110 protein-coding genes and 1 pseudogene are annotated in these 112,266 nt (G+C 64.1%); 66 read left to right on the forward strand and 45 right to left on the reverse strand.

Annotated features, from left to right (window positions below):
• From nifH to ACQR1E_RS10295, 11 genes are all read left to right on the forward strand, one after another.
• Positions 1-780: nitrogenase iron protein (gene nifH / locus ACQR1E_RS10245; protein WP_434896998.1), on the forward strand; the 780-nt coding region annotated here is incomplete at its 5' end.
• A gap of 83 nt (positions 781-863) precedes the next feature.
• A complete protein-coding gene (locus ACQR1E_RS10250) occupies positions 864-1,598 on the forward strand; it encodes a nitrogen fixation protein NifQ (protein ID WP_434844002.1) in 735 nt (244 codons plus the stop codon).
• Between the two features lie 17 nt (positions 1,599-1,615).
• The gene (gene irrA / locus ACQR1E_RS10255) at positions 1,616-2,110 is read left to right on the forward strand and encodes an iron response transcriptional regulator IrrA (protein ID WP_315713082.1); all 495 of its coding nucleotides are present in this window, start codon (positions 1,616-1,618) and stop codon (positions 2,108-2,110) included.
• A 326-nt stretch (positions 2,111-2,436) separates the two neighbouring features.
• On the forward strand, positions 2,437-3,576 hold the full coding sequence (gene nifV / locus ACQR1E_RS10260; RefSeq protein ID WP_315825160.1) for a homocitrate synthase: 1,140 nt from the start codon (positions 2,437-2,439) through the stop codon (positions 3,574-3,576).
• 2 nt (positions 3,577-3,578) lie between these two features.
• Positions 3,579-4,370, forward strand: coding sequence for a serine O-acetyltransferase (gene cysE / locus ACQR1E_RS10265; protein ID WP_315825159.1), 792 nt, complete (start codon positions 3,579-3,581; stop codon positions 4,368-4,370).
• Entirely contained in the window at positions 4,367-4,705 is a 339-nt protein-coding gene (nifW, locus tag ACQR1E_RS10270) for a nitrogenase stabilizing/protective protein NifW (RefSeq protein ID WP_315713078.1), read from the forward strand. The genes cysE and nifW overlap by 4 nt, the downstream gene beginning before the upstream one ends.
• A gap of 261 nt (positions 4,706-4,966) precedes the next feature.
• Positions 4,967-5,812 carry an electron transfer flavoprotein subunit beta/FixA family protein gene (locus ACQR1E_RS10275; RefSeq protein WP_316187002.1) on the forward strand — a complete coding sequence of 282 codons (846 nt, stop codon included), beginning with the start codon at positions 4,967-4,969 and terminating at the stop codon, positions 5,810-5,812.
• A 36-nt stretch (positions 5,813-5,848) separates the two neighbouring features.
• Positions 5,849-6,955 (forward strand): electron transfer flavoprotein subunit alpha/FixB family protein, encoded by a 1,107-nt coding sequence (locus tag ACQR1E_RS10280; RefSeq protein WP_315713073.1) that lies wholly within the window; start codon positions 5,849-5,851, stop codon positions 6,953-6,955.
• Positions 6,956-6,977: 22 nt separating this feature from the next.
• Positions 6,978-8,285 (forward strand): FAD-dependent monooxygenase, encoded by a 1,308-nt coding sequence (locus ACQR1E_RS10285; RefSeq protein WP_315768820.1) that lies wholly within the window; start codon positions 6,978-6,980, stop codon positions 8,283-8,285.
• 41 nt (positions 8,286-8,326) lie between these two features.
• Positions 8,327-8,623 (forward strand): ferredoxin family protein, encoded by a 297-nt coding sequence (locus ACQR1E_RS10290; protein ID WP_172112536.1) that lies wholly within the window; start codon positions 8,327-8,329, stop codon positions 8,621-8,623.
• A gap of 151 nt (positions 8,624-8,774) precedes the next feature.
• The gene (locus tag ACQR1E_RS10295; RefSeq protein WP_315713067.1) at positions 8,775-8,981 is read left to right on the forward strand and encodes a TOBE domain-containing protein; all 207 of its coding nucleotides are present in this window, start codon (positions 8,775-8,777) and stop codon (positions 8,979-8,981) included.
• Positions 8,982-9,008: 27 nt separating this feature from the next.
• Here ACQR1E_RS10295 and ACQR1E_RS10300 read toward each other — a convergent pair whose 3' ends face one another.
• Positions 9,009-9,572 carry a DUF2478 domain-containing protein gene (locus ACQR1E_RS10300; RefSeq protein ID WP_315768941.1) on the reverse strand — a complete coding sequence of 188 codons (564 nt, stop codon included), beginning with the start codon at positions 9,570-9,572 and terminating at the stop codon, positions 9,009-9,011.
• Positions 9,573-9,645: 73 nt separating this feature from the next.
• Between ACQR1E_RS10300 and modD the strand changes: the two genes are divergently transcribed.
• Complete coding sequence (gene modD / locus ACQR1E_RS10305; RefSeq protein ID WP_434872286.1) at positions 9,646-10,527, forward strand: ModD protein; 882 nt, start codon at positions 9,646-9,648, stop codon at positions 10,525-10,527.
• A 13-nt stretch (positions 10,528-10,540) separates the two neighbouring features.
• Here the strand turns inward: modD and ACQR1E_RS10310 are convergent, their stop codons facing one another.
• The 7 genes from ACQR1E_RS10310 to ACQR1E_RS10340 form a co-directional block, all read right to left on the reverse strand.
• Entirely contained in the window at positions 10,541-12,886 is a 2,346-nt protein-coding gene (locus ACQR1E_RS10310; RefSeq protein ID WP_316174144.1) for an ABC transporter substrate-binding protein, read from the reverse strand.
• 103 nt (positions 12,887-12,989) lie between these two features.
• Positions 12,990-13,907 carry a sel1 repeat family protein gene (locus ACQR1E_RS10315; RefSeq protein ID WP_315752869.1) on the reverse strand — a complete coding sequence of 306 codons (918 nt, stop codon included), beginning with the start codon at positions 13,905-13,907 and terminating at the stop codon, positions 12,990-12,992.
• A 503-nt stretch (positions 13,908-14,410) separates the two neighbouring features.
• Positions 14,411-14,956, reverse strand: a complete 546-nt coding sequence (locus ACQR1E_RS10320) for a carboxymuconolactone decarboxylase family protein (RefSeq protein ID WP_434872285.1) — start codon at positions 14,954-14,956, stop codon at positions 14,411-14,413.
• A 2-nt stretch (positions 14,957-14,958) separates the two neighbouring features.
• Positions 14,959-15,513 (reverse strand): peroxiredoxin, encoded by a 555-nt coding sequence (locus tag ACQR1E_RS10325; protein WP_315713058.1) that lies wholly within the window; start codon positions 15,511-15,513, stop codon positions 14,959-14,961.
• A 770-nt stretch (positions 15,514-16,283) separates the two neighbouring features.
• The gene (locus tag ACQR1E_RS10330; RefSeq protein ID WP_316201793.1) at positions 16,284-16,994 is read right to left on the reverse strand and encodes a DUF1045 domain-containing protein; all 711 of its coding nucleotides are present in this window, start codon (positions 16,992-16,994) and stop codon (positions 16,284-16,286) included.
• A 6-nt stretch (positions 16,995-17,000) separates the two neighbouring features.
• Entirely contained in the window at positions 17,001-18,185 is a 1,185-nt protein-coding gene (locus tag ACQR1E_RS10335) for an alpha-D-ribose 1-methylphosphonate 5-triphosphate diphosphatase (RefSeq protein ID WP_434896999.1), read from the reverse strand.
• Complete coding sequence (locus ACQR1E_RS10340) at positions 18,182-18,844, reverse strand: DapH/DapD/GlmU-related protein (protein WP_434897000.1); 663 nt, start codon at positions 18,842-18,844, stop codon at positions 18,182-18,184. The genes ACQR1E_RS10335 and ACQR1E_RS10340 overlap by 4 nt, the downstream gene beginning before the upstream one ends.
• A 174-nt stretch (positions 18,845-19,018) precedes the next feature.
• Between ACQR1E_RS10340 and phnC the strand changes: the two genes are divergently transcribed.
• The 9 genes from phnC to ACQR1E_RS10385 all read left to right on the forward strand — a co-directional run bounded on the left by phnC (position 19,019) and on the right by ACQR1E_RS10385 (position 27,398).
• On the forward strand, positions 19,019-19,828 hold the full coding sequence (gene phnC, locus ACQR1E_RS10345; protein ID WP_434897001.1) for a phosphonate ABC transporter ATP-binding protein: 810 nt from the start codon (positions 19,019-19,021) through the stop codon (positions 19,826-19,828).
• Positions 19,829-19,907: 79 nt separating this feature from the next.
• Positions 19,908-20,840: a phosphonate ABC transporter substrate-binding protein gene (phnD, locus tag ACQR1E_RS10350; protein ID WP_434897002.1), complete on the forward strand. Its 933-nt coding sequence runs from the start codon at positions 19,908-19,910 to the stop codon at positions 20,838-20,840.
• Positions 20,841-20,935: 95 nt separating this feature from the next.
• Positions 20,936-21,820 (forward strand): phosphonate ABC transporter, permease protein PhnE, encoded by an 885-nt coding sequence (phnE, locus tag ACQR1E_RS10355; RefSeq protein WP_316191417.1) that lies wholly within the window; start codon positions 20,936-20,938, stop codon positions 21,818-21,820.
• Positions 21,817-22,665, forward strand: coding sequence for a phosphonate ABC transporter, permease protein PhnE (gene phnE / locus ACQR1E_RS10360; RefSeq protein WP_434897003.1), 849 nt, complete (start codon positions 21,817-21,819; stop codon positions 22,663-22,665). Before phnE (ACQR1E_RS10355) ends, phnE (ACQR1E_RS10360) begins: the two co-directional genes overlap by 4 nt.
• A 159-nt stretch (positions 22,666-22,824) precedes the next feature.
• Positions 22,825-23,832, forward strand: coding sequence for an ABC transporter substrate-binding protein (locus ACQR1E_RS10365; RefSeq protein WP_315752875.1), 1,008 nt, complete (start codon positions 22,825-22,827; stop codon positions 23,830-23,832).
• A gap of 52 nt (positions 23,833-23,884) precedes the next feature.
• Positions 23,885-24,700 carry an ABC transporter permease gene (locus tag ACQR1E_RS10370; RefSeq protein WP_315713039.1) on the forward strand — a complete coding sequence of 272 codons (816 nt, stop codon included), beginning with the start codon at positions 23,885-23,887 and terminating at the stop codon, positions 24,698-24,700.
• A gap of 4 nt (positions 24,701-24,704) precedes the next feature.
• Positions 24,705-25,490 (forward strand): ABC transporter permease, encoded by a 786-nt coding sequence (locus tag ACQR1E_RS10375; RefSeq protein ID WP_315810534.1) that lies wholly within the window; start codon positions 24,705-24,707, stop codon positions 25,488-25,490.
• 5 nt (positions 25,491-25,495) lie between these two features.
• Positions 25,496-26,548, forward strand: a complete 1,053-nt coding sequence (locus tag ACQR1E_RS10380; RefSeq protein WP_434897004.1) for an ABC transporter ATP-binding protein — start codon at positions 25,496-25,498, stop codon at positions 26,546-26,548.
• 7 nt (positions 26,549-26,555) lie between these two features.
• Positions 26,556-27,398 carry a phosphodiesterase gene (locus ACQR1E_RS10385; protein ID WP_434897005.1) on the forward strand — a complete coding sequence of 281 codons (843 nt, stop codon included), beginning with the start codon at positions 26,556-26,558 and terminating at the stop codon, positions 27,396-27,398.
• Between the two features lie 35 nt (positions 27,399-27,433).
• Here the strand turns inward: ACQR1E_RS10385 and phnF are convergent, their stop codons facing one another.
• Positions 27,434-28,159 (reverse strand): phosphonate metabolism transcriptional regulator PhnF, encoded by a 726-nt coding sequence (gene phnF / locus ACQR1E_RS10390; protein WP_316163546.1) that lies wholly within the window; start codon positions 28,157-28,159, stop codon positions 27,434-27,436.
• A 119-nt stretch (positions 28,160-28,278) separates the two neighbouring features.
• On the opposite strand from phnF, the gene phnG reads away from it, so the two are divergent.
• The 9 genes from phnG to ACQR1E_RS10435 are packed head-to-tail and all read left to right on the forward strand — an operon-like array spanning position 28,279 to position 35,238.
• Positions 28,279-28,734 carry a phosphonate C-P lyase system protein PhnG gene (phnG, locus tag ACQR1E_RS10395; RefSeq protein WP_434897133.1) on the forward strand — a complete coding sequence of 152 codons (456 nt, stop codon included), beginning with the start codon at positions 28,279-28,281 and terminating at the stop codon, positions 28,732-28,734.
• Positions 28,734-29,345, forward strand: a complete 612-nt coding sequence (gene phnH / locus ACQR1E_RS10400; protein WP_316174120.1) for a phosphonate C-P lyase system protein PhnH — start codon at positions 28,734-28,736, stop codon at positions 29,343-29,345. The genes phnG and phnH overlap by 1 nt, the downstream gene beginning before the upstream one ends.
• Positions 29,346-29,348: 3 nt before the next feature.
• A complete protein-coding gene (locus ACQR1E_RS10405) occupies positions 29,349-30,452 on the forward strand; it encodes a carbon-phosphorus lyase complex subunit PhnI (RefSeq protein ID WP_434897006.1) in 1,104 nt (367 codons plus the stop codon).
• Positions 30,449-31,333: an alpha-D-ribose 1-methylphosphonate 5-phosphate C-P-lyase PhnJ gene (locus ACQR1E_RS10410; protein ID WP_315752883.1), complete on the forward strand. Its 885-nt coding sequence runs from the start codon at positions 30,449-30,451 to the stop codon at positions 31,331-31,333. Before ACQR1E_RS10405 ends, ACQR1E_RS10410 begins: the two co-directional genes overlap by 4 nt.
• A complete protein-coding gene (phnK, locus tag ACQR1E_RS10415; RefSeq protein ID WP_316201801.1) occupies positions 31,326-32,120 on the forward strand; it encodes a phosphonate C-P lyase system protein PhnK in 795 nt (264 codons plus the stop codon). Before ACQR1E_RS10410 ends, phnK begins: the two co-directional genes overlap by 8 nt.
• 19 nt (positions 32,121-32,139) lie before the next feature.
• Positions 32,140-32,838: a phosphonate C-P lyase system protein PhnL gene (gene phnL, locus ACQR1E_RS10420; protein ID WP_316166106.1), complete on the forward strand. Its 699-nt coding sequence runs from the start codon at positions 32,140-32,142 to the stop codon at positions 32,836-32,838.
• 15 nt (positions 32,839-32,853) lie between these two features.
• On the forward strand, positions 32,854-34,011 hold the full coding sequence (locus ACQR1E_RS10425) for an alpha-D-ribose 1-methylphosphonate 5-triphosphate diphosphatase (RefSeq protein ID WP_316166107.1): 1,158 nt from the start codon (positions 32,854-32,856) through the stop codon (positions 34,009-34,011).
• Complete coding sequence (gene phnN, locus ACQR1E_RS10430) at positions 34,008-34,649, forward strand: phosphonate metabolism protein/1,5-bisphosphokinase (PRPP-forming) PhnN (RefSeq protein WP_315825147.1); 642 nt, start codon at positions 34,008-34,010, stop codon at positions 34,647-34,649. The genes ACQR1E_RS10425 and phnN overlap by 4 nt, the downstream gene beginning before the upstream one ends.
• Entirely contained in the window at positions 34,627-35,238 is a 612-nt protein-coding gene (locus ACQR1E_RS10435) for a pyridoxamine 5'-phosphate oxidase family protein (RefSeq protein ID WP_315713014.1), read from the forward strand. Before phnN ends, ACQR1E_RS10435 begins: the two co-directional genes overlap by 23 nt.
• A 47-nt stretch (positions 35,239-35,285) precedes the next feature.
• On the opposite strand, the gene ACQR1E_RS10440 is transcribed toward ACQR1E_RS10435, so the two are convergent.
• The 3 genes from ACQR1E_RS10440 to ACQR1E_RS10450 all read right to left on the reverse strand — a co-directional run bounded on the left by ACQR1E_RS10440 (position 35,286) and on the right by ACQR1E_RS10450 (position 37,560).
• Entirely contained in the window at positions 35,286-35,507 is a 222-nt protein-coding gene (locus ACQR1E_RS10440) for a hypothetical protein (protein WP_315713638.1), read from the reverse strand.
• Positions 35,508-36,798: 1,291 nt separating this feature from the next.
• Positions 36,799-37,122, reverse strand: a complete 324-nt coding sequence (locus tag ACQR1E_RS10445) for a DMT family transporter (RefSeq protein WP_315713012.1) — start codon at positions 37,120-37,122, stop codon at positions 36,799-36,801.
• 177 nt (positions 37,123-37,299) lie between these two features.
• Positions 37,300-37,560 (reverse strand): hypothetical protein, encoded by a 261-nt coding sequence (locus ACQR1E_RS10450; RefSeq protein ID WP_315825146.1) that lies wholly within the window; start codon positions 37,558-37,560, stop codon positions 37,300-37,302.
• Between the two features lie 211 nt (positions 37,561-37,771).
• On the opposite strand from ACQR1E_RS10450, the gene ACQR1E_RS10455 reads away from it, so the two are divergent.
• The gene (locus ACQR1E_RS10455; protein ID WP_315752890.1) at positions 37,772-38,746 is read left to right on the forward strand and encodes a quinone oxidoreductase family protein; all 975 of its coding nucleotides are present in this window, start codon (positions 37,772-37,774) and stop codon (positions 38,744-38,746) included.
• Positions 38,747-38,796: 50 nt separating this feature from the next.
• Here ACQR1E_RS10455 and ACQR1E_RS10460 read toward each other — a convergent pair whose 3' ends face one another.
• The 3 genes from ACQR1E_RS10460 to ACQR1E_RS10470 form a co-directional block, all read right to left on the reverse strand.
• Entirely contained in the window at positions 38,797-39,072 is a 276-nt protein-coding gene (locus tag ACQR1E_RS10460; protein ID WP_315713008.1) for a hypothetical protein, read from the reverse strand.
• A 218-nt stretch (positions 39,073-39,290) separates the two neighbouring features.
• Positions 39,291-40,280: a hypothetical protein gene (locus ACQR1E_RS10465; protein WP_316166108.1), complete on the reverse strand. Its 990-nt coding sequence runs from the start codon at positions 40,278-40,280 to the stop codon at positions 39,291-39,293.
• 945 nt (positions 40,281-41,225) lie between these two features.
• Positions 41,226-41,843, reverse strand: a complete 618-nt coding sequence (locus ACQR1E_RS10470; RefSeq protein ID WP_315713004.1) for a LexA family transcriptional regulator — start codon at positions 41,841-41,843, stop codon at positions 41,226-41,228.
• 150 nt (positions 41,844-41,993) lie between these two features.
• Between ACQR1E_RS10470 and ACQR1E_RS10475 the strand changes: the two genes are divergently transcribed.
• Complete coding sequence (locus ACQR1E_RS10475) at positions 41,994-42,524, forward strand: GcrA family cell cycle regulator (protein WP_316201803.1); 531 nt, start codon at positions 41,994-41,996, stop codon at positions 42,522-42,524.
• Positions 42,525-42,576: 52 nt separating this feature from the next.
• On the forward strand, positions 42,577-43,176 hold the full coding sequence (locus tag ACQR1E_RS10480; protein WP_316195814.1) for a DUF6456 domain-containing protein: 600 nt from the start codon (positions 42,577-42,579) through the stop codon (positions 43,174-43,176).
• Positions 43,177-43,244: 68 nt separating this feature from the next.
• On the opposite strand, the gene ACQR1E_RS10485 is transcribed toward ACQR1E_RS10480, so the two are convergent.
• Positions 43,245-43,601 (reverse strand): hypothetical protein, encoded by a 357-nt coding sequence (locus ACQR1E_RS10485; RefSeq protein ID WP_316195812.1) that lies wholly within the window; start codon positions 43,599-43,601, stop codon positions 43,245-43,247.
• A gap of 250 nt (positions 43,602-43,851) precedes the next feature.
• On the opposite strand from ACQR1E_RS10485, the gene ACQR1E_RS10490 reads away from it, so the two are divergent.
• Entirely contained in the window at positions 43,852-44,265 is a 414-nt protein-coding gene (locus tag ACQR1E_RS10490; protein WP_434897134.1) for a hypothetical protein, read from the forward strand.
• A gap of 36 nt (positions 44,266-44,301) precedes the next feature.
• On the opposite strand, the gene bamA is transcribed toward ACQR1E_RS10490, so the two are convergent.
• Complete coding sequence (bamA, locus tag ACQR1E_RS10495) at positions 44,302-46,623, reverse strand: outer membrane protein assembly factor BamA (protein WP_434897007.1); 2,322 nt, start codon at positions 46,621-46,623, stop codon at positions 44,302-44,304.
• Positions 46,624-46,854: 231 nt separating this feature from the next.
• Here bamA and ACQR1E_RS10500 point away from each other — a divergent pair, with 231 nt between their 5' ends.
• The gene (locus tag ACQR1E_RS10500; protein WP_315825140.1) at positions 46,855-47,910 is read left to right on the forward strand and encodes a hypothetical protein; all 1,056 of its coding nucleotides are present in this window, start codon (positions 46,855-46,857) and stop codon (positions 47,908-47,910) included.
• Positions 47,911-48,133: 223 nt separating this feature from the next.
• Here ACQR1E_RS10500 and ACQR1E_RS10505 read toward each other — a convergent pair whose 3' ends face one another.
• Together ACQR1E_RS10505 and ACQR1E_RS10510 are read right to left on the reverse strand one after the other, a co-directional pair.
• Positions 48,134-48,367 carry a DUF6894 family protein gene (locus ACQR1E_RS10505; RefSeq protein WP_315712992.1) on the reverse strand — a complete coding sequence of 78 codons (234 nt, stop codon included), beginning with the start codon at positions 48,365-48,367 and terminating at the stop codon, positions 48,134-48,136.
• A gap of 224 nt (positions 48,368-48,591) precedes the next feature.
• Entirely contained in the window at positions 48,592-48,822 is a 231-nt protein-coding gene (locus ACQR1E_RS10510; RefSeq protein ID WP_315712990.1) for a hypothetical protein, read from the reverse strand.
• Between ACQR1E_RS10510 and ACQR1E_RS10515 the strand changes: the two genes are divergently transcribed.
• Entirely contained in the window at positions 48,803-48,991 is a 189-nt protein-coding gene (locus ACQR1E_RS10515) for a hypothetical protein (protein WP_315712988.1), read from the forward strand. The genes ACQR1E_RS10510 and ACQR1E_RS10515 overlap by 20 nt on opposite strands.
• A 2-nt stretch (positions 48,992-48,993) precedes the next feature.
• Here ACQR1E_RS10515 and ACQR1E_RS10520 read toward each other — a convergent pair whose 3' ends face one another.
• From ACQR1E_RS10520 to ACQR1E_RS10535, 4 genes are all read right to left on the reverse strand, one after another.
• Entirely contained in the window at positions 48,994-49,320 is a 327-nt protein-coding gene (locus tag ACQR1E_RS10520) for a cupin domain-containing protein (RefSeq protein ID WP_316166115.1), read from the reverse strand.
• Positions 49,317-49,979 (reverse strand): YqcI/YcgG family protein, encoded by a 663-nt coding sequence (locus tag ACQR1E_RS10525; RefSeq protein ID WP_409977957.1) that lies wholly within the window; start codon positions 49,977-49,979, stop codon positions 49,317-49,319. Before ACQR1E_RS10525 ends, ACQR1E_RS10520 begins: the two co-directional genes overlap by 4 nt.
• Before the next feature lie 116 nt (positions 49,980-50,095).
• Positions 50,096-51,388 carry an MFS transporter gene (locus ACQR1E_RS10530; RefSeq protein ID WP_434897008.1) on the reverse strand — a complete coding sequence of 431 codons (1,293 nt, stop codon included), beginning with the start codon at positions 51,386-51,388 and terminating at the stop codon, positions 50,096-50,098.
• The gene (locus ACQR1E_RS10535; RefSeq protein WP_315825136.1) at positions 51,388-52,098 is read right to left on the reverse strand and encodes a hypothetical protein; all 711 of its coding nucleotides are present in this window, start codon (positions 52,096-52,098) and stop codon (positions 51,388-51,390) included. The genes ACQR1E_RS10530 and ACQR1E_RS10535 overlap by 1 nt, the downstream gene beginning before the upstream one ends.
• Before the next feature lie 65 nt (positions 52,099-52,163).
• Here ACQR1E_RS10535 and ACQR1E_RS10540 point away from each other — a divergent pair, with 65 nt between their 5' ends.
• Together ACQR1E_RS10540 and ACQR1E_RS10545 are read left to right on the forward strand one after the other, a co-directional pair.
• The gene (locus ACQR1E_RS10540) at positions 52,164-53,183 is read left to right on the forward strand and encodes a GlxA family transcriptional regulator (protein ID WP_315712978.1); all 1,020 of its coding nucleotides are present in this window, start codon (positions 52,164-52,166) and stop codon (positions 53,181-53,183) included.
• 587 nt (positions 53,184-53,770) lie between these two features.
• Positions 53,771-54,124, forward strand: a complete 354-nt coding sequence (locus ACQR1E_RS10545; protein ID WP_315713636.1) for a phasin — start codon at positions 53,771-53,773, stop codon at positions 54,122-54,124.
• 108 nt (positions 54,125-54,232) lie between these two features.
• Here ACQR1E_RS10545 and ACQR1E_RS10550 read toward each other — a convergent pair whose 3' ends face one another.
• Both ACQR1E_RS10550 and ACQR1E_RS10555 read right to left on the reverse strand, forming a co-directional pair.
• Positions 54,233-54,547, reverse strand: coding sequence for a c-type cytochrome (locus ACQR1E_RS10550; protein WP_434897009.1), 315 nt, complete (start codon positions 54,545-54,547; stop codon positions 54,233-54,235).
• A 149-nt stretch (positions 54,548-54,696) separates the two neighbouring features.
• A complete protein-coding gene (locus ACQR1E_RS10555; protein ID WP_315712972.1) occupies positions 54,697-54,849 on the reverse strand; it encodes a hypothetical protein in 153 nt (50 codons plus the stop codon).
• An 866-nt stretch (positions 54,850-55,715) separates the two neighbouring features.
• Between ACQR1E_RS10555 and ACQR1E_RS10560 the strand changes: the two genes are divergently transcribed.
• Positions 55,716-56,906, forward strand: coding sequence for an OpgC domain-containing protein (locus tag ACQR1E_RS10560; protein WP_434897135.1), 1,191 nt, complete (start codon positions 55,716-55,718; stop codon positions 56,904-56,906).
• A 10-nt stretch (positions 56,907-56,916) separates the two neighbouring features.
• Here ACQR1E_RS10560 and ACQR1E_RS10565 read toward each other — a convergent pair whose 3' ends face one another.
• Positions 56,917-57,177 (reverse strand): hypothetical protein, encoded by a 261-nt coding sequence (locus ACQR1E_RS10565; RefSeq protein ID WP_315712969.1) that lies wholly within the window; start codon positions 57,175-57,177, stop codon positions 56,917-56,919.
• Between the two features lie 194 nt (positions 57,178-57,371).
• Between ACQR1E_RS10565 and rocF the strand changes: the two genes are divergently transcribed.
• Entirely contained in the window at positions 57,372-58,346 is a 975-nt protein-coding gene (rocF, locus tag ACQR1E_RS10570) for an arginase (protein ID WP_434897010.1), read from the forward strand.
• Positions 58,347-58,401: 55 nt separating this feature from the next.
• Here the strand turns inward: rocF and ACQR1E_RS10575 are convergent, their stop codons facing one another.
• Together ACQR1E_RS10575 and ACQR1E_RS10580 are read right to left on the reverse strand one after the other, a co-directional pair.
• A complete protein-coding gene (locus tag ACQR1E_RS10575; protein WP_316192948.1) occupies positions 58,402-60,033 on the reverse strand; it encodes an NAD-dependent malic enzyme in 1,632 nt (543 codons plus the stop codon).
• A gap of 196 nt (positions 60,034-60,229) precedes the next feature.
• Positions 60,230-61,534 (reverse strand): NRAMP family divalent metal transporter, encoded by a 1,305-nt coding sequence (locus tag ACQR1E_RS10580; RefSeq protein WP_434897011.1) that lies wholly within the window; start codon positions 61,532-61,534, stop codon positions 60,230-60,232.
• 165 nt (positions 61,535-61,699) lie between these two features.
• On the opposite strand from ACQR1E_RS10580, the gene ACQR1E_RS10585 reads away from it, so the two are divergent.
• Positions 61,700-65,557: an ATP-binding protein gene (locus ACQR1E_RS10585; RefSeq protein WP_316186993.1), complete on the forward strand. Its 3,858-nt coding sequence runs from the start codon at positions 61,700-61,702 to the stop codon at positions 65,555-65,557.
• A gap of 100 nt (positions 65,558-65,657) precedes the next feature.
• A complete protein-coding gene (locus ACQR1E_RS10590; protein WP_434897012.1) occupies positions 65,658-66,596 on the forward strand; it encodes a hypothetical protein in 939 nt (312 codons plus the stop codon).
• Between the two features lie 31 nt (positions 66,597-66,627).
• Here the strand turns inward: ACQR1E_RS10590 and ACQR1E_RS10595 are convergent, their stop codons facing one another.
• Complete coding sequence (locus ACQR1E_RS10595; RefSeq protein ID WP_315753501.1) at positions 66,628-66,813, reverse strand: hypothetical protein; 186 nt, start codon at positions 66,811-66,813, stop codon at positions 66,628-66,630.
• Between the two features lie 679 nt (positions 66,814-67,492).
• On the opposite strand from ACQR1E_RS10595, the gene ACQR1E_RS10600 reads away from it, so the two are divergent.
• Positions 67,493-67,756, forward strand: coding sequence for a hypothetical protein (locus tag ACQR1E_RS10600; RefSeq protein ID WP_316169731.1), 264 nt, complete (start codon positions 67,493-67,495; stop codon positions 67,754-67,756).
• Between the two features lie 337 nt (positions 67,757-68,093).
• Positions 68,094-68,519, forward strand: coding sequence for a hypothetical protein (locus ACQR1E_RS10605; RefSeq protein ID WP_316192896.1), 426 nt, complete (start codon positions 68,094-68,096; stop codon positions 68,517-68,519).
• 301 nt (positions 68,520-68,820) lie between these two features.
• On the opposite strand, the gene ACQR1E_RS10610 is transcribed toward ACQR1E_RS10605, so the two are convergent.
• Positions 68,821-69,159: a hypothetical protein gene (locus tag ACQR1E_RS10610; RefSeq protein WP_434897013.1), complete on the reverse strand. Its 339-nt coding sequence runs from the start codon at positions 69,157-69,159 to the stop codon at positions 68,821-68,823.
• A gap of 146 nt (positions 69,160-69,305) precedes the next feature.
• Here ACQR1E_RS10610 and ACQR1E_RS10615 point away from each other — a divergent pair, with 146 nt between their 5' ends.
• The 4 genes and pseudogenes from ACQR1E_RS10615 (at position 69,306) to ACQR1E_RS10630 (ending at position 73,045) form a co-directional block, all read left to right on the forward strand.
• Positions 69,306-70,157 (forward strand): hypothetical protein, encoded by an 852-nt coding sequence (locus ACQR1E_RS10615; protein WP_316186988.1) that lies wholly within the window; start codon positions 69,306-69,308, stop codon positions 70,155-70,157.
• Positions 70,158-70,190: 33 nt separating this feature from the next.
• A pseudogene (locus ACQR1E_RS10620) lies at positions 70,191-70,715 on the forward strand (phage terminase large subunit); the annotation flags it as partial.
• A 412-nt stretch (positions 70,716-71,127) separates the two neighbouring features.
• Positions 71,128-71,589, forward strand: coding sequence for a GNAT family N-acetyltransferase (locus ACQR1E_RS10625; protein ID WP_316195800.1), 462 nt, complete (start codon positions 71,128-71,130; stop codon positions 71,587-71,589).
• A 193-nt stretch (positions 71,590-71,782) separates the two neighbouring features.
• Entirely contained in the window at positions 71,783-73,045 is a 1,263-nt protein-coding gene (locus ACQR1E_RS10630; RefSeq protein ID WP_315712958.1) for a CaiB/BaiF CoA transferase family protein, read from the forward strand.
• Between the two features lie 55 nt (positions 73,046-73,100).
• Here ACQR1E_RS10630 and ACQR1E_RS10635 read toward each other — a convergent pair whose 3' ends face one another.
• Complete coding sequence (locus ACQR1E_RS10635) at positions 73,101-73,829, reverse strand: CBS domain-containing protein (RefSeq protein ID WP_315753506.1); 729 nt, start codon at positions 73,827-73,829, stop codon at positions 73,101-73,103.
• Positions 73,830-73,991: 162 nt separating this feature from the next.
• Between ACQR1E_RS10635 and ACQR1E_RS10640 the strand changes: the two genes are divergently transcribed.
• Entirely contained in the window at positions 73,992-74,354 is a 363-nt protein-coding gene (locus tag ACQR1E_RS10640; protein ID WP_315712955.1) for a hypothetical protein, read from the forward strand.
• 209 nt (positions 74,355-74,563) lie between these two features.
• Entirely contained in the window at positions 74,564-76,237 is a 1,674-nt protein-coding gene (locus tag ACQR1E_RS10645; protein ID WP_409977959.1) for a PHA/PHB synthase family protein, read from the forward strand.
• A gap of 40 nt (positions 76,238-76,277) precedes the next feature.
• Here the strand turns inward: ACQR1E_RS10645 and ACQR1E_RS10650 are convergent, their stop codons facing one another.
• Both ACQR1E_RS10650 and ACQR1E_RS10655 read right to left on the reverse strand, forming a co-directional pair.
• Positions 76,278-77,822, reverse strand: coding sequence for an AAA family ATPase (locus ACQR1E_RS10650; RefSeq protein ID WP_315712951.1), 1,545 nt, complete (start codon positions 77,820-77,822; stop codon positions 76,278-76,280).
• Between the two features lie 22 nt (positions 77,823-77,844).
• Positions 77,845-78,834: a zinc-dependent alcohol dehydrogenase family protein gene (locus ACQR1E_RS10655; RefSeq protein WP_316169865.1), complete on the reverse strand. Its 990-nt coding sequence runs from the start codon at positions 78,832-78,834 to the stop codon at positions 77,845-77,847.
• Between the two features lie 251 nt (positions 78,835-79,085).
• On the opposite strand from ACQR1E_RS10655, the gene ACQR1E_RS10660 reads away from it, so the two are divergent.
• A complete protein-coding gene (locus ACQR1E_RS10660) occupies positions 79,086-81,779 on the forward strand; it encodes a bifunctional acetate--CoA ligase family protein/GNAT family N-acetyltransferase (protein ID WP_316169726.1) in 2,694 nt (897 codons plus the stop codon).
• A 38-nt stretch (positions 81,780-81,817) separates the two neighbouring features.
• Here ACQR1E_RS10660 and ACQR1E_RS10665 read toward each other — a convergent pair whose 3' ends face one another.
• Together ACQR1E_RS10665 and ACQR1E_RS10670 are read right to left on the reverse strand one after the other, a co-directional pair.
• On the reverse strand, positions 81,818-82,324 hold the full coding sequence (locus tag ACQR1E_RS10665) for a phage holin family protein (RefSeq protein ID WP_315712946.1): 507 nt from the start codon (positions 82,322-82,324) through the stop codon (positions 81,818-81,820).
• Positions 82,325-82,594 (reverse strand): hypothetical protein, encoded by a 270-nt coding sequence (locus ACQR1E_RS10670; protein ID WP_315825128.1) that lies wholly within the window; start codon positions 82,592-82,594, stop codon positions 82,325-82,327.
• A 161-nt stretch (positions 82,595-82,755) separates the two neighbouring features.
• On the opposite strand from ACQR1E_RS10670, the gene ACQR1E_RS10675 reads away from it, so the two are divergent.
• From ACQR1E_RS10675 to ACQR1E_RS10685, 3 genes are read left to right on the forward strand one after another with little or no spacing between them, the layout of a single operon-like run.
• On the forward strand, positions 82,756-83,892 hold the full coding sequence (locus ACQR1E_RS10675) for an ABC transporter permease (RefSeq protein ID WP_315753517.1): 1,137 nt from the start codon (positions 82,756-82,758) through the stop codon (positions 83,890-83,892).
• A 2-nt stretch (positions 83,893-83,894) separates the two neighbouring features.
• Positions 83,895-84,674 carry an ABC transporter ATP-binding protein gene (locus ACQR1E_RS10680; RefSeq protein ID WP_315712944.1) on the forward strand — a complete coding sequence of 260 codons (780 nt, stop codon included), beginning with the start codon at positions 83,895-83,897 and terminating at the stop codon, positions 84,672-84,674.
• A gap of 3 nt (positions 84,675-84,677) precedes the next feature.
• Entirely contained in the window at positions 84,678-85,778 is a 1,101-nt protein-coding gene (locus ACQR1E_RS10685; protein ID WP_434841796.1) for an ABC-type transport auxiliary lipoprotein family protein, read from the forward strand.
• Positions 85,779-85,788: 10 nt separating this feature from the next.
• Here ACQR1E_RS10685 and ACQR1E_RS10690 read toward each other — a convergent pair whose 3' ends face one another.
• The gene (locus ACQR1E_RS10690) at positions 85,789-86,106 is read right to left on the reverse strand and encodes a c-type cytochrome (RefSeq protein WP_434897014.1); all 318 of its coding nucleotides are present in this window, start codon (positions 86,104-86,106) and stop codon (positions 85,789-85,791) included.
• 138 nt (positions 86,107-86,244) lie between these two features.
• Here ACQR1E_RS10690 and ACQR1E_RS10695 point away from each other — a divergent pair, with 138 nt between their 5' ends.
• Together ACQR1E_RS10695 and ACQR1E_RS10700 are read left to right on the forward strand one after the other, a co-directional pair.
• Entirely contained in the window at positions 86,245-86,958 is a 714-nt protein-coding gene (locus ACQR1E_RS10695; protein WP_315712941.1) for a helix-turn-helix domain-containing protein, read from the forward strand.
• A 569-nt stretch (positions 86,959-87,527) separates the two neighbouring features.
• Complete coding sequence (locus ACQR1E_RS10700) at positions 87,528-88,259, forward strand: Crp/Fnr family transcriptional regulator (protein WP_315753521.1); 732 nt, start codon at positions 87,528-87,530, stop codon at positions 88,257-88,259.
• Between the two features lie 29 nt (positions 88,260-88,288).
• Here ACQR1E_RS10700 and ACQR1E_RS10705 read toward each other — a convergent pair whose 3' ends face one another.
• The 3 genes from ACQR1E_RS10705 to ACQR1E_RS10715 form a co-directional block, all read right to left on the reverse strand.
• On the reverse strand, positions 88,289-88,477 hold the full coding sequence (locus ACQR1E_RS10705; RefSeq protein ID WP_315753523.1) for a TRAP transporter large permease subunit: 189 nt from the start codon (positions 88,475-88,477) through the stop codon (positions 88,289-88,291).
• 206 nt (positions 88,478-88,683) lie between these two features.
• A complete protein-coding gene (locus ACQR1E_RS10710; protein ID WP_315753524.1) occupies positions 88,684-89,682 on the reverse strand; it encodes a TRAP transporter substrate-binding protein in 999 nt (332 codons plus the stop codon).
• 55 nt (positions 89,683-89,737) lie between these two features.
• Positions 89,738-90,424: a GntR family transcriptional regulator gene (locus ACQR1E_RS10715; RefSeq protein WP_315713634.1), complete on the reverse strand. Its 687-nt coding sequence runs from the start codon at positions 90,422-90,424 to the stop codon at positions 89,738-89,740.
• Between the two features lie 364 nt (positions 90,425-90,788).
• On the opposite strand from ACQR1E_RS10715, the gene ACQR1E_RS10720 reads away from it, so the two are divergent.
• The 5 genes from ACQR1E_RS10720 (at position 90,789) to ACQR1E_RS10740 (ending at position 98,614) form a co-directional block, all read left to right on the forward strand.
• The gene (locus ACQR1E_RS10720) at positions 90,789-92,876 is read left to right on the forward strand and encodes a molybdopterin oxidoreductase family protein (RefSeq protein ID WP_434897015.1); all 2,088 of its coding nucleotides are present in this window, start codon (positions 90,789-90,791) and stop codon (positions 92,874-92,876) included.
• Between the two features lie 188 nt (positions 92,877-93,064).
• Positions 93,065-93,331 carry a hypothetical protein gene (locus ACQR1E_RS10725; protein ID WP_315753528.1) on the forward strand — a complete coding sequence of 89 codons (267 nt, stop codon included), beginning with the start codon at positions 93,065-93,067 and terminating at the stop codon, positions 93,329-93,331.
• Positions 93,332-93,599: 268 nt separating this feature from the next.
• A complete protein-coding gene (locus ACQR1E_RS10730; RefSeq protein ID WP_434897016.1) occupies positions 93,600-97,025 on the forward strand; it encodes an acyl-[ACP]--phospholipid O-acyltransferase in 3,426 nt (1,141 codons plus the stop codon).
• A complete protein-coding gene (locus ACQR1E_RS10735) occupies positions 97,025-97,762 on the forward strand; it encodes an esterase/lipase family protein (RefSeq protein WP_315753624.1) in 738 nt (245 codons plus the stop codon). Before ACQR1E_RS10730 ends, ACQR1E_RS10735 begins: the two co-directional genes overlap by 1 nt.
• 72 nt (positions 97,763-97,834) lie before the next feature.
• Positions 97,835-98,614, forward strand: a complete 780-nt coding sequence (locus ACQR1E_RS10740; protein ID WP_315753532.1) for an enoyl-CoA hydratase/isomerase family protein — start codon at positions 97,835-97,837, stop codon at positions 98,612-98,614.
• A 697-nt stretch (positions 98,615-99,311) separates the two neighbouring features.
• Here the strand turns inward: ACQR1E_RS10740 and ACQR1E_RS10745 are convergent.
• A complete protein-coding gene (locus tag ACQR1E_RS10745) occupies positions 99,312-100,319 on the reverse strand; it encodes a DUF418 domain-containing protein (RefSeq protein WP_434897017.1) in 1,008 nt (335 codons plus the stop codon).
• Positions 100,320-100,660: 341 nt separating this feature from the next.
• Between ACQR1E_RS10745 and ACQR1E_RS10750 the strand changes: the two genes are divergently transcribed.
• A complete protein-coding gene (locus tag ACQR1E_RS10750; RefSeq protein ID WP_434897018.1) occupies positions 100,661-101,527 on the forward strand; it encodes a GNAT family N-acetyltransferase in 867 nt (288 codons plus the stop codon).
• A 1-nt stretch (position 101,528) separates the two neighbouring features.
• Here ACQR1E_RS10750 and ACQR1E_RS10755 read toward each other — a convergent pair whose 3' ends face one another.
• From ACQR1E_RS10755 to ACQR1E_RS10775, 5 genes are all read right to left on the reverse strand, one after another.
• Positions 101,529-101,891 carry a VOC family protein gene (locus ACQR1E_RS10755; protein WP_316201819.1) on the reverse strand — a complete coding sequence of 121 codons (363 nt, stop codon included), beginning with the start codon at positions 101,889-101,891 and terminating at the stop codon, positions 101,529-101,531.
• An 87-nt stretch (positions 101,892-101,978) separates the two neighbouring features.
• On the reverse strand, positions 101,979-102,983 hold the full coding sequence (locus ACQR1E_RS10760; protein ID WP_315753542.1) for an SDR family oxidoreductase: 1,005 nt from the start codon (positions 102,981-102,983) through the stop codon (positions 101,979-101,981).
• A gap of 206 nt (positions 102,984-103,189) precedes the next feature.
• Positions 103,190-103,618: a GlcG/HbpS family heme-binding protein gene (locus tag ACQR1E_RS10765; RefSeq protein ID WP_315753544.1), complete on the reverse strand. Its 429-nt coding sequence runs from the start codon at positions 103,616-103,618 to the stop codon at positions 103,190-103,192.
• Positions 103,619-103,785: 167 nt separating this feature from the next.
• Entirely contained in the window at positions 103,786-106,743 is a 2,958-nt protein-coding gene (locus tag ACQR1E_RS10770) for an FAD-binding and (Fe-S)-binding domain-containing protein (RefSeq protein WP_434897019.1), read from the reverse strand.
• A gap of 113 nt (positions 106,744-106,856) precedes the next feature.
• Complete coding sequence (locus ACQR1E_RS10775) at positions 106,857-107,615, reverse strand: GntR family transcriptional regulator (RefSeq protein WP_315753548.1); 759 nt, start codon at positions 107,613-107,615, stop codon at positions 106,857-106,859.
• Positions 107,616-107,742: 127 nt separating this feature from the next.
• Here ACQR1E_RS10775 and ACQR1E_RS10780 point away from each other — a divergent pair, with 127 nt between their 5' ends.
• The 4 genes from ACQR1E_RS10780 (at position 107,743) to ACQR1E_RS10795 (ending at position 112,266) form a co-directional block, all read left to right on the forward strand.
• Complete coding sequence (locus tag ACQR1E_RS10780) at positions 107,743-108,948, forward strand: pyridoxal-phosphate-dependent aminotransferase family protein (RefSeq protein WP_315753550.1); 1,206 nt, start codon at positions 107,743-107,745, stop codon at positions 108,946-108,948.
• A gap of 208 nt (positions 108,949-109,156) precedes the next feature.
• Positions 109,157-110,350 carry a pyridoxal-phosphate-dependent aminotransferase family protein gene (locus tag ACQR1E_RS10785; RefSeq protein ID WP_434863260.1) on the forward strand — a complete coding sequence of 398 codons (1,194 nt, stop codon included), beginning with the start codon at positions 109,157-109,159 and terminating at the stop codon, positions 110,348-110,350.
• The gene (locus ACQR1E_RS10790; protein ID WP_315753554.1) at positions 110,350-111,147 is read left to right on the forward strand and encodes an enoyl-CoA hydratase/isomerase family protein; all 798 of its coding nucleotides are present in this window, start codon (positions 110,350-110,352) and stop codon (positions 111,145-111,147) included. Before ACQR1E_RS10785 ends, ACQR1E_RS10790 begins: the two co-directional genes overlap by 1 nt.
• A 132-nt stretch (positions 111,148-111,279) precedes the next feature.
• Positions 111,280-112,266 (forward strand): tripartite tricarboxylate transporter substrate binding protein, encoded by a 987-nt coding sequence (locus ACQR1E_RS10795; protein WP_315825115.1) that lies wholly within the window; start codon positions 111,280-111,282, stop codon positions 112,264-112,266.

Raw genomic sequence — 112,266 nt, forward strand, 5'->3', positions numbered from 1 at the left:
ATCGTCGGCTGCGACCCCAAGGCGGATTCGACCCGCCTGATCCTGCACGCCAAGGCGCAGGACACGATCCTGAGCCTGGCCGCTGCCGCGGGCAGCGTCGAGGACCTCGAGATCGAGGAGGTCATGAAGGTCGGCTATCGCGACATCCGCTGCGTCGAGTCCGGCGGTCCGGAGCCGGGCGTCGGCTGCGCCGGCCGCGGCGTCATCACCTCGATCAACTTCCTGGAGGAGAACGGCGCCTACGAGGACATCGACTACGTGTCCTACGACGTGCTCGGCGACGTCGTGTGCGGCGGCTTCGCGATGCCGATCCGCGAGAACAAGGCGCAGGAAATCTACATCGTGATGTCCGGCGAGATGATGGCGATGTATGCCGCCAACAACATCTCCAAGGGCATTCTGAAATATGCGAATTCCGGCGGCGTGCGCCTGGGCGGCCTGGTCTGCAACGAGCGTCAGACCGACAAGGAGCTGGAGCTGGCGGAGGCTCTCGCCAAGAAGCTCGGCACCCAGCTGATCTACTTCGTGCCGCGCGACAACATCGTGCAGCACGCCGAGCTGCGCCGCATGACCGTGCTGGAATATGCGCCGGATTCGGTCCAGGCCGGGCACTACCGCTCGCTGGCGCAGAAGATCCACAACAACGGCGGCAAGGGCATCATCCCGACCCCGATCACGATGGACGAGCTCGAGGACATGCTGATGGAGCACGGCATCATGAAGGCCGTCGACGAAACCCAGATCGGAAAGACTGCCGCCGAACTCGCCGCAACGGCTTAAGCAGTCTTGGTACCGGCCTTCCTCCCGTCGGAAGGCCGGTACCTCATCGCATGTCCCGTCGGCGCGCGGCAGGGGATCAAGCTATGACCATCGCAATCGTGGGCGTCTCGGAGTCCGTCGCTGCCGGCCTGCAACCGTCGCCGCGCAACGGCTCCTGCGAAGAGAACGCGCGGCATCACGGCCGCCAGATTTACCGCCTGCTGACCGGCGTCGATCCCGACGAGGCGCTGATCGACAGTGACATCGGTTTCGATCGTCACGTCATCGCATCCGTTCTCGCCGTTTCAGCGATGGAGCATGGCGCGCTGGCGGAGCGCGCGGGGCTTTCGACCGTCGAACTGATCGCACTGCTGGCGCAGTTGTTTCCGGCAGCCTCGATCGACTCCTCATGGCTGCCGATCACCGGGGCCGTGGCCGCGCCGGACGAGGACGAAATCACGATGGTGCGCGATCTGCTCGCCGCGCAGCGCTCCACGGACGGCGAGGTAGGCCGCTGGCTCGCGGCCATGGTGGCGCGTCGCGCGATGGAGCCCAACCATCTCTGGGAAGACCTGGGCCTGCGCGAGCGCTCCGAATTGTCGCGCCTGCTGATGCGCCACTTCGCGCCGTTGGCGAGCCGCAACACCAGCAACATGCGCTGGAAGCGCTTCTTCTACCGCATGCTGTGCGAGGATGATGGCTTCGTGATGTGCACGACGCCGGTCTGTACCCAGTGCAACGACTTCCAGCTCTGCTTCGGCGAGGAGAGCGGCGAGAGCCGGATGGCCGAACGGCGGCGCGAGGTGGCGCTGCAGGAGGCGGCGGGCGCCGCGATGTGAGTTCGAGGACCGTGATGATGTTGATGGACAGCCAGCTTGGATCCCCGTGCAACTCCGACGGCGGACGTTGTCCTCAGGCGGAGACCTGCGAAGCTGGCGAGATCCTGATGCGTCGATGCGAGGACGCGCTGCGCCGGGCCGGGTTGCGCCCCACCCAGCAGCGTCAGCAACTGAGCCGGATTCTGTTCGGCGGCGGTGACCGCCACATCACCGCCGACGCGCTCTATGCCGCAGCCGTTGCTTCGGGCATGAAGATCTCGCAGGCCACCATCTACAACACGCTCAACCAGTTCGTGGAGCTGGGCCTGCTGCGCCAAATTGGCGTGGACGGCTCGAAATCGTTCTTCGACACCAATACGACCGTGCACCCGCACTTCTTCTACGAGGACGAAGGCGCGCTCGTCGATGTGCCCGGACAGGTCGCGTTCGAGCAGATGCCCGAGCCGCTGCCGGGTTATGGCATGGAGCGGATCGACATCGTCATTCATCTGCGCCGCAGGCGTCACGCCTGACGGCAGCGCAGGTCGCCACGCGGTCCAGGCGCTGCGCGGGCATGTCTCTCTGCGTCGACGTTCGACGTTCGATGTCCGACGCTGTTACGAATCCGACAATTCGGGGCGTTGGAAAAACAATCAGATATTCAATTGGTTGGCGTGGTGTCCGGCGGTGGCATGGCCGTTGCTGAGTGAATGGCAGGCCGCAACGGAGCGTCGTGCTTCTGGCGGCCGCACACAGGTTGCGACGGAGCGAGTGAATGCCAGACGTCTCCGGACAGCGCGGGTCTAGGAATGCCCGAGATGCCGGCTCTGCCCACGGGGGCACAGCCTCGGGGAGCCCGATGCCCCGGGTCATCCTCAACGATACCACGCTCCGCGACGGCGAACAGGCGCCGGGCGTCGCCTTCGCCCTCGGCGAGAAGGTCGCGATCGCTCGTGCGCTCGCCCGTGCCGGCGTTCCCGAGATCGAGGCCGGCACGCCGGCGATGGGGGCCGACGAGATCGCGGCGATCAGGGCGATCGTCGAGGCCGGTCTGCCCGCGACCATCATCGGCTGGTGCCGGATGCGCGAGGCGGATGTCGATGCGGCGATCGCGGCCGGCGTCTCGATGGTGAATGTCTCCATCCCGACATCCGACGTGCAGATCGCCGCCAAGCTCGGCGGCAGCCGCAGCGCCGCGCTGGAGCTGCTCAAGCGCGTGGTCGGCTATGCGCGAAGCCGCGGACTGGCCGTTGCCGTCGGCGGTGAGGATTCGTCGCGCGCCGATGTCGGCTTTCTCGCCGAGGTGATCGCGACCGCGAAGTCGCTCGGTGCCCGACGCTTCCGCGTCGCCGATACACTGAGCGTGCTCGATCCCGACGCGACGTCAGCCCTGGTCGGCGCCTTGCGTGCGACCACGGACCTGGAGATCGAGTTTCACGGCCATGACGATCTCGGTCTTGCCACCGCCAACACGCTGGCGGCGGTCAAGGCGGGCGCGACCCATGCGTCGGTCACCGTGATCGGCCTCGGCGAGCGTGCCGGCAATGCCCCGCTGGAAGAGGTCGCGGTCGCGCTGCGGCAGCTCTACCGGCGCGAGACCGGCATCGTGCTGGCCGAGCTCGATCACGTCGCCAATGTCGTGGCGGCCGCCGCGGCACGCGCCATTCCACTCAACAAGGCCATCGTTGGCGAGCACGTCTTCACCCATGAATCCGGCATTCACGTCGACGGCCTGCTGAAGGATCAGCGCACCTACCAGGCGCTCGATCCGGTACTGTTCGGCCGCTCCAATCGGATCGTGATCGGGAAGCATTCCGGGCTGTCGGCGATCACCTCGTTGCTGTCGGATTTGCGGCTGCCGGCGAGCGCCGACCAGGCCCAGCGCATCCTGGCGCGGGTGCGCAGGCATGCCGTCGCTCACAAGGGGCCGGTGCCGAAGGAGGCCGTTGCGGCCATCTGGCGCGAAGTCTGCGATCACCCGCTGGCGAGCTTTGCCTGATCATGAGCGACATCGTCGATACCCCCATTGCAGAGCCGATCGTCGTCGAGGCGAGCCGGCCTTCGCTGCTTCGCCTGATCCGCGAGGACATTGCGTGTGTCCGCTCGCGCGATCCGGCGGCGCGCAGCGAAATCGAGACACTGCTGACCTATCCCGGCATTCACGCGCTGATCTGGCACCGCCTGGCGCATCGGCTGTGGATCCGCGGCTGGCGTTTTCCGGCGCGCTTGTTGTCGTGGCTCGGACGTTTCCTGTCGAATGTCGACATTCATCCGGGCGCCGAAATCGGCCGCCGCTTCTTCATCGATCATGGCGCCTGCGTCGTGATCGGCGAGACCGCGGAGGTCGGCGACGATGTCACGTTGTATCACGGCGTCACCCTGGGAGGTACGTCGTGGTCGCCAGGCAAGCGGCATCCGACGCTGGACAGCGGTGTCGTCGTCGGCGCCGGCGCCAAGATTCTCGGACCGATCACCATCGGTCCGCGGACCCGCGTCGGTGCCAACTCCGTCGTCATCCAGAGCACGCCGCCCGACGTCACGGTGGTCGGGATCCCCGCCAAGGTGGTGCGGCCTGAGTTCACCCATCGGCGGACCGTCGGACGGATCGATCTGGACCATCATTTGATGCCTGATCCGGTCGGTGAAGCCCTTTCCGTGATGCTGGACCGGATCGAATTCCTCGAGGCGCAGCTCGCTCACACCAGGCAGAGGATGCGTCAGGGACCGCCGCCTCCGGCGCCGACCTCTCTCTGCGAGGTTGATCCGATTTCGAGTCAAGGAGCAAAGCAATGACTGCGGCAACGCCGAACGTTCTGGACGAACTGAAGAAGACCTCCGCGGCCGAGGAGTTCTTCAAGCTGCTCGGTGTCGACTACGATCCCAAGGTGCTCAACGTCTGCCGGCTGCATATCCTCCGCCGGATGGGGCAGTACCTCGTCAGCGAGGACTTCTCCGGCGTTTCCAGTGAGGACGTCGCAGCCCGCTGCAAATCGTTCCTGGAGCAGGCCTATCAGGACTTCCTCGTCTCGACGCCGCTCGATCAGCGGGTGTTCAAGGTGCTCAAGGAGGCGGTGGCGCCGCCGAAGCCGGCTCCAAAGCCGTTCGTGTCGCTGACGACGCTCAAGTAGCGCATGAACTGACGATCGCTCCCACCAGCGCCGCCAGCACGACTGGCGGCGCTTCTGCGTTCAAGCGAGCCGTGCGCTTTCAAGTTCCTGTCGCATTCCCGACGCGTGTTGCTTGCGACGTGTCGGACCTCGTCGGCGAGTTTTCAGAAGCAGATCGGGTTCATGCGCCAAGGTGTTGAATCCGTGCCAATAATCATCGCGGCCGAAACTGGTACGACAATTGCTGTCCTGATCGCAGGACTACACACCCGGAGTGATCGCATGCATATCGTCGTCTGCATCAAGCAGGTTCCGGACTCCGCGCAGATCCGCGTTCATCCGGTGACCAACACCATCATGCGCCAGGGTGTGCCGACCATCATCAACCCTTACGACCTGTTTGCGCTCGAGGCGGCGCTGCAACTGCGCGACAAGTTCGGCGGCGAAGTGACGGTGCTGACCATGGGACCGCCGTCCGCCGAGGACTCGCTGCGCCGGGCGCTGACCTACGGCGCCGACCGCGCCGTGCTGCTGACCGATCGCTTCTTCGCTGGCGCCGATACGCTGGCAACCACCTATGCGCTGGCGACAGCCATTCGCAAGGTCAGCGAGACCTTTGGCGCGCCCGACATCGTGTTCACCGGCAAGCAGACGATCGACGGCGACACCGCCCAGGTCGGCCCGGGCATCGCCAAGCGGCTGGGCCTGCTGCAGCTGACCTACGTGGCGAAGATCCGCGAGGTCGATCCTGTCGCGCGCACCATCGAAGCCGAGCGCCGCTCCGAGGGGGGCGTTCAAGTGCTGAAGACCAAGCTGCCGTGCCTGGTGACGATGCTGGAGGCGACCAACGAGATCCGCCGCGGCGCCATGGCCGATGCGCTCCGTGCGGCGCGCGCTCAGATCGTCACCTGGAGCGCCAAGGACGCCGGCGTCGAGGACATCTCGAAGTGCGGCTTGAAGGGCTCGCCGACCATCGTGAAGCGGGTCTTCGCGCCGTCGGCCCGGGCGGAGAAGGCAACCATGGTCGACTTCTCGAGTCGCGCGCCGGCCGACGCCCTGATCGAGGAATTGTTCAAGCGGCAGCCGAAGCTCGAAGCCGACCTGACGACGTCAGCGCACGGCTTCTGATCCAGACGGCTTTTGACGGACCAAGGGACGACGATCATGAGCGAACCCACCAAAGCACCGCCCGCCGCAGCCGGTCGCGCCGCGACCAAGAAGGAGCTGCCCGAGCATTTCAAGGCCTACAAGCACGTCTGGGTGTTCATCGAGCAGGAGCGCGGCCAGGTCCACCCGGTATCCTGGGAGCTGATGGGCGCCGGACGCAAGCTCGCCGACAAGCTGAAGGTCGATCTCGCGGCCGTCGTGATCGGTCCTCCCGGAGAAGCCGTGCAGCATGCTGCCGCGGAGTCGTTCTGCTATGGCGCCGATCTCGCCTACATCGTCGCGGACGGCGTTCTCACCGACTATCGCAACGAAGCCTACACCAAGGCGCTGACCGACGTCGTCAACACCTTCAAGCCGGAGATCCTGCTGCTCGGCGCCACCACGCTCGGCCGCGACCTCGCCGGCTCCGTCGCGACAACGCTGCTCACGGGTCTGACCGCCGACTGCACCGAGCTCGACGTCGATGCCGACGGCTCGCTGGCCGCGACGCGTCCGACCTTCGGCGGCTCGCTGCTCTGCACGATCTACACGCTGAACTATCGGCCGCAGATGGCCACCGTCCGCCCGCGCGTGATGCCGATGCCGGACCGCGTCGAGAAACCCGCCAGTCGCATCATCGAGCACAAGCTCGGTCTCGTCGAGGAGGACATCGTCACCAAGGTGCTGTCCTTCATTCCGGATCGCGATTCCGCCAAGTCCAATCTCGCCTATGCCGACATCGTCGTGGCGGGCGGGCTCGGGCTTGGCTCGCCGGAGAACTTCCAGCTCGTCAAGGGGCTCGCCGCGGTGCTCGGCGCCGACTTCGGCTGCTCGCGGCCGCTGGTGCAGAAGGGCTGGGTGACCTCGGATCGCCAGATCGGCCAGACCGGCAAGACCATTCGGCCCAAGCTCTACATCGCCGCGGGCATCTCCGGCGCGATCCAGCATCGGGTCGGTGTCGAGGGCGCCGACCTGATCGTTGCCATCAACACCGACAAGAACGCGCCGATCTTCGACTTCGCGCATGTCGGCATCGTCACCGATGCGATCCGGCTGCTGCCCGCGCTGACGGAGGCATTCCGCGCGCGTCTGTCGCCGCATTCGCGCGATCGCATCGCAAGCTAGGCACCAGAGAGGGAGCAGGGCAATGATCGAGGAACGTTTCGACGCGATCGTCGTGGGTGCCGGCATGGCCGGTAATGCGGCTGCGCTGACCATGGCCAAGCGCGGCATGAAGGTGCTGCAGCTCGAGCGCGGCGAGTATTCCGGCTCCAAGAACGTGCAGGGCGCGATCCTCTACGCCGACATGCTGGAGAAGCTGATTCCGGACTTCCGCGAGGAAGCGCCGCTGGAACGCCATCTGGTCGAGCAGCGCTTCTGGATGCTCGACGACAAGTCGCATGTCGGCCTGCACTACAAGTCGGACGACTTCAACGAGGAAAAGCCGAACCGTTACACGATCATCCGCGCCCAGTTCGACAAATGGTTCTCGTCCAAGGTCAAGGAGGCTGGCGCCACCGTGCTGTGCGAGACCACCGTGACCGAGCTCGCGCAGGATGCCTATGGCAAGGTGATCGGCGTCAGAACCGATCGGCGCGATGGTGAGATCCATGCCGACGTCGTCGTGCTGGCCGAGGGCGTCAACGGCCTGCTCGGAACCCGCGCCGGCCTGCGCGAGCGGCCGAAGCCGGAGAACGTCGCTCTCGCGGTCAAGGAGATGCACTTCCTGCCGCGCGAAACGATCGAGGCGCGCTTCAACCTGAAGGGCGACGAAGGGGCCGTCATCGAGGCCGTCGGCACGATTTCCCGCGGCATGACCGGCATGGGCTTCATCTATTCCAACAAGGAGTGCATTTCGCTCGGCATCGGCTGCCTCGTCTCCGACTTCCAGAAGACCGGCGAGACGCCATACGGCCTGCTCGAGCGGTTCAAGCAGCATCCGTCGGTGGCGCCGCTGATCGAGGGGTCGGAAGTCAAGGAGTACTCGGCGCACCTGATTCCCGAGGGCGGCTACAACGCGATCCCGCAGCTCTGCGGCGATGGCTGGGTGGTGGTCGGCGATGCCGCCCAGCTCAACAATGCCGTCCACCGCGAGGGATCCAATCTCGCGATGACCTCCGGCCGCATCGCCGCCGAGGCGATCTTCCAGGTGAAGTCGCGCCGCGATCCGATGACCAAGGAGAACCTCGCGCTCTACAAGAAGATGCTGGAGGACTCCTTCGTCATCAAGGACCTGAAGAAATACAAGGACATGCCGGCGCTGCTGCACAACCAGTCGCAGAACTTCTTCCTGACCTATCCGCAGCTCGTCTCCAAGGCGATGCAGAACTTCGTGCGCGTCGACGGCACGCCGAAGAAGGAGAAGGAAAGCAGCACCGTGCGCTCCTTCGTGAATGCAAGGTCATGGACCGGCCTGTTCGGTGACGCCTTCAGGTTTGCTCGGGCGTGGCGATGATTGGTGAATGAACGAAACAGCTCAGGCGAGGGAGATCAGACATGAGCACGGACGTCGCAGTCAGGGTCGAAGACAAGCTGTTCTATAATCGCTATCAGGTCGATCCCGGCCGGGCCCATATCAAGGTCCGTCCGCATACCACGCCGACGCCGCAGTTGAAGGCGCTTCTCAAGGCCTGCCCGGCACGCTGCTACGAACTCAACGACAAGGGCCAGGTCGAGATCACGGTCGACGGCTGCATCGAATGCGGCACCTGCCGGGTCATCGGCGAGGCCAGCGGCGACATCGAGTGGAGCTATCCGCGCGGCGGCTACGGCGTGCTGTTCAAGTTCGGCTGACGCCGTCGGATCATGCCGTCGACGGGGTGCCGCAAACGCAGCGCCGGATCATCAATCCTGTATTGTGTTTGATATAGGTCATTGAGTTCTGGCACGCGTTCTGTTTACATTGAGCAGCAGCAACGAGGCTGCAACGGATGAGGAACAGCACGTGAAGCTGAGCGCACGAAATGTCTTACCGGGACGAATCATCTCGGTTGAAAAGGGAACGACCACCGCCCACGTCAAGGTGGAGCTCGCCCCGGGACTGACAGTCTTCTCGGCGATCACCAACGAGGCGGTGGACGAACTCGCGCTTGCCGTCGGCGACAGCGTCTCCGCCGTCATCAAGTCGTCGGATGTGATGATCGGCAAATAGAAGCGTGGCGCCGAATTGCTGCGCCGATCAGCCGCGCGACGCCTGTCGCGCGCGCAGGTCGAGCCACCAGGTTTCCATCGCGGAAAGCGACGGCTGGAGCAGCGTGCCGAAATCGCCCGCAAAGGTCCGCCAGTCGTCGATGCATTTCTGCGGCACGGCCGTCAGCACCGGAATCCCCGACGTGATTGCGTCGGCCAGCTCGCCGCGCAACCCGCTTCCGGAAGCCTCCTGCTTGGAGAACTTGTTGATCACGATGAGGTCGGCATGGGCCGCGATGGCGCGGTGAACGGCCATGCCGGCTTCGGCAAGGCCTGCGGTGTCGAGCTTGCAGGCTGTCGATCCGGTGCCGAGGTCCTGACAGATCGAGATCGTGTCGCCATTGGCGAGATCGATCACGTCCATTCCGCTTTTCTTGCCGACTTCGTCTCTCGTATTGCGCTGAACGATGCCGCCGACGCGGACGCCCCGTTGCAGCAGCTCCTGGGCAAAGGCGTCCAGCAAGGCATCGGCGTCGTCGCCCGGTCCGTAGAGAATGGCGGCGAGACGGGGCTGATTGGGCTCGGCGGAAGCAGGAAGATCGTGCGGGATCATGCGGGGCCTGGCGATCGGGGGCGGGCGGCGACCAGGGTTTATATAGAGGATGCAGCCTGTGGAGAAAGAGCAGATGTCGCGCGCGCCGACCACCGCTACGCACCATGATCTGGAAGCGCTGCTCCGCGACGATGTCCCCTATGGCGACCTGACGACGGAGACGCTCGGGATCGGCGCCGAGCCGGGCCTGATGCACTTCGCTGCGCGCGGCCGCATGGTATTGGCCCTGGCCGAGGACGCGGCGGCCTTGATCGAGCTCACGGGCTGCCATGTCGAATTGTTCGCCGGCAGCGGAATGGTACTGGAGGAGGGGGCTCCGATCCTCCGTGCAGAGGGCACGGCGGCCGGCCTGTTGCGGAGCTGGAAGGTGGCGCAGACGCTCATCGAGATCTGGTCAGGCGTCGCCACCGGGGCGGCTGCGATCGTCGGCGCGGCGCGCGCGATCAGGCCTGGCATTGTGGTCGCCTGCACGCGCAAGAACGTCCCCGGAACCAAGCCGTTCGCCGTTGCCGCGGTGAAGGCGGGTGGCGCGGTGATGCATCGGCTCGGCCTGTCGGAGTCGGTGCTGGTGTTTCCGGAACACCGGGCGTTTCTCGGCGATGCGCCGCTTGCCGATGTCGCCGAGCGGTTGCGGCGGAGCGCGCCGGAGAAGCGGCTCGTGATCGAGGTCACCACGGTCGAGCAGGCCGTCGCCGCCGCCGTGGCCGGCTTCGACGTCATCCAGGCCGAGAAATTTTCGCCTGCCGACATCGCTGCGCTGACGGAGCGTATCGCCATCAGCGCGGCGCTGCCGCGGCGGCCGATCATTGCGGCCGCGGGTGGCGTGAATGCGCAGAACGCCGCTGCCTATGCTGCGGCGGGGGCAGACGTGCTGGTCACCTCGGCGCCCTACCTCGCGCGTCCCTGCGACGTGCAGGTGCGGATCAGCCCTGCCTCGGCCACGGCCACGGCTTGACCGCACGACCCGGCTACTGTGGGTGCCGCGGAGCGGCGCGCTTCTGGCGGTTGGCTCGCCATTCCATGAATTCACGGAACAGCCGGGGATCGGCCGATACGCCGCTAGCCTGCAGATCGTTGGCCTGTGCGTTCGCCCCCAGCATCTGGGGAGGCGGCGTATTGCGATCGAGCCAGTCCTGTGCCGTCTTGAACCGTGTCCAGCCGGCGATCGGCGCCAGCGGCGCCACCTCCTGCCATTTCGGGTGGTATGGCGGCCGTTGCAGCGTCTGCATGTTGCTGAAGAAGGCTTCGACCAGCAGAGACAGCCGGCGGTGACGGTCGCTGCCGGCCGGCCAGTTGAACGACGCCAGCACGGCCTCGGCCGCGATCGTGTTCACCGGCGCCGAGGCGCCGACGAGGTTCGGATAGTCCTCGGCGGACAATTGCGCCGGCAGATAGTCGTCGTGCAGAGCCTTGTCGTAGTCGACGGGCACCAGATGCAGATTGGGATCGCTGACCTGACTCAGCCATTGCACCGGCTTGCCCTCGACCGTGATGATGGCGTCTATGTCGCCCCTGCGCAGCATGTCCAGCGCCAGCCGCGGCTCGATATAGAGCAGATGTGGCCTGATCCCGAGGCGCTCGAACACGTTGATCGAGGTGACGAAGGTGCCGCCGTCGGGCAGGTCGACGGCGATGGTCTTGCCGTCGAGCTCGCTCAGGCTGGCGATCGATCTCGGCGCCAGCACGTGCATCTCCTCGTTGAACAGCTTGGTGACATAGACCAGTTGTTCGCGGATGTTGTTGGCGAAGTCCTTGCGCTCGAGAAAGGCCAAGGTGTCCTTGCGGATGATGCCGGCGTCGACGCCGCGCAGCAGCAGGATGTCGGCGACCGATTGCACCGAGCCGCGGCCGATCACGGGAAGGATGCGCAACTCCGTCCCCTTGTCGAGCGCGGATGCGAGGTCCGCGCCCATATTGGCGTAGGTGCTGCCGAACGAGCCGGTCATCAGCGTGACGGTATTGGCATTCAGCTGGTTGGCCAGATCGCGCTTCGCCGTGCCGTAACGGAAGATGGTCTTGAAGGAATCGCTGACGCTGCCGGGATCGATACCGCTCCGGACCGGACCGAAGCGCTGCCACTTGCCGCCGGTGAACTGCATCATCTGCATCTGCTCCAGCGGCGCGTGATCATGGGGGCTGGTGTTGACGGTGATGCCGGGCGTCAGCATCGGCAATTTGAGGCTTTTCAGGGATGCCGCCTGCTTCATGATATTGTCGCGCGACAGGTCGTCGCCGCAACTCCGCAGCACTGCGACCATCGCGTTTGCCGCGAGGTAGCCGAAGGTCGCAAGACCATTGCTCCTCGGTACGTCCGGCAGATAGCGGTCCATGAAGGCGGACCATTCGCGGTAGGATGGATCGCCTGCAGCCGCGGCCTCCTCGCCCTCGTAGTAATAGCCCGCGGACAGGATGCCTTCGGCATTCTGCAGGCCGGCCGGCTGCATCACGGCGGACACCGATTCCGAGACCGTCGAGATGATGTGGTCCGGACGCCAGCCGAGCTCGGCCGCGCGGCGGATCGCCATCACGGCGAATTTGGGCGTGGTCACGTCGAAGAAGATGTCGGCGCCGGAGGCCTTCAGCGTGGCGATCTGCTGATTGACGTTGGCGTCGGTGACCTTGTAGCCGGCTTCCGCCACGATCGGGAGCTTGCCGCCCAGGCCGTCCTTCAATCCCTTGACGTAATCCCTTCCGAAATCGTCGTCCTGATAGAGAATTGCGATCTTGCCGCGGCTGTGGGTCTCCAGCAGGTACTGGGCATAGACGTGCGCCTCGGCCTGGTAGCTCGGCTGAAAGCCCATGGTCCACGGAAAGTCGTGCGGCTGGTCCCATTGCGAGGAGCCGGATGCCACGAACAATTGCGGGACTTTGTTGGCGTTGAGATAAGGGCGCACCGCCAGGTTGGGAGCCGTGCCCAGGCTCGCAAACATCAGCAGGACGTTGTCCTCCTCGACGAGCTTGCGCGTCATCTCCACCGTCCTCTGCGGCGCATAGCCGTCATCGTAGGAAATGAAGTTGACGCGCCGGCCGTTGATGCCGCCCTCGGCATTGATCTTGTTGAAGTAGGCCGCGATCGTCTTGCCGATGACGCCATAGGCGAGAGCCGGGCCGCTGTAGGGCATGGTGTTGCCGATGCGGATCTCGTTGTCCGCGGCGACCGCTTGATGTCCGGTCAGCGCCAGCGGAGCGGACAGAGCCAGGGCGAGGCATGCGGCTGCTCGAGGGGGGCTGATCTTTGCATCCCGTGGTCTGCGACGTCGGCTCCATCTGGCGGCCAAGCCGGCGCGAACTGCAGCATGGATGCCGTGCATCATCAGTCCTCCCATCGATATTTGGTTCTCGGGCGCAGCAGATCGCGGCCGCCCGTCTCGCAGGGAGCGGTCCGGGTCGCGTCTCGAGCGCTTCGAGATTTATGCGTTAGCGCGCAGCCGAGATGCGTCGGCTGGCTTCCGGCGATCCTTGCTCCGCAGCCCTGAGATACCAGGTACGCGCCTTGGCTGCGTCGGGAACAGCACCGAGCAACCGCGATTTCGTCAGTTCGGCCGGGTCATAGGTGCGCGCGAGCAGAAGGGAGGCGTCCGCAATTCCGGCGTCGGAAAGCCGCGTCAGGATCAGGCGCGCGCTGGCGACGTCGCCCGCGGCGAGCAGGTCGCGTCCGCGCTTCATCAGCGCATCGACCTCGTCTCGCGGCAGCGGAACGGTCGGGCGAGGCGAGGCCATCGGGAGCGCAGCGGAGGGGGGCGAGACCGCCGGTGCTGCCGCGGCTGGCGCTGGCGACGTCGGCGTCGAGGGCCATGGCCGCATCGCCAGTTCTGTACCGCTGGGAGCCGCGAGCGCGGCGACCGTCTGCGGCGGGTCGTCCTGGGCGACCTTGGCTTCCGCAGGATCGATCTGGGCCAGGCTTTCCAGCACGGCGGTCGGCATGATCGGGCTCTTGCCACCCGGTGTCGCTGCGCTGTTGTCGAAGGAGACCATGTTGACCACCATCATGGCGATGGAGGCCGCGATGCCGACGGCGGCACCGATCTTGATGATGCTACTCAGCCGCAACGATTTGTCCGGATCCTCCGGCGGCAGGGGCATCACCACGGGATCGAGCTTCGCGCTCCAGGCACGGTGGGCCTCCTCATCGTCGAGGTCAAGGGCCGCTGGCCGGGCCGGCAGGGAGCTTGGCCGGGACACCAGATGATGCGGCAGGGGGATGCCGTCGGCGGGCGGATCGAATGCCGTCGGGCCGGCCTCCGTCTGGCGGCGGCGCGGCGCATATCTGCGGAGCTCTTCGTTCGCCCAGGGCGGCGCTGGTTTCGCCGGATCGTTCTGATCTGGAGCACTCATCACTAGCCTCCTGTCTCCGACGAACGGGTCGTGGGAGATAGCTTCAGGACGTCGGGCGCGCGCGGTCCAACCGAAGCGCACATGATGCGACATCGGGGACATTGCATCAACGCTTCCGTCGAGACCGACAGGTCCGGTTTCCTTCCGACATGCACGCCATTGTTTTCGCGCGCCCTGGTCACAATCGATGTTGCTTGGTCCCTAAGCTGATCAATGTTCTTGTCGGGAAGGGTGAGTAGGTAAGGCTATTTGATGGAAATTTCCCGGCGCGCCGCATCGGTGACTACGCGCAATGCGCGAGACCGGGGGCGAGTTCTGCGCTTTGCGGAAAGATCGGTTGGAGTATCAGGATGCCGCAGCCATCTCGACTTTGCCGCGAGGTCAGGGGCTTAGCGGACCGAGGAGTTGCAGGCGCGCCGGGAAATTCTGCAACTCAGGCGAGAAATGGCGAAAGACAAATGCGGCCGGACAATGCCGGCCGCATTCACATATCCGATCGATTCTTATTCCGCCGCCAGCGCGACGGACACACCAGCGGCTTCGATCGCAACGGCAACCGACTGGATGATGGCGGCAAAGCGCACGGCGGTCTGGATCGTGGCCGCGGGCACGCCCGCATCCTGCAGGACCTTCTCGTGCGAATCGATGCACGTGCCGCAGCCGTTGATGGCGGACACCGCGAGCGACCACAGCTCGAAATCGGCCTTGGCGACGCCGGGGTTGGCGATGACGTTCATCCGCAGCCGGGCCGGCATCGTCGCGTACTCCTTGTTCGAGGCAAGGTGCACGAAGCGGTAGTAGACGTTGTTCATGGCCATGATCGCGGCGGCCGATTTCGCCGCCGCCAAAGCGGCGGGCGACAGCTGCGCGGCCGCAACCGATTCGAAGGCCGCAACGACGCTCGGATTGCGAGTCGCAATCGCGCAGGCGACGAGCAGGCCATATTTGGCCTGCGGCGACAGCGTCTCGTCGGAGACCATGGACGACAGATTGAGCCTGACGTCCTTGGCGAAGTCCGGGATCTGGTCCTTCAGCTGCTCGATCGACATGATCAGGCGACCTTCAGGGTCTCGCCGCCGACTTCGCGGTTGCACGGGCAGAGCTCGTCGGTCTGCAGCGCGTCGAGGACGCGCAGCGTATCCTTCGGAGCGCGGCCGACATTCAGGTTGGTCGCATAGACGTGCTGGATGGTGTTGTCGGGATCGACGATGAAGGTGTAGCGATAGGCGACACCGTCGGGCGAGCGGACGCCGAGGCCGTCGACCAATGCGCCCTTGGTGTCGGCGAATTGCCAGATCGGCAGCTTGTGCAGATCCTTGTGGTCGCGGCGCCAGGCGAGCTTGCAGAACTCGTTGTCGGTCGAGCCGCCGAGCACGACGGCATCGCGGTCCGCGAAGTCCTTCGCCAGGCGCGCGAACTCGGCGATCTCGGTCGGGCAGACGAAGGTGAAATCCTTCGGATAGAAGAAGATGATCTTCCACTTTCCAGGGAAGCTGGTCTCGGTCAGGGTCTCGAAGGCGCTCTCGCCCTTCTCCTCCTGAAGATGAAAGCCGGGTTTCACGCCGACGATTTCAAACGATGGCAGCTTGCTTCCGATTCCGAGCATTGGGGCACTCCAAGAAAATTATTGCGCTGCAATAGCGAGGCGCATTGTGCATTGCAAGCGATATGCCATTCGTTTTTAGTATCAGTGGATTGTCGAAAACCCGACACTTGGCGGCAACATGCTGCGAGTGCGAGGCCGTGGCGATGGGGAGCTTTTGGATGGAGCTGGCTTGGAGAGTCGGCTTCGTGACATTGCGATCGGACATCGAGCGGCGACAGCCGGAGCGCGCGCGTCGTCGCGACGGCAAAATGAGGTTGATATCCGCTTGGTCGAAGCGCCATGCGACGTCGTGTTGACGGTCTCGACGACGCCCGACGTGCAATCTCTTTGTGCGGCCGAAGTGGCAAAATTGACATTATCGCCTTCGTCGCGATGCACGTTTGACCACGGCGACTCGCTAAGCGGCAGCAAGGCGACAAGCCGTCGGCAGATCACGCCGCGGCACGGTGCAAGGTGTCGCACGGCGCACAGTGTTGTCAGCTTTTCAGCAGATCGCGTCTGTTATTTCGCCTTGCTGCGCGATGACCCGACCATAGTCTCCTCGCAGATTTTCATCGGCCTGGGAGGAGTTCATCACCATGAGCGAAACTGTCTCGGCACCAAATGCAAGCGCGAGCCTGTCGATCGATCGACGATTTCTCGCGACCTCAGCCGCGCTCGCGGCAGGATGGGGAGCCCTGCCGCGGGAGCGCGCCGACATCTCGCCGCCACTCTCGGTCTTCGACCGCGAGGCGCCGCCGCACTATGCAGGCCATGCCGAGCTGACGCCGCTATCCCCCCTGGACGACCGTGAGCGGCCAGTCTCCGATGATGCGGAAACGTTCGTGGGCATTGGCCTGGCGGAACAGCACAATCCTGTCGATCCGGAGCTCTGTCAGTGACAGTGCCGCGAATCTCTCCTGCAGCATCATCAGGATCGGCCGGCGCCGTTCGTCGGACAGCCGGCAGGTCAGCGTCATGTGGAAGCGGAAATCCTCCATGACATAGGGATAACCCCAACGATCGAGATGATCGCGCTGCCGTGGTGTCAGCAGATCCGGCTTGCGGCGGGCGCGATCATCAGCGGTCATCGGCGCGCGGAACGGCTCGAACGCCTGGACACAATCGGCCGCGAGCTGTTGCAGCGCCGGCGACGGCTCGCCGGGGATCATCGCGATGAAGCCGCTGATCGCGTCCACGATCGGACGGATGGCCGGGACGGCTCGCGGCGTGGCCGCGAACGCGGCACAGGCGCTGCGGAGCGCGGCTTCGTTCTCCGCATCGGACAGCTCGAACGGAGCCTTCAAGGTCGCGTGAAAGCCGTATTTGCGCGGGTCTGCGGTCAGCTCAGCCCAGTCTGGAAGCGCGCGGACGATCTCGCTCGGAAAGCTGCGGTCATCGCCGCTCCACGCGTCGTATCCGAGCAGGCTCGCGCCGAATTCCGCCAGATCCGCCGTCGCTGGTGGAGCATAATAGATCGCATAGCGCAGAAGATTGGCCATGGTTCGCTACTCCGCCGCCATGACACGCGCCGGCCGGGCGTTCAGCCGGTCTGTCTCGGTGAGATAGACCAGCCGGCCGGACGCGATCACGGCGACGACATGGGGGCGCAACGGCACGCGGTCGTCGACCAGAATGATATCGGCGCGGCGGCCCTCAGCGAGCGTGCCGCGGTCTGCCAGCCCGGCTGCGCGTGCAGGGCTGCCCGAGATCAGATCCCAGGCGCGCGCCAGCGGGAGAACGCCCTCGGCCGCGAGCCGGTACGCTGCCAGCAACGGTGCGGGATAGTAGTAGTCGGAGGCCAGCACCGAGCAGAGGCCCTTGGCGATCATGTCGCTGGCCCTCGTCCACCCGGTATGGCTGCCGCCACGGACGACGTTGGGCGCGCCGAATACGATGGCGTCGCCGCCCTGGGCGGCCTCGCGCGCAGTCTCCTCGTTGACCGGAAACTCTGCGATGGTCACGCCCTGGCTGCGAAACGCCTTGCGCATGGCCGGGCTGTCGTCGTCGTGCGACAGCATACGGACACCAGCCGTGCGAGCGATCTCGGCCAGCCGCGCGATCGAGGCCGGAACGGCATCGGCGCGAGAGGCGACGCGCGCGACCAACTGGTCGAACTCCGCGCCGGGCAGGCCGGTGCGGTCGACCATGCGCTGGCGCTTGTGCGGCTTGTCCAGACTCGCCACCGTCGAATCCATGTGGTCGTTGAAGGCGAACAGGTCGACGCGCCGGTCGGCGAGCCACCACCCGATCTCCTCCTCGTCGTCGAGATTGAAGGTCTCGTGGCGCAGATGGAAGCGCGTGTCGGCTGCGAGCCGCGGGCGCAGCGCTTCGATCGATTCGAGCAGGCGCCGCGCATTGTCGGCGCTGCGCAGGCCCGGCTCCCACGACCAGGTCGTCGCGTGAAAGACCGTGGTGATGCCATTGCTGATGGCCTGGCGGTCGCTGTCGATCAGCGCAACGTCAGTCGGGAAATCGACCCCGGCGCGCGGCATCATCTGGCGCTCGAACGCATCGCCGTGAATGTCGACGATGCCGGGGAGCACGGTGAGTCCCTCCGCATCGAGTTCGAGACCCGACCGGCGTCCCGGTGTCCCGACGCCGGCGACAATGCCGCCGGATATAATCAAGGAGGTGTCGACGAGGTCAGTATCGACGAGGCAGCGGCCCCGCGAGATGGAGATATCGGTCATGGGGCGGCACTCTGCCGCACCGCGACGCGCGCGTCGAGGGCAGCCTCGTATTTGTCGAGAAACGCGGTGATCGCGAGCTTGCGGAAATCCGGCAGCGCCGCGCGCAGCGCCTCGTGATTCCAATTCCACCACGCCAGATCCAGCAGCCGCTGCTCGACCTCGTGCGGAAACCGGCGCTTGATCGGACGCGCCGGATTGCCGGCGACGATGGTATAGGCCGGAACGTCCTTGGTGACGATGGCGCCAGCCGCCACCACCGCGCCGGTGCCGATGTTGCGGCCCGGCAGCACGATCGCGCCATGGCCGATCCAGACATCGTGTCCGATCTGGACATGATGCTCTCTCCGCCAGGCGAAGAACTCCGCATCGTCCGGCTCTCCTGGAAAATAGGCGCTGGCGCGATAGGTGAAATGGGCCTGCGTCGCCCGCTGCATCGGGTGGTTGCCCGGATTGATCCGGGTCATCGCCGCGATCGAGCAGAACTTCCCGATCCTCGTGTAGGTGATCTGGGAATCGTTGACCACGTAGGAGTAGTCGCCCATCGTCACCTCCTGCAGGATGGTGCGGGCGCCTATCTCGCAATAGGCGCCGAGCGTCACGTCCTGGAGCTTGGCCGAAGGGTCAACGGTAGGTTCAATCGAAAGCGACTTGCCGGCCATCTTGCGTCCCGTCTCTACGCCTGTGAGGGTGTTGGATCTCCCCTATGACAGAGGCGTGACATCTGCATGACTGTGACCGGCATGTGGACGGGTGTGGCGCTGCAGTGTCGCTGTCACATAACTGTAGAATCCAAACGTTAGCGATAGGCCGAAGCGAGGCGTCTGGAGAATTCAATGCTGGTGGTGGATGGCCTGACGTGCCGTTTTGGCATGAAAGCCGCAGTCGACAACGCATCCTTCTCTGTTGCACCGGGCAGCTTCGTCGGCGTGATCGGGCGTTCCGGCGCCGGCAAGTCGACCCTGCTGCGGTCCATCAATCGTCTGAGCCCGGTGAGCGGCGGGCGCGTCCTCTTCAAGGATCTCGACGTGACGGCGCTGCGCGGCCGTGACCTGCGGAAGTGGCGCGCGCGCTCCGCGATGATCTTCCAGCAGTTCAATCTGGTCGGCCGATTGGACGTGCTGACGAACGTGCTGATGGGGCGGCTCGCCGAAATCCCGTCGTGGCGCTCTCTGGCGCAGCTCTGGCCGGCGGAGGATGTCGCCATGGCGCTGTCCGCGCTCGAGCAGTTCGACATGGCCTCCCTCGCAGCGCAGCGCGCCGATCAGCTCTCGGGCGGGCAGCAGCAGCGCGTCGCGATCGCGCGCGCGATGGTGCAGAACCCCGAGATCATTCTCGCAGACGAGCCGATCGCCTCGCTCGATCCCCGTAACACCAAGGTCGTGATGGACGCGTTGCTGCGCATCAACAAGCATTTCGGCATCACCGTCGTCTGCAATCTGCATTCGCTCGATCTGGCGCGCAGCTATTGCGATCGCCTGATCGGCATGGCGACCGGACGGATCGTGTTCGACGACGTGCCGTCGGCGCTGACGGCGCAGATCGCACGTGAACTCTACGATCTCGAGGCGGACGAGGTGATGGGTTCGATCCATCCGGCACCGGCGGCAACGGTGCCGGTACTCGGCGAAGCGGCCGTGGCCTGAGACGCGGATTTCTGCAAGCTCGAGCTTCCGCATGGCGCGGGGGCGAGACCTGTTACTTACTGCAACAAGAGGGTATGTTATGATCAATCGTCGCATCGTTCTGGCGGGCGTCGCTGCGCTGGCTTTCACGGCCTCGGCGTCAGCCGAGGACTGGAAGGCGAAGTATCCTGAGCTGACCTTCGCCGTGGTCCCGGCAGAGAACGCCTCGGGTGTCACCGAGCGCTGGACGCCTTTCGTGAACTATCTCTCGAAAGAGCTGGGCGTGAAGGTGACGCTGCGTATCGCCAACGATTATGCGGCCGTGATCGAAGGCCAGCGCGCCGGCAACATCCACATCGCGAGCTATGGCTCGGCGTCGTTTGCCCGCGCCCGGCTCACCGGGGTCAAGACCGATGCCTTCGCCAACGACATCAACTCCGACGGCAGCACCGGCTACTATTCGGTGTTCTTCGTCAAGGCGAGCAGCCCGTACCGGAAGGTCGAAGACCTCAAGGGCAAGAATCTCGGCCTCGTCGATCCGAACTCAACGTCGGGCAACAACGTGCCCCGCTTCGAGCTCAACAAGATGGGCGTGACCGACGCCGAGACGTATTTTGGCAAGGTTGTCTTCACCGGCAGCCACGAGAACGCGGTGCTGGCCCTTTCCCAGGGGACTGTCGACATCGCGGCCAACCAATGGACGAGCGACAACGATTCGACGTTGGCCCAGATGCTGACCAAGGGCATGCTGAAGAACGCTGACGGTTCGCCGATGAAGAAGGACGACTTCCGCATCATTCACAAGTCGGCGCCGATCATCAACGGCCCCTACGCCTACAACACGGACCTGCCGGACGATCTGAAATCGGCGATCGCCAAGGCCTTCTTCGATGCGCCGATCAAGGACAAGGTCGCCTTCGACCGTCTCTCCGACGGCCAGAAGAAGGGCTTCCACCCTGCCACGACGAAGGACTGGGATGGCACGATCGACCTGATCAAATTCGTCGACAGCCTGCGCAAGAAGGCGTCCTGATCGACGATCCATCGATGGTGAGCCGGGTCTCGTGGGGCCCGGCTCGTCCGTTGAAGAATCCCTCACACGTCCGAACCAAGAGCAGCACGAAGCCGATGGCTGTTGCCGTTTCGATCCTTCCGAGCCAGCAGCTTGCGGCTCTGAACGAGACCTATCGGCGGGCCGTTTCGCGCCGTCGATTGCGTCTTGCCCTGTCCGCCATGGTATTCCTGGCGGTGCTCTTCGCCGCGGCCATCGGTGCCGAGGTCAATCTGCGGACGTTCTATACCTACTTCGGCAACTTCATCAGCTACTTCGATCGCATCTTCACGCTCGACGACGGGCAGCGGGTCTGGACCAATCTGCCCGAATGGTTCTGGGGCTTCAAGAAGTGGATCAAGCTTCTGGCAGAGACGCTGCTGATCAGCTACGTCGGCACGACGGCCGGAATGCTCGTCGCATTCGGTCTCAACTTCCTCGCCGCCGAGAACACCTCGCCCGCGCCGTGGATCCGCTTCACGGTGCGCCGGCTCCTGGAATTCGCCCGCACCGTTCCGAGCGTCGTGTTCGCGCTGATCTTCGTCATTGCTTTCGGGCTTGGGCCGATCCCGGGCGTCCTCGCCATCGCCCTTCATTCGAGCGGTGCGCTCGGCAAGCTGTTCTCCGAGGTCGTCGAAAACGCCGACATGAAGCCGGTCGAGGGCGTGCGCGCCACCGGCGCGAGCTGGCTGTCCTGCATGCGCTTTGCCGTGCTGCCCCAGGTCATCGCCGGCTTCTCCAGCTACACGCTGCTGCGCTTCGAGATCAACGTGCGCGAGGCGTCCGTGATGGGCTTCGTCGGTGCCGGCGGCATCGGCCAGGAGCTCGTGGTCGCGATCCGCAAGTTCTACTATTCCGACGTCAGCGCCATTCTTGTCATGATCGTGGTCACCGTGTTCCTGATCGACATCGGTACCGGCTGGCTGCGCGGCCGCCTGTTCGGCTCGGAGGCCCGCACATGAGTATCTCCGGCTCACCCGACCCGAAGCAGCTCGCCGAGCGCTATCCGCAGATCTTCAATCGGCCGTTATCCGCACGCCTTGCAACGCCGCTCGTGCTGGCGTTGGCCGTGGCGATCTTCGTCTTCGGTCTGGTCGATCTCGACTTCTCGCCGTCGCGGATGCTGTCCGGCCTCGGCCAGCTCGGCTGGATCGCGCGGATGATGCTGCCGCCGGATCCCGGCTCATCGCTTCCGATTTATCTCAAGGCGCTCGGCGAGACGCTCTCGATCGCGGTGCTCGGCACCACCTTGGCGGCCGTGTTCGCTCTTCCGGTCAGCCTGCTTGCAGCCAGGAATATCATCCCGTCGGCGATCTTCCGTTTTCCGGTGCGTCGCCTGTTCGACACCATTCGTGGCGTCGACACACTGATCTGGGCGCTGGTCTGGATCAATGTCGTCGGCCTCGGGCCGTTCGCCGGAGTGCTGGCGATTGCGGTCTCGGATTTCGGAGCGCTCGGCAAGCTGTTCTCGGAGGCGATGGAGAGCGCCGACCGGCGGCAGGTCGAGGGCGTTCGCGCCGCCGGCGGCAGCCCGCTGCATGAGATCCGCTTCGGCCTGCTGCCGCAGGTTCTTCCCGTGATTGCCGGCCAGGTGCTCTACTTCATCGAATCCAACACGCGCTCGGCGACCATCATCGGCATCGTCGGCGCCGGTGGCATCGGGCTGCAGCTGGCGGAGCAGATCCGCGTGCTGGAATGGCAGAAAGTGTCGTTCCTGATCCTGATGATCCTCGTGGCGGTGGCTGTGATCGACTGGATCTCGGGCAAGCTGCGCTTTGCGATCATCGGCCGCCGCGTCATCGCCTGACCGGAGTGGCATCCGAAGGTTGCGATCGTTCGCCTACGAACGATCAGGATGCGGTGCCGGCTGTGTGTGCTGCACCGACTGTCGCAAATCCTTCATGTGCCGCCTTTAGGGGAAGCTCCGGAACTGGCTGCCATGCCAGGACATACGGAGTCCGTCTTCATGAAGCTCACTCGCCTCGTTCTCGCGCTGCTCGCGCTATGTGTTGCCGCATCATGGCAGCCGGCCAAGGCCGCGGACGTCATCTGCTACAACTGCCCGCCGGAATGGGCCGACTGGGCCTCGATGCTCAAGGCGATCAAGACCGATCTCGGCTACGACATTCCACACGACAACAAGAACTCCGGCCAGGCGCTTGCGCAGATCCTCGCCGAGAAGAGCAATCCGGTCGGCGACATCGGCTATTTCGGCGTCACCTTCGGCATGAAGGCGAAGACGCAGGACGCGCTGGAGGCCTACAAGCCCGCAAACTGGGATCAGGTCCCCGCCGGCTTGAAGGATGCGGACGGCTACTGGACCACGATCCACTCCGGCACGCTCGGCCTGTTCGTGAACAAGGACGCGCTCGGCGGCAAGCCCGTTCCGGCCTGCTGGAAGGACCTGCTCAAACCCGACTACAAGGGCATGGTGGGCTACCTCGATCCGAGCTCTGCGGCCGTCGGCTATGTCGGCGCGGTTGCCGTCAACCTCGCGCTCGGCGGTTCGCAGGCCAATTTCGAGCCAGCCCTTACGTTCTTCAAGGATCTGCGCAAGAACGATCCGATCGTGCCGAAGCAGACGTCCTATGCGCGTGTCGTCTCGGGCGAGATCCCGATCCTGTTCGACTACGACTTCAACGCCTACCGCGCGAAATATACCGAGAAGGGCAATTTCGAGTTCGTGATTCCCTGCGAAGGCTCGGTGGTCTTTCCCTATGTCGTCGGCCTTGTGAAGAACGCGCCCGACAAGGACAAGGCGAAGAAGGTGATCGACTATCTGCTCTCCGACAAGGGGCAGGCGATCTGGACCAATGCCTATCTGCGTCCGGCGCGCCCGATCGAGCTGCCGGACTCGGTGAAGAACAAGTTCTTGCCGGACAGCGACTACGCCCGCGCCAAGAGCGTGAACTGGGGCGATATGGAAGCTGCGCAAAAGGGCTTTGTCGATCGCTATCTGTCCGAAGTCCGCTGAAGGAGCACCGCGCCTCCGCCGGAGACGATCCGGCGGAGGTGCACTTGATCACATGTCGCACAAATCCTTCGTCCGGCTCTGCCTGCTGCCCCTGGCGGCCGTCACCGCGGCATTCTTCCTGTTGCCGATGGCGAGGCTGCTCGCGACCGGCGCCGAGGGACCGCACGGTCTGACCGAATATCTCGCGATCATTCTCGAACCGCGCTACCGCACGACTCTCCTCAACACGCTGGCGCTGGCGGCGGCCACCACGATCGCGACCCTGATCATCGCGACGATCGCCGGCCTGTTTCTGCAGCGTCACCGGTTTCCGGGCCGCGCGATCCTGGTTGCGATCCTGACGTTTCCGCTCGCTTTTCCGGGCGTTGTGGTCGGCTTCATGATCATCCTTCTGGCTGGCCGTCAGGGGCTGATCGGCGAGGTCTCGTCCCGGCTCACCGGCGACAAGCTCGTATTCGCCTATTCGATCTACGGGCTGTTCCTCGGCTATCTCTATTTCTCGATTCCGCGGGTGATCCTCACGATCATGGCTGCCGCGCAGAAGCTGGACCCCGGTCTGGAGGAGGCAGCCCGATCGCTCGGCGCAAGCCCCTGGGCCGTGCTGCGCGACGTGATTCTGCCGGCACTGACCCCGGCGCTGATCGCATCCGGCGCAATCGCGTTCGCGACGGCGATGGGCGCGTTCGGAACGGCATTCACCTTGGCCACGAACATCGACGTGTTGCCGATGCTGATCTACACGGAATTCACGCTGGCCGGAAACCTGGCCACCTCGGCGGCGCTCTCGGTCGGCCTTGGCCTGATGACTTGGCTGATGCTCGCATTGGCGCGCTCCTTCGCCGGCAGCTCGGTGGCAGCGGCAGGGTAGGCACGTGCGCGATAGAGCCATCTTCATCCTTCAACTGCTGTTCACACTGCTGGTCGCCGCCTTCCTGGCCGTGCCGGCCGGCCTTTCGATCGCCGCGGGCGTGACCGTCAACTACTTCCGCGGCATTCAATCCGGCGTGACGCTGCAGTGGGTGGCCCAGGTCTGGGAGCTCTACGCGGGCACGATCATGGCATCGATCCTGATCGCGCTGGGCACGCTGGCGGTCACGCTCGTGGTCGGTGTTCCCGCTGCCTATGCGCTGTACGTTCGCGGCGGACGGCTGGCGCGGCTGGTCGAGGAAATCATCACCTTGCCGCTCGCGATTCCCGGGCTCGCCATCGCGCTCGCGCTGTTGCTCACCTATGGCGGGGCGGGAAGCTTCCGCCGTTCATGGCTGTTCATCCTCGCCGGCCATGTGATCTTTACGATGCCATTCATGGTGCGGTCCGTCATGGCGGTGTTCTCGACGATCGACGTGAAGTCGCTCGACGAAGGTGCCGCATCGGTCGGAGCCGCGCCATGGCGCCGCTTCATCGACGTCATCGTTCCCAACGCCGCGCCCGGCATCCTGGCGGGCAGCCTCATGGTGGTGACACTATCTCTCGGAGAGTTCAACCTGACCTGGATGTTGCATACGCCGCTGACCAAGACATTGCCGGTCGGCCTCGCCGACAGCTACGCATCGATGCGGCTCGAGGTCGCGTCCGCCTACACGCTGATCTTCTTCGTCATGATCATCCCGCTGCTGGTGGCCATGCAATGGATCGGCGAGAGAGGAAGCCTGAGGTGAGCACGATGACCCGGCATGGAGCCGCTCTCAAGGTGGAGAATTGCGGCAAGACCTTTGCCGACGGGACCTGCGCGCTCGCGCGCGCCACGCTCGACATCGCGCAGAGCGAGACGCTGGTGCTGTTGGGGCCGTCCGGCTGCGGCAAGACCACGCTGCTGCGGATCGTGGCCGGGCTCGAAACACCCGATGCGGGCGGGCGCGTGCTGTTCGGCGGCAAGGATCTGACGAGGCAGCCGATCGAGAAGCGCAATGTCGGCATGGTGTTTCAATCCTACGCGCTGTTCCCCAACATGACCGTCGCGGACAATATCGGCTACGGGCTCAAGATCCGCGGCGTGCCCAAGCCGGAGCGCGCCGTGCGGGTCGCGGAGCTGGTCACGCTGACCAACCTCGCCGGCCTGGAAGATCGGCGGATCGATCAGCTCTCGGGCGGCCAGCGCCAGCGCGTCGCGCTGGCGCGCGCGGTCGCGATACGGCCGAGCGTGCTGCTGCTCGACGAGCCGCTCACCGCGCTCGATGCGGCCTTGCGAGAGCGCCTGCGCGGCGAGCTCAACGGCCTGTTGCGCATGCTCGGCATCACGGCGATTTACGTCACGCATGACCAGGCTGAAGCCATGGAGCTCGGCGACCGCATCGTCGTGATGCGCAAGGGCGCCATCGCCCAGATCGGGACGCCGCGCGAGATCTATTTCTCGCCCGCCGATCGATTCGTCGCGGAGTTCGTCGGCGCGGCCAACATCATCGAGGCGCCGATCGACGGCGCCCAGCTCGTTCTGCCGGGAGGTCGGCAGCCGATCGCCGATCCCGGTCCACGTAACCTGGCGGTGGCGATGGTTCGGCCGGAAACGATCGGGATCGTCGATGCCGCGGCATCGAGTCTGACTGGCGTCGTCGACAGCGTCCGCTTTGTCGGCGACCGGCAGCGGATCATCGTCCGCGACGCCGCCTCAATTGCACTGACCGTGGACGCGCCGAATTCGATCAGTGTCGCTGCGGGAGAGCGGATCGGCCTGCGGATTGCACCGGACTCCATTCGGCTGTTGCCGGAGAAAGGCTGATCTGCTGATGACCAAGAGCCCCGTCGTCATCGCCCAGATATCCGACCTGCACATCAAGGCGCCCGGCCGGCTCGCCTACTGCCGCGTCGATACGGCGCGCGCGTTGACCCGTTGCATCACGGAGCTCAACCGGTTCGAGCCGAAGCTCGATCTGGTGGTGATCTCCGGCGATCTCGTCGATACGCCGTTGTCGGCCGAGTACGATCATCTCAAGGATCTTCTCGCCGAGCTCGAAACTCCATTCGTCGCCGTGCCCGGCAATCACGATTCACGCGAGCTGATGCGCGCGGCGTTTCCGGACGCTCTGCATGGTCAGCCCACCGGTCCGCTGAACCGGTGCGTGGAGTTGGCCGATCTCGATCTGCTTCTGCTCGATTCCAGCGTGCCCGGCCATCCGCATGGCGAGCTCGATGAAGCGAGTCTGCAATGGCTCGACGCCGCGCTGTCCGGATCCAGCGAAAGGCCGGCCCTGCTGTTTCTGCACCACCCGCCGTTCGCCACTGGCATCTGGCACATGGACCGGCAGAACCTGCGCAACGCCGACGATCTCGCGGCCGTCCTCACGCGCCATCCGCGGGTGCAACTGATCGGGTGCGGTCACGTTCATCGCGCGACGCTGACCCGGTTTGCGGGCATCCCCTGCACGATCTGCCCGGCACCGAACCATGCCGTCGCGCTCGACCTGGCCGAGCTTCGCCCGCCATCCTTCCGGATCGAGCCACCGGCCTTTCACCTTCATGCCTGGTTTCCAGGACCGGGATTTGGAACGGTCGTCACGCATCAGGTGCCGATCGGGGATTTCGACGGGCCGCATCCGTTCTTCAATCAGGACGGCACGCTCATCGACTGAGCGCGCAAGAACGAAGCGAGGCGGCGGGGTCTGGTCTAGCTCTCGACCTCGAACGTCACGCGCTCCGCCGCGAAACGCGAGCGCTTGCTGACCAGCGGCGTCCCATCGGCATCGATGTCGGTGCTGTCGACCACCAGCACCGGACGGCCCAGCGCGAGGTCGAGCCGTGCGGCGTCGCTCGCGTCGGCGATGGCCGCCGTGATCCTGGTCGCGCCGCGGCGATAGTCGCGAATGCCGTAATGCGCAAGCAGCGCCGTCATCGAGCGGAGCGAAGCGAAGATGTGGCCGGCCTCGGGAAATCGCTCGGACGACAGCCAGGACGTGCTGACGCAGATGGGGGTCTTGTCGGCAAGACGCAGTGCCTCGATTCGGACCAGCGGCGCCCCCGTCTTCAGTCGGAGCTCGTGCGCGAGTTCGCGCGTCGCCGACTCTTCGGACGCTGCGATCAACTGTCCGCGCGGCTCGCGCCCGCCGGCGCCCACGATCTCGGAGAACCTGGTTCGCGATCTCAGGGGATATGACAGGCGAGGCGCTTCGACATAAGTGCCGCTGCCGCGCTCGGCGCGCACGAGGCCGCGCTCGGCCAAGGTCGCGAGCGCGCGACGCACCGTATGACGGTTGACGCGGTAGGTTTCGGCGATCTCGGTCTCGCCGGGCAGGCGGGTGCCGGCCGCGAAGCGGCCGTCGGCGATGTCGCGCTCGATGCCGTCGGCCACCCGGCGCCACAGTGCCACGCCCGAGTCGGCGCCCTGCATGCTCATCTGCGGTTCTCCGCTGCGAGACCTGAAAATCACGCCCATGTCATCAAACAGTCATGGCGCTTCGTTACGAAGTTGTCTATTAACATAGACAACTTCGCGATAGCAAGTTCGGGGTGAAGATGGAGGGCGAGACCGCGATGCAGGACCGGCGCAGGACGGCGATGCGGGTATTGGCGCATGCCTCGCATGCGGACATCCGCGCCAGGCTCGACGGACTGGCGCTGCCTGAGTATCGCGACCTGCGTCCGGCGGAGAATGGTCTCGTGATGCTGCGGGGCCGGATCGGCGGTGATGGTGCGCCGTTCAATGTCGGCGAAGCGACGGTGTCGCGCGCCGCGGTGCGGCTGGAGAGCGGGGAGGTCGGGTTCGGCTATGTGCTCGGACGAGATGCCGGCAAGGCGCGTCTGATGGCGCTGTGTGACGCGATGATCCAGTCGTCGAGCCATGCGCGATCGGTCGAGACTCAGGTGGTCGCGCCGCTGCAGGAGCTGATGCGCGCATCGCGGGAGCATCGAGCGGAGGAGGCTGCGGCCACGCGTGTCGATTTCTATACGATGGTGCGAGGAGAAGGCTGATGGCTGCTGCCGCTTCCGATCTGCAGCCTGGTTTCGCCGACAATGTCCTGTCCGCGCAATCGACCTTCCGTACCGTCATGGAGGCCATGGCGCGTCCGGGCAATGTGCGGCAGGTCGAGGGCGATGTCGGCCGGCCGTCGTCGTTGATGCCTGGTGCTGCCGCGATCGCGTTGACCTTGTTCGATCACGATACGCCGATCTGGCTCGATGCGCCGCTCGCCGGCACGCCCGAGGTCGGCGCCTGGCTCAAGTTTCACACCGGGGCGCCGATCGTCGCCGATGCCGCGCTCGCCTGCTTTGCGGTGGCGGCGGACCCCGAAGCGCTGCCTGATCTGAATTCATTCGCGCTCGGCAGTGCTGAATACCCTGATCGCTCGACGACGCTGATCCTGCAGGTGCCGAGCTTGTCCGGAGGGCCGGCGTTCAAGCTGCGCGGTCCTGGCATCGACGGGACGACATCGTTCCGCGCAACGGTGGCACCCGCCGATCTGTTCGAGCGGCTGTCGATCAATGAGAAGCTGTTTCCGCGTGGTGTCGATGTGGTGCTGGTCGATGGCTCGTCCATCGTCGCCATCCCGCGAACGACCCGACTCGTTTCCGCAGGAGAGTGAGGCATGTATGTTGCCGTCAAGGGTGGCGAGCGCGCCATCGAGAACGCGCACCGGCTGCTGGCGCATGAACGCCGGGGTGATCGCGATGTGCCCGAACTTTCGCTGGCGCAGATCTCCGAGCAGTTGGGGCTTGCCGTCGATCGCGTGATGACCGAGGGCTCGCTGTACGACCGCGAGCTCGCGGCGCTCGCAATCAAGCAGGCACGCGGTGATCTGATCGAGGCGATCTTCCTGGTGCGTGCCTTCCGCGCGACCCTGCCGCGCTTCGGTGCGACCGAGCCGGTCGACACCGGTGCGATGCGGGTGCAGCGGCGCGTCTCGTCGACCTTCAAGGACATTCCGGGCGGCCAGGTGCTCGGGCCGACCTTCGACTATACGCATCGGCTGCTCGATCCGCAGTTGGCGGCCGGCGGCGAGCCGGAGCCGCCGGCCCGTGCCGAGGCGCCGAATGCGCCGACGCCGCGTGTCACCGACATTCTCGGACAGGACGGGCTGATCGAGCCGTCGCCGCAAGCCGATGTTGGCGCGCCGGTCGGCGATCTCACCCGCGATCCTCTGAGCTTTCCCGCGGATCGTGATCTGCGGTTGCAGAATCTCGCACGCGGTGATGAGGGCTTTCTGCTCGCGCTCGGCTACTCGACCCAGCGCGGCTACGGCCGCAACCATCCCTTCGCCGGCGAAATCCGCTTCGGCGAAGTCGAGGTCGAGTTCGCGGCCGAGGAGGTCGGGTTCGCGGTGCCGCTCGGATCGATCGAGCTGACCGAATGCCAGATGGTGAACCAGTTCAAGGGGGCGGCAACCGAGCCGCCGTGCTTCACGCGCGGCTATGGCCTCGCCTTCGGCCAGGGCGAGCGCAAGACGATGTCGATGGCCCTCGTCGACCGCGCCTTGCGGGCACGCGAGCTGGGCGAGGACATGGTCGCGCCGGCGCAGGATGAGGAGTTCGTGATGTCGCACTCCGACAACGTGCAGGCGACCGGGTTCGTCGAGCATCTGAAGCTGCCGCATTATGTCGACTTCCAGTCCGAGCTCGGACTGCTGCGCAAGCTGCGCCAGGAGTTCACCGAGGCCAAGGCCGCTCCCGAATTGAAGGAAGCTGCGGAATGAACGCGCCGACCTACAATTTCGCCTATCTCGACGAGCAGACCAAGCGGATGATCCGTCGCGCCATCCTGAAGGCGATCGCGATTCCCGGCTATCAGGTGCCGTTCGCGAGCCGCGAGATGCCGATGCCCTATGGCTGGGGCACCGGCGGCGTGCAGGTCACCGCCGCCATTCTCGGTCCCGACGACGTGCTCAAGGTCATCGATCAGGGATCGGACGATACGACAAATGCGATCTCGATCCGCAAATTCTTCGCCAAGACCGCGGGCGTCGCGACCACGACGTCGACGGAAGAGGCGAGCGTGATCCAGACCCGGCATCGCATTCCCGAGGCGCCGCTTCACGAGGGGCAGGTGCTGGTCTATCAGGTGCCGATCCCGGAGCCGCTGCGCTTTCTCGAGCCGCGCGAGACCGAGACCCGCCGCATGCATGCGCTGGCCGAATATGGCCTGATGCACGTCAAGCTCTATGAGGACATCGCACGCTTCGGCCACATCGCGACGTCCTACGCCTATCCGGTCAAGGTCAATGCGCGCTACGTGATGGATCCGTCGCCGACGCCGAAGTTCGACAATCCCAAGATGGACAATTGCCCGGCGCTGCAATTGTTCGGTGCGGGACGCGAGAAGCGAATCTATGCCATTCCGCCCTATACGCCGGTCGTCTCGCTGGATTTCGAGGACCATCCGTTCACGCGCTACAAGTTCGATGCACCCTGCGCGCTGTGCGGCGCGGAGGATTCCTACCTGGACGAGATCGTGACCGACGACAAGGGCAGCCGCATGTTCGTCTGCTCCGACACCGATTACTGCGAGGGCCGCCAGGCGTCCGGACATCGTGGCGAGCAGAGCGCCGCCCCGCACAAGGAGAGCGCCCATGGCTGAGATGATCAGCGCGTCCGATCAGCCGCTGCTCGTCGCCGAAGGGCTTGCGAAGAGCTACGGCCGGTTGGCAGCCTGCCGCGACGTCTCCTTCGTGCTCTATCCCGGCGAGGTGCTCGCCATCGTCGGCGAGTCCGGCTCGGGCAAATCGACACTCCTGCAGATGCTGTCGGCGCAACTGGCTCCGACGTTGGGCCGCGTGTCCTATCGGATGCGGGACGGGGTGCTGCGCGATCTTGCCGGCCTTGGCGAGGCGGAGCGCCGTTTTCTGTTCCGCACCGATTGGGGCTATGTCCATCAGGACCCGACGCAAGGCCTGCGCATGGCGGTCTCCGCCGGCGCCAATGTCGGCGAGCGGCTGATGGCGGTCGGCTGGAATCACTACGGTCAGATCAGGCAGACCGCCTCGTCCTGGCTCGCGCGCGTGGAGATCGACGTTGCCCGCATCGACGATGCGCCGCGGACCTATTCCGGCGGCATGCGGCAGCGGCTGCAGATCGCGCGCAATCTGGTGACCGAGCCCAGGCTGGTGTTCATGGACGAGCCGACCGGAGGACTCGACGTCTCCGTGCAGGCGCGCCTGCTCGATCTGATGCGCAGCCTCGTCAACGAACTCGGCCTCGCCGCCATCGTCGTGACCCACGATCTGGCCGTGGCGCGGTTGCTGTCTCATCGTGTGATAGTCATGAAGGAGGGGCGGGTGATCGAGACCGGCCTCACCGACCAGGTGCTCGACGATCCGCGCGAGCCGTACACACAGCTCCTCGTGTCCTCGATCCTGCCGCCATGATGCAATTGGGCCCAATGCGATGACCGTGATGATCGATGTCGAGAATGCAGAGAAGACCTTCACCATGCATCTGCAGGGCGGCATATCGCTGCCCGTGGTGCGCGGCGTGTCGTTCCAGGTCAAGGCCGGCGAATGCGTCGTGTTGTCGGGACCGTCGGGTGCCGGCAAGTCGTCGATCCTGAAGATGATCTTCGGCAATTACCGTTGCGATGGCGGACGCATCGGCGTCCGGCACCTCGGCGAGATGACCGATCTCGCCGGCGCCGAGCCGCGCCTTGTCCTCCATGCGAGGCGGCAGACCATCGGTTATGTCAGTCAGTTCCTGCGCGCGGTGCCGCGCGTCCCTGCGCTCGATGTCGTTGCCGAGCCGCTGCTCGCGGCCGGCCTGCCGCGCGACGATGCGAGGGTGCGGGCGGGGGGACTGCTGCGGCGGCTGAACATTCCCGAGCGGCTGTGGTCGCTGCCGCCATCGACCTTCTCGGGCGGCGAGCAGCAGCGGGTCAACATCGCTCGCGGCTTCATCTCCGATGTCCCGGTGCTGCTGCTCGATGAGCCGACCGCGTCGCTCGATGCGGCGAACCGTGCGGTCGTGGTCGACCTGATTGCGGCGAAGAAGAAGGACGGGGTGGCGATGCTCGCGATCGTGCATGATGACGATATCCGTGCGCAGATTGCGGATCGCATGGTCGACGTCATGACATTCGCCGCGGCGGCGTAAAGGGACAAATTGCAGATGAGCGCGAACATGTCCGATCTCGTGATAGGCAATGCCAGGCTGGTCCTCGCCGACCGGGTCGTCGAGCAGGGCTGGGTGGCGATCGCCGGAGGCCGGATCGCGGAACTGGGCGAGGGGGCGGCGCCGGCCGGCAGCCTGGATGCCGGCGGCGACCTGCTGATGCCCGGGTTGGTCGAACTGCACACCGATCACCTCGAGGCGCATTTCGTGCCCCGCCCCAAGGTCTATTGGGATCCCGTTGCTGCGGTCATTTCCTATGACGGGCAACTTGCGACCGCGGGCATCACGACGGTGCTGGATTCGCTGCGGGTGTGGAGCGAGGAGGGCGCCGAGGGCGTCGACGGCCAGGCCAATGTGCTCGCGGAAGCGATCGCGACGGCGCGCGACGGCGGGCTGCTGCGGTCCGATCACTTCCTGCATCTGCGCTGCGAGGTGCCGATGCCGACCGTGGTCGAGGAGGCGCGGCAACTGGCGGGGCGTCCGGATGTGCGGCTGATGTCGCTGATGGATCATACGCCCGGGCAGCGCCAGTTTCGCGACGAAGGCAAGCTGCGCGACTACTATCGCGGCAAGAGCGGCGGCAAGACCGATGCGGAGCTCGACGTGATGTTCGCACGCCGCTTCGCCTATCAGCAGGCCTATGCGGCGCCGAACATGCGCGACATCGTTGCACTGGCGAAGACCCATGACGTGCCCCTGGCCAGTCACGATGACACGACGGAGGAGAACGTCGCCGATGCAATCAAGGACGGCATCGCAGTCGCGGAGTTTCCAACCACGATGGAAGCCGCGCGGGGCCTTCACCAGGCGGGCATCAGCATTCTGATGGGCGCTCCGAACGTGGTGCGCGGCGGGTCTCACTCCGGCAATATCGCCGCCGTGGACCTGGCGCACGAGGGCCTGCTCGACATTCTGTCGTCGGACTACGTCCCGTCGAGCCTGCTGATGGGCGCGCTGCAATTGCCGCAGCGGGTGCCGTCCATCGGTCTTGCGGCGGCCGTCCGCACCGTCACCAAGGCCCCTGCGGACGCCGTCGGCCTGCATGATCGCGGCGAGATCGCGGTGGGCAAGCGTGCGGACCTGATCCGCGTCCATGTCGCGGGCCAGTTGTCGGTCGTGCGCAGCGTCTGGCGGGAAGGACAGCGGGTGGCATGAGCGAAACCGAGGTTGCATCGGCGAAGACGCCCGCGAAGCTCGGTCCCGGCCGCCTGATCCTGGTGGTCGGGCCGAGCGGCGCGGGCAAGGACACCTTGCTCAATGTGGCGCGCCGCGAATGCGCTGGCGACGACCGGATCGTTTTTCCGCGGCGGATCGTCACGCGCGAGGCCTCGGCTTTCGAGGATAATCTCGAGATGAGCGCGTCCGCTTTTCGTGAGGCGCTCAGCGCCGGTGAGTTCGCGCTGCATTGGGAGGCCCACGGACACGACTACGGCGTGCCGCGCGCGATCAAGAATGACATCCTGGCCGGCCGCATCGTGGTCGTGAACGTCTCGCGAACGATCATTCCCGCCGCGCGCCGGGACTATGCCGACGTCATCGTCGTCGCCATCACTGCGCCGGCGGATGTTCTCGCCGAACGGCTCGGCAAGCGGCACCGTCCGAGTGACGGCGATATCGGTGAGCGTCTTCACCGGGCGGTGAGCGAAGACACCGCGGCGGACGTCACGATCGTCAATGTCGGCGATCCCGAGCCGCACGGTCACAGGCTGGCGGACATCATCAAGCGACCGATCGACGCAGAACCGATCGGATCCGAGGGAGGAAGCGGCCATGTCGATCATCACCACGATTGAGCAGCTCGAGGCGATCTATGGCGAGACGGGGCTGGCATCGACGGCGAAGGTGGCTGATCGCGTGACGCCGCACTACCGGATCATGATCGAGAAGTCGCCTTTCGTGGCGCTGGCGACGTGTGGTCCCGAAGGTCTCGACTGTTCGCCGCGCGGCGATCTTCCCGGCTTCATCCGCATCCATGACGACAAGACGCTGATGATGCCGGATCGCCGCGGCAACAATCGCGTGGATTCCTTGCGCAACGTCGTGCGCGATCCGCGGATCGCGCTGCTGTTCCTGATTCCGGGATCGGGCAACACGCTGCGTGTGAACGGGCACGGTCACCTGTCGACCGCTCCCGATCTGTTGGAGTCGTTCCGGATGGAAGGCAAGCTGCCGCGCTCCGTCCTGGTCATGACGGTGGAAGAGATCTACTTCCAATGTGCGCGCGCGATCGTTCGTGCCGATCTCTGGAACCCGGACAAGCGGGTCGACCCGCAGCAACTGCCTACGCCGGGACAGATCCTTGCGGCGATGACGGCCAACGACATCGACGGCGCGGCGTACGATCGCGAGTGGCCCGAGCGTGCGCGGAAATCGATGTGGTGAATTCGGAGCGCGGCTCTTCAAAAAAGGGGAGGCCGCGCTCCTAAAGATCAGGCTGCGACATCGAGCAGGCGTGAGGATCCCCTGACGAGCACCTTGCGGCCGGCCATTGTGAGTGTTGCCGCGCCATTGTCGATGGAGGCGAGTCCAAATGCAGTGAGCTCGTCGACAATCATGCCGTTCAGCCTGCGGCGTTCACGCGCGGGAATGCGAAGCGCCTTCAGCGTCTCCCATTGGTCCGGCGTGAGTTCGTGTTCGAATTCCGCGTTCATGCTGCCTCGAATGTTGACGTCCGGCACTCGTCTTAGAAAGTCCGCGTGACGAAGATGCGACCTTCATGCATCCGTACTGATACGGTCCACGTCATTACGCTCGAACCCGCCCGCGATTAATTCAAATTTGAATGATCGCGAATGTGGTGCTGCATTGCAGCTCGCCGTGTTGGTAGCGGTGAACGATCGTCCGTCGTTAACAGATAATTAAGCCATGTGGGCAGCGCACAACGGTAACGCCGCTGTCACATCGGTGTGTCAAACGGCGCCATCGTCCTGCTCGAATCGGCCGGCGCATGTTTGAAGCGAAACACGTTGAATGGCTGACCTGACCGACGTTCCGCCGCTGCGATCGAACCGCAGAATCTGGTTGCGCAGTCTGGGCGGACTGGCCTTGAGCCTCTCGATTGCAGCTGCGGCCGTGTATGTCCTGGCACGCGCCGTCAAGAAGCTCGACCTTGCTCATGTTCTGTCGATCGTCGAGGCCACGGACCTTCATCTGATCGCGATGGCGCTGGCGTTCATCGTCCTCTCCTACGCCAGCCTCACGCTCTACGACCTGTTCGCGTTGCGGACGATCGGCCGCCGGGACATTCCCTATCGCGCCGCCGCGCTCGGCAGCTTCACGAGCTACCCGATCGCGCACGGCATCGGTGCGGTCGCGCTGGTCTCGCCGCTGGTGCGATATCGGATCTACGCGCCGTACCGGCTCGGTGCGATCGACATTGCCAATATCAGCTTCCTGACCGGCCTGACCTTCTGGCTCGGAAATCTCACCGCGCTCGGCCTGAGCTTGATGATCGATCCGGATGCCTTCGGATGGATGGAATATTGGCCGCCGGCGATCAACCGTCTCGTTGCCGCGGCACTGCTTTGCGCCGTTGCCGCCTTCGTCGTGTGGAGCTGGCCCGGGCGGCGAAGTGCGCGCTGGCCCGTTCGACTGCCGTCCGGGCCCGCCGTGCTGCTGCAGATCGTGGTCGGCCTGTTCGAGCTCAGCGCCGCGGCGCTGGCAATGTACGTCCTCATGCCGCCGGAACTCGGCATCGACCTCGCGCGGCTGATGGCGGTCTTCATTGCCGCGACCTTGCTTGGATTTGCCAGCCATGCCCCAGCCGGCATCGGCCTGTTCGACGCAACGATCCTGCTGGGCCTGGGCGGCGTTGACCAGGAGCGCCTGCTGGCGGCGCTGCTGATCTTCCGCGCGCTCTATCACCTGTTGCCGTTTGTGCTCGCCCTGGTCGTGTTCGGCAGCGTCGAGCTGTCGCGCTCCTGCCGGAGGTCGTCGATGGTGTCAGACCGGCGAGTTCAGCTTCAACCCGATCATGCCGGTGATGATCAGCGTGAGGCAGATCAGCCGTGTCGGGTCCGCCGGCTCGCTGTAGAGGATCATGCCGGCGAGGATGCTCCCGGCCGCGCCGATCCCGGTCCATACCGCATAGGCGGTGCCAAACGGCAGTGAGCGCAGCGCGAGCGACATCATCGCGAAGCTGAGCAGAATGGCGATCACGGTGGCGACGCTGGGCCAGAAGCGCGTCAGGCCGTCGGAATGCTTCAGGCCAAGCGCCCAGATGATCTCGAGAGCTCCGGCCGCGAACAGAGCTAGCCAGCCGTTCATGAGGGCCGCGCGCCCAATGGTGTAACATCGCCCACAGATCCGAGGCGGGCCTCGCGAAGCCGCGGATCGCTTGCACCGAGCAGTCCGGCCATTTCGTCATCTCCGCGCCGGTCGAACCTGCCGTCCATCTGCATGGTTTGCGCGACGCGCATATGACAAGCTGGGCGCGCGTCGGGTCTATCTCTCCTCCATCATCGTGAATACGAATCCTGTCAGCGTTGCGCCGACAGCAAAGGACAGCGTCAATACACCGACGAAGATCACGAGCGTCGCGTGCGGATCGACACTGTGGGCGATCAGGGTCGAGATGCCGAACGCATCCAGTTGGGTCAGCCCGAAGGCGAAGCCGAGCCCCATGGCGATGCCCATCAAGGTGTGGCAGGCCAGCTCGATCAGCATGGCCGGATTGACTACTGCGCTGCGTCGTTTGGGCGGCATGGGCTCGGACTCCACGCTATGGCCGATGAACGCTGGAACGGTGAACGTTGTTCCTGTGCCGGCTGGCAAAGCCGATTGCCAAACCGAGCCGACAGCGGCTACGGATGACCGAGGTTCGGTCGCGGAAAAACAAAGCTCGAACGGCCCGCAAGGGGGGCCGGCGCGCGGCCGAGCGGCGCAGCGTCGCGCGATCCGACAGGGAGGATAACCCATGACGAACGCCATTCGTTTCCACAAGACCGGCGGTCCCGAGGTTCTCGCTTGGGAGCAGATCGAGGTCGGCAAGCCCGGCCCCGGCGAGGCGCGTATCCGCCACACGGCGGTCGGGCTCAACTTCATCGACATCTACAATCGTTCCGGGCTCTATCCGGTCCAGCTTCCGAGCGGACTGGGCAGCGAGGGCGCGGGTGTGATCGAGGAACTGGGCGAAGGGGTGACGGACCTGAAGGTGGGCGACCGGGTCGCCTACGGCTCGTCGCCGCTCGGCGCCTATTCAGAGGCGCGGCTGATGCCGGCCGCGCTGCTGTTGAAACTGCCCGACGAGATCGACGACAAGACCGCCGCTGCCATGATGCTCAAGGGCCTGACCGCCCAGTACCTGATCCGGCAGACCTACCGCGTCAAGGCGGGCGAGACCATCCTGCTGCATGCCGCCGCCGGCGGCGTCGGCCTCATCCTCAGCCAGTGGGCCAAGCATCTCGGCGTTCACGTCATCGGCACCGTATCCAGCGATGACAAGGCGCAGCTGGCCAAGGCCCACGGCTGCGAGCACACCATCATCTATACGCGGGAGGACTTCGTCGCGCGCGTCGGCGAGATCACCGGCGGCAAGAAGGTGCCCGTGGTCTATGATTCCGTCGGCAAGGACACGTTCCTGAAATCGCTCGATTGCCTCGCGCCGCTCGGCTACGCGGTGCTGTTCGGCCAGTCCTCCGGCACGGTCGATCCGCTCAATCTCGGGCTGCTCGCCCAGAAGGGATCGCTATTCGTGACCCGGCCGACGCTGTTCACCTACGCCGCCAAGCGCGAGAGTCTGGTCGCGATGGCCAACGAGCTGTTCGACGTGGTCAAATCTGGCGCGGTAAAGATCGAGGTCAACCAGACCTATCCGCTCAAGGAGGCGGCCCGGGCTCACGCCGATCTCGCGGCACGCAAGACGACCGGCTCGACGGTCTTTCTGGTCTGATCTGGCGCGTCCTCCGGTCGCGAGATCCCGATAGGGCCGGCGCAGCCGGGTCAAACCCGCTCGTGCTTGCGCAGGTCGCGGAGGTGATCGGACCGGGCGGCCTGCAGGTCGGCGTCCCGCCCATCGATCTCGGGCAGGGCGGCTTCGGACATGATATCGGCCGTGACGTCCGCAACCGACCGGTCGACGATCTCGTGGATGAAGCTGACGTTCGAATATTCCCCCGACGCGATGCGCGCAACGACGTCGCGCCGGGTCATCTCGGGATCGACCACGGCCTCGCGTCCGCGCCGGCCGTAGTCGATCATCACGACGAAATACTGCATGGAGCGCCGGTTCGCCTTCGGCTGACTGTGATCGCTCCATTATTTCTCTAAATCAGAATTTTGTCAAGGCTGATTCGGTCCATCCTCGCCTCACCGACTCCATCCCCAGCCTGCGCGGCCATGACCACACCGGAATCAGCCGCAGAAATAGTCCAGGCGATGTGACGTGGCGTGCGGAAGCATGTTCCCGCACGCCATGAAGACCGCGTCATCGCCCATCACTGCACGTTGAACGTCGCGCCGGGACATTCGGTGGTCACGCTGATCGGGATCGCCTGCGCCGCCGCCGCGGTCGGCTTCGGCTTCGCAACCACCTTCCAGCGGCCGGGCTTGTTCAGCCAATATCTGTGCCTCGATGTCGCAATGCGGCGCTCGGTATAGGTCGTGCCCTTCCAGATCAAAGGGCCCTTCGGCTTCGGTGCCGCGACCTCATGCCACGGTCCGAACTCGCCGAAGTCCATGAACCACAGATGCCATTCGAGCTTCTGATATTCATGATGGGACGCGACCACCTCGACGATGGGGCGACCGTTCAGCCACGACACCTCGTCCTCGAGTGGCTTGATCTGCTGGCAACGGGTATGCAACGGCTCCTGAACGCGAAGCAGATCGTCTCGCTGGCTTTGCGTGAGCATCGCCGAGGTGACGGGCAGTCCCACGTTCGGATCATCGGCCGGATATGAGCAGATCGGCACCGTCGGCGGCCCCTGGCCCGTCCAGGGATTGTTGCTGCAATAGACTCGCCTCGTCACCGACGAAATGCCGGTGGTCGCCGTTTCCTCCGCCTTTCCGGTTTCCCGGTCCCAGACACCGCTGAACGTCGTCTTTTGATTCGGCGGACAGGCCACGGTCTTGTGGGCCGTCCACCAGTGCGAAACCTCGAATTCATAGTACGAGTAGCGCGGCTCTGGATACAGCACGGCTCTGACGCTGGTCAGCGCGTGGTGCGCTTCGCACGCCGTTCCATAGGTATCCAGCCAGCACACGAGGTGGAAGTTTTCGTTCGGCCAGCATCCCGCACGCGCCGACGACGTGAAGCCGAGTGCGGCGATCACCAAGGTAAAGGCAAGAAGATATCTCCGCATGGCGTTTCCCATGATGGCGTTTCCCCCATGTCCTGCCTGTGCAGCCACAGGTTGAAGATGAGTTTGCTCCGGCGCGGCGCCTGGTCGTTGATCGGGATCAATCCGCTTGCGCGACGTCGTCAACGCCGGCCGGACGTCGGCGATGACGCGATGGCACAGCGGGTCCGCTCGCTGGCGGCCCGTGGATCGTCGGGGCGGGTCACCGCTTGGAGCCGAGATAGCGGAAGACCAGCCTGTCCCACCGCCGCCTCCGAATGCCGACTGCTACGTCCATCGCGATGAGCTGCGGGTCGAGGACTGATCCGGGCGCCGGGCGCGGCTGGTGGCAAGGCGTCACGCCCGTCGGGCGAATCAGGGTCGATGCGCCCGCACGATGGTCCGTTCATGGCCTTCGATCGCCTGCAGACGACGTGTGCGGAAACGCTTGTTTTGGGCGAGGCTTCAACGCATTGCCCCGGTCTGGTCCGCCGGGCCGAAAAATTCTTCTTTCTCTTTTTCAGAATTCATGATTGTCTACGCGCATCCCGCCTCATGGAGAGAGGCGTATCGCGGTCGTCACGACACGTGGAGGCGGGGAGTGATGGGCGAGCCGGTTTGCAGCGTGGTCATTCGCGCCGACGAACAACACCGGCTCGTACGGTCAAGTCGCGTGGTCCTGATACCCCGATGCCGGTATCAAGCCTGCGCCGGCGCTGACAGCGCCGCGTGGGTGACGGTGACCAACAAGCCCGGCGCACCGGGGAGAACGCGAAGCAGCCGTGAAAACCATCGCGCAGGGAGGGCCGGATCGTTCCGGCTGGACCTGTGGTACCTGCCGCCTGCATTTTTTGAGCAGGCGGGCCACGGGCCTCAGTCGAGGTCCGGCCTTCCCTGCACCCTCTCGTTTGAAGAGGGTGAGACCACTGTATCACTCGGACGCCTGGGCGCCGCGAGGCTAAGGACGCACATCCCCATATGTCGCTCAGAATTGTCGATCACGACGGCGCCACAGGCGCGGGGCCTACCCTCCCTTGGAGGCGGGATGCAGGGAGAACGCCGCGGCGTTCCCCCTGCATCCGGCGTCGAGTCTTACTTGTTCGCCGCGCGGGCGCGCGACTTGGCGGCCGCCTTGGCGCGGATCCGCGAGATCTGGCCGCGTGGCAGGGTGACGAAGATCTCGCCGATCCAGTCCAGCTTGACCCCCACGATCGGCTTGGCGTTGAAGCTCTTCAGATTGACCACGGACGGCGATTTGCCGCGTTCAATCGTCTTCAGGTAGCGCTCGCCGGACTTGAGGCGTACCACCGCCTCCTCGCCGTAGAAGCTCGACAGCGGGTGCCGCTGCTCGCGGTAGACCACGATCACGTCGCCATTCTCGTATTTCGGCAGCATCGAATCGCCCGTGACCTCGAAGGCGATGGTCTCCTCGGAGATCGGGAAGGGCAGGGCGACCTCGCCGAGGCCCTCGACGGGCACCTGCTCGTAATCCGGCTCGATCACCGAGCCGGCGCCGACCCGCCCCATGATGGGGACGGAATTGAGCTCCAGATATTCCGTGATGAGCGGAATCTCGGCCGCCTTGATCAGGCGCTGGCCGCCGAGGATCTCGGAGACCGCGCCCGGCCGCACGCCCATGGCGCGGGCCAACCCTCCTTTCGTCTTTCCCGGCTTCTCGAGTGCACGCTCGATCATGGCAACGTCCAACATGGCTTTGACCTCTTTTGCGAATCTCGGAAGGGATTATATGTTTCGAATAATCAGAACTCAAGCTTGACTTTTTCTTCGGAATATCGGAAGATTTGGCCGTCGGGTGAGCCGGCGGATCCGGCGGCCCCGACCCAGAAGGAAGAGGCGAGAATGCAATCCACAGATTGGCCAGACCAGCATTCCAAGATGCTGTGCGAGCTTCATGCCCAGGGGCGGTCCTATGCCGAGATCGCGCGCGCCCTCAATGCGCAGTTCGGAACCGCCTATACGCGGAACGCGACGCTTGGCCGCGGCAAGCGGATCGGGCTGGCCGCGCCGGGCGGGCCGAAAGCCGCGCGATCCGCGCCCCGGTCGATGTCCGCGGCGCCCCGAACCGGACGGCGAGGCGCCGACGCGGCGGTGCGGCCGATGCCGTCCCCGGCGAAGCCCGCCGCGGCCGTCAAGCTGCGTTGCGTCGGCATCAGCCCGCGCCTGCTGTCCCTGGACCAGCTCGAGTGCAACGATTGCCGCTATCCCTATGGCGGCGACCGGGACGACGATCCCATCACCTTTTGTGGCCATCCGCGCCAGCCCGGCTCCTGCTACTGCACGCCGCATTACCATCTCACGCGGCTTCCGCCCGAGGAGGCCGCCGTGCGTCCCGCCGGCCCCTTGATCCTGCGGCTGGTCGCGGCCGCGTAGAGCGCGGCAAACCCGACCCGAACCGACCCCATCCAATTTCCGGAGACGAGACATGGCGCGCCCCAGACGCAGCAAGCCCCATCGCATGTCCAAGACCCACGACCGCAGAGCTCACGACCTGCCGCGAAATGCAGACGTGATTCCCGTGGAGATCGACGATCCGCTGGCGCTCGAGCCCGGTGATAAGATCGTCGCGTTGCGATCGGTCCGCAGCGACCCGCTCGGCCGGCTGCACGCGCATAAGCAGCTGGATGACGCCCAATACCGGGCCGGACGGGCGTTCCAGAATGATTGGGAGCGGGCCGAGCGGGGCCCGCAGGCGATCGATCCCTCGCGCGAGCACGTCGACGGCGCCCGTGGGCGTGAGCCGGTCACCGAAGGCCAGAGGCAGGCGGTGCTGCGGCTCAACCGCGCCGAGCGCGAGCTCGGCGCCGACGGGGCGGCGATCACCCATGACGTCCTGGTGCATGGCCTGACCATGGAGCGGATCGGACACAAGCGGGGGCTCGCCAGCCAGCGCTGGAATGATTATTTCGCCCGGCGCTTCAAGGAGTGCCTGGACCGGCTGGCCGTGGTCTACGGGTTGTCCACCGACAGGATCGCCAGGAAATGCGATGGGGCCGTGCGATCGGGCCGTCGGGGTGAGAGCTAACGGCCGGCACGACCGGCGCTCGTACCGTCGTCGACGGGTACGAGCGCCGGTCGGACAATCGTTTTCCCTCAGGGATGCGGCGTCACGACATAAGTGGTGCTGTAGGGCTCGACGCGCAGCGAGGCATGCGACAGCAAACCGATCTTGGCCGAAGGCGTCATCTGCAGCTCGCCGTTCGGGCCGCGATGAACGTTGTACTGCCAGGCCGCTAGGTCGCCTTTCTGCGCCAGTGCGCGCGCAACGGCGCTGGCATCGCTGCCGCCGATCGTCGCCAACTCGTCGCTATTGAGACCGATGACGATCTCGTCCTTGACGGTCACCACCTTGAACAGCGAGGTCGCGCTGTCACCGGCGCTCGCCATCGAAGCGGTGAGCGCCAGCGTGGCGACGGCGCTGAAGAATGGGCGTGTCAGTCTGGAAGGCATGAGGACTCCTGTTGCCGACGGCATGATGGACGGCGTCGGTGTGCAGCCATTGGTTCCCGACGGGGGGCCGTCGGTTCGAAGAAATCGATGCGGCGGTGGGCTGAACCAGGGGGCGTGACGTCGCGTCTAAGCACGATTGCGGAATGCGTACGTGCCGCCGGACGGCCGGGGTGGTCCCTGAGTTGACACAGGTCAAGCTGCACGCCCGGGCATGTTGTATTTGGGAACGAGTGAAGTGAAGGGTGATGCCATGTTCAGCGGGAAATATCGATCTCCTTCGGCCGGTGGAAAAATCGCAATTGCGGCCGTCGCGGCCATCGCCGTGGTGGCAAGCGCGCCGGCGTCAGCTCATGAGCGGGCGGCGGGTCCGGCCAACAAGCCGGTGGTCGCGACGGCGACAGCCGGCGATTTGACCGATCTTAGCGCTCGTCGGCGCTATCGCCGCGTCTACAGGGGCAATCCAGCCGCCGGCTTGGCCATCATGGGTGCAATGATCGGAACCATCGGCGCAATCGCCGCGCAGCACGACGACTACTATTACTATGGACCCGGCTATTATCCCGGACCCGTCTATTACGGGCCGCCGCGGGTGTACTACGCACCGCGGCCATATTATGTTCGTCCGTATTACGGCCCGCCTGGTTACTACTACAGTCCGTACTGACGTGACGCGGCGCTCCGTCCATGTTGCGGTGTCGGCTCAGAAGCCGCCGGCGCTGAAACGGAGCGGCTGCACGACGTCGTACGCCGCCTTGCTGATCGGGACCGCATAGTCGACCGTGAGCGGTCCGAACGGCGATGCCCAGGTCATGCCGACGCCGACCGAGGAGCGCAGCACGTTCCTGTTCGCCACTTGGACATTCTGGGTCGGGCCGCGATAGCCGAACACGGTTCCGGCGTCGACGAAGGCCGATGCACGCAGGCCGTATTCCTGCGGCAATCCGGGAATGTTGCCCTGCAGCTCCGCCGTGGTCGCCCAAAACAGGCTGCCGCCGACATTGTCCATCGTCGATCCCGGCGTCAGATCGCGCGGTCCGAAGCCGCCCGGCGCGAAGCCGCGCACCATGGTGGGACCGCCGAAGAAGCTGTTGAGCAGCGGCGCCTGCTGGCCGCCCCATCCGGTGATATAGCCGCCTTGCGCGCGCACCATGCCGGTCAGGTCGCTGTTGATCGACCGATAATAGCGGACGTCGCCCGTGGTCCGTAAGAAGCGAACGTCGCCGCCGAGACCGGCGAGATCCTGCGTCAACTGCGAACGAATGCCGCTGGTCGGCACCTTGTTGTTGTCGAGCGAACTGTAGGTGACGGTATTGCCGAGCGAGGACACCGTCTGCCGTCCGGCTGCAACCGCCTGGCGAACCGGCAGGGACACCGCCGCCGGCGAGATTCCCGGCGCGAGCACCACCCTTTGGTCGTAGAGCGAATAGCGCCACAGCATGGCAGTCTGCTCGCTGACCGGCATGCCCAGGGTGAGGGCACCGCCATAGGTGTTGCTGCCGAACGATTGGAATGTGCTGACCATGCTCTGTCGCGCGAACAGCTCCATGCCGGGTGTCGTTCGGCCGAGGGCGTAGGGCGAGGTGAAGGACAGGCTGGCGCCTCGCGCGAACTGGCCGTAGGTGAAAGTGGCCTGCGCAGTGTTGCCGGTGCCGAGTACGTTGCGGTCACCGATCTTCACCTCGGCGAGCAATCCGTCCGTGGACGAATAGCCGCCGGAGACGCTGAAGTCCCCGGTCGCCTGATCGACTGCCTCGACATCCAGCACCACGCGATCCCTGGCCGAGCCCGGCTGCGTCGAGATCTTGACGGTCTTGAAGTAGTTGAGGTTGCGCAGGCGACGTTCGGCGCGGTCGATCAGCGTCCTGTTGTAGGCGTCGCCCTCGCTGACGTCGAACTCGCGTCGAATCACGTCGTCATGCGTGCGCGTGTTGCCGTGGATCTCGATGCGCTCGACATAGCTGCGCCGTCCCTGCTCGATCTGGAAGGTGACGTCGGCCTGCCGATCCTGCGCATGCCGATCGATCCTGGGCTCGACCTGCGCAAACGGAAAGCCGAGCTTGCCAAGTTCGGCCGTCAGGACGTCCGAGGTCTTGTCGATCTTGCTCTGGTCGAAGGTGTCGCCCTGCTGCGTCAGCAACAATGTGCGCAGGCGGTCGCAGGCCAGCCCCTGCACGTTGCAGGAGACGTCGACTGCGGCGAATTTATAGAGTCCGCCTTCCTCGATCGCAAAGGTGAGGTTGTAGCCGCCATTTGCCGCGTCATAGTCGACGCTCACGTTCGTGACCTCGGCATCGGCGTAGCCGTGGTCACGGTAATATCGCCGCAGCAGCTCGCGGTCCTCGTTGACGCGATCTGCGTCGTAGACGTTGCCGCCGGTCACGAAGCTCAGCACGTTGGTGGCCGAGGTCTTGATCACCGCGTGCAATTGTCGGGCGCCATAGGCGCGGTTGCCTGTGAAGTTGATCGCCCTGACCGGCGTCTTCCTGCCTTCGGTGATGGTGAAGACGAGATCGACGCGGTCGTTGCCGCGATCGATGATCTCCGGCACGATGCGGACGTCGTCGCGTCCCGCACGATGATACGCCTGGATGATGCGGGCGACGTCGCCCTGGACAGTTGCGCGTTGCAGGCCGGCTCGCGGCTTTGATAGCACCGCGCCCGTAAGCTCCGCATCCTTCACCTTCTTGTTACCTTCGAAGGCGACGCGATCGAGCACTTTTGCTTCCGAGACGCGGACCACGGTCCGTCCGTCGGCGCGGCTGATCTTCACGTCGTCGAACAGTCCGCTTGCAACCAGCGCCTTCAAGCCGGCGTCGAGCGCGGCGGCGTCGTAGCGCCCGTTGGCGTCAGCGTGAAAATAGGATCGCACGGTGTCGGCATCGACGCGCCGATTGCCCTGTACTGCAAGGGCTTCGCCCGCCACCGCGGGCGGCGTGGACGTCAGCACCGACAGCGTCGCAACGATCAATGCGACGTGTCGCGATCTGCCTTCTCCCCGGTGACGGCTGTTTCGGGTCAACATGCGCGCATCTGCCTGCTCGTCATGCCGGGATGCAAGAGCCGGTGGGCGGCCAAATCATGTCGAGGCCGTGGAGACTCGGGGGCCTGCGATCACGCCTGCGAAGGGTGGCCGGCAGGGAACCGAGCGCGGCCGCAGAATCGACGCAGAGTCGATTCAAACGGCGTGCAGCATCGTCCTCATCCGTACGCGCCAGCAGATGCTGATGCGGCGAACGTTTGTCGGGAGCAGACCATGCGCGCGATCGCCTTGGCCCTCATCGCTTGCACTTTCGTTCAATCAGCCCTTGCTGCTGCGGTCGTCCCAGAGATCGACCCACGCGCGTCGCTCGGTGTCGTCCAGAACTGGATCTACAACTATCGCACCAAACCCGACTACGCCCATGTGCCGGCGGCGGTCCGGGTGCTGTTTCATTCGCAGACGTTCAAGGAGCCGGAGAACGCGGGCATCTATCTCGGCTTCATCGCGGGGGCGATCGGCTCCAATCCCGCCAAGGCCGAACAACTCGTCAACAGCTTCTTTCCCGTGCCTCCCGAGGAGGAGTGGGTGGTCGTGCGTGCCATCGCTTATTCGGGTCTGCCGGATTGGCGCAATCTCATGCGCAGGGTCGCGCCGAAGATGCCGGGCCGCCGCGTGATGATTGACGGCTATCTGAGCGGCGCACAGCCGACCTTGATGGACATCCCCTTGGAGGAAACGAAGCCTGGCGTGATGGACAAGCTGCGTGGCGCATTGACGCAGAATCCGTTCAAGAAGGAGGAGCGCAAGCTCGACACACGGCTCAGCTACGCGACCCACCAGGATCTGCTCGACATCCTCTGGGGTTATTACTTCGCAACCGGCTCGCGCGTACCGATCCAGCGCATCGTGCAGATGCTGCCGTGGTCGAAGAGCCGCGACACGGTCGACAAGCTGACGATCGGCAGCATGGCGCGCTATACGCTTGCCAGCTATTCGGTGCGCGATGCCAGCCTGCGCGACTATCTCCGGGAGGAGCTGGCGCGGCAGTCGGGACCGGTCAAGGAGCCGCTCAGGGAGGTGGTTGAGGCCGCCGATACGGTGCAGCTCGGCGCCGTCCGCAAGGATGCCGTCGCCGCCGTCGAGGAGCTGAAGACCAGGGGCTCTGACGCCCGGCGCAACATGGATTTCTGGGGACAGCTCGGCGTCGGCGCCCTTGCGCTCGGTTGTGTCTCGGCCGCCGCGCTGGGGCAGGTCGCCGTCGGCATCCCTTGCGTGATCGGCGGCTCGGCCTCCCAGGGCCTGCTCTCGTTCTGGGAGAAGCAGCAATAGGCCCTCGGTGGCGCAGCGGCGGCGTTCGTTGGCGGCCGAGGGAAGGGGAGAGCCGGTGGAGTGGATCGGCGGGGCGTCTAGCCCTCAAGGTGCTCTTGCTGCGGAAGCGGCCCGATCGCGTGCCCGATATGCACACTCAAGAGTTGTTCGGCTTTTCGTTTCCTCTACGAAAAGTAGAAAAAGCAGTCAGCGCGCAGTCACTGCCGGCACGCCTATGAAAAAATCAGGACAGGCTGGCTTTCACTGCAGCCGGATAAACCGGCTCGCGGTGAACCTCCGCGCCAGATTCGTCGACGACGACGATGGACAGCCTGCGGTCGGTGATGCGCGGGTCGTGCCGGAGGCGCCGGGCCAAATCCCGGCTGTGCTCGATCGCCCCTGCACTCGTCGCAAATTCCAGGCCGGTCCGGTCTCTGGTCGGTATGCCATCCTTCATATCGAAATAATAAGTGCGCATGGTCTTCCTGCAGCCGCTGTGTCGCGGGAGTGGGCACGGATCCCGAGCGAGATCCGCAACCCATTCTTCCCCCCAAGCAAACTATAGAAGACCTCTAATGTGGAGGACAAGCTTACCGCTGCCGTAATCCCCCCGCCTCGTTCGGTAAACGACCGTTTCCACTGGTATCGTCAGCCAGAAACTGCCAGAAGGCTCAAATTGTGACGCCGAAATCAACCAACCGGTCAGTTCGGCTTGCTGCAAGAGTTGTTCGCTGGCATACTTTCAACCTCGTCGGGTTCCGCACGGTCGATTTCCAGGCGGGCCATCCTGAGGATCAGGGTCGCAGTCGTCAGACCGAGACTTTCAGCCTCGATTGCTGCAGTATCTACCTTGCGTGCAAGGCCTTCACGTTTGCTAAGGACTGGCATTACTGTTTCCTGCCAAAGGTGCGAGATGAAGAATTCAACATTCATCGCGGAGCTGCACACGAAGCTCGGAGCCCCATCGAGCGAAGCCGTGGAAAGCCTTCGTCTGCTGAAGGCATTCCTGAAGCTGGCTCCGGGCCAGCGCATCGAGGTGATCGAGATGGTTGAGCGGTTGACCGCGGAGTCCCTTTCGGAGACCGATCGCCCTCTGTCCTGAGCTCATCCCTCCCGATTACCTGCAATGGTTGCGGGAGGTCGCGTCGCAATCGCATAGATTGCATCATCCAGCGCTTCCGATTCGTGCAGCGTCCCGGCCGGCAGCAGAATCTTGTCGCCGGCCGTGCAGATGCGCTCGCCACCTTCCCAACGAAACGTGAGTCGTCCCTGGATCACGACGAGGATTTCGTCGACCGGGTGGGTATGGAAGGCGTGAACCTTGCCGGCCGCATCGTGCTGCAGCTCGATGCAGCCCTGCGTCGGCAACAGCGCCAGGATGTCGGGATCGATCGCGAAGCTGGTCTTCGTTCCAGCGATGATCTGGGTCATGCGGCCTGCTCCTTGTCTGCAATGGACGATGGCTTGGTCTGCGCCAGCTTGTGGAAGGGACAGGCCGGCGGCGGCTGGTTGTCGTCGTAGAGGAAATACTGTTTGAACTCCCGGCCCTCCGGATTGCCGTAGCGTCCGAGCTGGGGCGAAGGCGCCGTCGTGTCGAATGGGACCAGCCGTTTGCGCACCTCGCCGAAGGCCTTGGCGGCGGCCTCCTCCGTGCCGAGCATCCGTTCGAACACCCAGCGCGGCTGGAAGGTCAGCATGAATGCGCTCGAGCGGCGGCTTTGCCGCATCACATGCGCGGGCGTGCTGCAGACGACGAAGATCGGCTCTCCGGCAAACGAAAACTCCCACATCGGATGATCGACGGTCTCGGGAATTTCGGCGGGCCACGGCTGGCTATCGACGCGCGCCAGCTGATCGAGGATGTGCCAGAACTTCTTGTAGTAAGAGTTGATGGTCTGGACCGGGCGCGGGCGCGTGAACAGCACCAGCGAGGTGTTGGGTCCGTGCGAGCGGCTCTCCGAGACGAACAAGGCGAGCTGCTGGCCGAGCACGTCGATGTCGATGGGGTCGAGAAACAGATAACGAAGCTGATCGTGACGATAGCCCGCGACGCCGAATACGCACGGAAAGGGTCTTGCTTCGCTGCTCATCTGAGCCTCGAATTCCGAAAACAGGACACTTTGCCAGGTGCCGGCCTGATGGCCGGATCGGGCTTCGTCCCTTCTCAAATACAAACGCGACATACTGACCCTCTCTGTTCTTATGCTTAAGTACGAAGTATCAATTTGCGCCTCATCATCAGCGGCCCAAGGAGTCCAGGAAGCGACATCAGAACGAGAATTTCGATCAGGGCTGCGTAGCCGGAATCGCTGGCGGCACTGCGCAGGCTTGATCCGATGTCGGGGTTGAGGCCGCTCGCACTCACCATGGCAAAGGCGATCACCGGCTGAGCCAGTCCGGCAAAAATGCCGGCGGCCGTCGTATTGATCGATGCGCCGACGCCGATGCGCTCCGCCGTGTAGAGATGCTTGGTGCTTTTCAGGATCAGCGGCACGGTGCCCCCGGCCACCAGACCGAGCACGGCGAACACCGCGCCGACATAGAAGAAGCCGAAGCTGTGCGCCAGTGCCGGCAACAGCATCACGACGAGCAGCATGCGCAGCAAGGTGATGGAGATCAGAGCTGCATTGAGCGACTGCATCCGGTCCGCGGCATGGCCGAGAAAGATCGATCCGATGGCGTTGCCGACCATGAAAGCGAGCAGGGGACCGCCGGCCGCCGAAGGCGAGATGCCGAAATAATGCGCGACCATCGGGATGCCCCATACCCCGGCGAGCGTGGTCACGACCGCGAAATGCGCAGCGAAGCTCATGGCGCAGCCCCAGGTCGCGGCCGATCCGAGCGCATGCCAGCTTGTGACCAGGACGCTCTTCAGCGTCCGGCTGGTGTAGTTCGCCGGTGCCGATTTCAAGGTCGCGAACGCGCAGGCAAAGTTCGCGACGCCGACGCAGGCGATGAAGAGAAAGCAGGCGCGCCAGCCGAAGCCGCTGACCGCAGCGGCGAGCGGGGTCGTGGCGAGGACGCCGCCGACATAGCCCGACACCTGGGAGATGCCGGACATCAAGCCGAAACGCTGGTCGGAAAAGCTCTGCGCGACGAGCTTCAGCAGCGCCGTGAACACCAGCGCGTCGCCGCAGGCCACGACCACGCGCGCGACGAAGACGTCGAGCAGGCTGGGCGACAGGGCGAAGGCGGCACTGCCGAGCACCGACGCCGTCATGCTGCACAGCACGACACGCTTCACACCGTAGCGGTCGACCAGAACGCCCGCGGGGATCTGCATCAAGGTGTAGCCCCAGAAGTAGCTGGAGGCGAGCATCGCGACGCCGGAGGCGTCGGTGCCGAAGTCGCGCATGAAGTCGAGGCCCACGGTCTGCGGCGACATCCGCTGCAGGAAGGCGACGGCGTAGGCGAGCGCGACCGTACCCCACGCAACATAGGCGCGATCGAGGAACCGGAGCGGAGAGGACGCGACCGCTTGTTGTCCGAGCGCCGCCATCACACCCTCGCATAGCCGACGGAGAACAGGGCGTCGGCGGAATCCGGGATGATCCGCGACATCGCGGTCTCGACCAGCGAGGCCCTGCCGTGATAGTCTTGCCTGATGTGCTGGATGTGTCCGTAGGCGCCGCGCATGATCATGCGGGGCACCTCGAGCGGCTTGCCCGGATAGATCGTCGCGCACATCTCGACGCAGGCGGCCTGCAACTCGGCATCCGCCGTCTCATCGAGCAGCGACGGCGCGACTCTCTCGCAGATCTTGGCGTTGGCAGCCCACACGATCGGGTTGCGCGTACGCCATCCGTAAAGAATTTCTTCGCCGGGTGTGGCCGACCCGTGATGCTTGAGGATCTGCGACGTAAAGAACCCATACAGGCCACGACCCTGATGTGCGGGTAATACTTCGGTCCCACTGCGATAAATGGCCGGCCGCTGCGCGATGGTCATCACGCGATAGACTGAGAACGCGACCAGTCCGACGTGATCGTAGACCAGAACGAGGCCGTATTTGCCGGTGAATGGCGACGAGGCCGCGGTCCAATGCGGTTCGATTGCTTTCCAGTTAATGGCAATGATCGAATTCATTGCATCCATGATCGGCTGCCGATCAGGCAGCTCGATCTCCGACGCGTCGGAAAAGCTGTAGACGGTGTAGTCGTCCCAGGGCGAGGCGATGGTCCTGTATCGACCGTCCAAATTGCGCGACATCGCGTGAACTCCACCACTGCAAGGTCGAGCTATACAGGCGGTCCTCCGATGGCTTAAAGGACAATATGCCCTCGAATTCTGCCAACTCTCCCCGGCGTGCTGCGGTGCGTCGAGATAGTGCCGAAAGGCGGCTGGCCATCTTTGCCTTTCCCGGAGTGACGTTGCTCGACGTTTCCGGCCCGGCGCAGGTGTTCGCCGAACTCAGCGAGATCGAGCTGCCAGGGCCGGGCTATGCGCTGAGCTACGTGTCCAAGGAGGGCGGACTGGTGCCGACCGATGTCGGCCTGATGATCGACACTGCGCCACTCTCGTCCCTGAAGCCTGAGGAGGTCGATACGCTGCTGATCCCGGGGGGGCCCGGCATCTGGAAGCTGCGGCAGGACGAGACGGTGATGCAGTGGATCGGCCAGGTGCTCCCCGGTGCCCGGCGCATCGCATCCGTCTGCCTGGGCGCCTTTGCGCTGGCCTGGGTCGGCGCGCTGGAGGGCAGGCGGGCCGCGACACATTGGCGCTACTGCCCCCGTCTGCAGGACAGTTTTCCGAACGTGAAGGTCGAGCCCGACGCGATCTTTGTGCAGGATGGCCGGGTCTGGTCATCCGCAGGCGTGAGCGCCGGCATCGATCTCGCGCTGGCGATGATCGAGGAGGATTTCGGCCATACGATCGCGCTCGACGTGGCGCGCCGGCTCGTCGTCTTTCTGAAACGTCCTGGTGGCCAGAGTCAGTTTTCGACCGTCCTGGCGGCGCAGGCGTCCGACGTCGAGGGTCGGTTCAGTGCGCTGCATGCCTGGATCATCGAGAACATCGCCAGCGACTTGCGGGTCGAGGCGCTGGCCGCGCGAGCCGGCATGACGCCGCGCACCTTTGCGCGCACCTATGTCAGCCGCACCGGCATGACCCCGGCACAGGGAGTCGAGGCGCTCAGGGTCGAGACGGCGCGCCTCCTACTCGAAAGCCGCCAGATCGAAAACGTGGTCGAAATCGCCAAACGGGCGGGCTTTGGCGACGACGAGCGCATGCGGCGGGCGTTCCTGCGGCATCTCGGTGTGTCGCCGTCGGAGTATCGGCGCCGCTTCTCGGGCTGAGCGGCGCTTGCCGCAACCGGGGCTGACAAGACTCGCCGGACTCGGCGCCCTTTCCTTTGCTTTCGGGTCAATCCCGCCGCTCGCTTTGAGGCCGGTGCGGCCATGCCTTATGCGAGCGCTCAAAGCCTTCCGTAAAAGGCCATGTGTATAATGCTGAAAATTTGATGCAGATCCGCCTCCGCCGAGGGGAAAGGCCAATGACCAACATCGTTCCCTTTCGCACGAGGACACTCTCTCCTGAGGCCGCCTTTGCGAGCGCTGAGCAGAAGGCGGTGGTTGTGGTGGCCGGTGCTGGCCTCATGGACACCGTGCGAGTCGGTGCATTCAGCGTCAGGGAGGATGCGAGAAAACTGTCCTCCTCCTCGATCTTGCCCTGCAGCATGCGCGAGAGCTCTCGGGCCTGTTGCGGACGAGCGCGCGCGACGGATCTATGATCGTCACCTCGCTTCGATCGAATACGCTTTGCAGATTGCGCGTCAACGTATAGCCGCATTCTGACAGCCGCTGGCGGCTTTCCTCCGCATCCATTTGTACGGCGACGCAGGGAGTCGGATGTGGTAGTTGGATCTGTCGTGGAGGAAGCAACGATGACCCAAACCAAACTGGAAGTGCCCGCTGAACTGCGGGACCTGGCCGAAAAGACCATCTCGCAGGCTGAAAAAGCATTCGAGATGTTCTTCGACGCAGCCGGCAAGTCGATCGGCACAGTTCCCGGGCCTGCCGCCGACATGTCCAAGCAGGCGCTCACTCTTACCGAGCAGAACATCAAGACGGCCTTCGAGCACGCTCGAAAGCTCGTTCACGCCACCGAGCTCGAGGAGGCGATGCGGATCCAGTCCGAGTTCCTGCGCAGCCAGTTCACCAACGCCGGTGAACACATGAAGACGATCACGGCGAGCATCATGTCCGCCGCGAGCAAGGCGACCGAGCCCAAGAGCTGAAGCGCGAGCCTCGCCGTCGCGGGAGCGACGGTCTGCATGGACGGAACTCGGCGGCAGCGCTGCCGCCGAATGGATGCGAGCGGACGAGACGGGCGAAAGAGCCCAGCCCTATTTTCGCAGGCTGCCGATATAGGCGGCGATGTCGGCTGCCTCCAGCTGGTTGAGCGGGAAGCTTGGCATCTTCGGATGCGGGTCGAGCAGGAAAAACGCGACCTTCTCCGGCGTGAAATCCGTTCTCTGAGCAATCTGGGCGAAGGAGGGAACGTCCGCGCTGGCCTGCTTCTGCGTCCCCTCGATGAGGTGGCACGAGGCGCACCAGCGACGGGCCAGATCTCCGCCGTGATCCGGATCGGCGGCCCAGGCCGGTGTCGATGCCGCAGCCGCGATCGCGATCGCCATAACTCTCATCACCGAGGCGTGCATCAAGGAACTCCTGATCTTTGTCTGTTGGGTGGTGGCATACCTCGCCGGAGTGACGGCGGGTGGCTCACGAAGGAATGTTTCGCCCCGGAGAGGAGCGTCTTGGCGGCTCCGTCTCGCAGGCACGCGCGGCACGTCGATGAATCTCGACGTCAATTACAGCATGATTTGGGAAAGTGGGACAGGTCGATCCGGCTGACGATTGCCTTCAGGAGCGCGGTCGCGCGGCGCAGCCAAGACATATCGGCCGGGCGAGACACGTCGGTCGAGGCGGTGATCGTCAACTCTTCCGCAACGTAGGACATGTCGAGCCCTCCCTGTCGCTCAGCATCTTTCCGCTCAGCCTGTTGACGAGATGCGTACCGCCACATGCTGGGCATGCGGCCGCCTCATAGGCATCGAACTGGTCGGCAAGAACCGGTGCGGCCAAGTCGATCTGAACGTTCGATCCCGTCTGGGAGCAGCGAAAAACGAGAGTTTCCATCATCTGAACATGACAAATGCCGGCATCGATGCCTTGATCTGTCTCAACAGACGATGAGGCGACCGGCGCGTGCCGGACTGCCGGAGGACAGAATGTCAGGTCAGGCTATGCGATGCGGCCTTCGCCCTGCCGATCCGTTCGGCAACGTTTACCGTGGACACGGAACCCGTCTGGGCCGCACGGAGGGCCGCATCGATCTTCGACTTCACGCGCCGCGCTGCGAGCGCAGCGAGTCTGGTCTGGGTGCGTCCGGTCTTGATCTGATCGCCAAACTCGTACCGCCATTCCCAAATGTCCGGTTCAGCAGTCGCCACGACGGTATATTGAACACCTCGGTGGATCACGGAACCCCCCCCTGTCAACACTTCCACTCAAAGTCAATGTCTAACCAATCTACAATCAATCCGGGCAAATACGGGACTGGAACAATTGCCAGCTCCGCGATGGTTAGAGGGTTAACACCACCATGCCGACAATGTTCCGCAGGTGCCCGGCTTCCGTGCACACTTTTCCGGTGCGGATATCGGCCGTGCACAATCGGCGGAAATCGCGGGGCAGCCTGAAGACGCAGACGGGGGCTGCGTTCAAGGGCCCGAAATCTGCCAGAAGGGCGGACGACGCGTGTGGCGGATTCGAGTTCCGATCGATGGCCGGCAGGAGATATCAAGGCACGACATGCCGGAGTCGATGTTAGTCCGCCATCCCGAGACGAGGTCCATCTTGCTTGCCGATGATCAAGAGCTGGCGAAGACAGATAGCGTGGCAGCCGGCAACGGCAACCGAGGTCGTGACCTCCGGGTCGACGCGTTCCGGGGGCTCGCCCTTTGGTTCATCTTCATCGATCATGTTCCGGACAATTCGCTGGCGTGGCTGACGCTGCGCAACTACGGCTTCAGCGACACCTCCGAGGTGTTCGTCTTCGTCTCCGGCTACACCTGCATGCTCGCCTATGGCGGAGCGCTGCCGAAGCAGGGCTGGGCGACCACGGTGGTGCGGGCGCTGCGGCGCGCCTGGGAGATCTATGCGGCGTTCCTGGTGCTGCTGCTCGCCTATGCGGCGCTGGTCTGGGTGATCGGCGGCGGCACGCGCTTCGTCGACGAGACCAACACCGGCTTCTTCTTTCGCGAGCCCGGGCCCACGCTGGTGCATGTGGCGCTGCTGCAATTCGCGCCCGTCAACACCGACATCCTGCTGACGTTCGCAATCCTGCACATCTGCTTTCCCGTCATCCTGTGGCTGATGATCACCAGCGCGACGTTGACGCTGGTGCTTTCATTCCTGCTCTACATGATGGTTCAGCTGTTCAGCTGGCAGGTGCCGGCGTGGCCGAGCGGCGAACTGTATTTCAATCCGTTCGCCTGGCAGTTCCTGTTCGTGATCGGCGCCTGGTACGGCTGTGCCGGCACCACGCGCCTGCGTCCGCTCCTCGACTCGCGAGCGCTGTTGATCGTGGCGATCACCTATCTCGCGTTCAGCCTGTTGATGGCGCTCAGCTGGGAGTTCAAGAGTCTCGAGAACCTGATCCCGTCGGCCATCAGCGGCCTGATCTATCCGATCTACAAGAGCCACCTGGCGCCAGTGCGGCTCTTTCACTTCCTGGCGCTTGCCTTCGTGGTGTCGCGGCTGGCGCCGCGGGACTGGAAGGGGCCGATTCGTCCGCTGATGACGGCCATGATCAGGTGCGGCGAGAACTCGCTCCCGATCTATTGCCAGGGTGTGCTGCTGGCCTTCCTCGGCCAGGTCATTCTGACCGACGTGGCGAGCGGGCTGGCAATGCAGCTGCTGATCAGTGTCGCCGGGATTGCGATCATGACCATCGCGGCCACGCTGCTGACATGGGAATCACAGCTCGACCGGCGCGGGCCGCGGCTGTTCTGACCACCGCTCCTCAACGCCGGCGTGCGACGGTGACCCCGAGCAGGAAGGCGACGAACAGGCTCGCGAGCGGCGCCTCGCGGGTGATCGCGCTGATGGTCGACAGGGCGGTTCCGGGCCGCCGCGCGGCCCTTGCCGCTTCGCTCAGTCGGTCGACGGCCGCACCCAGCGTGCCCACCACCTCGCCGAGTGTATGTGACATGTCCGTCGCGGTGTCGAGCGCGCGTTCGGCAACGCCCGGCTGTGGAGGTGTTTCGAACGTTTCGCTGTTCACTGTCGTTGCCTTCTTGCCGCGGCTCGTCGGATTGGCACCCCCGTGCCGACGCGATTCGGCCGAGGGCGAATGTAGTGCTCCTGAAAATGCCGGCTGATGCGATTGGTTCCCATGGACCGAGACGTCGCTGGCGAAGCATGCGGTGCAAAATCGCGCTACGCTGGGCGACCGGCCGTCGATGAAAGGATTCCGTCTTGGCTTCTCCAGACCTTACAGCGCCACATCGCATCGCCGTCCTTGGTGCGCCGATCGATCTCGGCGCGTCGGTCCGCGGTACGCTGATGGGGCCTGCTGCGCTGCGCACCGCAGGTCTCGTCACCGTGCTGGAAAGCCTCGGGCTCGACGTCACCGACTACGGCGATGTCGGCATCGCCGATATGACGGAGCAGGTTGACGAGCCCCCGATGAAGGCCAAGCACTATCGCCAGATCCAGCGCTGGTCGCGGGTGCTGGCGCGTCGCAGTCAAGAGCTGGCGCAGACCGGCGCCATCCCGGTGTTCCTCGGCGGCGACCATTCGCTGTCGATGGGGTCTGTGAACGGGATCGCGCGCCATTGCCACGAGATCGGGCGGGAGCTGTTCGTGCTCTGGCTCGACGCACATGCCGACTACAACACGCCTGAAACCACCATCACGGCGAACATGCACGGCATGTCCGCCGCGTTCTTGTGCGGCGAGCCGGGTCTCGATGGTCTGCTCGGCGACGAGGCACGCACGTCCATCACCCCAGATCAGTTGGAGCTGTTCGGCATCCGCTCGATCGACAGAGCGGAAAAGGAACTGCTGCGTCTCCGGCGTATCAGCATCGCCGACATGCGCGCCATCGACGAATTCGGCGTCGGCGTGCTGATGCGCCGGATCCTCGACAAGGTTCGTGCGCGGAACGGCGTCCTGCATGTGAGCTTCGATGTCGACTTCCTCGATCCCGAGGTCGCCCCCGGCGTCGGCACGACCGTACCGGGCGGCGCGACCTATCGCGAGGCGCATCTCATCATGGAGATGCTGCACGATTCCGGCCTGGTCCGTTCGGTCGACATCGTCGAGCTCAACCCGTTCCTCGACGAGCGCGGCAAGACCGCGCGCGTCGCCGTCGAACTGGTCGCCAGCCTGTTCGGTCAGCAGATCACGGACCGGCCGACGCCGAGCAATGCGATCGTTCCGGATCAATAGAGCGGATGCCTCCTCACTCGACCTCGGTGAGCCCGAGGCATCCGCGATCTCGGGCTCAGTAGCGGGCGTCGTACATCTTCGACTCGACGAAGCCGAGCAGATCGTTCGGCGCAGGCCCTGTGGCGAGCCCGTTCTGATAGGCAACGCCGGCCACCGCGGCGCCGATATAGGCAGACACCTCGCGGATGCGCGGCAGCGCCGGGTAAAGGCTGCCCTGCTCGAGATCGGCGCCGGTGACGCAGTTCGCCAGGGTATGCGCGGCGGCCATGAACATCTCGTCGGTCACCAGCCGCGCGCCGCTGGCGATGGCACCCAGGCCGACGCCGGGAAAGATGTAGGAGTTGTTGCCCTGGCGCGGCACGAAGGTCTTGCCGTCGAGCTTGACCGGATCGTAGGGGCTGCCGCAGGCGAACAGCGCGCGCCCCTGGGTATAGCGATAGGCCGACTCCGCGGAGCATTCCGCCTTCGAGGTCGGGTTGGAGAGCGCGAAGATGATGGGTCGCTCGTTCAGCTCGGCCATGGCCTGCAGCACTTCCGGCGTGAAGGCGCCGCCGACCGCCGCCACGCCGATGATCGCGGTCGGCTTCAGCGTCCTGATCGCGGTCAGGAAGTCTGCGATCGGCGCCTGGTCGTGCGCATAGCGCAGCTTGTGGCCGTGCAGGTTCTCTCGCCCCTTGATGACGAGGCCGCGCGAGTCCGTCAGCCAGTTGCGTCGCAGCGCCTCTGCTTCGGACAGGCCCTCGGCCATCATGGCGGAGACGACGAGATCCGCGATGCCGGTGGCCGCCTCGCCGGCCCCGAGGAACAGCACCGTCTGGTCGCGGAGCTTGCCGCCGGTGATGCGCAGCGCCGAAAACAAGCCGGCAAGCGCCACCGCCGCCGTGCCCTGGATGTCGTCGTTGAAGACGCAGGCGTCGTCGCGATATTTGTGCAGCAGCTTGAATGCGGCGTGGTTGGCGAAGTCCTCGAACTGGATCAGCACGCCCGGGAAGGCGGCGCGGGCCGCGGTCATGAACTCGTCGACGAACGTGTCGTAAGCTTCGCCCGTAAGGCGCTTCTGGCGCAGCCCAATGTAGTAGGGGTCGGCCAGAAGCTCTTCGTTGTTGGTGCCGACATCGAGCATGACGGGCAGGCACTCTTCCGGATGGATGCCGGCGCAGGCCGAGTACAGCGACAGCTTGCCGACCGGAATGCCCATGCCGTTGGCGCCGAGATCGCCGAGCCCGAGAATGCGCTCACCGTCGGTGACGACGATCAGCTTGGCGCGATATGGCCAGTTGGCGAGGATCTCCGCGATCCGGCCGCGGTCGTTGGCCGAGATGAACAGGCCGCGCGGACGCTGGAAGATCAGACCGTATTTCTGGCAGGCGAGGCCGACGGTCGGCGTGTAGATCAGCGGCTGGATCTCGTCGATGTTGTCGCAGACCACCCGGAAGAACAGCGCTTCGTTGCGGTCATGCAGTGCGTTCAGTGCGACGTACTTCTCGAGGTCGCTGGACAGGCTGCGAAGATTGACCAGGATCCGCTCGGCCTGGGCCTCCATCGACATGACCCCGGCGGGCAGGAAGCCGCGCAGGCCGAGCGCATCGCGCTCCTGCTCGGTAAAGCCGGTGCCCTTGTTGAGCAGCGGATCGCGCAGCAGCGCGAGTCCGCGCGGAGAATAGGGGGGTAGCGTCGATGCGCTCATGCGTTGCGGCTGGGTCAAGGCAGTCTCCGAGGTCCTTTGTTCGAGCACCGCCATACCGGAGCGCGCCCGGCGTTGATCGGCATCAATCGCGGCGGGATGGCGGGAACGGGACTGTTAACACAGTTTACGTTCCGCATTGCACCAATGACGTTGTGCAACTGCGTTGCAGCCCACGCAAAGGAAAATGCGATGGCCGCTAGGCGCGGCCCGTGACGAATGACCAAAGCAGCGCCAGCACGGCGATGGCCATGATACCTGTCCCCATCCACCCCAGGGCGATCAGCCAGGTCCGTCCGCGGAAGCGGCCCATCAGCCTGGGATTGGACACGATCACCATCATCATCGCCATGATCGGCACAGCGGCGATGCCGTTGAGCACGGCGCTCCACACCAGCATATGGATCGGGTCGATGCCGGTGAAGCCGAGCCCGAAGCCGATGATCGTGGCGGCAGCGATGATGCTGTAGAAGCCGACCGCCTCGTCCGGCTTGGCCTCCAGGGTCGCGTGCCAGCCGAAGATCTCGGCGACGGCGTATGCCGCCGAGCCCGCCAGCACCGGGATCGCCAGCATGCCGGTCCCGATGATGCCGAGCGCGAACAACAGGAAGGTGAAGTCGCCCGCGAGCGGGCGTAGGGCTTCGGCCGCCTGCGTCGCCGAGTCGATCCTGGTGATGCCATGCGCGTGCAGCACCGTGGCGGTCGTCACGATGATGAAGAACGCGATCGCGTTCGAGAAGATCATGCCGATCGTGGTGTCGATCCTGATCCGTCGGAGGTCGGGGTGGTCCTTCTTCGACAGCTCGCGCAAGGGACGGTCGACCTTGCCCTGGTTCATCTCCTCGACCTCCTGCGAGGCCTGCCAGAAGAACAGGTAGGGGCTGATGGTGGTGCCGAGCACAGCCACCACCGTCAGCAGATAGTTGGCCTCCGTCGAGAAGCTGGGCCAAACCGCCGCGAGCAGCGCCGTGCTCCAGGGCACTTTGACCATCAAGGCGGTCGCGACGTAGGCGAACAGGCTGAGGGTCAGCACCTTGATGAAGGGTGCGTAGCGGCGGTAGGGCAGGAATACTTGGAGCAGCGTCGAGCCGGCGGCGAAGATCAGCGCGTGCTCATGATTGAGACCGCCGATCACCAGCGACAGCGACTCCGCCATCGCCGCAATGTCGGCTGCGATGTTGAAGGTGTTGGCGCCGACCAGGAGCGCGACGAGGCCGAAGACGATGCCGCGTGGCGCAAGCGCGGTGATGTTGGCCGTCAGCCCTTTGCCGGTGACACGGCCAATGCGCGCGCTCACCAGCTGGATCGCGATCATGAAAGGCGCTGTCAGAAAGACCGTCCACAACAGCCCGTAGCCGAACTGCGCGCCGGCCTGGGAGTACGTCGCTATTCCCGACGGATCGTCGTCGGCGGCACCGGTCACGAGACCTGGACCCAACAGCCGGAATACGCTCCAGAGCGACCGTTTCGGCTTGTTCGGTTCAGATCCGATGGTCGTGGCCATGGCAGCGCTCCCCCGGCGGTGTATGTCTCTCGAAGTCGCACGACCCCTTTTTGTTCCCGGCTCCGGAACCGGAGGAGATTACCAGCGTTCCAGATCACGTCGGATTTCGACCAGGGGGAGCGCGTGCCGGACCAGCGACAAACAGGGCACGATCAGGAGCTCGGCATGGCCGAGCGCGAGAGGCTTTTTTCCGGAGGCAGTGAGCTGGCCGGACTGATGTTGCGGTTCGATTGGGAGAGCACCTCGATCGGACCGCCGGCGCGTTGGCCGCAGAGCCTGAAGACGGCCGTCAGGATCATGTTAACATCCCAACAGCCGATCTGGATCGGTTGGGGCAGGGAGCTGATCTATCTCTACAACGATGCTTACAAGACCATCATCGGCGGCAAACATCCGTGGGCTCTCGGCCGACCGATCTCTGCAGTCTGGCACGAGATCTGGGAGGACATCGGTCCGTTGCTGGCCAAGGCCGGCGGCGGTGATCAGGGCACCTATGTCGAGGCGCAACTCCTGATCATGGAGCGCAACGGCTTTCCCGAGGAGACGTACTACACATTTTCCTACAGTCCCATTCCGGACGACGATGGATCACCCGGAGGAATCTTCTGCGCGAACACCGATGACACTCAGCGCGTGATCAGCGAGCGCCAGCTCTCGTTGCTACGCGAACTGGCAAATGCCGGGGCCGGGGCCCGCAGCATCGATCAGGCCTGCGCAAGCTGCGCGGACGCCTTGGCGCGGGAGTCGCGCGACCTGCCGTTCGCAATGATCTACATGACCGACCCGGACGGCGAGGCGGCGCGACTGGAGGCCCTGACCGGCATCGACCGCGATCATCCTGCCGTTCAGCCGAGGCTGAGAATTCAGCCGGAAGAAACGTGGCCTCTGGCTGAAGCGCTGAAGCTGCAGGATGCGGTGCTGGTTCGTGACCTTCCGCGGCGGTTCGGCCTCAGCTTTCCGACCGGCGGATGGCGTCAGCCGCCACAGCACGCCGTTGTGCTTCCGCTGCCCGCGTCGGGGGAAGCCGGACGGGGCGGATTCCTCATCGCAGGTCTCAATCCGTTCCGTCTCTACGACGAGAGCTATGCCCGCTTCCTGAACCTCGTCGCGGGGCAGATTGCAGCGGCCGTCAGCAATGGCGGGGCCTATCAGGCAGAGCGGCGTCGGGCGGAAGCGCTGGCCGAAATCGACCGCGCCAAGACGACGTTCTTTTCCAACATCAGCCACGAGTTTCGCACGCCGCTGACGCTGATGTTGAGCCCGCTGGAAGACCTGCTCGGCCGCGACGAGGCCCAACTCACCTCCGACGCGCGATCCGTCCTCAGCCTGATCCACCGCAACGGCATTCGCCTGTTGAAGCTCGTGAACACTCTGCTCGACTTTTCGCGCATCGAGGCCGGCCGCATGACCGCGCACTTCGAGCCGATCGATCTTGCGGTTTTCACGGCCGAGCTCGTGTCCAACTTCCGCTCGGCGACGGATCCTGCCGGCCTGCGTCTCACCATCGACCCAACGCCCCTGTCCGAGCCGGTGTATGTCGACCGCGACATGTGGGAGAAGATCGTTCTCAATTTGGTGTCGAATGCGTTCAAGTTCACCTTCGAAGGTGAAATCGCGGTGTCGATCGGCTTGTCCACTGACGGCAATCATGCCGAGCTCAGGGTTCGCGACACCGGCACCGGCATCCCGCCCAGTGAACTGCCGCACCTGTTCGAACGGTTCCGTCGCATCGAAGGCGCGCGCGGCCGATCCTTCGAGGGCAGCGGCATCGGTCTCGCTCTCGTGCAGGAGCTGGTGAGGCTTCATGGAGGGGAGATCGCTGTAGACAGCGAGCTCGGCCGCGGCTCGGTTTTCACCGTGCGAATTCCGCTAGGCTCGGCGCATCTGCCAGCGGGCCAGATCGGACCTTCCCGTGTCCTGGCCGTTACCAACGTCCGTGCCGAAGCCTACATCGAGGAGGCGCTCGGGTGGTTGAACGGCGGTGTGCCGTTCGAGCTTCCTCACCCGTCATCATCCGACGACCTGGGAGTTCGCTCCGCGACGGCATCGGCCCGTGATCGCGTGGTGCTCGCGGACGACAATCCTGATATGCGCGACTACGTCCGCCGTCTGCTCGGCGAGGATTATGACGTGGAGGCGGTCAGCGATGGCATGGCGGCCCTGGAGGCCGTCCGACAGCGCCGCCCCGATCTCGTGCTGACCGACGTCATGATGCCGGGGCTCGACGGCTTCGGCCTGCTGAAAGCGCTGCGTAGCGATGCGCAGCTTCGCGACATTCCTGTGGTCATGCTGTCGGCGCGCGCCGGAGAGGAGGCCAAGGTCGAGGGGCTTGATGCCGGGGCGAGCGACTATCTCACCAAGCCGTTCAGCGCGCGCGAGCTGCTGGCGCGGGTGCGCGCCAATATCGATCTGTCGCGGGTGCGGCACGAGGCCGAGATCACGCTGCGTGAGCTGAACGAGCGTCTGGAGACGCAGGTCTCCGAGCGTACCGCGGAGCTGCAGGCCAAGGAGGCGCGGCTGCGGACGATCTTCGAGGCGAGCTACACGTTCCAAGCGCTGCTCTCGTCCGATGGGACGCTTCTGGACGCCAATGCGACCTCGCTCGAAGCGATCGCTGCGCCGCTGCACGAGGTCGCAGGACTGCCATTCTGGGAGACGCCGTGGTTTGCGGGTACGCCCGGCATGCCCGAGGTGATCAGATCCCTGGTCGACGCCGTCGCTCGCGGCGACGGGGCGCGCCAGGAGCTGCAGCTCGAACTGCCGGTCGGCGGCCCGCGCTGGTTCGACTTCCAGATGCGGCCGGTGCGGGACGAGACCGGACAGGTGGCCGCCATCGTGCCCGAGGCGGTCGAGCTGACCGAACGGCGCAAGGCGGAGGAGGCATTCCGCCAGGCCCAGAAGATGGAGGCGATCGGCCAGCTCACCGGCGGCGTCGCGCACGACTTTAACAATCTGCTGACCGTGATCCGGTCGTCGGCCGACCTGTTGCGCCGGCGCCAGCTGTCCCCGGAGCGCATGCGGCGCTACGTGGATGCGATCTCGGACACGGCGGATCGCGCCGCCAAGCTCACCGGACAGTTGCTCGCCTTCGCGCGGCGGACGCCGATGGAGCGCCGCGTCTTCGATGCCGCGGGGCATATCGAGCGGATCGAAGAGATGCTGCAGACCGTCCTCGGAGCGCCGGCCGTGATCGAACTCGACCTCGCATTGCGGCCGCTTCCGGTCGACGTCGACATCAATCAGTTCGAGACGGCGCTCGTGAACCTCGTCGCCAATGCGCGTGATGCGATGGAGGGGCAGGGCGTCCTGACCATTCGCGGCGAGATCGTCCGAGAGGACGGTCGGTCCGGGCAGTCGTCGTTCGTCTCCATCGCCGTCAGCGACACCGGATCCGGCATTCCTCCGGATCAGATCGACCGGATCTTCGAGCCGTTTTTCACCACCAAGGGCGTTGGGCGCGGCACCGGCCTCGGCCTGTCTCAGGTCTACGGCTTCGTTCATCAGTCCGGCGGACGGGTGCTGGTCGACAGTGAGCTCGGCAAGGGCACGAAGCTGACATTGTTGCTCCCGCTGACGCACAAGCCGCTGGGACCGCGCGAGCGGAGCGAGCAGGGTCCCGAACAGCTCGCCGCGCGCTGGAATGTGCTGGTCGTCGAGGACAATCCGGAAATCGGCGAGTTCTCCACGCAGTTGCTCGAGGATCTCGGCTACCGAACGGTGCTCGCGCGCAGCGGAACGGATGCGCTGCGGATGATCGACGAGGATCCCGAGAGCTTCGATCTCGTGCTCAGCGACGTCGTGATGCCCGGCATGGACGGGGTGACGCTCGGCCAGGAAATCCGCCGGCGGCTGCCGATGATCCCGATCGTGCTCAACAGCGGCTACAGCCATGTCCTCGCCGACGGCGACCGCCACGGTTTCAGCCTGATCCAGAAGCCTTACTCGGTCGACGAGCTGTCGCGCGTGCTGCGGCAGGTCATGGCCGCGCGAGCCGCAGGCGCGAAGCCGGCGTCGTCGGCATGAGAACCGCGGCAGCTTTCCCCTGCCCATGGTGGGCCTCGCGCGATCCGCACTTGAAGGATCGCGCCGGACCGGCGTATTTTCGGTCTCCGGGGGAAGTCTCATGGCAGACGAGAAATGGCGGCTGCGCAGCGGTCGGGCGCAGCGGCGGATATTCGCTCTTGTCTCGGGCGCGGCGCTGGTGACGAGCGGCGGCGCGCTTGCCAAGGACGATGAGGCGGACGCGGCGGCGCCGGGCCTTGCCAACGTCTACATCGATTTCCGCACGAACTACGCCTATGTGCCCGGCGGAGCATTGTCGACGGGCCTTGGCGACACCTCCCTGTTCGGGACGCTGTCGCAGCTCGCGACCTTGCGCAAGCTGCTCGACCGTCCAGCCTTGCCAGGACGGCCGCAACTGTCGGCTCCGACCAACCAGGGCCTTGGCGTCGACGTCCCGCTCACGGTCGATCTCGGCGACGCGTTGTCGCTCTATGCGGGCTTCACCGGCAGCACGTCGTACAACGGCCTGTCCGGCTGGTCCGACGTGGCGGTCACGAGCTGGTTCCTCGGCTTCCAGGCCGATGTCTATCAGCAGAACGGCGGCGCGCTTCCGACGCTCACCTTGCAGTCGACGCTGACCCGGTCGGTGCCGGACGCGCCGTTGGCGACGACCTCGTTCAACACCGTCATCGAAGCCAAATACGCGCTCGATCCGGATGAGATGAAAGGCTGGCTCGCCGGCGTTCAATATACCCATGTCGAGGTCGACTCAGTGCTAGCGCATGTCGGCAGCACGACGGCGGGCTATGTCGGCGGCTTCTATCAGTGGGAGAACAACTGGAAGGTCTCCGCGCGCGTCGGCCTCCAGTCGTTCGGCGGTGCGCAGCTGCTTGCTGTCACGCCGATCGCGCCCTACACGCAGCCGCTGGTCAGGCTGGATCTCGACCGCATGGACGATGACGACAACCGGCTGTTCGGCATCACCGCGCAGATCGCTTGGGCGCCGAAGCCGGTCTACCAGCTGACGGTGAGAACGCCGCTCTACGCGATCAAGAACTGACGGGTTGATCGAAGCTTCGCGCCGGCTCGTGTCAGCGCATGCTCACGAACTTGCCCCAGAGGGCGGCCAGCAACGCGCCCGTCATCATGTAGTGCGGCTTGTCGCAGAACAGGCTGCCATATTGACAGACATCGGCGCCGACCGCTCCGAGCTGGTGCTGGCTCGCCACATAGAACAGGGCGGACAAGCCGGCGAGCACGACCGCAACGACATACATCGGAAGACCTCCTCCACCGGCCGTGCCCGACGGGCTGAAGTTGCGTTGCCGACCGGCGCAACTATCTGCGCTTGACACGTCGGGCAAATCAGGCGCATTTTGCCATCGTCGAAGAAATCATAGAGCCCGCGCCGCGAACTCGGCAGCGGGCTTTTTGTTCGCTCGGACCGGATTTGGAGCGGCGGTTATCGAAATCGCAAGGCCTGACTGCTGCATTTCGATCAAATTTGACACGTCGGGCAAATCACCGGCATAGTGTTATTATCGAATTTTCAGAAAAGATGATGCCGGGTTGTCCGCGGGCATTTGACGTGAGCAGCGCAGGCCGGCATCGGCTGTCGACCATGATCGCCGGCAATTCATCGCGCGCCGGCGCGAAGACAACTTCGAACATCCGGTTACTCGCTGGCCCGCGCGAACGGGCCGGCGCGTGGGCGTGGCGACCGTCGCTCCGCCCGCAGCGGTCCCTTGCTTGAGCCGAGGGATAGGGTTCGCGCCTGAAACGATCGCGCGTTCGGCTGCGATCTGCCGCACTTTTCCTTCGCCCAGGAGAGAGAGGAAGATGACCGCCTATCTCATCGCGCTCGCCCTGATCGGCCTGGTGATGATCGCAGCCGCCGATGCGATCTCGTGACGATCACCAACCTCGCATTCACCATCCATGATACCGGACTTGACCATGTCGAAGACGATCACCGAAATTCGCTCGATGGCCCGCAGCCACACCAAGACGGCGATCAATACGCTGGTTGGCGTGATGCGCTCGCCGAAGGCGACACATGCCGCGCGCGTGTCCGCCGCCAACGCCATCCTCGACCGCGGTTGGGGGAAGGCGCCTCAGGCGCTGCAGAACAGCGAGGACGGCGCCCTCGAGCTGATCCACCGCATCGAGCGTGTCATCGTGCATCCGGATGGAGAGGACGATGCACAGGAGGATGAGTGATCCCGGTGGTGGGTGAGGCGTGTGCGCTCGTACGATCGGAAGATCGACGTTCAATTGAGTGGCGGCTTGCTGTTCACCCCGGCTTCCGCGACGGTGGCGAAACCAGATCAAAACGCGTCGGCCCGAAATAGTGTGTCAAGACGGACGCAGCGCCCAAACAAGTAGGAAAAGTCGGAGCCGGCCGACTTGACGCCGACGCGCGTTTGTTCGAGCTTTGTTCTCGATGCGAACGTCGCCCCGCGTCGTTTCTTTCCGTGGGAAATCGCAGTCTGGATATCTTCGGGTCATCAACATGATTGCATCAGCATGGTCTCGGCCGGCGCGAGTTGTGAGTGTCTTGAAGCGGCTGCTTGCTCTCTGGCTGTTGCTCTTCGGATTATCGTGCCGCGCGGCTGTCGCAAGCGATGTCCTCATCAGCTATGCGGTTGAAGCCAAGGGAGAGACGGATAGCGGCAATCTCAACGATTGCGAAAAGGTCGGCGTATGCCGCTTCCACGCTGCCGGTCTGGACGTTGAAATCGTCCTCTATTCAGAAGCAGGCGTTGCCATGCTGGAGATGATTGTCAAAGGACCGCCTGACTGCTGTTATACCTTCGAGGCCAAAGAGCAATTTCGAGCGACCATCAAACCCGGCCTGACGCGGTTGGAGATCTATCAGCGCATGTGGTCACCGCACGATGATTTCGTCAGGACCCCATTCTCCTGGAATGGACGGATTGGAACCGTCTATCTCGCATTCTCACAAAAGCGCTTGGCGAAGTAATCGGGCGCGCGGGAGCTGGCCGTTGACAATTCCTCCGTAATCTGATGTTCTGTTTTTGTTCCAGGGGAGCTCAGCTCGTGCGACTGTCCTCGTTCGCCCCTCGCCTCAGAGGCTGGAGGCCGTCGGATGACACTTGTCGCGACCAGCCTCAGCACTTCGGTAGCCCGCATGCGTTGCGCGGTAGAGGAGGCGTATTGTGCGACCTAATAAGGGGGGACTGATCGCTTCGGCCCTCTACGCCGTGCACTTTCTGGTGTTCAGCTGCCTGTCATATTTCGCCGGCTTGAAGTCAAGCGTATTGCTAGCCGAAATGGCTGTTCTTCCGGCCGGGATGATCCTTGGTTGGTTGTGGCCAGCCTTGGGTCTTCACGATCCGCCCTTCGATATCGATAGTTGGATGAATAGCTATCTCTTCTATTTCCCCGTAAGCCTGCTTGTGTCGTATCTTTTCGGATGGATGCTTCATAGTCTCTGGCGTCTGGCTGTCAGACGCATTGGTCCTGGCCTGGACCGGATCGACGCCCGTTTGATCAAACGATTCCATCGGGATTAGTCGCACGGCGCGACGACCGGTGGCCTCGTTGCGCGGCGAGCGCCGATCCGCATAGCGGCGCGCAGGACGGACTGCCCGCTCCAACATTTCGCGGTCGCAAGATGAATGAGCCCGACGCCGAGCCGCCGGCGTCGTCATATGGATAGCTGCGCCACCATGTCGCGTCCAACTGCGCTCGCAGCGAGCACGCAGCGTTCATTCAACAATCTCTATCAACACAAAGGGAGGCGACTATGGCCGCTCGACACTCGCTCACATTTCAGATCAATCCCGGCCTGCCGGGGCACGCCGCCGTCGTCGTCAATGATCCGACCGGGCAGGTGTATGCGGGATTCGGGCCAGAGCATCATGGTTCGATTTCTGACAAGGGAAGATTCGACGCTCATTCGATGCAGGATGGAAAGGCGCCACCGAACGACTTTTCCAGCGTTGCGGATGAGGGCCAATACGCAACGTTCACAGTTCCAATCACCGAACGGCAAGCGGATCTCGCCCGTGGGGAGATCGCAAAGCTCAGTGCCGAGCCTCTCTTTTACAATGGCTGGGATCTTGCTCGTTTTTCACAAGACCCCCGCATCTGTACTTCCATCGTGAACCGGATCACCGAAGCTGCAGGTCTCGGAAAGCACCTCTATCCGGTACCGCAAGCCAACTACGAGTATCTGTCCGACATAGCCGACACGTTGGCGAAGGATCCAAAAGCGCGGAGATTGGCACGAACCGGATTGCCAGTTCCTGACGCCCTTCGTGGAATTCAGAAGGACTACGCCTACGTCGGCGGTGGAGCGGACACTCCTTCCGAGCGATTGGGACGGTTTCCCGGACAATCAAACAGCGGCGCGCGATCCGTGCCCGCCGCCCTCTTCAATGAGCGGTTTGGAGACTGGATCAATCCGGTGGAAGGAGCCGCCGTGCCAAGGCAGGCCGAGTCGGGCTTCACCATCGAGGACAAGCGTCAGCCCGTACGCCGTCTTCGATCGCGGCAGTCGACTCCGACGGATCAATCCGTATTCGATGCTGGGGCTCCGCCCGTGCCCTTCCTGTCGGGCCCGTGGACCGCGCAGCCGCCCGGCAGAAGCAGGTGATCGTTGTCTACGCTGAAAATCCTCACCGCAAGAGTGTTCGAGCCACTGCTCGCGCCGGCTCGCTACAAGGGCGCGTTCGGTGGGCGTGGCTCGGGCAAGTCGCACTTCTTCGGCGAACTGCTGGTCGAGACCTGCCAGGCCGATCGAGGTACGCTCGCCGTCTGCATTCGCGAGGCGCAACGCACCTTGGCGCAATCATCCAAGCGGCTGATCGAGGACAAGATCGCGGCGCTCGGCCTCGGCCAAGGCTTTCGGTCGTTCAGCGACCGCATCGCGACGCCGGGCGACGGGCTCATCATCTTTCGCGGCATGCAGGATCACACCGCGGAATCGATCAAGTCGCTGGAGGGATTTCGCATCGCCTGGATCGACGAGGCACAGACCCTGAGCGCGCGCTCGCTGGCGCTACTGCGGCCGACGATCCGCGCGCCGCGCTCGGAACTGTGGGCGAGCTGGAATCCGCGCCGCAAGTCGGATGCCGTCGACGATTTCCTGCGCAGCCGCAAGCCGGACGGGGCGGTCGTGGTGAAGGCGAATTGGCGCGACAACCCGTGGCTTCCGGCGGTGCTTGACGAAGAGCGCCGACTCGACCTCGCGCTCTATCCCGACCGTTACGAGCACATTTGGGAGGGCGACTACGTGCGCGCGTTCGAAGGAGCCTATTTCGCCGATCTGCTTGCGCAAGCGAAGCGCGACGGGCGGATCGGCAAGCTGGCGGCGGATCCGCTGCTGCCGTTGCGCGCCTTCGTCGATATCGGGGGCGCCGGCGCCACAGCCGACGCGTTCACGATCTGGATCGTGCAGTGGGTCGGCAACGAAATGAGAGCCGATTTCCAGCACCTGCGGCGCTGGCGCAAGAGCGTGGAGCAGGCTCAGAGCTATACGTTCAAGGCCGTCATCACGGTCATCGCGACCGGTCTGATCGGTGCGATCTGGCTCGGCATCAAAGTCGTGCTCGGAAGGTGATGCCGTGCCAGCCAGGATCTCACGGCGAGGCCGCCGCTTCCGCATCAGGGAGGTCGACGCTTGCGAGCCTGACGTCCTCGACACCTTGAAGGAGCTCCATGCGCGCGCATTCCTCGATTGCGCGCCTCTGCCCGATTTCGAGAGCGGACAATGGTGGATATCGACCGAGCTCGGACGGCCCGTCGCCTTTGCCGGAATGGTGCCGTCATCCCTCGGCAAAGGCATAGCCTATCTTTCGAGGGTTGGTGTTCTCCAAGAGCGCTGTGGTTACGGCCTGCAGCGGCGGCTGATGCGTGCGATCGAACTGCGCGCGCGTCGCTCGGGCCTGGATTGCATCGTTTCGGACACGACCTGCAACATCGTCTCCGCGAACAATTTCATTCGGTGCGGATATGTGTTGTTCCAACCGGGCCGGCCCTGGGCCTGGGGGAACTCGCTCTATTGGCGCAAGATGATCGGCCGGTGAGCTGTCGACCGACGCCTTATGCGGATTGCATTGCGCTGCAGCAGAATTAAGCCGGTCCGACAGCTCTGACCCGGGCCTTTTTTTGCGGCTGTCGTTGAGCTAACCATGCGTTGTCGGACGTTGGAGACAAGCCGCGCCCGGCAGTTAACGGAAGATCGCTTCAGACGATCAAAGCAGCGGGAAGGACTCTGGGATGCCGGCCGAGGTCACCCTGCCAGAGCGTGCGCCACGGCCGCCTGACGCGCCAACCGCGCTGGCGGGTCTGCTGGTGATCGACTTCACGCGCGTTGTCGCAGGGCCGGCGTGCACACAGACGCTGGCCGATTTCGGCGCCGAGGTGATCAAGATCGAGCAGCCGCTCACGGGAGACGATACCCGCGCATACGAGCACGCCGAGCTCGGCGGAGAGAGCGCGGCGTTCCTCAGCCTCAATCGGAACAAGCGCGGCATGGTGTTGGATCTCACGATACCGCAGGCCAGAGACGTCGCTCGTGCGCTGATCGCCAAGGCCGACATCGTCGTGGAGAATTTCTCGTCGTCCGTCATGGAGAGGTTCGGGCTGGACTATCAAACGCTGTCCAGCACCAATCCCGGGCTGATCTATTGCTCGATCTCGGCCTACGGACGCTCAGGTCCATTCGCGTGGCGATCAGGGTTCGATCCAATCACCCAGGCGGAAAGCGGGTTCATGTCCCTCAACGGTTTCGCCGACGGTCCGCCGGTGCGGACCGGTCCTCCGATCGTTGATCTGGCCACCGGCATGTCCGCCTGCAATGCCATCCTGCTGGCACTTGCCGCCCGGCAGCGGCTCGGTCGCGGGCAGCACGTCGAAGTGGCGCTGTTCGACATCGCCTTGGCGATGACGGGCTTCTCCGGAATGGCGTATTTGATGAGCGGCGTGAACCCCACGCGAACGGGCAATTCGCCGAACGACTCTCCGACGGTCGGCGTCTTTGAAGCGTCAGATGGCCCGCTCTACATCGCATGTGCCAACGATCGACTCTACCGCCGGTTGGCAACGGAGGTACTTGGTCGTCCGGATCTCCTGAGCGATCCTCGCTTTGCCACGCGAAGAGCGAGATGGGTCAACCGTGCGCAACTGCGCGGCCTCATCGCCGACATCCTTGCCGCGGAACGGATGGATGTCTGGATATCTCGGATGAACCAGGCTGGAGTTCCGGTTGGACACGTTCGAACGGTCGAGCAGGCGTTCAACGCGGCCGAGGTCCGGATGCGCGACCGCACCTGTCGTATTCCGCACCCGACGGCAGGCTCGATACCCAACGTCGAGCCGGCAATCACCATGAAGCTCACACCGACCGTCGAGCCCACGGCGGCGCCGCGGCTGGGAGAGCATACGGCCGCAATTCTGCGCGACAGGCTTCGGTACACCGAGCAGGAGATCGAAGCCCTGCGTCAGGTAGGGGCGTTCGGACGCAACGATCCGGGAGCCTAAGGCATCGTCACTGGTGCCGGACACGGAAGAAGAGCGGCAGCGTCCTCAGCAGCCATCAGCCGGCTTTGGCCATCTCATCGTCTTCCGGTGAGTTCAGATACATGCCCGACATGGTGTCGACCCAGCACAGATGATCATGCACCTTCTTGACGCCAGAGATGTTCTCGGTGGCAACGATCGCCGCCTGCCGCGACCGCTCTTCGGTAATGACGCCGCTCAGATGAACGATACCGTCCTTGACGATGACGGACAATCCGAACGGGCACCAGTCGTTCTTCTCGAGGGCGTCGATCACGCGGTTGCGGATGTGATCGTCGTCGGCCGTTGGATCTGGAACCTGCCGCCCGAGCGCGGCAACCGCTTGCAGCAGGTTCGCCCGTGACACGATGCCGATCACCCGGTCTCCCTTGACCACGGGCAACCGCTTCACGTGGTTCTTTTCCATCAGTTCCACGATCTCAGCCAGCGCGGCGTCTTCGGTGATCGTCAAGGGAGACTTGGTCATCACCTCTGACACTTTGCGACCATGCTCGTGGACGAAGTCGGCGGCCGACTTTCCGGGCCCGAGAATGAATCGCAGCCAGCGGCCGCGCTTTCGCCCAGTGCCGATCTCCGTTCGGCGAATGAAATCGCCTTCCGAGACGACGCCCACCAGCTTCCCGCCGGGGTCGACCACTGGAAGGCCGCTGACGTGCCGTTGAAGCATGATATTTGCCGCATCCACGATGGAAGTGTCAGGGGTGACAGTGATGACGGGACGGGTCATGATCTGATGGGCGCGCATGGCGAACTCCAATGTCAAAAGCTAAGAAAAAGTAACCCGCTGCGACGGTCTTGAATTGACGCAGGTCAAAGGAGATGCCGCCGCCGTCATTGACGCAGCTCAAGGTCTTGGCATTGAATTGCAGCTATAAGGCAATCTGATCCAGCGCGAGGAGAGGTGCCTATGTCCGAGTTCTCCGGGACCAAGATCCTGGCCGACGAAACGGCCGAACTGTCCGAACGTGTCGCTCTCTCCAACAAGCACGCACTTGAGCTGCTAGTTGGTTCGCAGCAGATCGTCATGGAGGAGGTTCTGTTTGCCAGCAACGAAGTGCTGGATCGCGCGCGCACGGAGACGCATCTGCTGGCCGAGTTCGTGTCGAAGCTGGCTGGCGTGCATTCCGTGACGGGAATCCAGGCGATGGTTCAGGAATGTGGACGGCATCAGATTGATTTCGTCAGGCGGGATTGCGATCGACTCTTCAAGCACGGGCAACGCCTGATTGATGCCAGCGTGAATCTTATGGGGCAACGGTGGCGAAACTGAAGAGTGCGGGTGTGTCGCGTCTCGAGGCGCGGGAGCGTGAGAGAACAACCGACAACGACCGGAGCAAGGCCGTTGTCTCCGTAGAGACCTCTTTGAAGCCGGCGGGGGGGCTCGCTGCATCGAACGCAAGGTCGCTCTGTCAGGAAGCCGACGCGGGCTCCGGGGCATTTCGGCGCGAGGACCACGAGCTGGACAAGGCGTTCAGCGCGATGCTGGCTCGACTCACCGCGGGGATATCGCCGGCTGCTCTGTCGATGGCGTATCTGGATTGGGTTTGCCATCTGGCGGCTGCGCCTCAGCGTCAAATCGAGATCGTCCGAGACGCCTGGAACGGCGCGAAGCTGGTTGCCGAACGGTCATTGCATTTTGCGGATCCCAATCGCGGTCCTTGGGATCTGATCAGGCCGCAGGCCAACGATCATCGCTTTTCCAAGCCGCAATGGACGGCCCAACCGTTCAACTTGTTCGCCCAGGCGTTCCTGCTCGGAGAAGATTGGTGGCACAAGGCGACCACCGGCATTCGTGGTGTCGACCCCGCCAACGAAGCCGTCGTTGACTTTTCAATTCGTCAACTGCTCGACATTTTAGCGCCATCGAACTTTGCAGCGACCAACCCGGAAGTTCTGGAAAGGACGTTTCAAAGCGGTGGCGAGAACCTGATCTTCGGCTGGCAGAACTGGCTCGCCGATATCATGCAGGTGATGCAGCCGGGAAAGATATCGAGCAATGGTGAGTTCGTCGTCGGCAAGACTGTCGCGACCGCACCGGGCAAGGTTGTGCTTCGCAATCAGTTGATTGAGCTGATTCAATACATGCCGACGACCGAGAAGGTGCGACCAGAGCCGGTCCTGATCGTACCGGCTTGGATCATGAAGTATTACATCCTGGATCTGTCGCCGCACAATTCGCTGGTCCGATACCTGACCGACCAGGGCTTTACGGTTTTCATGATCTCCTGGCGAAACCCCGGAGCGGAAGACCGGGATCTTGCGTTTGACGACTACCGCTCGCTGGGCGTCATGGCTGCCCTGGACATGATCGGAACGATCATTCCGAATACGCCGGTCCATGCCGCAGGCTATTGTCTCGGGGGAACGCTTCTTTCGATCACGGCGGCAGCCATGGCACGGGATGGCGACCAGCGTCTGAAGACAATCACGCTGTTTGCGGCCCAGACCGATTTCACGGAAGCGGGAGAGCTGACGCTCTTCATCAATGAAAGCCAGGTCGCCTTTCTCGAAGACATGATGTGGGAGCGTGGATATCTCGATACCACCCAGATGGCGGGCGCATTTCAATTGCTGCGCTCCAACGATCTGATCTGGTCTCGTGTCTCGCGCGACTATCTTCTCGGCGAGCGCGCAAACCCGAGCGACTTGATGGCATGGAACGCAGATGCGACGCGGCTGCCGTATCGGATGCACTCCGAATATCTGCGCAAGCTCTTCCTGAACAACGATCTCGCCGAGGGGCGGTATCGGGTCGAGGGGAAGCCTGTTTCGCTCTCCGATATCCACACGCCGATGTTCGTCGTCGGGACGCTGCGTGATCACGTTGCGCCTTGGAAATCGACGTACAAGGTCCATTACGAGGTTGATGCTGACGTCACTTTCGTGCTCGCGAGCGGCGGCCACAATGCCGGCATCGTGTCGCCGCCGGGCGAGCAGGGGCGCTCCCATCAGATGCGGACCAAGGCTGCCGACGCTCCTTATCTCGGGCCGGACGAGTGGCAGAGCAGCTCTCCAAAGCTGGAGGGATCGTGGTGGCCGGCCTGGACAGCATGGCTCGGACAGCAGTCGGGAGCGCCGGGCGCGCCGCCGCAACTCGGGACAGATCGTTCGAATGATCTCGGAGACGCGCCGGGCGACTACGTGCACACGTGATCGCCGCATGTTGCGGCCAAGGAGCACCATCCCGTCGGGCTTAGGCGCTGGCCCGGAGCAATGAAAGGCTTCGGTCCAATGTCGTCTCAGCCGTGCCTGACGCATCGACCTGGAGCCAATCGAGACCGCCGATATCGTAGTGTTCCTGATCCTCGGCAACCCCGACCGTTGCATCGGACGCATCGGCGACTCGATGGTGAATCCGCTCCTGCCGGCTGCGCAAATCTGCAACGAGGAAGAGGCCGGCAAAGGGCACCTTCAGCCGTTTCGCGAGATCATGGATATCCTGCCGTTCATCCGAACGTGCAAACACGGCGTCGACGATCACCGTGAAACCTTGTGAGAGCACGCGGCTGGCCCGCGTCGTCAACTCTCGATAGACTCGTGCACTCGATTCCGGTGTATAGGCCTCAGCTGGGAGGCGTTCGGTTTCCTTCACGCCAGACAGTTGCTTGCGCAGCACATCGCTGCGCAACACGATTGCTCCCGGTGGAGGAACCAAGAGAGGAGCGAGAGCCCGGGCGAGCGCAGATTTCCCCGTTCCCGACAGGCCTCCGACCGCGATCATCCTCGGCTCCGCCGGCCGAATCAGGCTGCGCGCAAGTTGAAAGTAGCTCTCTGCGGTCTCGATCGTTGTGGAGCGATCTGCGTCCGAGTGTTCAGCATCAAGGCGGTCGAACCTTGCGACAAAGACTTGTGCACGGATGGCGGCCCGGATCGCCATGAACAGAGGCAGAGCAGCCAATCCTCCGGTCTGGTCGGGCGCCGCGGTCGAGAGGTAGCGGTTCAAGAGGTGGCTTGCAGCGACCGGCTGCGCGAAGTGCAAGAGGTCCATCAGTGGAAAGGCGAGGTCGTACAGGACGTCGATCGTGGCTATTCGGTCGTCGAACTCGATGGCGTCGAACAGCACCGGCTTGTCGTCAATGAGGACAATGTTGGCCAGATGGAGGTCGCCATGGCAGCGTTTCACGTGCCCGTCCTTTGCACGTTGCTCGAGCAGGGGGCGGAGCCGCGCGAAGGCCGAGTGGCAAAGGACGCGGAGTTCTTCGACCTCCGTTTCGCCAAATCGCGAGACTGTCCGAAAGCTGGCGACGAATGCGTCGATCCAGATTGGAATGGAGTCCGTCCACAGATTGGAGGAGCTCCGAACGGCGACTGCATGCGACGCCGCGATCGTCTCTGCCAGACGCTCGCCCAATCCGACGTCCAACTGCTGGCGGCGAGAAAGATGATCAAGCGTCTGGCTGTCATCGAAGCGACGCATCTCGACGGCATATTCGACCGGAGTGCCGGATCCACCGACATCGAATGACCCGTCTGGCGCCTTGGTGATGGCGACGACACGCAGATAGATGTCCGGAGCAAACGGGTGATTGATCTCCATTTCCTTTACGCACGCGGCCTTGCGCCGATCGAGCGTCGAATAGTCCAGAAATGGCAGCCGAACGGCGCGCTTGATCTTCAGGGCGCGGTCGCCGATCAGAAACACGGAAGCCGCGTGCGTGTCGATCCGGCGGACACCTGGATGTCGGGCGGTATTGCCCAAGAAGGAGAAGACCAGTTCCTGATCGGATGGTGATGCCATGGGCGGTGTTGCCGCGTTCAATTCAAAAGTCCGGGATGAGCACCGCCGCGCCGACGACGTCACCCCGCCTCAGGCGAGCCAGAACGTCATTTGCGTCGGACAGCGGATAGGGCGTCGTATGGGTCCGTATTTGAGCCTGCTGCGCGACTCGCAGGAAATCGAGACCGTCTTGCCGCGTCAGGTTGGCGACGGACACCACCTGGCGTTCTCCCCAGAGGAGGGAATACGGGAACGTCGGAATGTCGCTCATATGGATACCTGCGCAGACCACCCGGCCGCCCTTCCGAACAGCCCGCAGAGCGGCCGGAACAAGCTCGCCAGCCGGCGCGTAGATGACGGCCGCGTCCAGAGCAACATCGGGACGCTGGCCCGCCGCTCCGGCCCATGTGGCGCCAAGTTGGCGCGCCAAATCCTGCGCAGCCTCGTCGTGCTCGCGGGTGAACGCATAGATCTGGCGCCCCTGCCAGCGGGCCACCTGGGCAACGATGTGACCGGCCGCGCCGAATCCGTAGATGCCAAGCCTCTCGGCGTTCCCTACCATGACCAGGGATCGCCAGCCGATCAGGCCGGCGCACAACAGCGGTGCGGTGGCGATGTCGTCCTCCAGACCTCCGAGCGGGAACGCATAATTTGCGTCGACGACGGTGTGGGTCGCATAGCCGCCATCGCGCGTATAGCCGGTAAACGTCGGCTGGTCGCAGAGATTTTCCATACCAAGTGCGCAGAACGTGCAGTGGCCGCATGTATGCCCCAGCCATGGAATTCCGACCCGCTCGCCGAGCCTGTGCGTCGTCACACCAGGACCAATCTGATCGACATGACCGACGATCTCGTGTCCGGGGATGATCGGATACCGGATGTCGGGAAGCTCACCGTCGAACACATGCAGGTCAGTGCGACACACACCGCATGCCCTGACCTTGACGCGGATCTCACCGGGACCAGGATCGGGGTCCGCGAGTGTCTCGGGCTGCAGAGGCGCTCCAGGCTTTCGCAGAACCATCGCTCGCATCGGAGATGCCTCCCGGACGAATTTGCAGGGTAATAAGATAATCAGCCCGGCAATCGTTTGATGCTCATCAAGGACTTGGTTCGAATACTGCGGCCTACCGAGCAGAGCCGGCAGGTGCGGTCGGGGAACGGAGCGGTATTGCATCCGTCACTATGCTGGGATGATAAGTCGCGCTAGACCCGCTGCGGATTGAAACTAAGATCAATCTCCGGGATTCACCCGCCTTTCACCAACTGATGTTGGACGTGCAAATGTCGACCTACCGATTGCGGAACCTGCTTTTGCCTCGCTCCATCGCTCTGATCGGAGGGAGTCCGCGACCGAACTCGGTAGGGAAGGCCATTCTCGACAATATCGTCAAGGCGCGGTTCGAGGGCAAGCTTGGCCTGGTCAATTCCCGCTATCGGGAAATATCCAACATCGCAGCCGTTGGCAGTCTCGCCGAATTGGCGTTTGTGCCGGAACTTGTGGTGATCACGACGCCACCCCCTTCGATCCCGGATCTCATTCATCGCGCAGGCGCGTTGGGGACGGCAGGGGCTCTGATCATTACCTCGGGTCTCGGGCATGGAGAGGGGTCGCTCGCTGACCAGGCCGAGAAGGCAGCGCAGAAATACGGCATGCGTCTCATTGGGCCGAACTGTCTCGGCATCATGATGCCGACCATCAAGCTCAATGCGAGCTTTTCGGCGCACATGCCGGTTGCAGGCAGCCTGGCGCTCATTTCACAGTCCGGCGCTATCGCGGCGGGGATGGTAGATTGGGCTGCTCAGCGCGGTGTTGGGTTTTCTGGAATCGTCTCGATCGGCGATCAGTTGGACGTCGATCTCGCAGATCTACTGGACCACTTCGCGCTGGACGGTGGGACCCGCGCGATCCTGCTCTACATCGAAGCCGTCAAGGACGCTCGAAAGTTCATGTCCGCGGCGCGAGCGGCGGCAAGGGTCAAGCCGGTTGTGGTCGTGAAATCGGGCCGCGGTGCCGTCGGTGCGCAAGCTGCGGCGACACATACGGGCGCGCTGGCGGGAGCGGATGCCGTCTACGATGCGGCTTTTCGCCGGGCCGGCGTTCTGCGGGTCTCCGATCTGCGCGAGTTGTTCGACTGCGCCGAAACGCTGGGGCGCGTGGAGTCGCCCATGGGCAAGAGGCTCGCCATTCTCACGAATGGCGGCGGGATCGGCGTGCTCGCCGTGGATCGACTGGTCGAGCTCGGAGGCGTGCCTGCCGCACTTTCACCGGTCATCCACGACAAACTCGACGCCATCCTGCCGCCGACCTGGTCCGGATCCAACCCGGTCGACATTGTCGGCGATGCCGACGCCGCACGCTACACGCTCGCGCTTGAGGCGCTGCTCGCCGATCGAGCCAACGATGCAATTCTCGTCATGAACGTTCAGACCGCGATTGCATCCGCGAGCGCCATTGCCACGGCTGTCACCGAGTTCGTCAGTACCTATCGAAAGCAGCACCGGCGCTGGGCAAAGCCGGTTCTGGCGGCATGGGTCGGTGCGGAGCAGTCGGTCATCGAGACCTTGAGCGGGGCAGGAATTCCGAACTACCCAACGGAGGATGATGCCGTTCGCGGCTTCATGCATCTCGTTCGTCATCGGGAGGTGGTCGAATCGCTTGCCGCTGTGCCGCCGGCCATGCCGAGCTCTTTTGCGCCTGACGTCGAGGCAGCCCGCAGAATTGTAGCGACAGCCCTCGCCGACGGGCGGACCTGGCTCGATCCGGTCGAGATCAGTCGCCTGCTGGAGGCCTATGATATTGCGATGGTGCCGACGTTCGCTGCGTCCTCGGTCGACGAGGCGGTCGGATATGCGGAGCAGTTGTTCGCTCAAGGCACAACTGTCGTGCTCAAGATCTTGTCGAGAGATATCATTCACAAATCCGACGTCGGCGGTGTCGTGCTCAATCTCACTACGGCCGAGGCCGTGCGTAACGCCGCGAACGAGATCATGGCCCGCGCGAAGGCCGTTCGGCCCGACGCACGGATTTCCGGCGTGATCGTGCAAGCCATGATCGTCCGCGCCAAGGCGAGGGAGCTGATCATGGGCATTGCCGACGATCCGACCTTCGGAACCGTGATCGTGTTCGGCAGGGGCGGTACCGCCGTCGAGATTATCAACGACAAAGCGCTCGGTCTGCCTCCGCTCGATCTCCATCTGGCGCGAAACCTCATCGAGCGGACGCGCGTCTCACGATTGCTGCGCGCCTATCGTGATGTCCCAGCGGTCAAGCCCGATGCAGTCGCACTGGTGCTGGTCAAGCTTGCGCAGCTTGCAGCAGACGTTCCGGAGATTCGCGAACTCGATATCAATCCGCTGCTCGCCGACGAGAGCGGCGTCATGGCCGTCGATGCGCGCGTCGCCGTCGGCAGGGTTCCGCCGAAATTCAAAGGCTCTGGTCCGTCGAATTTCGCCGTTCGGCCCTATCCGAGCCAATGGGAACGGCATCTCCAGGTCAAGGACGGCTGGCGGATCCTTGCGCGGCCGATCCGACCCGAGGATGAGCCAACCATTCATGAGTTCCTCAAGCATGTCACTGCGGAAGACCTGCGTCTTCGATTCTTTGCTCCAATGAAGGAGTTCACGCACGAGTTCATCGCGCGCCTGACGCAGCTCGACTATGCGCGCGCGATGGCTTTTGTGGCTCTCGATGAAGCGACAAACGAACTGGTCGGCGTCGTGAGGATTCACTCCGACTCGGTTTACGAGAGCGGGGAATACGCGATCCTGTTGCGGTCGGATCTCAAGGGACGCGGACTCGGCTGGGCATTGATGCAGCTGATCATCGAATACGCCAAGTCGGAGGGCCTGAAGATGATCTCCGGCGACGTCCTGCAGGAGAATGTCGTCATGCTGGAGATGTGTAGGAATCTCGGTTTCGAGGTCAAAACCGATCCAACCGAGCGCGACCTTTGCAATGTCAAACTCAGGCTCTAAGCTCAGATCTTCGGTGTCCTCTCACCCGGTCCATCGGTTCAGGTCGGATGGTGGTCGTCATTGGACGGCGGACTCGCCGCCTCGCCTTCGGAAGCGCCATGCGAGCGGAGAGTTCTGATGATCATCGTCGCAATGGGAACGATGAGCAGCGGAATGAGGCTGTTGAGCGGATGGTTGACCACGCTCGAGATTCGGGACTGCAAAGCTCGTGCTTCCAATTGCAGCGAGTCCATCGCCGAGGAGTGAATCTCGTTGGCTAGTTCGAGTTCCCGGCCGGACGGTGCACGGGATGCGATGATCAGCAGGATCGCCGCAATCGCGATATTGCAGGCTCCGAGTGCCGCGGCTGCCACGACCGCGGAGGTGACCTGGACCAATGCAAGATAGGCCGCCAGCTCGAACATCAGGAGGCCAAAGACGGCGATCAGCGCCGCAAAGGCCCGGAGGCCAAGCCCGACGAGCAAGTGCCGAAGCCTGATGTCGGCAATGACCCGGTCCGTCCGCCAGAGAAGGCGTAAATGTTTAACGACATTTTCGGTATCCACTTAAGTTCTCCGCAGCAGGAGGCCAACGGCAAGCCCGAGGGCGAAGGCCGAAGCCGTCGCCACGATCGGACGATCCCTGATCATTCGTTCCACCTGAACGTCTGTCTCGCTTAGACGCATGTCTAGCGCCTCGATCGCTGCAGCGAGCATTCCGGCGGCTGGTTGCGCGTCCGGGTTGTCACGCGGCGTACCCGCGCCCCGCAACAGCTGGCTTAGCTCTCGCGTCAGGCTCTCCAGCTCGGTCCGGAGGGGCGTCGGGTCGATGGCCATGTTTTGTCCTTGCGTCAAAATCACTGTAGAACGTAGCTCGGCACGATGCTTGATTTCGCTCAACCCGTTGCGCTGACGGGATTGACGCAGATCAAGCGAGGCAGATCGGCGCGATTTAGGAACGGGTGTGCCTCGGCACGCCGACTGAGGGAGACATCCAATTGCGTGCTCATCCGGGACTGACCGCGGCGACGACGGAGGATGTGCTCGAGCTTCGTCCGAGCGGATCATGGGTGTCCCTGAACGTGGCAGAGCTCGAGAGCTTGACCAGCTCTGTCGGCAACAGCATCAACAGCGCGACCGCCGTGAAGCTCGATCTTGGGGCCGTCAGCGAAATCGATACCGTCGGTGCTTGGTTGCTTGAGAAGCTCGGCCGCCGGGCTGCTGCGGGCGATCGTCGGGTCGAGATGATCGGGGTAGCAGAAAACTACGTCGGCCTCGTCGAGGAGGTCCGGCAGGTCAATCGACGAGTCGTCGAGCCGGCACCGAGACTGAACCCGATCCTCGCCAAACTCACCGACCTCGGTCGTTCGAGTCTGGGGGCCGCCCAGGACATCAAGGTGTTTCTGGACATGTTGGCCGCGCTGTTCTTTGCGCTGCTGCGCACGCTGCGCCGGCCTCAATCTCTGCGCGTGACCTCCCTCGTCTATCAGATGTACCGCATCGGGTGGCAGGCCATTCCAATCGTGGTGTTGATCACATTCCTGATCGGCGCCATCATCGCCCAGCAGGGGATCTTCCATTTTCGACGTTTCGGTGCCGAGTCTTACGTCGTCGACATGGTCGGAATTCTGGTCCTGCGCGAGCTTGGCGTTCTGATCGTCGCGATCATGGTGGCAGGGCGGTCGGGAAGCGCCTACACGGCCGAGCTTGGATCGATGAAGATGCGCGAGGAGATCGACGCGCTGGTGACGATGGGACTTGATCCTGTCGAGGTGCTGATTCTGCCCCGTATCGTTGCGTTGATCTTGACCTTGCCAATTCTCGCCTTCATCGGCTCGATGGCTGGCCTGTATGGAGGAGGGCTGGTGGCCCAGCTCTATGGCGGCATGGGACCGGCAATCTTCATCGCCCGGCTACACGATGCCATCTCGGTGACGCACTTCGAAGTGGGAATATTGAAGGCGCCGTTCATGGCCCTGGTGATCGGCATTGTTGCCTGCAGTGAGGGACTTCGTGTGAAAGGTAGTGCCGAATCGCTGGGGCAACAGACTACGACATCCGTGGTGAAATCCATTTTCCTGGTCATCGTGCTCGATGGTCTTTTCGCCGTGTTTTTTGCGTCCATTGGAATGTAGCGATGGATGATCTTGGCGTGTCCAGCGCGATCCGCGTGACCGATCTCGTTGTCGGGTTCGGCCGGCAGCTCGTTCTGAACAATCTTTCGCTCGACGTTCGTCGCGGTGAGATTCTCGGGTTGGTTGGCGCGTCGGGCGGCGGAAAATCCGTCCTGATGCGGACGATCATCGGACTCATTCCTCGGCGCAGCGGGACCATTGAGGTCATGGGGACAACCGTTGGGGGCGCCGAGGAGCGGACGACGCAGGCTGCAGCGAAGCGCTGGGGAATTCTGTTCCAGCAGGGTGCTCTGTTCTCGTCACTGACGGTCAAACAGAACGTACAGTTTCCGCTGCGCGAGAGCCTGCAGATGTCGCAGGAGTTGATGGATGAGATCGCGATAGCCAAGCTCGAAATGGTCGGCCTTCGCGCAGAGGACGGTGATAAATTCCCAGCCGAGCTATCCGGCGGCATGACGAAGCGCGCCGCGCTGGCGCGCGCCCTCGCTCTCGATCCGGCGATCGTATTTCTTGATGAGCCGACCTCCGGCCTCGATCCGATCTCCGCCGGCGACTTCGACGCCCTGATCAAGACGCTCCAGCTGACGTTGGGATTGACGGTGTTCATGGTGACCCATGACCTCGCCAGCCTCAACACGGTCTGCGACCGTGTCGCTGCGTTGGCCGATGGCAGGATCGTGGCGATTGGTCCTATGAGCGACCTCCTCCGATCAGAACATCCATGGGTCAAAGCCTATTTTCACGGCAAGCGATCCCAGATGCTGCAACCAAAAGCGAGTTGAAAGATGGAAACCCGTGCGCCCTTCGCTGTCATCGGCGGCTTCGTGCTGGCGGCCATCGTCGCGATCTTTGGCTTCGTTTACTGGCTCAACAACACCGGAGGACTCGGGCCTCGCACGACCTATCACGTGCAGTTCGAGGGCTCGGTGCCCGGCCTGCTGGTCGGGGCTGCCGTTCTGTTCAACGGAATCCGGGTCGGCGAGGTGACTGAGCTCGGTCTGGCGCCGAACGATCCGCGTCGGGTCAACGCAACGATTTCCGTGGCGTCGACGACCCCGGTGCGCGCCGACACCAAAGTAGGGTTGGAATTTCAGGGGCTGACCGGAGTGCCGGTGATCGCGCTGGAGGGCGGCGCGTCTGCAGGAGCGGCGAGTGCCGTATCGACCTTGATTGCAGAACCAGGCGCCGGACAAAGCATGACGCAGGCCGCCCGGGACGCCCTGCGGCGTGTCGACGCAGTTCTTGCGGAGAATGCCGGGCCGCTCAAAGATACGATCGCCAACCTCAAGACATTCTCGGACGGCCTCGCGCGGAATACCGGCAAGCTCGATGGAATCGTCTCGGGTCTGGAGAAAATGACGGGAGGCGGTGCTCCAGCACAGAAAGTCACCTATGATCTGAGCGCGCCAAGAGAACTGGGGCCGGTCAACAAGACCATCAAGGGTCAGCTCTCGATACCTGAGCCCACGGCCGTGGCGATGCTGCAGACTCAGCGCATACTGTTCACGCCCACAAAGGACTACCCCGGGTTCGGTGATTTCCTGTGGGCTGACAGCATCCCCAAGTTGTTGCAATCACGTCTGATCGATGCCTTCGAGAACTACGATGTGGCCCACGCTCCGCTGCGGACATCCGATTTGGGCCAGCCGGATTTTCAGCTGCTGATCGATGTCCGCCGTTTCCGGATCAATGGCGATACCGCCGCGGTGGAAATTGGCCTGTCGGCTCGCCTCGTCGACAAGAACGGCAAGGCCATCGCGTCTCGGCTGTTTGACGAAAACCAGCCCGTTGCCCGGCTTGATCCTGCTGATGCCGTGTCCGCCTTCGATGAGGCCTTCGGCCGGATTGCCAAATCGATTCTGACCTGGACGATACAGGCGCTCTGAATCGATCGGGCTATTCCAAGCTCTTCAAATACGAGAGCAGATCGTGGATCTGCGGCGGCGCAAGCTGGAATTGGGGCATGGCCGGGTGACCAGTCATGATCCCCTCCGCGAGCGCTTCGCCCAAAGATTCGATCGGGTAGCGGAGATGGAGGCTTCGGAACGGAGGAGCCGGTTCGAACGGGCTATCTCCCGTTCGACCAATGGCGTGACATCCTGCGCAGTGGGCCTTCGCGAAAGCCTGTCCGCGTTGCTGCGCCGTCGACGCCGCGTATGACGGGGTCGCTAACGCAATCGCGGCGAGAAGGTGGCACAGAACAAGCCGCTGCATTCACGATATCCATTGGTTGGGAGTGGCGGCCACGATAGGGCCCGGATTGTTGGTTCGTTTGATTTGAATCAATCGGAACTTCGAGCGTCCGTTAGAATGCAATCATTCTCTTTGCGCTTGGCCCACCGGAGCCCCCGTATGAAGACGTCTCTTGTTGCAATCGATTTCCACGGGCAGGCCTGTGCCGATTGTGCCGTGCGGGGATTCAGTGTCTGTGCGTCGCTCGACCAGTTCGAAATGCGCGAATTCGAGCACCTCAGCCGCCGAGCGCATTTTGCGACCTGCGAGACGGTTTTCGCGCAGGAAGACACGTCGTCCTGCTTCTACAATTTATTGGATGGGGTCATGAGGCTCTACAAGCTTCTCCCCGACGGACGCAGGCAGATCGTCGGATTTGCGCTCCCCGGTGACTTCGTCGGCATGACGACGGAGGAACGGCACGGATTTTCGGCTGACGCGATCGGTCCCGTCACCGTCTGCCAGTTCGCGAAGGGACCGTTCGGACGGTTTGCCGAGGACAAGCCGAATCTGCTGCGCCGGATGAACGAACTGGCCGTGCAGGAGCTGAATCAGGCGCGTGATCACATGGTACTTCTTGGGCGCCGATCAGCCGAGGAGAAGGTCGCGACATTCCTCGTTGGCTGGAGGGATCGGCTGGTGGAGCTTCGGGGACCCTCTAACATGGTACCGTTGCCGATGAGTCGGCAGGATATCGCCGACTATCTCGGGCTCACCATCGAGACCGTCAGTCGAACGTTCACGAAGCTCGAACGGGAGGGCATCATCGCGATCCTGCCCGGGGGCGTCTCGCTTCGGGACTCGGCGCGAGCCGAAGCAATGGCTGCTGCCTGACATCGTTGGCGAAATCCGCATTGCATTGATCTGGATCAAGGACTGTCGCGCAGCCCGTAGGGAACTGTGTCTCAAACTCGAACAGGGGAGAGAGACATGCCGCTCGACGCTATGATCGTCAGCTTTGCAGTTGTGGGGGTTTTTGTCGGGTTCGCTGCGGTCCTGCTTTGGGCTGATTCACAGACAAGGCATCGGGTGTGAGGTACAGGCTGCCCTTGGACTGCGGCATCTTGCGCTCAGAAGAGTAGCACTGCTGGTCCGACGGGGCGGCTGGACGACGCTCACGCGTTGCACAATGTATGCCGGCCCGTCTCGGCGGCGGAAACGCCCCCGGCGTCGATTGGCACTGGCTTCGCCGTTGAGCGTTCGCCGCATTTTCCTGGACAATCCGCCGATCTGCCGTATTCCGAGGTGCAATGAAATCGAGGATCGGTGGTCGCAAGTCCGAGGGATCGTCTTTGCTGGTGGCTGTAGGCGTGTCCATAGTCCCCTGACATTTGCGGGGCCTTGGCCACCGGCTTTGGACCTCTCCCTTGGGCGGCGGTATTCGGACGCCTGGGAGATGCGGTGTGGCTGAGGAAAAGCGGGCGAGCGTCCGACCTACCAACAACGGCAAGCTGTCGGTGCTGCGTCAGCACCCGATTTTTTGTGAACTCGAGGCTGATGCGGTCGATCAGCTCTGCCGCTACGCCAAGCCGACATCGCTCAAGCGCGGTGCAACCATCTTCTCAAAAGGCGATCCCGGCTCGAGCTTGTATGCCGTGATCAGTGGCACCGTCAAAATCAGTGTCTCGTCGCCCGACGGTCGCAATGCTATCCTGAACCTGATCAGCGCCGGCGAGATATTCGGCGAAGTCGCCGTGCTCGACGGACGAGAACGTACAGCCGATGCAACGGCCAATACGAACTGCGAGATCCTGGTCATCGATCGGCGCGAATTCCTGCCGTTCGTAAAGAGCCAGCCGGTGCTGGCAATGAAGTTCATCGAGCTGCTTTGCGATCGGCTGCGCTGGACCAGCGACCAGGTCGAGCAGGTCATCCTTCAGGATCTTCCCCGCCGCCTTGCCAGTGCGCTGCTCGGCCTGACCGACAAGCGCAAGCTGGATGCCGCGAGCCGCACCATAGCCATCACGCAGCAGGAGATCAGCGAAATGGTCGGCATGACGCGGGAGAGCATCAACAAGCAGTTGCGTGCATGGGCCGCGCGGGACTGGGTCCGCCTCGAGCACGGGGCGATCGTGCTTCTGAACCCCGAGCCGCTACGCGGATTGGCGGAGGCTGGTCAAGACGAAGACGAGTAGGGGCGGCGCGGCAGTTTCCGGCGTCCTACCTAGCCGATGATGGCCGGACCCGCTGGCCGTGGGGGATGGCCCTCACGATAGGCGATCACGATGCAGAGCAGGATCAGCGAGAGGCCGAGCAGTGGCCCCGGGAATACACCCGCCATGAACAGTGCGCTGATCGAGATCGTTCCGCCGGGCGCGAGCGCGTGAAGGACGGCGTTATGGCTTGGTGGCACCAGCACAACAGGACGGCCATCGCTTCGGGCCAGGAAGCGGCGCCGTTCTGGACGTAGCGGGTGAAGACCGCCCAAGGGATGACGGCTGAGATCAGCACGAGCGCCGTTACGCCCACGATGACGCAAGCGGGATACAGTGCATCGATCGCCCGGCGATAGAGTCCGGCCATCGTAAGCCTCTTGATCGTCCGAACCGAGCATGCGGTCTATGCGATGTCCTGAATGCGCTTGATCATTTCTTGGTACTTCGGACCGTATTTGTCCCAGACCGGCTTCACGGCCTTCTGGAACGGCGCCTTGTCGGCGATTTCGACGATCTCGGAGCCACCGGCCTTGGCCTTCTCAATCGCTTCCCGCTCGTAGGCCTTCCAGAGTTCGCGCTCCTCCATCTGCGCTTCGCGCGCGAACTTCTTGATCAAGGTCTGGTCGTCGGTCGACAGGTTTGCCCAGGACCGCTTCGAGAACACGAGGATTTCCGGAATGACGAGATGCTGGGTGAGCGAATAGTACTTCGCGGCCGTATAATGATTGCTGGAGACGTAGCTCGGCGGATTGTTTTCGGCCCCATCGATCACGCCGGTCTGCAGCGCGCTGAAGACCTGATCGTAGCCCATCGCGACGCCGTTGCCGCCGAGCGCGTTCATCATGTCGATGAAGATGGGATTGCCGATCACGCGGATCTTGAGCCCCTTGACGTCCTCGACCGTCCTGATGGGCTTCTTGGTGTTGTAGATGCTGCGCGCGCCAGAATTCATCCAGCAGAGTGCGACGAGATTTGCGCTGGCATTGGCGCTGACGCGGTCCAGAAGGTCCTGACCGATCGGACCGTCCATCATCTTTTCAGAATGTTCGATGCTCTTGAACAGGAATGGCATGTTGACGACGTTGACGTCGTCGACGATCGGACCGAGCGCGCCGGCGCTGACCCGCAGTATCTGGATCGCCCCGATCTGGGTCTGCTCGATAGTCTCTTTCTCGCCGCCGAGCTGAGCGGAGGGATACATCTGGATCGACAGCCTGCCGTTGGTTGCCGCTGCAAGCTTCTTGCCGAGGTTTTCTGTTGCTGCAACCGTCGGATAACCCGGCGGCTGAACGTCGGATGCCTTGAACACCGCCTTCGATTGCGCAAGGGCGGCCGAGATCGGCGGCAGCGTTGCAACGCCCGCAAAGCCCACGCTCAGTCTGATGAAATCGCGTCTTTTCATGGCGTCTCTCCGACGGAATGATCGTGTCGCCGCAAGGTTCGATGCGATCATCTCGTTAGCCTGGTTGATCGAAATACTCTGGATTCTTGGTCTGAATTTCAGAGATGTCGTCGAGCAGGCGTTCCAGATGACTCGCCATGGCAGCCCTGGCACGATCCGGATCGCGCCGTTCGATGGCCTGGAGAATTGGTTCGTGCTCTGCGATCACTTCGGCCATCCGTCCGATCTGCGGCAGGGTCAGTCGACGATAGCGGTCGACGTGAACCTTGACCTGAACGATCAGCTTCCAGATCCCGGGATAGCCGGCGACCTCGGCGATGCCAGCGTGAAACATCTCGTCCGCCTGGTGGAAGGCTTCGCGATCCTTTGCGGCGCAGGCCTCGCGCTGACGTTCGAGGGTCGCATGCAGGTTGAGCAACTGGCTCGATGTCGCATGCTCGGCCGCCATCCGTGCGGTCGTCTCCTCGAGAGACTTTCGGATGATGATGGTCTCGGGGAGTGCTGCGACCGGAATGCGCGAGACGAAGATGCCGGACTGCGGAAAGATCTCGACCAGCCCTTCGTCCGCGAGTTTCAGAATGGCCTCGCGGACCGGTGTCCTGCTGACGCCATAGGCCGTCGCGATCTGCGCTTCCGAAATCGGTTCGCCCGGCAGGCGCACGAGCGACACGAGTTCGGACCTGAGATCGGTGTAGATGCGTGACGCTGCTGTCGCGCCGCGGGGGCGACCATTGCGGCGCATGCGGGCGACCACGGGCCGTGGCGCTGCGGCCAATTTCCTCGGGGGGCGACCGGACATCTTCGTTTCCTCAGCTGATATATTAATATATGAAACTGGCTTTGCAATCGAAATTGCCGTCAGCTGAGGACTCGTGATGGTGCACTGCGCTGTACGCAGGCAGCAACAACCACGAGCACGCAACAGAGCCTATCGTCTTTTCTTGCCGTCTTCATCTCGCCCCTAACGCCGGATCGGCCGTTGTCGGCGGCGACTTGTCCACATCCAGAAGCAAATCTGCGGTGGAGCAGACACGCACGAATCTCGTTCGTGCGAATGCCTCGCGAATGCTCTCGGCGGATGCATTCTTTGATGCTACCAATCGGGCATGAACCAGCAGACTCGGGTCGATATCCGCCATTCTACCTGCCCGCACGATTGTCCGTCGGCCTGCGCGCTCGACGTCGAAGTGCTCGATCGGAAGACGATCGGCCGCGTTCGCGGCTCGAAACGGCAGACCTATACGGCTGGCGTGGTTTGCGCCAAGGTCGCGAGATATGCCGAGCGGATTCATCATCCTGAAAGGCTGATGCATCCGATGCGTCGCATCGGTCCGAAAGGCTCAGGGCAATTCGCACGCATCTCCTGGGACGAGGCATTGGACGAGATCGCGGAGCGATCTCTCCAGGCGGAGCGCGACTTTGGCGCTCAGTCGGTCTGGCCGTATTATTACGCGGGCACGATGGGGCTCGTGATGCGCGATGGCCTCAATCGTCTCACCCATGTGAAGAAGTATTCGCGCTTCTACTCGACGATCTGCGCCAATGTCGCGCGGATCGGCTTTGCCATCGGCACTGGGAAGATCGCCGGCGTCGATCCGCGGGAGATGGCGCTCTCGGACCTGGTCGTGATTTGGGGCACGAACCCGGTGAACACGCAGGTCAATGTCATGACTCATGCCGCGCGCGCCCGAAAAGAGCGGGCCGCCAAGATCGCGGCGATCGATGTCTACGACAATGAGACGATGAAGCAGGCCGACATCAAGATCATCCTGCGCCCGGGCACCGACGGCGCCTTTGCCTGCGGCGTGATGCACGTGCTGTTTCGCGATGGCTTTGCCGACCGCGCCTATATGGAGAAGTACACGGACTGTCCTGCGGAACTCGAAGCGCATCTGCAGACGCGGACGCCGCAATGGGCATCGCAGATTTCTGGCGTTCCCGTGGCCGAGATCGAGGCGTTCGCCCGTCTGGTCGGCGAGACGAAGCGGACCTTCTTCCGACTGGGTTATGGCTTCACCCGCAGCAGGAACGGCGCGACGCAGATGCATGCGGCATCCTGCATTCCCGCGGTGACGGGCGCCTGGCAATACGAAGGAGGCGGTGCCTTCTTCAACAACGCGGCGCTGTGGCATTTCGACGAGTCCATCATCGAGGGCCACGACGCCGTGGATCATTCCACTCGCTTTCTCGATCAGTCCCAGATCGGGCGCATCCTGACGGGAGACGCGGTGGCCCTCTGTGGCGGCCCGCCAGTCAAGGCGATGCTGATCCAGAACACCAATCCGATGACGGTGGCACCCGAGCAGGAGCTGGTTCGCAACGGATTTGCGCGCGAAGACCTTTTCGTCGCCGTCCACGAGCAGTTCATGACCGAGACGGCGCAGATGGCGGACATCGTGCTGCCCGCCACGATGTTCATGGAGCATGACGATCTCTATTACGGCGGCGGCCATCAGCACATTTCGGTCGGACCGAAGCTGATCGACCCGCCCGGCGAGTGCCGGTCCAATCATGAGGTGCTGCAGGGCCTGGCGCGCCGGTTGCGGGCGGTGCATCCGGGCTTCGAGATGTCGCCGCGCGAGTTGATCGATGCGACGTTGAAGAAGAGCGGCCATGGCGATATCGCCGGGCTCGAGGCCGATGTCTGGCGTGACCTTCAGCCGGACTTTCGCACCTCGCACTATCTCGACGGTTTCGCGCACAGGGACGGTAAATTCCACTTCAAGGCCGACTGGGCTCATCCGCCATTCGGCCGCGTCATGGGCAATCCGGAGCGCATGCCGTCATTGCCCGACCATTGGGCGGTGACCGAAGAGGTCGATCAGCAGCATCCGTTCCGGCTTGCGACAAGTCCGGCTCGCTCGTTCCTCAACACCTCCTTCAACGAGACGCCATCGTCGCAGGCGCGGGAAGGGGGCCCCTCCGTCATGATCCATCCACTGGATGCAGCCCCGCTCGGCATTGTCGACGGCGACATCGTCACGCTCGGCAATGAGCGCGGACAGACCTCGCTTGCCGCCCGGCTGTTCGACGGAGTTCAACGCGGGGTGCTGATCGCCGAATCGATCCATCCCAATCGCGCCCATATCGGTGGACGGGGCATCAACGTGCTCACCGCAGCCGACACCGTCGCTCCGATCGGGGGCGCTGCCTTCCACGACAACAAGGTCTGGCTGCGCAAATCGGCGGGCTGACCAGCTCGGCAAAAGCCGAGTTATCAACATCCCTTTTGATTCCAAGGCGTTATTCACCTCTCACGCCTAGGAGCGGGCCGTTCACAGGATTATTTTACCTTTATCGGGCCTCTTGCATTCCCCGCTTGAGCGTCGCTCAAATTTGTTGTAAGCATTTTGAGCAACGCTCAAAAACGTGGAGAAGTCCCATGCAGGTTCTCAGCTCTCGCGCTCCGCAACTTTTTTCGATCAATCCCATGGTGATGCTGAACGGTCTGGCGCGGTCCGCGTCTCACCTTTTGACGGCGCGCGTCGAGCGCATCGCAAATGCCTGTGATGTTGCCGGTCTGCTCGCTGCGCGACGAGCGAGGCGGCTGGCCGGACAACGTCTTTTTCGTGCCGCCGGGCGCGAAGGGCGCCGGCTTCGCCGTGGCGGCCTATTCGGCTGCTTCCGCTACCTGAGCGAACTGACCTGACCTTGTCTCGAATCCCCATCTCAGGCGCAACGAAGCGGTCACCATGTCCTTGCGTTCCATACATCCCCTCCAGCTCCTACAGGTCTGGATAAGCCTTTTGCACACGACCTACGCGCTACTCTTCGTGCTGGTCGGCGACCAACAGCAGAACGCGAAACCGCATGACCGCGTCTAACGGGATGCATCACCGGCACCACTTCATTTCATCACCAACCCAGGCTCTTGCGGTCCTTGCGGCCAAGCCGCTGCAGCACACCAGGAATCGATCATGATCAAGCAGTTGATGTCGTCGCGTCGTTTTGCCCCGCTGTTCTGGGCCCAATTCTCCTCGGCGCTGAACGACAACGTTTTGAAGAATGCGTTGGTCATCATGCTGCTCTACGGCGCCGTGGCAACGCATGGCGACGCGCTTGTGACCGTGGCGGGCGCCGTCTTCATCTTCCCATTCTTCATCCTGTCCGGGCTCGGCGGCGAGCTGGCGGATCGATACGTCAAGGGAATCGTGGCGCGCCGGCTCAAGTTCGCGGAAATCTTTGCCGCAGGCTTCGCGGCGCTGGGCTTCTTTCTGCATTCGATCCCGCTTCTGTTCGTCGCCCTCGGCATGTTCGGTGTCATCGCCGCGCTGTTCGGCCCCGTGAAATACGCGATGCTGCCGGATCAATTGACGGTCGGTGAACTCGCTACTGGCAACGCGCTGGTAGAAGGTGCGACCTTCATGGCCATCCTGATCGGCACCATCGCCGGCGGCCAGCTCGTCTCCGGCTCGTCGCATATGGGATGGGTCGCTCTCGCCGTCATCGGCCTCGCGGTGATCTCCTGGGCTTCGGCGTCGCGCATTCCGCACACTTCGCCGTCGGCACCGGATCTGCGCATCACGGCCAACCCTTGGACATCGACCTCGCACCTTCTGAAGTCGTTGCATGCCATGCCCCGGCTGTGGGACGGCATGGTGATCGTGTCGTGGTTCTGGCTGGTCGGCGCCGTCGTGCTGTCGCTGCTGCCCGCGCTGGTCAAGGATGTCGTCGGCGGCACCGAGGGGGTGGTCACCTTGTGCCTCGCCGTCTTCGCGATCGGCATCGCCATCGGCTCGCTGTTCGCGGCGCATCTCAGCCACGTCAGGCCGAATCTCGCGCTGGTGCCGATCGGCGCAATCCTCATGGGCGTGCTCGGTCTCGATCTGTCCTGGACGATCGGGACGACAGCGACCGCGAAGGACCTCTCGCCGCTCGCCTTCGTCGGCTCCTGGGCGGGAGCGCGCATGCTGATTGATTTCGCGGTGTTCGCCTTTGGTGGCGGCCTGTTCGTGGTTCCTGCCTTCGCCGCGGTGCAGGCCTGGTCGGAGCCGACTGAGCGCGCCCGGGTCATCGCTGCCGGCAACGTGCTGCAGGCCGCCTTCATGGTGGTCGGCTCGCTGGGCGTGGCCGGTCTGCAGGCCGCAGGCCTCTCGATCGCCTGGATCTTCTTCGGTCTGGCTTTGGCGAGCTTCGGCGCCGTTTGGTTCGTGCTCAACAAATGGGGCAGGGAGGGCGTGCGCGACTTCGGCGCGATGCTGTTCCGCGCGCTGTTCCGCACTGAGGTGCGTGGGCTGGAGAACCTGCCGCCGGCCGGCACCCGCATGCTGATCGCGCCGAACCATGTCAGCCTGATCGACGGTCCGCTGCTCCACGCGGTGCTGCCGATCGATGCCACCTTTGCCGTCGACACCGGGATCTCCAAGGCCTGGTGGGCGAAGGTCTTCCTGAAACTTGTAAGCCACATCACGATCGACCCGACCAAGCCGCTCGGTGCTCGCGATCTGATCAAGCTGGTCGCCAGCCAGGAACCGGTGGTGATCTTCCCAGAGGGCCGCATCACGGTGTCGGGCTCACTGATGAAGGTCTATGACGGCACCGCGATGATCGCCGACAAGGCCGGCGCCGTCGTGGTGCCGGTCCGCATCGAGGGCGCGCAGCGCTCGCATCTCAGCTATCTCAAGGATGGCCAGATCAAGCGCTCGTGGTTTCCCAAGGTGACGGTGACGATCCTGCCGCCGGTGAAGCTCACCATCGATGCGGCGCTCAAGGGCAAGACCCGCCGCAACGCAGCTGGCGCTGCGCTGCAGGACGTGATGATCGAAGCCATGGTGAAGAACGCCATGCTGGATCGAACGCTGTTCGAGGCGCTCGCCCATGCCCATCGCGACCACGACACCGGCAAGGTGATGATCGAGGATCCGCTCGGCACCAAGCTGACCTATCGCAAGCTGCTGCTGGGCTCACAGGTGCTCAGCCGCAAGCTCGAGCAGGGGACGATGGTGGGCGAGAACATCGGCCTGTTGCTGCCGAACTCCGCCGGCGTCGCCGTGGTGTTCATGGCACTGCAGTCGATCGGCCGCGTGCCGGCCATGCTGAACTTCTCCGCCGGCCCGGTGAACGTGCTGGCGGCGATGAAGGCGGCGCAGGTCGCGACGGTGCTGACGTCGCGCGCGTTCATCGAGAAGGGCAAGCTCGACAAGCTGATCGCGGCGATCGAGGGGCAGGCCCGTCTGGTCTATCTTGAGGACGTCAAGGCCTCGGTCAGCCTGGCCGACAAGATCAAGGGAATGATCGACGGCACCAGGCCGCGCGTCGCCCGCAATGCCGACCACCCCGCCGTGATTCTGTTCACGTCCGGCTCCGAAGGCACGCCAAAGGGCGTCGTCCTGTCCCATCGCAATATTCTCGCGAACGCCGCCCAGGCATTGGCGAGGGTCGATGCCAACGCTAACGATCTTGTGTTCAATGTTTTGCCGGTGTTCCACTCCTTCGGCCTCACCGGCGGCATGATGATGCCCATGTTGGCGGGCATTCCGATCTATATGTACCCGTCGCCGCTGCATTACCGGATCGTGCCCGAACTGATCTATCAGACTGGCGCCACGATCTTGTTCGGCACCGACACCTTCCTGACTGGTTACGCACGCTCCGCTCATGCCTATGATTTCCGCACGCTGCGGCTGGTCATCGCCGGCGCCGAGCCGGTCAAGGATCGGACACGGCAGATCTATATGGAGCGTTATGGCATCCGCCTGCTCGAAGGCTATGGCGTCACCGAGACCGCGCCGGTGCTGGCGATGAACACGCCGATGGCCAACCGGGTCGGCACCGTCGGGCGCCTGTCGCCGCTGATGGAGTACCGGCTCGACAAGGTGCCGGGCATCGAGGAGGGCGGGCGGCTTTCGGTCCGGGGGCCCAATGTCATGCTCGGCTATGTCAGGGCCGAAAATCCCGGCGTGCTCGAGGCGCTGCCGGAGGGCTGGCACGACACCGGCGACATCGTCACCATCGACGCGCAGGGCTTCATCACGATCAAGGGCCGCGCCAAGCGCTTTGCCAAGATCGCCGGTGAGATGGTGTCGCTGACGGTGGTCGAGCAGATCGCCGCGACCTTGTGGCCGCAGGCGGCTTCGGTCGCGGTGTCGATCCCCGATCAGCGCAAGGGCGAGCGCATCGTGCTGATCACGACGCAGAAGGATGCCGAACGCTCCGCGATGCAGCGCCAGGCCAAAGGCCAAGGTGCGCCGGAGCTTGCGGTGCCGGCCGTCGTGATGGTGGTCGACAAGATCCCGCTGCTCGGTTCCGGCAAGACCGACTATGTCGGCGCCAAGGCACTTGCCGAGGCGAGTGCGGCAACCGCTACGACGGAGCGCGAGCCGGAGGAGCGGGAAGTCGCGTGATCGCATCGCTGCGCCGGCGTTCTCAGCACAGTGGCCCCCGCGGCGCGGGGGTTGTGCTGCTGCATGGCATCGCCGGCCGATCATTGATGCTGCGTCCACTGGAAAAGCGGTTGCAGCGCGCAGGTTTTGCGACGCTGAACCTCGACTATGAAAGCCGCAAGAAACCGCTCGAGTTTCTTGCCGACGACATCCGCCCGGCGATCGCCGATTTCACAGCCAGGATCGACGGTCCGATCCACTTCGTCACCCACTCGATGGGCGGGCTGCTGGCACGGGTCGCGATTGCGAAGCATCGGCCGGCGCGGCTCGGCCGTGTCGTCATGTTGGGAACGCCCAATGGCGGCAGCGAGCTTGCCGACCGGCTGCAGAACGTCGGGCTCTATCGCGCTTATTTCGGTCCAGCCGGCCTGCAATTGGTGACCACGAAGGACGTCACGCTCGCCTCTCTGCCACCCGCCGACTACGAGATCGGCGTGATCGCCGGCAACCGCTTCCTCGATCCGATCGCCGGGCTGTTCCTGCTGCCGTGGCCGAACGACGGCCGCGTCTCCGTCGAGAGCTGCAAGCTCGCCGGGATGACGGACCACACCACCATCAAGGCGTCGCACATGGGCCTGCTGGTGCATCCGACGTCGTTCCGGCAGACCATCGCGTTCCTGCGCACTGGCCAGTTCGAGCCGGTGCGTCCGCTGCTGCACGGGGTCATCGCCGAGATCGGCCGCCGCGCGGCCTCTTGACGCAAGTTTTCCTTGCCCGCGGCAGCTATCCCGCGACAATCTCGCATCCGACATCAAGCGACAGGCAAGGCGATGACCGACGACAGCGTGATTCTCGACAAGCGCGGGCAGGCCCTCTGGATCACCATCAATCGTCCGGAGAAGCGCAACGCGCTGAATGGCGACGTGATCGCCGGGATCTCGCGCGGCTATCGCACGGCGCATGACGATCCCGAGGTGCGCGTGATCGTGCTGACCGGCGCAGGAGACAAGGCGTTCTGCGCCGGCGCCGACCTGCAGAACTCCGGCGCGGCCTTCGCGATGGATTTCTCCCGCCCGAATGTCGATTACGCGGACTTGCTCCGGCTGTCGCAGAATTCCACCAAGCCGGCGATTGCGCGCGTCGGCGGCGTCTGTATGGCCGGCGGCATGGGCTTGCTGTGCATGACCGACATGGCGGTCGCAGCCGATCACGTCGTCTTCGGCCTGCCGGAGGTGAAGGTCGGCGTGTTCCCGATGCAGGTCCTGAGCCTCTTGCAGAGTATCGCGCCGCCGCGTCTCGTCAACGAATGGGCGCTCACGGGCGAGCCGTTCGACGCCAAGACTGCACAGGCTGCCGGGCTGCTCAACCATGTCGTTCCCGCCGCCGAGCTCGACGGCAAGATGGACTGGCTGATCGGCCGTCTCGTCGACAAGTCGCCGACCGCCATCCGCCGCGGCAAATACGCCATGCGCGCCATCGCCTCGATGTCGTTCGACGAGTCCATCGCCTATCTCGAAAGCCAGATCGCGCTGCTGGCGATGACCGAGGATGCCAAGGAGGGCCTGAGGGCGTTTGCCGAGAAGCGCAAGCCGGTGTGGCCGGGGAAGTAGCTCGCTGCGGGTAGAGTGTGTGACGGCGGCTCTGTTGTTACCGCTGTCATGCTCCGCGAAGGCGGAGCATCCAGTACGCCGAGGCCTCCCGGTTCGATGACCACGGCCTCTGGAATACTGGATAGCCGGCTTTCGCGGGCGATGACAGTGGAGGGGTGGAAAGGTTCTTTGCTCCAACAATATTTGTCCACATAGGGTGATACATGGATCCGCGATCTCGCGACGCTTCGCGTCCGAGTCTTGCGTCAGATTTCGCCCTCTGAACGAAGAGGGCGCAGGGAAGGCCGGGCGCTCGCCGCCCCCATGCCCGCCTGCAGGAAGAAAAGCAGGCGGCAGTGACCACAGGTTTGGCCGCAACTACCGGCCTTCCCTGCGCGACGGGCTTACGGCTTATACGTGGTCTCCCTGGTGCGCCGGGCTTTCTGGCCACCATCCCCGCGCGAAGCAAAGCCTCGTCGCGAGTTGACATCAGCGTCGGGATGTCAGGACCACACGATTTCGCCGTCCGCCACGCCACCAGTCGTCTTGCGCAAACGCGCCTGATGCCGCGACGGCCATCGCATCACCGGCCCAACGCTCGTGACGATCGCGAGGCGCCCCTCTCGTAGGCCGTGACGCCGGGAAATGTGCAGCTGATTTGCCCGACGGCGCAACACCCGTCGGGGTGCGACATAGTAACCCGACGGGTGAAGTCGCGTCAGGAGTGCGGCCGAAGCCGCATCGGCTGCAGCTTGTTGTACATCAGGCTGCGCCACAGCCATTCGATGGGGCCGAACTGAAACAGCCTCAGCCAGCACCAGCTTGCGATCATCTGGAGCACATAGACAGCCACGCCGATGCCGAGTGCGAGCGAGACGCTGAGCCGGCCGAACAGGCCGAGGCCATAGCCGTAGAACACGACGCCGAAGATGACGGACTGCATGAGATAGTTGGTGAACGCCATCCGGCCGACGGGAGCCGCCCAGCCGAGCAGGAGGGCGCCCCAGATGGTGCTTGCAGCTGAAAGGATCAGCGCGCCATAGGCAAGCGCCAGGCTCACAGTCGCAAGCGATGCGCCGGCGTCGATCGTGACAGCGAGTGCGGCCAGGGCCGTCAGCAGCAGCATGACGCGGTGATGCGGCATATCGCGCAGAAGGCCGGATCGCCAGATGACGATGCCGGCGAGGAAAAGTCCGAGCGTGCGCGGAAAGATCCACAGATGCAGCGGCGCGATGGCGCTGATCTCGGAAAGCCGGAACACCAGGATCTGCGTAAAGCTGCCGTGCGCATAGACACGCGCGGCATCGGCGACATTGTGCATCATCCAGGCGGAGCTCGGCAGCGGCAGCATGTGTATCAGCCAGCCGGTGAAGTACAGCCCGAGCAGGGTGAGGCTGCTCGCGATCACCAGCCAGCTTGGCGCGAACAGGAACGGCAGCACGAGCAGTCCGGCAAGCGCATATTCGGTCAGGATGTCGCCATTCCACAGCAGCGTCAGGTGCAAAATGCCGATCGCGAGCAGGACGAGCAGCCGCCGGAGCAGCAGGGGGATACGTCGCTCCGGAGCGATCCGGTCGAACTGCATGGCCAGCCCGATGCCGAACAGCAGCGAGAACAGGGCAAACGCCTTCATGGAGACGGCGCGCGCGAGACCGTCTTCGATGGACCGATTGAAGGGCGAGTCGCCGATGATGGTCCACAACAGATCGATCATCTCTGGCGACAATGAACCTCCGAAGAAGATTGTGCTGGTCTCATGCGTTGTCGTTGCCGGCAGAAATTGCTGGAAGATCGAGATACGGAACTCAAATACGACGTTGATGGCCATTACCCCGAACAAAGCGAGGCCGCGGAGGATGTCGAGGCTGACAAGACGGTCGGTGGTCGCGACGGAGGGAGGCGGACTTTGCGCGATGTCTCTGCTAGGAAGGGCTGTCAAATCGACCTCGGTGATACGACGTCTCATCGGCGCGGCGATGCCGACGGTGAAGCAGGAGCAGTGGAGATGGCCTCAGTCAAGGCTTCGTTGCTGATGCGCGGCTGTGTTCAAGGCATGAGGATGAGGACATGACCTCGTCCCATGCAGCCGACGGCCTCCTCATCCGAACGATGCGGCCTGACGAGATTCCACTAGTCCTCGACTGGGCGGCGGCCGAGGGCTGGAATCCCGGCCTGTCCGATGCCGCGTGCTTTTCCGTGGTCGATCCGCAGGGATTTCTCATCGCCGAACGTGACGGTGTGCCGGTCGCGACGGTGTCCTGCGTCAACTACGACGAACGCTTCGCGTTTCTGGGCTTCTACATCGTACGTCCTGATCTGCGCGGGCATGGCTATGGCCTGCGGCTCTGGCAGGCTGCGATGGCGCATGCGGGATCGCGTGTCGTCGGCCTCGACGGTGTCGTCGCGCAGCAGGACAATTATCGAAAGTCTGGCTTCAAATATGCCTATGCCAATGTCCGCTACGGCGGGAAGGCCGCTACGGTGCTGCCTGCTGCTGCGCGATCGGACTTCGTTGCGCTGAGCGACGTGCCGCTGGCCGGCATCGAGGCCTCCGACGCGGCTGTGTTTCCGGCGTCGCGCCGCGCGTTCCTGCAGGCCTGGATCGGAGCCCCCGGCCATGTCGGCCGCGCTGTCATCCGTGATGGCGCGCTTGCCGCCTGGGGCGTGATCCGGCCGTGCCGCACCGGCTCTAAGATCGGTCCGCTGGTCGCGCACAGCCGGGCCGATGCCGAGGCCATCGTCTCGGCGCTGCTGAGCGAGATCGGCGGCTCCGAGGTCTTCCTCGATGTGCCGGCGATGAACCCGGAGGCGGTGGCGCTGGCGGAGAGTCTCGGGCTGAAGCCGGTGTTCGAGACCGCGCGGATGTACACCGGCCCGATCGCGCCACTACGCATCGAGCGGCTGTTCGGCGTCACCACTTTCGAACTCGGCTAGCTCATTTGCCGAGCGGCCGCGCGAAGCTCAATTCGTGACCGTCGGGATCGGTGAGATGGAAGTAGCGCTCGCCCCATTCGGCGTCGCGCGGCGCGGTGGAGGGCGAGAAGCCGGCAGCCAGCGCCTTGGCATAGACGGCGTCGACGTCCGAGACATGAAAGATGATGCGGCCCCACCAGCTCCACTGCTTGTCCTCCGGCGTGGCGATCAGGTTGAGATAGCCCGCGCCGACTCGGAAGGTCGTGAACGGGGTGTCGGCGCCGCCATACGGGATGTCGTCGAAGCCGAGCGCGCGATAGAAGGCGACCGCGCGGGCCATGTCATGGGTGGCAATGGTGATCGCGCTGATGCTTTCGATGGTCATGCAGGCGCTCCGGACGGGAATGGATAGCGCGGAGCAGAAAAGCGCATCTCGCCGGTGTCACGCAAGCACCGCGTTGCAACGCGCGGCCTAGCGCCTCCCCCGCCGGCTCAGCGTCGCTCCCAGCGCAAAGAAGACAGCGGCCCCGATTGCGACGGTCGCGGCGCGGGCCACATCGCCGGGCACGAGCATCGCGTGCAGGGCCGCGCCACGGCTGAACGAGCCGCGGGTACGGTGCAGGCGTGTAACCGGGTGATCGAGATTGTCGGTGCGGTCGGGCACCAGCGGCACGTCGGTCTGCTGCCCGGCGATCGCCTTGGCGGCGAGGTAGCGGTCGAGCAAAGCCGGGGCGATGGCGTTGCCGAGGATGGTCAGCAGCGTCGGCCAGCCGATCCAATATTCGCGGAAGCCGCCATCGGCAACGCGATAGACGGCGTCAGCGATCACCTCAGGCTCCACCGGCCGGCCCATTGGCCGTGGCGTATGCGCAAGGTGCGCGCGAGCCCAGTCGAATTGCGGTGTGTTCACCGCGGGCAGATCGACGATGCAGAGCGTGATGCCTGAGCGCTCGTGCATCAGCTCGGCCCGCAGCGAGTCGGTGAAGCCCCGGATCGCATGTTTGGCGCCGCAATAGGCCGCCTGTAGCGGAATGCCGCGATAGGCGAGCGCCGAACCGATCTGGATGATGCGGCCTTCGCCGCGTCGGCGCATCGATCGCAGCGCCGCCATCGTGCCGTGCACGAAACCGAGATAGGTCACCTCGGTGACGCGGCGGAATTCCTCCGGTGTGATGTCGGCCACGGTCGAGAACACCGTTTCCATGGCGTCATTGATCCAGATGTCGACCGGACCCAGGCGCTGCTCGAGCCGCTCGGCAGCGTCGAACAGGGCCTGCGCATCGGCGACATCGACGGCCTCGTATTCGGCATGGGCAAACCGCGCCTGCAGCTCGCGCTGGACGTCGCGCAGCGCATGCTCATCGCGCGCGATCAGGCCGATGCGATCGCCGGCCTCGCCGAAGCGGTTCGCGATGGCACGGCCGACGCCGGCGGAGGCGCCAGTGATGATGATGGTGCGAGCTCGTCTGCGAGGCATGTCCGGTTCTCCACGCGCCCCGTCGTACAAACGTGCAGCAGCCGGCAATGTTTCGGGCCGGTCAAGCCGGCCGAATGAATTCTCCGTCAGCCGCGATCTGAGCCGTGGAATTCGACGCATGATCGATCAGGCTTCGAGAGGGCGGCCAGCCCCCTCGAGATTGTGGGACGGAAAAGCTCGCTGAGCTTTGCAGGTGCGACCGGAGCTCAGCCCGGATTGGCCTTGAGGCCGGCGGCCTCGATACCGGCGACGGCGCAGATCTCGTCATTGTCGGAGCTGTCGCCGGAGACGCCGACGGCGCCGACGAGCGTCGTGCCGTCCATGATCAGCACGCCGCCGGGCACCGGGACCATGCGGCCCTGGGCCAGCGTGTTCACGGCGTCGATGAAATAGGCCTGCTCCTGGGCGCGCTGGAACAGGGCGCGGGAGCCGAGGCCGAGCGCCAGCGCGCCATAAGCCTTGCCATGCGCGACCTCGGCCCGCATCAGGCTGGTGCCGTCCTGGGCGGCGGCCGCCTTCAGGCAGCCGCGGGCGTCGAGCACCATCACGGCGAGCGGCTTGAGCTTCTTCTCGATGCCCTTCGCGAGCGTGGCATCCAGAATCTTGCGAGCGGCGTCGAGCTTGAGATCGGCCATGTCGGTGTCCTTTGCGATTTGTGATGAAAAGTCGGCTCTATCATCCGTCATTGCGAGCGAAGTGAAGCAATCCAGGACGAAAGAAAAGGTCTGGATTGCTTCGTCGCTACGCTCCTCGCAATGACGAACATTGAGGTCGCGCTCCGCGGCGTCCGGTCTCTCGTGACCTACGTTGATGCTTGCGCCCGCTCCAGGCTCATCGCCAGGAGCTGCGCGGCGTGAACGGCACCGCGGGCGGCGCCGTCCTGGATCTGGTGGCGGCAGGAGGTGCCGTCGGCAACGATGAACGTTGCGGCGTCGGCGTTGCGCACGGCGGGCAGCAGCGACGCCTCCGCCATCTGCAGCGAGACCTCGTAGGTCTCCGCGCCATAGCCGAACGCGCCGGCCATGCCGCAGCAGGAGGATTCGATGGTCTCGACCGTGAGCTCCGGAATGAGTCGCAGCACCTGCTCGACAGGCTTGAAGGCGGCGAAGGATTTCTGATGGCAATGGCCGTGCAACAAGGCCTTGCCGGGCAGGGGGGCGAGCGGCAGCGCCAGCCGGCCGCTCTCGGCCTCGCGCGCCAGAAACTCTTCCAGCAGCAGCGCGTGTGCGCCGATTGTTTTCGCGGTGGCGTCGTTGCGCAGCGACAGCAGTTCGTCGCGCAGCGTCAGCAGACAGCTTGGCTCGAGGCCAATGATCGGCACGCCGCGCGAGGCGAACGGCGCGTAGGTCTCGACCAGGCGCTGCAGCTCGGACTGGGCCTCGTCGACGAGGCCGGCGGAGAGGAAGGTGCGGCCGCAGCACAGGGCGCGGCCGCCGTCGGCCGGCTTGGGCACGTAGACGCGATAGCCGCCGGCGATCAGCACGCGCAGCGCGGCGTCGAGATTTTCGCGCTCATAGACGCGGTTGAAGGTGTCGCCGAACAGCACGACCTCGCGGCCATCAGCCGGACCGAACGCGTCGGCGTCGACGCGGAAGGTGTCGGTGCGGAAGGCCGGAAGCTTGCGCTTGGCGCTGATGCCCGCAACGCGCTCCATCAGCACGCGCAGGGGCGCAACATGATTGCGCAGGTTCACGAGCGGCGCGATGCGGGCAGCCATATCGGCATAGCGCGGCAGATAGGCGACGAGCCGGTCGCGCAGCGTGAGGCCATGCGTCGTCGCCCGGGCCGCCAGCACCTCGATCTTCATCTTGGCCATGTCAACGCCGGTCGGGCACTCGCGGCGGCAGGCCTTGCAGGAGACGCAGAGCTTCAAGGTCTCCATCATCTCGTCGGACGACAGCGCGCCGGGACCGAGCTGGCCGGAGATCGCGAGCCGCAAGGTATTGGCACGGCCGCGCGTGACATCCTTCTCGTCGCGGGTGGCGCGATAGGACGGGCACATCACGCCGCCGTCGAGCTTGCGGCAGGCGCCGTTGTTGTTGCACATCTCGACCGCGCCCTGGAAGCCGCCGGCGGCACCCGGATAGGCCGACCAGTCGAGCACCGGCTTGATGTCGTCGACGATGCGGTAGTCCGGCGGATAGCGGAACAGCGAGCGGTCGTCCATCCTGGGTGGATCGACGATGCGGCCAGGATTGAGCACGTTCGCCGGATCGAAGCGCTGCTTGACCTCCTTGAAGTCGGCGACGATGCGGCTGCCGAACATCTGCTCGTGGAATTCCGAGCGCACGATGCCATCGCCATGCTCGCCGGAATGCGAACCCTTGTACTCGCGCACCATGGCGAAAGCTTCCTCGGCGATGGCGCGCATCGCCTTGACGTCCTTCTCCAGCTTCAGGTTCAGCACCGGGCGCACATGCAGGCAGCCCTCGGAGGCGTGCGCGTACATCGTGCCGCGCGTGCCGTGCCTGGCGAACACCTCGTTGAGCCGCGCGGTGTAGTCGGCGAGGTGGGGCAGCGGCACGGCGCAGTCCTCGACGAACGACACCGGCTTGCCGGCCTCCTTCATCGACATCATCACGTTGAGGCCGGCGGCGCGGAAGTCGGCGACGGCGGTCTGAAGCGCAGGGTCTGATATCTCGACGACGCCGCCCCATTTGCAGATCTCGTTGCTCCAGGAGAAGCCGAGATCACCCATCAACTCGGAGAGCTGCTTCAGCTTGGCGAGGTTCTCGTCCTTCGTCTCCTCCGCGAACTCGACCACCAGGATCGCGTCGGGATCGCCGCGCACCGCCGCCGCGATCACCGGCTGGAACATCGCGATGTCGCGGCCCAGCCCGATCATGGTGCGGTCGACCAGCTCGACCGCGATCGGCTTCAGCTTGACCAGATGCTGGGCCGCATCCATCGCCTGATAGAAGCTGCCGAAATGACAGACGCCGAGCACCTTGGTGCGGATCAGCGGCCACAGCTTGAGCTCGATCCGGGTGGAGAAGGCCAGCGTGCCCTCGGAGCCGACCAGCAGATGGGCCAGGTTGTTGGCGGCGTTGCGCGGCGTCAGTGCGTCGAGATTGTAGCCGCCGACGCGGCGCTGCACCTTGGGAAACCTGTCGGCGATCTCCGCGGCCTCGCGCTCGCCCAGCGCCAGCATGTCGCGAAACAACGTGCGCGCGCTGTCCGGCGCGCTGACGTCACGAAGGTCTCGCGCCACCTCGCCGAAATGCGCCAGCGTGCCGTCGGCCAGCGCGGCGTCGATGGCGATGGTGTTGTCGCGCATCGTGCCGTAGCGCAGCGAGCGGCCGCCGCAGGAATTGTTGCCGGCCATGCCGCCGATCGTGGCGCGGGACGCCGTGGAGACGTCGACCGGAAACCAAAGGCCGTGCTTCTTGAGCTGGCGATTGAGGTCGTCGAGCACGATGCCCGGCTCGACCACGCAGGTCCGCCCCTCGACATCGAGCGAGACGATGCGGTTCAGGTGCTTGGAGAAGTCGACGACGATCCCCTCGTTGACCGTCTGGCCGCATTGCGAGGTGCCGCCGCCGCGGGGCGTGACGATGCGGCCGTCGTCGCGGGCGATGGCGAGCGCACGCAGCGCCTCGTCCATCGTGCGCGGCACGACCACGCCCGCCGGAATGACTTGGTAGAACGAGGCGTCTGTGGCGTAGCGGCCGCGGTTGAAGCGGTCGAAGAAGACGTCGCCTGTCATCTCGGCGCGGAGCTTCTGTTCGAGCCTGGACGGACCGGCTTTGGCGTTCGGCATGGTGATCCCTGGTGGGGCCCGGCTGTCGTCCGGCGGGCGCTGTTCCGCCCGGTGTCATTCATTTCCGCAAATGCGTCAATCTGATTGCATGCAAATTTGCGCAATCCCCGGCGTTATTCGACCTTGTCTGGCTTGGCTGCCGCCAGCGGCGGCTGGCTCTCGGCGAAGTACGCGATCGCAGCCGCGCCCTTGTTGCGCAGATGCTGGAACAGGATGTCGGACAGCTCGCTTCCGGCGCGCCGGCGCAGGGCATCGAGGATCAGCTCATGCTCGCGCATGGCCTCGCTCCAGCGTTCGCGCTTGCGGGCGAAATTGGCCGAGAAGCGCACCCGGCGGATGCGGCCCGCCAGGCTCTCATAGGTCGCATGAAGGGTGGCGTTGGCGGCGGCGTCGACGATCGCCCGGTGGATCAACTGGTTCATGCGGAAATAGCCCTGCATGTCCTGCCGCATGTAGAATCCGTACATATCATGATGAAATTGCTCGATTTCCGCGATCGCTTCATCTGAAATCTTCTCGCAGGCGAGGCGTCCGGCGAGGCCTTCCAGGCCTCCCATCAGGTCGAACAGTTCGTGGATGTCGGCGGCGCTGAGCGGGCGCACCCGGGCGCCGCGATTGGGCAGCAGCTCGACCAGCCCCTCGGCTGCGAGCACCTTGAGCGCTTCGCGCAAGGGGGTGCGGGACACCCCCAGCATTTCGCAAAGCTGCCGCTCGGACAGGCGTCCGCCGTCGGCGACATGGCCCTCGACGATGTAGTCGCGCAGCCGCGCCAGGATCTCGTCATGCAGCGAGGTCTCGTCCCGCGCAGGCACGGATCGACCGCTTGGCCCTGCCAAGGGTGGCGTCTCGATATCGGGAATCGTGGAATTCATCTTACGCATTGTAGCGGTAGTTACAGATGTGGTCGACCTCGTGCGTGCATGCGATTGAGCTCTTGCATGCTGAAGAATTGAATGCAATTATGGGTGCCAGAATGCCGTCGTCGCCCGGAGCTCTGTCGTGACCCGTCCCCAAGGCCGTCATTTCTTGCATATTCCGGGCCCGAGTCCGGTGCCCGAGCGGGTGCTGCGGGCGATGGACATGCCAGTGATCGATCACCGCAGCGCCGAGTTCGCCGAACTCGGCAAGGCCGTGCTCGGCGGCTCGCAGGCGATCTTCAAGACCACGAGCCCGGTGATCATCTATCCGTCTTCGGGCACCGGCGCCTGGGAGGCTGCCATCGTCAACACGTTGTCGCCGGGCGACAAGGTGCTGATGGTCGAGACCGGCCACTTCGCCACGCTGTGGCGGCAGATGGCGGCGCGGTGGGGAATCGAGGTCGACTTCATTCCCGGCGACTGGCGCCGTGGCGTCGACCCTGCCGTCATCGAGGAGGCGTTGGTCGCCGACGCCGGTCATCGGCTCAAGGCGGTGATGGTCGTGCACAACGAAACCTCGACCGGCGCGACCAGCCGGATCGGTGAGGTGCGCGCCGCGATGGACCGCGCCAAGCATCCGGCGCTGCTGATGGTCGACACCATCTCCGGTCTCGCCTCGGCCGACTTCCGCTTCGACGAGTGGAAGGTCGATGTCGCCGTGTCCTGCTCGCAGAAGGGCTTCATGCTGCCGCCGGGGCTCGGCTTCAACGCCGTCTCGGACAAGGCGCGCCTTGTTGCCAAGGCCAACAAGATGCCGCGCTCGTTCTGGGATTGGGAGGACATGCTGAAGCTGAACGCGAACGGCTTCTTCCCCTATACCCCGGCGACGAACCTGCTCTATGGCCTGCGCGAAGCGATTGCCATGCTGCTCGAGGAGGGACTCGACCAGGTGTTCGCGCGCCACCAGCGGCTTGCGGCCGCGACCCGCGCCGCGGTCGAGCATTGGGGTCTCGAGGTGCTGTGCCAGGAGCCGAAGGATTTTTCCCCGGTGCTGACCGCCGTGCTGATGCCGCCGGGCCATGACGCCGATCAGTTCCGCCAGGTCGTGCTCGACAATTACAACATGTCGCTCGGCTCGGGCCTGTCCAAGGTCGCGGGCAAGGTGTTTCGCATCGGCCATCTCGGCGAGTGCAATGCGCTGACCCTGATGGCGGCGCTGAGTGGAGTCGAGATGGGGCTGCGTGCGGTCGGCGTGCCGCATCGCGCGGGCGGTGTCGATGCCGCGATGGTGCTGCTGGATGAGCCATCGCAGGGCAATGCGCCGCGCCAGCTTGCGGCGGTGAAATGAGGCCAAACCGCGTGCAGCAAGCTGGGGCGTCCCGCTATGCCGCACTGCACAGAAGAAGGGGATTTGTGTGCATCTGAGGGATGTCAGCCCGGAGCGATCGGTGCTTGCGTCTTCTTTATTGACGCCAGCGGTCTGGCGGGAGAAAAGCGCGACCAGCGCGTGGGATGCCACGTCCGCGCACCAACCAAATGACCGGGGATGGACGCCAATGACTGTGCACACGGGACGGCATTTTCTTCAGATTCCGGGACCGACCAACGTGCCCGACCGCGTGCTGCGCGCGATGGACATGCCGACCTTGGACCATCGCGGTCCGGAGTTCGCGGAGCTCGGATTCGCCGTGCTGGCGGCCAGCCAGCGCATCTTCCGCACCAAGCAGCCGGTGATCATCTATCCGTCGTCGGGCACCGGCGCGTGGGAAGCCGCGATCGTCAACGCGCTCGCGCCCGGCGACAGGGTGCTGATGGTTGAGACCGGCCAGTTCGCTGTGCTGTGGCGGGGCATCGCCGACAAGTTCAAGCTCGACGTCGACTTCATCCCCGGCGACTGGCGTCATGGCGCCGACATCGCGGCGATCGAGCAGCGTCTGGTCGACGACAAGGCGCACAAGATCAAGGCCGTCTGCGTCGTGCACAACGAGACCTCGACCGGCTGCCTAACGCCGCCGCTCGAGGTGCGCAAGGCGCTCGACCGGTCCGGCCACCCGGCACTCCTGATGGTCGACACCATCTCCGGCCTCGGCTCGATGGAGTATGAGCACGACGCGTGGGGCATCGACGTCTCCGTTGCGGGCTCGCAGAAGGGCCTGATGCTGCCGCCGGGCCTCGGCTTCAACGCCGTCTCGGAGAAGGCGCTCGCCGCCGCCAAGGCCAATCCCGGCATGCGCTCCTACTGGGACTGGCAGGAGATCATCACCTTCAACAAGCTCGGCACCTTCCCGTACACGCCGGCCTGCAATCTGCTGATGGGCCTCAACGAGGCGCTGAAGATGCTGGAGGAGGAGGGGCACGAGAACGTGTTCGCCCGCCACCGCCGCCACAGCCTTGCGACGCGCGCCGCCGTGAAGGCGTGGGGCCTCGACACGCAATGCGCCGATCCGCAGGCGCATTCGCCGGCGCTGACCGGCGTGGTCATCCCCGAAGGCCATGACGCCGATCAGTTCCGCAAGACCGTGCTGGAAAACTTCGACATGTCGCTCGGCACCGGCCTCAACAAGATCAAGGGCAAGGTGTTCCGCATCGGCCACATCGGTCATTTCAACGACCTGATGCTGATGGGGACGCTCGCCGGCGTCGAGATGGGCCTTGCGCTCGCCAATGTGCCGCATCGTGCCGGTGGCGTGCTCGCGGCAATGGACGTCCTGAAGGCGCGCGAGGCGGCGCCAATCCCGAAGGTGGCCTGATGACCGCGCCTGTGACCGGCTCCGACGATCTGATCTATGCCGTCGACGACGGCATCGCCAAGATCACCTTCAACCGGCCGCAGGCGCGCAACGCGATGACCTTCGCGATGTACGACCGGATGGCCTCGATCTGCGAGGCCATCAACGCCGATCGGTCGATCAAGGCGCTGATCCTGACCGGTGCGGGCGACAAGGCGTTTGCCTCCGGCACCGATATCTCGCAATTCCGCGCCTTCAAGACCGCGCAGGATGCGCTCGACTACGAGGCGCGGATCGACCGCGTGCTCGGCACGCTGGAGCTGTGCCGTGTGCCGGTGATTGCGGCGATTGCGGGCGCCTGCACCGGCGGCGGCGCCGGCATTGCCGCCTGCTGCGACATTCGCATCGGCACCGAGACGGCACGTATCGGTTTTCCGATCGCGCGCACGCTCGGCAACTGCCTGTCGATGTCGAACATCTCGCGCGTGGTCTCCTTGATCGGACCGGCGCGCACCAAGGATCTGATCTTCAAGGCACGGTTGGTCGAGGCGCCGGAGGCGCTCGCGCTCGGTCTGCTCAACGAGATCGTGCCTGACGTCGAGACGCTGCAGACACGCGCGCTGGAGACCGCGAGGCTCATCGCCTCGCACGCGCCGATCACCCTCGAGGTGACCAAGGAGGCGGTGCGCCGCATTCGCCGGACCCTGTCGCGGGACGAGGGCGAGGATTTGATCCTGCGCGCCTATATGAGTGAGGATTTCCGCGAGGGCATGGAGGCGTTCCTCAACAAGCGGACGCCGAACTGGAAAGGCAAGTAGTCCAATGCCGTGCTTGCGACCTTATGCCGAGGAACATGAGGCCGCATCATGCTTGTGTTCTTGAACTGACCACAATAAGCCAGCAGTATCCTGGTAGGATGCAAGCTGGCGCTTCGAACGGGGAAGAAACACGTGCGCAAACTCATCAAGATCGCGGCCGCAACGGCGGCCTTTTTCGCAACTGCGCCCGCCTTTGCCGGCTGGGAGCCGACCAAGCCGGTCGAGATTGTCGTCGCCGCAGGCGCCGGCGGTGCATCAGACCAGATGGCGCGGATGATGCAGGCTGCCATTCAGAAGAACAATCTTCTGAAGCAGCCGGTTGTCGTGTCGCTGAAGGGCGGCGCGTCGGGCGCCGAAGCCCTGATGTACATGAAGTCCAGCGACGGCGATCCGAACAAGATCCTGATCGCCTATTCGCTGATCTACATGCTGCCGCTGTCGGCCAAGCTGCCGTTCGACTGGCACGAGCTGTCGCCGGTCGCGGTGATCGCACTCGATCAGTTCGTGCTGTGGGACAACGTCAACGGCCCCAAGACGGTGAAGGAGTTCATCGAGGCTGCCAAGGCGTCGAGCTCGCCGTTCAAGTTGGGCGGCACCGGCTCCAAGCGCGAAGATCACGTGCTCACGGTCTTCATGGAGAAGAAGACCGGAGCCAAGTTCTCCTATCTGCCCTACAAGTCGGGCGGCGAGGCTGCGACCCAACTGGTCGGCGGGCACACCGAAGCGAACGTCAACAATCCTTCCGAGAATCTCGAAGTCTGGCGCGCCGGCCAGGTGCGTCCGCTCTGCGTGTTCGACAAGGAGCGCATCTCCTACACGACCAAGGTCACGGAGACGCAGTCCTGGAACGACATTCCGACCTGCAAGGAGGAGGGGCTGGACGTGCAATACCTGATGCTGCGCGCGATGTTCCTGCCGGGCAAGGTGACGCAGGAACAGCAGGAGTTCTACGTCGACCTGTTCAGCAAGCTGGTGCAGACACCGGAGTACAAGGACTACATGGAGAAGCAGGCGCTGAAGCCGATCTTCCTCACCGGCAAGGACATGCTGCAGTTCCTCGAAGAGGACGGCTCGCTCAACAAGCAACTGATGACGGAAGCCGGCTTCGTCGCCAAGTGA

Source organism: Bradyrhizobium sp. HKCCYLRH1030, assembly GCF_051168395.1.
In the GTDB taxonomy this organism is placed as follows: domain Bacteria; phylum Pseudomonadota; class Alphaproteobacteria; order Rhizobiales; family Xanthobacteraceae; genus Bradyrhizobium.

Bases quoted from the DNA above. Each gene is read 5' to 3' on its own strand.
- ACQR1E_RS10775 (WP_315753548.1), bottom strand. From the start codon at position 107,615: ATGAATTCCACGATTCCCGATATCGAGACGCCACCCTTGGCAGGGCCA.
- ACQR1E_RS10455 (WP_315752890.1), top strand. From the start codon at position 37,772: ATGACGAACGCCATTCGTTTCCACAAGACCGGCGGTCCCGAGGTTCTC.
- modD (WP_434872286.1), top strand. From the start codon at position 9,646: ATGTCGCGCGCGCCGACCACCGCTACGCACCATGATCTGGAAGCGCTG.
- ACQR1E_RS10335 (WP_434896999.1), bottom strand. From the start codon at position 18,185: ATGACCGATATCTCCATCTCGCGGGGCCGCTGCCTCGTCGATACTGAC.
- ACQR1E_RS10595 (WP_315753501.1), bottom strand. From the start codon at position 66,813: ATGTATGTCGTTGCGGTCGTGCTCGCCGGCTTGTCCGCCCTGTTCTAT.
- ACQR1E_RS10690 (WP_434897014.1), bottom strand. From the start codon at position 86,106: ATGCAGCGGCTTGTTCTGTGCCACCTTCTCGCCGCGATTGCGTTAGCG.
- ACQR1E_RS10470 (WP_315713004.1), bottom strand. From the start codon at position 41,843: ATGTTGGACGTTGCCATGATCGAGCGTGCACTCGAGAAGCCGGGAAAG.
- ACQR1E_RS10385 (WP_434897005.1), top strand. From the start codon at position 26,556: ATGACCAAGAGCCCCGTCGTCATCGCCCAGATATCCGACCTGCACATC.
- ACQR1E_RS10540 (WP_315712978.1), top strand. From the start codon at position 52,164: ATGCCCTCGAATTCTGCCAACTCTCCCCGGCGTGCTGCGGTGCGTCGA.
- ACQR1E_RS10485 (WP_316195812.1), bottom strand. From the start codon at position 43,601: ATGCCTTCCAGACTGACACGCCCATTCTTCAGCGCCGTCGCCACGCTG.
- ACQR1E_RS10445 (WP_315713012.1), bottom strand. From the start codon at position 37,122: ATGAACGGCTGGCTAGCTCTGTTCGCGGCCGGAGCTCTCGAGATCATC.
- ACQR1E_RS10425 (WP_316166107.1), top strand. From the start codon at position 32,854: ATGAGCGCGAACATGTCCGATCTCGTGATAGGCAATGCCAGGCTGGTC.
- ACQR1E_RS10490 (WP_434897134.1), top strand. From the start codon at position 43,852: ATGTTCAGCGGGAAATATCGATCTCCTTCGGCCGGTGGAAAAATCGCA.
- ACQR1E_RS10640 (WP_315712955.1), top strand. From the start codon at position 73,992: ATGTCCGAGTTCTCCGGGACCAAGATCCTGGCCGACGAAACGGCCGAA.
- ACQR1E_RS10645 (WP_409977959.1), top strand. From the start codon at position 74,564: ATGCTGGCTCGACTCACCGCGGGGATATCGCCGGCTGCTCTGTCGATG.
- ACQR1E_RS10600 (WP_316169731.1), top strand. From the start codon at position 67,493: ATGTCGAAGACGATCACCGAAATTCGCTCGATGGCCCGCAGCCACACC.
- ACQR1E_RS10550 (WP_434897009.1), bottom strand. From the start codon at position 54,547: ATGCACGCCTCGGTGATGAGAGTTATGGCGATCGCGATCGCGGCTGCG.
- ACQR1E_RS10760 (WP_315753542.1), bottom strand. From the start codon at position 102,983: ATGCCTCGCAGACGAGCTCGCACCATCATCATCACTGGCGCCTCCGCC.
- ACQR1E_RS10530 (WP_434897008.1), bottom strand. From the start codon at position 51,388: ATGGCGGCGCTCGGACAACAAGCGGTCGCGTCCTCTCCGCTCCGGTTC.
- phnE (WP_434897003.1), top strand. From the start codon at position 21,817: ATGAGTATCTCCGGCTCACCCGACCCGAAGCAGCTCGCCGAGCGCTAT.
- ACQR1E_RS10250 (WP_434844002.1), top strand. From the start codon at position 864: ATGACCATCGCAATCGTGGGCGTCTCGGAGTCCGTCGCTGCCGGCCTG.
- ACQR1E_RS10535 (WP_315825136.1), bottom strand. From the start codon at position 52,098: ATGTCGCGCAATTTGGACGGTCGATACAGGACCATCGCCTCGCCCTGG.
- ACQR1E_RS10725 (WP_315753528.1), top strand. From the start codon at position 93,065: ATGCAGGTTCTCAGCTCTCGCGCTCCGCAACTTTTTTCGATCAATCCC.
- ACQR1E_RS10560 (WP_434897135.1), top strand. From the start codon at position 55,716: ATGTTAGTCCGCCATCCCGAGACGAGGTCCATCTTGCTTGCCGATGAT.
- phnG (WP_434897133.1), top strand. From the start codon at position 28,279: ATGGAGGGCGAGACCGCGATGCAGGACCGGCGCAGGACGGCGATGCGG.
- cysE (WP_315825159.1), top strand. From the start codon at position 3,579: ATGAGCGACATCGTCGATACCCCCATTGCAGAGCCGATCGTCGTCGAG.
- ACQR1E_RS10275 (WP_316187002.1), top strand. From the start codon at position 4,967: ATGCATATCGTCGTCTGCATCAAGCAGGTTCCGGACTCCGCGCAGATC.
- ACQR1E_RS10545 (WP_315713636.1), top strand. From the start codon at position 53,771: ATGACCCAAACCAAACTGGAAGTGCCCGCTGAACTGCGGGACCTGGCC.
- ACQR1E_RS10770 (WP_434897019.1), bottom strand. From the start codon at position 106,743: ATGCCGAACGCCAAAGCCGGTCCGTCCAGGCTCGAACAGAAGCTCCGC.
- ACQR1E_RS10650 (WP_315712951.1), bottom strand. From the start codon at position 77,822: ATGGCATCACCATCCGATCAGGAACTGGTCTTCTCCTTCTTGGGCAAT.
- phnD (WP_434897002.1), top strand. From the start codon at position 19,908: ATGATCAATCGTCGCATCGTTCTGGCGGGCGTCGCTGCGCTGGCTTTC.
- ACQR1E_RS10450 (WP_315825146.1), bottom strand. From the start codon at position 37,560: ATGCCGCCCAAACGACGCAGCGCAGTAGTCAATCCGGCCATGCTGATC.
- ACQR1E_RS10285 (WP_315768820.1), top strand. From the start codon at position 6,978: ATGATCGAGGAACGTTTCGACGCGATCGTCGTGGGTGCCGGCATGGCC.
- bamA (WP_434897007.1), bottom strand. From the start codon at position 46,623: ATGTTGACCCGAAACAGCCGTCACCGGGGAGAAGGCAGATCGCGACAC.
- ACQR1E_RS10630 (WP_315712958.1), top strand. From the start codon at position 71,783: ATGCCGGCCGAGGTCACCCTGCCAGAGCGTGCGCCACGGCCGCCTGAC.
- phnC (WP_434897001.1), top strand. From the start codon at position 19,019: ATGCTGGTGGTGGATGGCCTGACGTGCCGTTTTGGCATGAAAGCCGCA.
- ACQR1E_RS10575 (WP_316192948.1), bottom strand. From the start codon at position 60,033: ATGAGCGCATCGACGCTACCCCCCTATTCTCCGCGCGGACTCGCGCTG.
- ACQR1E_RS10585 (WP_316186993.1), top strand. From the start codon at position 61,700: ATGGCCGAGCGCGAGAGGCTTTTTTCCGGAGGCAGTGAGCTGGCCGGA.
- ACQR1E_RS10755 (WP_316201819.1), bottom strand. From the start codon at position 101,891: ATGACCATCGAAAGCATCAGCGCGATCACCATTGCCACCCATGACATG.
- ACQR1E_RS10280 (WP_315713073.1), top strand. From the start codon at position 5,849: ATGAGCGAACCCACCAAAGCACCGCCCGCCGCAGCCGGTCGCGCCGCG.
- ACQR1E_RS10710 (WP_315753524.1), bottom strand. From the start codon at position 89,682: ATGAAAAGACGCGATTTCATCAGACTGAGCGTGGGCTTTGCGGGCGTT.
- ACQR1E_RS10525 (WP_409977957.1), bottom strand. From the start codon at position 49,979: ATGAGCAGCGAAGCAAGACCCTTTCCGTGCGTATTCGGCGTCGCGGGC.
- ACQR1E_RS10720 (WP_434897015.1), top strand. From the start codon at position 90,789: ATGAACCAGCAGACTCGGGTCGATATCCGCCATTCTACCTGCCCGCAC.
- phnE (WP_316191417.1), top strand. From the start codon at position 20,936: ATGGCTGTTGCCGTTTCGATCCTTCCGAGCCAGCAGCTTGCGGCTCTG.
- nifV (WP_315825160.1), top strand. From the start codon at position 2,437: ATGCCCCGGGTCATCCTCAACGATACCACGCTCCGCGACGGCGAACAG.
- phnF (WP_316163546.1), bottom strand. From the start codon at position 28,159: ATGAGCATGCAGGGCGCCGACTCGGGCGTGGCACTGTGGCGCCGGGTG.
- ACQR1E_RS10730 (WP_434897016.1), top strand. From the start codon at position 93,600: ATGATCAAGCAGTTGATGTCGTCGCGTCGTTTTGCCCCGCTGTTCTGG.
- ACQR1E_RS10715 (WP_315713634.1), bottom strand. From the start codon at position 90,424: ATGCGCCGCAATGGTCGCCCCCGCGGCGCGACAGCAGCGTCACGCATC.
- ACQR1E_RS10685 (WP_434841796.1), top strand. From the start codon at position 84,678: ATGGAAACCCGTGCGCCCTTCGCTGTCATCGGCGGCTTCGTGCTGGCG.
- ACQR1E_RS10370 (WP_315713039.1), top strand. From the start codon at position 23,885: ATGTCGCACAAATCCTTCGTCCGGCTCTGCCTGCTGCCCCTGGCGGCC.
- ACQR1E_RS10655 (WP_316169865.1), bottom strand. From the start codon at position 78,834: ATGCGAGCGATGGTTCTGCGAAAGCCTGGAGCGCCTCTGCAGCCCGAG.
- ACQR1E_RS10510 (WP_315712990.1), bottom strand. From the start codon at position 48,822: ATGAATGTTGAATTCTTCATCTCGCACCTTTGGCAGGAAACAGTAATG.
- ACQR1E_RS10500 (WP_315825140.1), top strand. From the start codon at position 46,855: ATGCGCGCGATCGCCTTGGCCCTCATCGCTTGCACTTTCGTTCAATCA.
- ACQR1E_RS10480 (WP_316195814.1), top strand. From the start codon at position 42,577: ATGGCGCGCCCCAGACGCAGCAAGCCCCATCGCATGTCCAAGACCCAC.
- ACQR1E_RS10670 (WP_315825128.1), bottom strand. From the start codon at position 82,594: ATGGCCATCGACCCGACGCCCCTCCGGACCGAGCTGGAGAGCCTGACG.
- ACQR1E_RS10405 (WP_434897006.1), top strand. From the start codon at position 29,349: ATGTATGTTGCCGTCAAGGGTGGCGAGCGCGCCATCGAGAACGCGCAC.
- phnK (WP_316201801.1), top strand. From the start codon at position 31,326: ATGGCTGAGATGATCAGCGCGTCCGATCAGCCGCTGCTCGTCGCCGAA.
- ACQR1E_RS10740 (WP_315753532.1), top strand. From the start codon at position 97,835: ATGACCGACGACAGCGTGATTCTCGACAAGCGCGGGCAGGCCCTCTGG.
- ACQR1E_RS10315 (WP_315752869.1), bottom strand. From the start codon at position 13,907: ATGAGTGCTCCAGATCAGAACGATCCGGCGAAACCAGCGCCGCCCTGG.
- ACQR1E_RS10440 (WP_315713638.1), bottom strand. From the start codon at position 35,507: ATGAACGCGGAATTCGAACACGAACTCACGCCGGACCAATGGGAGACG.
- ACQR1E_RS10590 (WP_434897012.1), top strand. From the start codon at position 65,658: ATGGCAGACGAGAAATGGCGGCTGCGCAGCGGTCGGGCGCAGCGGCGG.
- ACQR1E_RS10325 (WP_315713058.1), bottom strand. From the start codon at position 15,513: ATGCTCGGAATCGGAAGCAAGCTGCCATCGTTTGAAATCGTCGGCGTG.
- ACQR1E_RS10410 (WP_315752883.1), top strand. From the start codon at position 30,449: ATGAACGCGCCGACCTACAATTTCGCCTATCTCGACGAGCAGACCAAG.
- ACQR1E_RS10460 (WP_315713008.1), bottom strand. From the start codon at position 39,072: ATGCAGTATTTCGTCGTGATGATCGACTACGGCCGGCGCGGACGCGAG.
- ACQR1E_RS10505 (WP_315712992.1), bottom strand. From the start codon at position 48,367: ATGCGCACTTATTATTTCGATATGAAGGATGGCATACCGACCAGAGAC.
- ACQR1E_RS10380 (WP_434897004.1), top strand. From the start codon at position 25,496: ATGACCCGGCATGGAGCCGCTCTCAAGGTGGAGAATTGCGGCAAGACC.
- ACQR1E_RS10680 (WP_315712944.1), top strand. From the start codon at position 83,895: ATGGATGATCTTGGCGTGTCCAGCGCGATCCGCGTGACCGATCTCGTT.
- ACQR1E_RS10790 (WP_315753554.1), top strand. From the start codon at position 110,350: ATGACCGCGCCTGTGACCGGCTCCGACGATCTGATCTATGCCGTCGAC.
- ACQR1E_RS10320 (WP_434872285.1), bottom strand. From the start codon at position 14,956: ATGTCGATCGAGCAGCTGAAGGACCAGATCCCGGACTTCGCCAAGGAC.
- ACQR1E_RS10785 (WP_434863260.1), top strand. From the start codon at position 109,157: ATGACTGTGCACACGGGACGGCATTTTCTTCAGATTCCGGGACCGACC.
- ACQR1E_RS10695 (WP_315712941.1), top strand. From the start codon at position 86,245: ATGAAGACGTCTCTTGTTGCAATCGATTTCCACGGGCAGGCCTGTGCC.
- ACQR1E_RS10290 (WP_172112536.1), top strand. From the start codon at position 8,327: ATGAGCACGGACGTCGCAGTCAGGGTCGAAGACAAGCTGTTCTATAAT.
- ACQR1E_RS10765 (WP_315753544.1), bottom strand. From the start codon at position 103,618: ATGGCCGATCTCAAGCTCGACGCCGCTCGCAAGATTCTGGATGCCACG.
- ACQR1E_RS10750 (WP_434897018.1), top strand. From the start codon at position 100,661: ATGACCTCGTCCCATGCAGCCGACGGCCTCCTCATCCGAACGATGCGG.
- phnL (WP_316166106.1), top strand. From the start codon at position 32,140: ATGACCGTGATGATCGATGTCGAGAATGCAGAGAAGACCTTCACCATG.
- ACQR1E_RS10615 (WP_316186988.1), top strand. From the start codon at position 69,306: ATGGCCGCTCGACACTCGCTCACATTTCAGATCAATCCCGGCCTGCCG.
- ACQR1E_RS10610 (WP_434897013.1), bottom strand. From the start codon at position 69,159: ATGTTGGAGCGGGCAGTCCGTCCTGCGCGCCGCTATGCGGATCGGCGC.
- ACQR1E_RS10555 (WP_315712972.1), bottom strand. From the start codon at position 54,849: ATGTCCTACGTTGCGGAAGAGTTGACGATCACCGCCTCGACCGACGTG.
- ACQR1E_RS10435 (WP_315713014.1), top strand. From the start codon at position 34,627: ATGTCGATCATCACCACGATTGAGCAGCTCGAGGCGATCTATGGCGAG.
- ACQR1E_RS10520 (WP_316166115.1), bottom strand. From the start codon at position 49,320: ATGACCCAGATCATCGCTGGAACGAAGACCAGCTTCGCGATCGATCCC.
- ACQR1E_RS10300 (WP_315768941.1), bottom strand. From the start codon at position 9,572: ATGATCCCGCACGATCTTCCTGCTTCCGCCGAGCCCAATCAGCCCCGT.
- ACQR1E_RS10330 (WP_316201793.1), bottom strand. From the start codon at position 16,994: ATGGCCAATCTTCTGCGCTATGCGATCTATTATGCTCCACCAGCGACG.
- nifW (WP_315713078.1), top strand. From the start codon at position 4,367: ATGACTGCGGCAACGCCGAACGTTCTGGACGAACTGAAGAAGACCTCC.
- ACQR1E_RS10580 (WP_434897011.1), bottom strand. From the start codon at position 61,534: ATGGCCACGACCATCGGATCTGAACCGAACAAGCCGAAACGGTCGCTC.
- ACQR1E_RS10515 (WP_315712988.1), top strand. From the start codon at position 48,803: ATGAAGAATTCAACATTCATCGCGGAGCTGCACACGAAGCTCGGAGCC.
- phnH (WP_316174120.1), top strand. From the start codon at position 28,734: ATGGCTGCTGCCGCTTCCGATCTGCAGCCTGGTTTCGCCGACAATGTC.
- ACQR1E_RS10310 (WP_316174144.1), bottom strand. From the start codon at position 12,886: ATGATGCACGGCATCCATGCTGCAGTTCGCGCCGGCTTGGCCGCCAGA.
- ACQR1E_RS10635 (WP_315753506.1), bottom strand. From the start codon at position 73,829: ATGCGCGCCCATCAGATCATGACCCGTCCCGTCATCACTGTCACCCCT.
- ACQR1E_RS10660 (WP_316169726.1), top strand. From the start codon at position 79,086: ATGTCGACCTACCGATTGCGGAACCTGCTTTTGCCTCGCTCCATCGCT.
- ACQR1E_RS10340 (WP_434897000.1), bottom strand. From the start codon at position 18,844: ATGGCCGGCAAGTCGCTTTCGATTGAACCTACCGTTGACCCTTCGGCC.
- phnN (WP_315825147.1), top strand. From the start codon at position 34,008: ATGAGCGAAACCGAGGTTGCATCGGCGAAGACGCCCGCGAAGCTCGGT.
- irrA (WP_315713082.1), top strand. From the start codon at position 1,616: ATGTTGATGGACAGCCAGCTTGGATCCCCGTGCAACTCCGACGGCGGA.
- ACQR1E_RS10365 (WP_315752875.1), top strand. From the start codon at position 22,825: ATGAAGCTCACTCGCCTCGTTCTCGCGCTGCTCGCGCTATGTGTTGCC.
- ACQR1E_RS10475 (WP_316201803.1), top strand. From the start codon at position 41,994: ATGCAATCCACAGATTGGCCAGACCAGCATTCCAAGATGCTGTGCGAG.